The organism is Pseudomonas sp. B1(2018) (assembly GCF_003097365.1).
Lineage (GTDB): Bacteria > Pseudomonadota > Gammaproteobacteria > Pseudomonadales > Pseudomonadaceae > Aquipseudomonas > Aquipseudomonas laurylsulfatiphila.
Map to the genome: position 1 here is coordinate 1 of NZ_PYUK01000005.1, position 115,343 is coordinate 115,343.

The following is a 115,343-nucleotide window of genomic DNA, read 5'->3' on the forward strand; positions in this document are numbered from 1 at the left end:
TTTTACTGTATCGTCTTCCTGCCAGTTCTAACACTTCGTTGTCGTCGGTTGCGTAGGCTGCGATCTTTTGATCCTTTTTGTGAAGATCAAGATCAAAAGATCGCAGCCTTCGGCAGCTCCTACAGGGTTTAGCGTCGGGTTTCCTGGACGGTCACGGTAGCGGTTGTCCCGGCACGCAGTTTGTCCTTACCGGCATAGTCGGCATCGATCTCGATCCGCACCGGCACCCGCTGCGCCAGTTTGATCCAGGTGTAACTGGGGTTGATGTTGGCCAACAGGCGACCGCCCGGCAGGTTTTCCCGGTCGGCAATGGCAAAGGCGATGCTCTGCACTTTGCCGCCGAAGGTTTCGCCACTCATCAATTCGATTCTGACCCGGTCGCCCTCGCCGATCCGCGGCAACTTGGTTTCTTCAAAGTAACCGCTGACATAGAACGAATCGCTGTCCACCAGCGCCAGCAACGGCCCCCCGGCCGAGGCGTAGTCGCCCTCCCGGGTCAGCAGGTTGGTGACATAGCCGGTCACCGGGGAGACGACATGGGTACGCTGCAGATCAAGCTCCGATTGGGTCAAGGCCGCGATGGCCAGTTGCACGTTGGCCTCGGCCAGCACCAGGTTGGCCTGATTTCGCAGCAGATCAGCCTGGGCCACCGACACATCCGTGTTGGCTTTTTCCCACTCTTCGCCGGAAATCGCCGAACGGTCCTTGAGCGTGCGCCGCCGCTGCTCCTCGCTTTGACGCTGCTTGAGCAACGCTTCGCTGGCGGTAATGGACGCCTGGGCCTGCCCGAGCGAGGCTTTCGATACCTCAACGGCACGCTTGGCATGCTCCACCGCCAGTGTGTAACGCGCCGGATCGATCTCCAGCAGCGTCTGGCCCTTGTTCACATGTTGGTTGTCCTGCACGGCCAGGCTGACGATTCGCCCCGAGACATCGGCGGACAGGGTCACCACATCGGCACGCACCCGGGCATCCCGGGTCCAAGGGGCACGGGTGTAATGCTCCCAGGCGAACCAGCCCAGGATCAAGGCCAGCAGTACCACCGCCAGCGTCGTGAGTCGGGGAAGGATGTTCTTCAAGGCATCAGACTCCCATCACCAGTATCAAGGTGGCACAGACGCAGACGTACAACGCGCCTTCGAACAAGGCCTCATGCCAGACGAACTGCAGCACACCGAGGCGCCGCAGCACCCAGTCCAGCAGCAGGAAAATCGGCAAACCCAGCAGCAACGCCTGGGCGATCGGGGGCAGATAGGCGCCACCCACTTCCAGATCAATGGGCAAGGACAGGGTCTCCTTCAATGCCGGAGGGTTGAAAGTAGCCGCGATAACGCTCGACGAACGACACCACGATCAACAGCGCCACGCGCATGCGGAACACCGACCACAAATGCTCATGGACATCGGTATGCAGGGCATCCAGTTCGTCGCCCAGGGCGTGCAGGCTATCGAGCACCCGTGTCACTTCGACACCGGGCCGGCCGGCAACCAGCCTGCCCGTTTCCCGGACGGTGGAAAACAGGCGATTTTGCAGATCCGGACTCAACAGTGCGTTGTTCTGCCCCTGCTGCCTGAGCTGATTCATCGCAATCCCCAGCGCCATGCAGGCCAGGCTGACTTGAAAGCGCTCATGGGATTGTGGCTCCTGCGTTGCCGGCAGCAGCCCCAGCATCATGGTCAGGCGATCAACCATGCGACTCTCGAAAGCAAACTGCTGTTCATCGGTCGGCGCGTTTTTCAGCAAGGCGTACACCTGCTCGCAGTTCTCTTTATGGAGCCGCCTCATGCGCAAATCCGGCCTGAACGGAAAAATCAGCGCATAGACGCTCAACGCCAGCACGGTCGCGCAGGTATAGGCCCCGGCAAATTCGAACCACTGGATGGCGGTGTTTTGACCGATCCCTACGTTCAACGGACCGAGCAACAGAAAAGTCGTGAGCCCCAGGCCAATGCCGGTGCCTGTCGTGGGTGGACTGGCCAGCCCCACCGCAACGGCATAGAGCAAGGGCGCCAACAGCAAGGCAAGCATCTCGAAATTGCTGATCATCGGCACGAACATGAACTGCAGGAGCGCCGAGGCCACCAGTGCCAACCCAAAGCCCCTCGCGTAGCTTTGCACCGCCAGCAGCGGCCTTGGAAAGGTCGACATCAGCGAGCAAAGGATGCCCACCAGCACCATCCCGCCTCGCGCACCGTCCCAGCCGGTTTCGATCCAGATCAGGCCGCAAATCAACAGCGCAGAAAAAGCCCGGATGGCATTCATGGTCGCCAGGGTGAAGTCCAGATGCAGTGGATTTTCCCGCCCGCGAAACACGCTGCTGGCCGGTCGCCCGCTCTGGATGGCATCACTCAACTCCAGAATCTGCTCAAGCTGCTGCAGCAGGCGAGCCTGCTCCCAGCGCAGCGACCAGGCCAGCGAGCGCAAGGTGGCCGGCAGTGGTTCGGTCAATTGTTCGGCCCTGTAGGCCAGCTCATCGAAGCGTTGTTGCAACGACGTGAAGTGATGGCGCTGCTCACTGGACAGCGAACGCCCCTCCCGCGCCAGCTCATCGAGAAACGCCAGTTCTTCGGCGCGTATCCGTTGAATTTCCTCGGGCAACTCGCCCTCCCAGCGCTCGGTCAACAGCAGCCGCTGGTGGCGCAGGGCTGTCAGCCGCGCGGTCAACAACACCAATTGGTTGCCCAAGAGTTGCACCAGGCCGTTGGCACTGCGCAACCGTGGCGCATCGAAGTACATGTGCCGGCGCACACCCTCCAGACCGCTGATCTGGCCCAACAGCTGCATTTGTCGCTGCTGGAAATCGGTTTCGCTCTCTTCGGTGCGAAGGACGGCGCTGGCATGGGTGGCCAGCAACCGGATGATCTGGTCGATCCTGGCGAAGTAGTCACGGGCCACGGTTTCCGGCCTGGCGGTCAGCAGGCTGACCAGACACACACAGGCCACCGCCAGCAAGGTCTCGGTGACGCGGGTCACCGCCAGCAGAAACATGCCGTCCTGATCCGGCACCGCCAGCAAGGCCACCACCACGGCGGTGTAGCCGCTGAGGACAAACGCCTGGGAACTGGTATAGCGCAACAAGGTGCCACCGGCGGTGCACAACGCCAGCCACAATGCCAGGGTGGTGATGAACGGCAGCGGAGCCTGGGGAAAGATCGCCATGATCAACACCGCCACGGCAGCGCCCAGCGTGGTGCCGATCACCTGGCCAAAACTGCGGGCCAGCACCATGCCCCCCAGTGGCTGGCTGATGATGACCACGGCCATGATCGACCACTTGGGCTGATCCAGATCGAACAAAAACGCCAGGTACAGGGTCAATAACCCCGCCGCTATGGTTCGCAAGGCAAACAGCAACACCCCGGGGCCGGGGTTGAGCATGGCCTTGAAGTACTGCAACAACGCTTGCATGGGAACACCCGTCGACACACTTCCAGCAAGCGTAGTCACTGTGGCGGTGCCTTGAGAGGTTTTGCTGGCGACGCCGTTTGCAGGCCCATTGATCGCTGGCGGGAGGGCTTTTCCACGGTTTGAATCGTCAGTGAACGTCTTCAAGGTTTGACTCAAGGCCTGGCCTGACCGAAGCTGGCGCCTTTGCAAAAGTTCGCCAGCTTCCGGATTCCTGCATGCCCCAGTCCCGCCGCTATCTGTTTATCAGCCTCTTCGCCCTGCTCGTCATCGGCCTTGCATGGTTTTCCCTGCGCGATACCACCCCGGTGGTTCCCGAAGCCATCCAACACGGTTACAGCGAAGCGCTGGCAGCGGCCCGGGGCGGTCAACCCGGTGCCGCGCGGGTGCTCTATCAGCAGTTGAAGCGTCCGGACCTGTCCCCCAAGCGCCGTGTCTGGTTGCATGCCGAACTGCCCAATTATCCAAGCTCGGTGGCCCTGAAACTGGCGGATGCCGACTTGCAGAACGAATCGCCCGAAGTGCGTATCGCGGCGATCAGGAGCATCAGCGCCCTGGTACCGAACGGCCAACGCAGTCTTTTGCTGGGGCCAATGCTCGACGACAGCGAACAGAACGTGCGGCTGGCGACAATCAACGCGCTGCTGGGGTTGTCCCCGGATGAACTCGGCTTGTATTTCGGACCGCTGGAGCAAGCGATCGATGCCTGGGAGCAGGTGCTCAAGAGCGAACCGCAAAGCGCCGAAAACCAATACCAGTTGGCCCGGCTGCACCTGCACAACGCCGAACTCAAGGAAGCGCAACAGGCGCTGGACAACACCCTGCGCCTGGCGCCGGACAACCTGCCGGCGCTGGTGCTGCAAATCGAAGTGCTGGACAAGCAAGGGCAGAACGACGCCGCCCGGCAGCTATTGGCCAGGCAACTTCAGGCACAGCCCAACTCGGCCTATCTGCAACATGCCCTGGGGCTCTGGCTCCTGCATCACGACCAAAGCGAATTCGCCCTGCTCGGCCTATCCAAGGCCGTCGAGCTTGAACCCGATAACCGGGATTACCGCTACGACCTGGCCACCACACTGCGCGGCGAGCAGGAACTCGAAGCGGCGCAGATTCAGTTGCAGGAAATCGTTCAGCGCCATCCGAACGATCGCAAGGCACGGGTGCTGCTGATCAACTACTGGAAGGAAAGCGGGCAGCTGCAAAACGTGCAGATCCTCACGGCCCAGCTTGAACAGATGAACCCTGATGATCCGTCGTTGCAGCAGGGGCTTTAAAAGCAAAAGATCGCAGCCTTCGGCAGCTCCTACAGGGCAGGCTGCGATCCTTTTGCGTTAAAAAAGGTTGAACGCTCGTCCGGGCCAGGGGTCAAGTGAAAAGGCAGCCCGTTGCGGCACTTCCAAGAGGCTGCCTCATTGCTCCTGGCCACGAGAGGACTCTTATTTGTCTCTAACCAACGAATTGAACCGTACCAAGGCGGCCACCGGTATCGAAGGCCTGGACGATATCCTCGATGGAGGATTGTCCCGCGGTCATGTGTTTTTACTGGAAGGCGAGCCGGGAACCGGCAAGACCACGGTGGCGCTGCACTTCCTGTTGGCCGGTGCGCAAGCCGGCGAGCGCTCGCTGTACATCACGCTGTCTGAAACCGAACGCGAGCTGCGCCAGGGCGCCTTGTCCCATGGTTGGGAGATGGATGACAACGTCCACATCTTCGAGCTGACGCCTCCGGAAAACCTGCTCAATGCCGAACAGCAGCAGACGCTGCTGTATTCCTCCGACCTTGAACTGGGCGAGGCCACCCGGCAGATTTTCGAAGTGGTCGAACGGGTCAAACCGACACGTGTCGTCCTGGACAGCCTTTCCGAAATTCGCCTGCTGGCACAGAGCTCGCTGCGCTATCGCCGGCAGATCCTGGCCATCAAACATTATTTCGTGCGTTACGACGCCACGGTCTTGCTGCTCGACGACCTGACCACCGAGTCACTGGACAAGACCGTGCACAGCGTCGCCCACGGCGTGATTCGCCTGGAGGAGTTGACACCCAATTACGGTGCCGAGCGCCGGCGCGTGCGCGTGGTGAAGTACCGCGGCCAGAAATACCGGGGCGGCTTTCATGACTTCACCATCGCCAGCGACGGCGTGCATGTATTTCCGCGTCTGGTGGCCGCCGAACATCGCGGTCAGTACCTGCGCCAGCAATTGACCAGTGGCATCCGGGAAATGGATGCGCTGCTGGGCGGCGGTATCGAAACAGGTTCCAGCACCTTGATTCTCGGTCCGGCCGGGACCGGCAAATCGCTGATCTCCATGGTGTTCGCCGCCGCGGCGGTGGCCCGGGGTGAAAAAGCCGCACTGTTCATCTTCGATGAAGAGCTGGGGTTGCTGTACGAGCGCATGAAGAACATCGGCATCGATTTGCAGGCCCTGCAAGACAGCGGCAATCTGCTGGTCGAACAGGTGGACGCCGCCGAGCTGTCTCCCGGCGAGTTCTCCCACCGGGTGCGGCGCTGTGTCGACGAAGGCAATATCAAGACCGTGGTGATCGACAGCATCAATGGCTATCAGGCGGCAATGCCGGAAGAGAACGCCCTGGTGCTGCACATGCACGAGTTGTTGCTGTACCTCAATCGAAAAGGCGCCGCTACCTTCATGACGGTTGCCCAGCATGGCCTGGTCGGCGACATGCAGGCCCCGGTCGACATCACCTACCTGGCCGATACGGTGATCCTGCTGCGTTACTTCGAAGCCCTGGGCAAGGTACGCCGGGCCATTTCGATCATCAAGAAACGCACCGGCAGCCATGAATCGACCATCCGTGAATACCGCATCAGCGCCCAGGGCATGACCATCGGTGAACCGCTGGAAGCCTTCCAGGGCGTACTGCGCGGGGTGCCCACTTATCTCGGGGCGAGCAACCCCTTGCTTGCGGAAGATATCCGGTGACTGCGTTGCTGGCGACACCCGAGCGCACCATCATCCTTGCGCCGCGAGGGCGTGACAGCCAGATTGCCTTGATGATGCTCAACGAGGCCGGGTTTCACGGGGTGATCAGTCAGGACCTGCCCGGGCTGTGCGCCGAGCTGGAGCTCGGTGCCGGCCTGCTGCTGATTTCCAGCGAAGCGCTGCTGGGCAGTGATCTCGAACCGCTGATCCGGCTGATTGAACAGCAGCCCGCATGGTCGGACCTGCCGATCGTGTTGATGACCCACCATGGCGGCCCGCAACAGAATCCGGCATCACGTTTCGGCCCGCAATTGGGCAATGTCACCTTCCTCGAACGGCCCTTTCACCCGATCACACTGATCAGTCTGGTCACCACCGCCTTGCGCGGACGGCGACGACAGTACGAGGCCAGGGATCGGCTGGTCGACCTGAGCCAAAGTGAATTGCGCCTGCAAAACACCCTCGAAACCCTTGAGCAGCAGGTGGAAGAGCGCACCGCGCAACTGCGTCACAACGAAGAGGCGCTGCGCCAGTCGCAGAAAATGGAAGCCGTCGGCCAGCTCACCGGCGGCATCGCCCATGACTTCAACAACATGCTGACCGGCATCATCGGCAGCCTGGAATTGTTGCGTCGACGCCTGGCCCGGGGCCGTACCGAAGATCTGGACAGCCTGATCGACTTGGGGGTGACCTCGGCCAACCGCGCGGCGGCCCTGACTCACCGTCTGCTGGCGTTTTCCCGCCGCCAGTCGCTGGATTCCAAACCCGTGGAGATGAACGCCCTGGTGATCTCCATGGATGAACTGCTGCAACGCAGCATCAACGAAAGCATTCGCCTGGACATGCAACTCGATGAGCAACTCTGGGTAGCCGAAGCCGACCCCAATCAACTGGAAAGCGCCCTGCTCAACCTGGTGATCAACGCTCGCGATGCCATGCCCAATGGCGGCAGGCTGGTGGTCTCTACCTCGAACCGGCACCTCGACGAGGACTTTGCCCAGTCCCAGAGCAATCTCGATGCCGGTGATTACGTCGTGCTCAGCGTCACCGACACTGGTTGCGGCATGGCGCAAAGCATCGTCAACCGCGCCTTTGACCCGTTCTTCACCACCAAGCCGATCGGCCAGGGCACCGGGCTGGGCTTGTCCATGATCTATGGCTTCAGCAAGCAGTCAGGCGGTCACGTCGTCATCCACAGCGTAGTGGGCGAAGGCACCACGGTGAGTCTGTTTCTGCCACGCTTCGGGGGTGACCTGCCTCAGGAGCATCCGGTCAATGTCGAACATTCGCCCTTCGCCAACAATGGCGAAACGGTATTGATCGTCGAGGACGATCCGGCGGTGCGGGTGCTGGTCAGCACGGTGTTGAGCGATCTGGGATATGCCTTCGTCGAAGCCTGTGATGGCGATAGCGCCGTGCCGATACTCGATTCGACCCAGCGCATCGACCTGCTGATCAGCGATGTCGGCCTGCCCGGTATGAACGGCCGGCAACTGGCGGAAATCGGCCGACAGTTGCGGCCCGACCTCAGAGTGCTGTTCATCACCGGCTACGCCGAGCACGCCGCCGTACGCGGCGGGTTCCTCGATCCGGGCATGCAGATGATCACCAAGCCGTTCACCTTCGATCTGTTGACGGCGAAGGTGCGGGAGATGATCAGCGCCTGAGTTCGGGCAATGGAAATGTCCATGCCCCTGTTCAGTCATACCTGCATCGTCATACCGGGTGTTTTTTTATGCGCCGCGACCACTTGCCCGTTTCGCTGCTCTCTGTGCAAGTAGATCCCGATAGCGGCGACCTCATTAACGGGCTTCAACTGGCTGACCCCGGCCCGCCATGCCGACTCTGAGGTCTGCAGCCCCAAAACGGCGGTCAGCCCGGTGTCGACTTCGGTATTGCCCAGCTTGTAAACCGACTGCACCGCCGCATTGTGAATCAACGATTTTCCGGCATCGATCAACTCCCCGCCCGTTGGCAATGTCATCAATTCGCGATGCCTGCTTTCATACGATCGAGAGTCCACGCCTCCAACAAAACGAATGACTGCGCCCACCGTATTTTTTATAACGACTCCGGCCATGGAATTCAGTATTGGATGAACGCCGTCAGGTGCTGTCCCGGACCACAAGCCCTTGGCCATATTGCCGCTCAAGTTGGCAATCGTATTGACGGCCAAAGCACCTCGTGTGCTGATGTCGGGAACGATGGAAGGCCCTATACGGGAAACGACCCGATCAACCGCCTTCGAGCCCATTGATTTAGCAACCCCTTCTACGATACCGATGGGGTCGGGCACTGTTAAACCAACGGCGAAACCCACACCAAAGCTGATAATGCCTGCACCCGCCACGGTCAGGCTTTTGCCGATACCGCTGTCACCTTCGCGATCCAGAAGATGGGCCACCGTCGAGCCACCGACATAGCCCGCTGCCATACCCGACAGGATTGCAACAGGGTAACGTGCCAGTTGCCCCAGCGATGCGTTCAGTGCCTTTTTTACCAACTGCTTTGCGCCATATCCTGCGGCCACTTTAACGGTTCCACGGCCAAATGCAGCGAGGGTCGCCGTGACGCGTCTCACCTTGCCAATCCGGGTTTTGGCCAATCCAAGCCTATCGACATACCCGGTCGGATTACTCCCCACCATCCGATACAGATTCAACCCGTCTATCACGCCTGCCGGGTCGGCGTTCAACCAGCGCTGTCGCCACGGCATGTAATAGCGCAATCCGTAGTAATACAGCCCCGTCGCGTCGCGCTCCTGTCCCGAATAACGAATGGTCTTGTAGCTGGCCTCAACCTTATCCCTGCCCGCCCACCAGGCTGTGCCACCGTAGGGGTAGTAGCTTTCCTGGCTGATGATCCTGGCGTCTTGATCCAGTTCCAGCGTGCTGGAGTCCTGATAATCGGCAAGACAGTAACGCAGCTGATTCCGGGCGCCGTCCGGCGATGACCCCCTTTCCCAGTGCAGGATCTTTACGGTGCATCGTCCGCTCTGGACACTGATGACATTCAGGGTCTCATCGGGACTCGTACGAATTTCCACGCCCGGCAAGAAACGGGTTTCATGAGTACGGGTCAATGTTCCGGTGTAAGCCGTACGGATTTTTCGCACACGCTGGTCATCGCCGTCATAGACATAAACCTCCGAGTCCGCAGGTTCGTCCTCGCGCACCACCTGATCGACCTGATGCAAGCGGTTGCGTGCATCCCAGTGCAGTGCCTGTCCTCGTTGCAGCTCGTTGAGATTGCCGCAGGCGTCATAAGCAGCATCAATTTCACTGTCCGCTGGTGATTCGCTGCCATCGACCCAAGGCAGGCTACGGTTGCTCAAGGAGGCAATGGCCGTTCTTTCGGTTCGACATGCGCTGTCAGCGTGGTGATGCAGAACCTCAAGGTTGCCACCGGCGTCGTAGTCGAACGTCTGTAGATAGTTCTCAAGCTGGCCAGGGTCCGGTGGCGAAACGAAGGCCGGTAAATGGGGGCCGCCGGGGGCATTGCAGCGCTGTCGACCACTGGCTTCGATGAGTTGACCGAGGGTGTCGTACTGCCAGGTACTGATCGCGGCAACGCTTTGATTGCGCGAGTAACGGATCGACTGAGTGGCGTCAGTCATGCGAATCGGGTTGCCGACCGGATCATAGGCATACGCCAGACTCTGCAACGGCGGCTGACTTGGCATTTGCGCGTGCAGCGTTGTCAGCCGCCCATCCTCGGGATCGAAAACGGCGCGAGCAACGACGCCGTTGCCGGCCGTTTGCTGCACTATTTGTCCGAACGCGTTGTACTGAATGTCACCCATCAGGATGATTTCATCATCGGCATCCGCCAGCTTCAGGCGCAATTCGCACAATTGACCGGCAACGTTCTGTCGCTGCTGTTGTGCGTGGCCCAAAGCGTCAACATGCCCTACAAGCTCACCAACGCTGTTAAAAGCTGTTTGCGTGAGCGCAGATTGGGACTCGAGCAATCTGTCACGCTCGGTTTCGTTCTCCGGCCAGTCGGGTAACTGAAGCTGCAGCAAAAAACGTCTGCTCTGGTGCAGAGGTGCACCGAATAAACCGAACTCGGTGAAGTGTCGGGTACCCGCGCTGTCATCGTGGCGAATCAGTTGACCGCAGCAATTGTGCCTGGCGGACTCCGGCGAACCGTCACCGTATGCAAAACAAGCCGTCCGCTGCTCTGCTTCGCCCATCGTCGACTCAAAACCCCGAGCAGGACGCAGAGATGAATCGTAGGTCATACGCAGGTAATTACGTTTCTGGTCCCAATTGTCCAATCTTTGCCCGGCAGCACCGTAAAGGCTGACTCGCCATCCGGCGTCCAGATTCTCGTTGAGCAAAGGCTGCCCGGTGAGCGTGGTGACAGTGGTTTGATTGGCGGGAGTGGACTGATTGCCCTCAAACAGGGCAAAAAGCCGCGGATCGCGGCTATGACTGGCACGGTTGTGCAGGCTGTAGATGTGTTGGGTAATGCGTACCTGAGGGGCTGGCTGGTCCGTGCGCCGATGATAGGCAACCTCACGGACCACGGCACGACGCGGATCAATCACTGAAAGTGTTGGTGTATGTCTGTGCATGGCCCCCGCTCCGGATTGACATGCAGGGATGAGCCACATGACGTCCGAAAGGTTATCTGCTGATACAACACCCCAGTCAACTGTCAGAAATTACAGGTACGAAAACCGGCAGCGTGCTTACGAAAGCATGTCCTGCATCAGTTCCTGCAATTTATCCAGATCGAATGGCTTGTCCAGGATCGGCGCCTTGCGCGTGATCGGGCTGTCGGTCTCACGGATTTCCTGGGCGTAGCCGCTGATGAAGATCACCTTGAGTTCCGGTCGCAGCTTCACGGCGGGTTCGGCGATCTGCACGCCGGAGATTCCACCGGGCAGGCGGAAGTCGGTGATCATCATGTCCAGGTGGGGTTTGCTCGCCAGGATTTCAAACGCCTGTTCGCCGTTTTCGGCCTGCAGTACGCGATACCCCTCGCCCGACAGATAAGCGGACAGCACCATCAGAATCGAGGGATCGTCCTCGACAACGAGTACTACGTCTTGTGCATCTTCGCTCATGGGAAGCCTTTGTTCGGTCAATTGCTGCTGATACGACCGTGAGGTCGATCAGAGGTTGCGTTTATCTGGCTGTTTTCCTACAGCGGCAGACAAACGCGAAACAAGGCGCCTTCGCCAATCCGGCTCTGGACGGTGATTGTACCGCCATGGGCGGTCACGATCTGTTCTGAAATAAACAATCCCAGGCCCAGTCCGGCGACGGCCTGCCTGGCCGATACGCGCTCGAACTGCTGGAATATGCGCTTCTGGTTTTCTTCGTCGATCCCGATCCCCTGGTCGCGCACATCGACCAGCGCCAGCCCTCCTTCACTGTATACCTTCACCGAGACCGGGCTCTTGGCCCCGTAGCGCAAGGCATTGGTCAACAGGTTGGATATGACCTGTTCAATACGAAATTCATCCCAGTTTCCGATCACCGGTTGCTCGGCATCGAGGGTCACCGACGTCTCGGCGGCGTCGATCTGCCGGGAAAAGTTGTGCAGCAAATCGCGAACCAGCGTCGAAAGATCGAACCGTGTCGGCCGGATCGACAGCTTGCCGGTGCGAATGCGCGAGACATCGAGCATATCCTCGATCAAGCGAATGAGGCTTTTGATCTGCCGCTCGTCGCGATCGACCATGGCGTGCATCTTGTCCAGGGTGAAGGCAGCGGCGTTGTCCCGGGCCAGGTGCATCTTGCGCAGCTGGGTTTCAAGGATCAGGCCGTTGAGCGGCGTGCGCACTTCGTGGGCGACGATGGACATGAAGTCGTCGCGCATGCGCACCGCCTGTTGCAGTTCCAGCTGGGTGTTCTGCAGTTGCCTGAGCAGGGCTTCCTGTTCGCGGCGACTTTGCTCAAGGGCCAGCACTTGTTCCTTCATCGCCTTGCTCTGGCGATACAGGTCGACGAACACATTGACCTTGCTCTTGACCGCGTGGATGTCCAGTGGCTTGTGCAGGAAGTCCACGGCACCGCTTTCGTAGCCCTTGAAGGCGTAGTTCATTTCACGCCCGGCGGCACTGACGAAAACGATCGGGATGTTCTTGGTTTTTTCGGTGCCGCGCATCAACTCGGCCAGCTCGAAGCCATTCATGCCCGGCATCTGCACATCGAGGATGGCCATGGCGAATTCGTGCTGCAACAGCAGTGACAGGGCTTCGTCGGCGGACAGCGCCTTGTACACAATCCGGTCCTCACGCTTGATCAGCGCTTCAAGCGCCAGCAGATTTTCCGGCAGATCGTCCACGATCAGCAGTTTGGCCTGGATATTACTCAGCATGCGATTCGTTCCATCTCGACAAGCAGACGGCCGATGCCGCGTACAGAAAGTATGTGGTCTGGCCGGTGCATATCCAGTGCAGCCTGGGGCATGGTGGCGACCTGAGCCTCTTGCGGGTCTTGCACGATAGTGATGCCACCGCACTGTTTGACCTGGGCCAGCCCGCGCGCGCCATCGCGGTTGGCGCCTGTGAGCAAGACTGCAGCGAGCCCGGTGCCGTAGGCATCGGCGGCCGATTCGAACAGGTAATCGATGGCGGGTCGCGAATGATGCACTCGAGGCTCCAGGCTCAGGGAAAAGCTGCGGTCCCGCTCCACCGACAGGTGATAACCGGGCGCGGCGAAATACAGCGTGCCGGCCTCGACCGCGGTCTTGTCGCACGCCTCCAGCACCGGCATGGCAACCCGGCGGGCAAACACGTCCGCCAACTGGCTGCGGCGTTCGTCCGGCAGGTGCAGCACGACAATGATCGGCAACGCAAAACCTTCGCGCAGCGGCCCGAGGATGTTCAACAGCGCCTCAACGCCACCGGCGGAGGCACCGATCACGATCGCTTCGATAGCTGACAGATTCGTTGCACTGTTCATGTTTTTCGATAGATCCGTTCTTGTTTGACCAGCGGCTCGAATTTATCTCCAAAAGCCGAGAAATCCGGGGTTTCCTTGCTGCCCAACACCAGGAATCCGCGATGGCAGAGGGACTCATGAAACAGTCCGAAAGCTCGATCCTGGAGTTTTTTGTTAAAGTAAATCAATACGTTACGACATGAAATCAATTGAGTTTCGGAGAACACACTGTCCGTCGCCAGGCTGTGATCGGCGAAGGTCACGTTATCGCGCAGTGTCTTGTCGAAAATCGCGTACCCATAGGCCGCCGTATAGTAGTCGGCAAACGAACACTGACCACCGGCCTGCTGGTAATTAGCAGTGTAGGCGCGGACGTTCTCCATCGAGAAAATCCCTTGCTTGGCTTTTTCCAGAGAGCGCGGATTGATGTCGGTCGCGTAGATGATCGTACGGTCGAGCAAGCCCTCTTCGCGCAACAGGATGGCCATCGAATACACCTCTTCCCCGGTGCTGCATCCGGCGATCCAGATCTTGATCGAGGGGTAGGTTCGCAGCAGCGGTACCACTTCCTTGCGGATGGCCAGGAAGTGCGAGGGGTCACGAAACATCTCGCTGACCGGGATGGTCAGCAATTGCAGCAATTGCATGAAAGCGGCCGGATCGTGCAGGACCTTTTCCTGCAACGCCGAGATGGTCTGGCACTCGAACTGACTCAACGCATGATTGACCCGACGCTTGATCGACGCGCCGGAGTAATCGCGAAAGTCGTAGCTGTACTTGAGATAAATCGCCTCGATCAACAAGCGCAATTCGATTTCGCTGCTGCGCTCCACGGAAAAATGGCGCTCCACTAGATGCGTTCCATCTTCGGTAACCACACGCGAATCAGCGAAAACAGGCGGTCCAGGTCGATGGGTTTGGCCAGGTAATCGTTGGCGCCGGCTTGCAGGCAGCGCTCCTGATCGTCCTTCATGGCCTTGGCCGTCACCGCGATGATCGGCAATTTGCGCCAACGCGGGACCTTGCGGATTTCAACGGTGGCCTCAAAGCCATCCATCTCCGGCATCATCACGTCCATCAACACCAGATCGATGTCCTCCACTTCATTGAGTCGTTCAATCGCTTCCCGGCCGTTGCGACCAATGACCACGACTGCGCCCTTTTGCTCCAGCGCGCTGGTGAGGGCGAAAATGTTGCGCACATCATCATCCACCAGCAGCACCTTGCGGCCTTCGAAGACCCGGTCGCGACTGCGGGCGACCTTGAGCATCTTCTGCCGGTCATGGGACAACCGTGATTCGACTTTGTGCAGAAAAAGTGTCACCTCGTCCAGCAGCCGCTCCGGCGAGCGCGCGCCCTTGATGATGATCGAACGCGAATACTTGCGCAGTTCAGCCTCTTCATCGCGGGTCAGGTTGCGCCCGGTATAGACGATGACGGGCGGAAAGGAGCAGATGTCTTCGGTGGACATGCGCTTGAGCAAGTCGTTGCCGAGCATGTCAGGCAGCTTGAGGTCGATGATCATGCAATCGAAGACCGACATGCGCAGCAGGTCCAGAGCCTCCTGCGCCAGGCCAACGGCGGTGATTTCTATGTCATCGTCGCCGATCAGGCGGGCAATGCTGTCGCGCTGCAAGTCGTCGTCCTCGACCAGCAGCACACGTTTGACCTTCTGGGTCAGCTTGGCCTCAAGGCGCGCAAATACGTCCTTGAGTTCCTCGCGGGTGGTGGGTTTGACCGCATAGCCGATGGCGCCCATGTGCATCGCCGCTTCGACCCGGTCTTCGACCGAAATCACATGCACCGGGATGTGCCGGGTTTCGGCGTGCTCCTTCAGGCGTTGCAGCACGGTCAGGCCGGAATGATCGGGAAGGCGCATGTCCAGCAGGATCGCGTCGGGGATGAACGCCTTGGCCAGGTCGTAGCCTTCGTCGGCGCCATGGGCCACCAGGCACTGATACCCCAGTTCATGGGCTAGGTCGTAGAGGATGTGCGCAAAGTTCGACTCGTCCTCAACCACCAGAATGCAGCGGCTGTTGAACGGCCCTTTGTGGCGATCGTCGTCGAAACGCGCAATGTCGACTTCGGCTACCAATGGCGACAACGTGGGCGGCACTGCATCCGCAGCCGTCGCCACCGCAACCGCTCGCATCGGTTCGACAGGCACCTCGCCCGGTTCCACGTACTGCTGCGGCATGACCAGGGTGAACACACTGCCCTGCCCCGGTTTGCTGGTCACGCTGATGGAGCCGCCGAGCAACGCGGCCAGATCACGGGAGATCGACAAGCCCAGCCCGGTGCCGCCGTAACGCCGATTGGTGGTGCCATCGGCCTGACGGAAGGCTTCGAAAATGCTGTCGTGCTGATCCGCCTCGATGCCGATCCCGGAATCGCGGATGCTGAACGCGATGCCGTCATTCGGCGCCGCGGCGACGGACAGGTTGACGCTGCCGCTTTCAGTGAACTTCACGGCGTTGGACAACAGATTCTTGAGCACCTGCTCCAGGCGCTGGCGGTCGGTGAACAGCATCGGCGGTGCGCCGTCGAGCAAATCCACCTGGAAATCCAGCTGCTTGTCCGTGGCCAATGGCTGGAACAGACCGCGCAGGCCATCGACCAGGCGCGCCACGCTGGTATTCTCCGGACGGATTTCCAGCTTGCCGGCTTCTACTTTGGAAATGTCCAGAATGTCATTGATCAGGTTGAGCAAGTCATTGCCGGCGGAGTAGATCGACTCGGCGAACTTCACTTGCTCGGCCGTGAGGTTTTCTTCCGGGTTTTCCGCCAGCAGCTTGGCCAGGATCAACGAGCTGTTGAGCGGCGTGCGCAGCTCGTGGGACATGTTGGCAAGGAATTCGGACTTGTACTTGCTCGAACGCTGCAGTTCCAGCGCGCGCTCTTCGAGCTGGATCTGCGCCTGATTGAGTTCGGAGTTCTTCAGGTCCATGGCGTCGCGTTGCTCGGCCAGCACTTCTGCCTGCTCGGCGAGTTGCTCGTTGGTCTGCTCCAACTCCACCTGCTGGGTTTCCAGGTGCGCCTGGGACTCCTTGAGCACCCGCGACTGTTCTTCGAGCTCTTCGTTGGCGGTCTTGAGCTCTTCCTGCTGCACCTGCAACTCTTCATTGAGCTGCTGGGTTTCGGCCAGCACTTCCTGCAGGCGATGGCGATAGCGTGCGGCCTCGATGGACGTGCCGATGTTGCCGGCAATCAATTCCAGCAACGCGACGTCGCGGTCATCCAGCGGACGCAGGAAACCCAACTCGATCACGCCATTGACCCGGTCGTCGTCGCTGGTCGGCACCACCAGCACACTGCGCGGCAATCCGTTTCCGAGGCCGGAGCTGACCTTGAAATAATCCCCCGGCACCTCGTCCAGGCGAATCAACCGCGCCTGCTGCGCCACCTGGCCGACAATGCCTTCATCGCTGTAAATCTGCTGCTCGCGCTCTTCCTGTTCGCGGGAAAAACCGTAGCTGGCGATGCGCCTGAGACCGCCGTGGTCTTCCCGAACATAGAGCGCCGCCACGGCGGTACCGAGGTACTGCGCGCAAAACTGCAGGATGTTGCGCCCCAGCAGGTTCAGGCTCAACTGTCCCAGCACCTGCTCGGCGAGCTCGGTCTGACCGTTGCGCAGCCAGGCCTGTTGCTCCAGGCGCTGGGCACTGGTTTGTTGGGCGGCGAGATTGACGCTGTAACTTTGCGACAGGCTGAGCAAATCACGCCGCCCGACATACGCCAGCAAACCACTGACACCCGCGATGAACAACAGATAGAGACTGATGCTCCAGACCGTGGTGCGGCGCACCTCATCATTGCGCGTTGCGCGCAACTGTTGTTCGGTATCGATCACCTCCTCGAACTGCTTGCGAATTTCATCGGTCAGGCGTTTGCCGCGCCCGGCCTTCACTACCGAGCGATAATCACCGCTGCTGCGCTGCAGATCGATCAACGATTGCGCATAGCTGGCCCACTCCTGTTGCAATGCCTGCAACCGCAGCAAGCGGTCAGTCTGCACCGGGTTGTCGGCCGTCAGCTCGAGCAAGGTGTTGAGGGCCACGGCAACCCGCGGCTTGGCGGTTTCGTAGGGATCGAGGAAATGCTCGTCGCCACTGAGCAGAAAACCGCGCATGCCGGTTTCCAGGTCCACGGTCAGCTTGACCGCTTCATTGGCGTTATTGATCACCCGGTCGGTGTGTTCCACCCACTGGATCGTCGACAGCAGATAGCTGATCAGCGAAACGAAGAACACCGCGCTGATAAGGCCCAGCCCCAACGGCAGGCTGATATTGCGGCTCAGGAGTTTACGAAATCGTTGCTCATCAACCGAGGACGCGGAGGTCATGGGGCAGGCCTTGTCGAACTGTCAGGATGCAAGGAGTTTGCCCCAAAACTGGTACATGGATCCATTTTTCTGACATGTTTTCGCGCAAACTCCTACATTCAGCTGCGCCCGCGCAAAACGGCAGGTTATCCTTGCCGACCTGCCGCATTCTTTTTTGCGCCACCTCGGGAACTTGTCTGGATCTGCCACTTACTGATGCAAGAGGCCGGTGATTTCCAGCGACCGGCAATGCCAATCTTTTCAGGAAGTTCACTATGTCATCCGCCAACGCCTACACCATCCTCGTCGTCGAAGACGATGCCATCGTGCGCATGCTGATTGTCGACGTACTGGAGGAACTGGAGTTCGAGGTGCTGGAAGCCGACGGCAGCGAACAGGCTCTGGAGACACTCAGGGACTCGAATCAACACATTGACCTGATGATGACGGATGTCGGCCTGCCGATCATGGATGGTCGCGAACTGGCCACCCTCGCCCGCACGATACGCCCCGACCTGCCCATCCTGTTTGCCAGCGGTTATGCCGAAAGCATCGACGTGCCCGCCGACATGCACGTGATCGGCAAACCCTTCTCCATTGATCAGTTGCGCGACAAGGTCAAAGGCATTCTCGAGTGACCTGGCGATCCACTGTGGTTTAATGCGCGCCTTTTTCGTCCCTGCCCTGTCTTCGCTTCAAGGAAATTCCGTACATGATTGAGCCCCGCGCAACCAAAGTCCTGGTCATTGGTTACGTCTGGCCCGAGCCCCGCTCGTCCGCGGCCAGCGGGCATGTCATGCAGATTCTCGAGGTTTTCCTGCAGCAAGGCTGGGATATCACCTTCAGCAGCCCGGCAGGTTTCGGCGAACAGCGCGCCGACCTGACGGCGCTGGGTATTCGTGAAGTACCCATCGAGCTGAACAACAGCAGTTTCGACACCTTCATCAGTGAACTGGCGCCGGACATCGTGTTGTTCGATCAATTCATGATGGAGGAACAGTTCGGGTGGCGGGTCGAGAAGTATTGTCCCGACGCGTTGCGCGTACTGGAAAGTTGCGACTTGCAAAGCCTCAGGCAGGGTCGGCATCAACGCCTCAAGGAGCGCTTGAAGGCCAGTCAGGACAACAATGACTTCAGCGGCCTGTTCGCCCCGGCGTCGCGTGAAGAGTTTGAACACATGGCCAATACCGATCTAGCGAAGCGTGAGATCGCCTCGTTTTATCGTTGTGATTTGACGCTGATGGTTTCCGAAGTGGAAATCGAATTGCTGGTCGAGCAGTTCAGAATTCCGCGCAACTTGCTGCACTGGTGCCCATTGATGGTCGAACTGCCGACCCGTGCGCCGGTGGCGTTCGAAGACCGGGCACACTTTCTTCATATCGGCAATTTTCGCCATGCGCCCAACTGGGATGCAGTGCTCTGGTTGAAAACCGCTATCTGGCCGCTGATTCGCGAGCAATTGCCCGGCGCCCAATTGCATATCTATGGTGCCTATACCCCCCCCAAGGCGACCGCCCTGCATAACCCGGCCCAGGGTTTTCATGTGATGAACTGGGCGCAGGACGCCCTGCAGGTCATGTCGTCGGCACGGGTCTGTATGGCGCCGCTGCGTTTTGGCGCGGGAATCAAAGGCAAGATTGTCGATGCAATGCTCTGTGGCACACCGAATGTGACAACGCCTGTCGGTGCGGAAGCGATGCATGGCGAACAAGCGTGGCCCGGTGCAGTGACCCGTTCGGCACGGGAGTTCGCCGATCAGGCCGTGCAACTGCACAACGACAAGACGCGCTGGCTCGATGCCCAGGCGCACGGGCAAACCCTGCTTGCCAGTCGCTACCGCACATCCGTTCATGGCCCGGCCTTGATCCAGCGGCTGGTCGATTGCCAACGGGATCTGGCCAACATCAGGCGAGACAACTTTACTGGCAGCATGCTGCGTCATCATCAGCACAAGAGCACTCAATACATGGCGCAATGGATAGAGGCGAAAAACAGCCAGCAATAACAATATCCCGAAACACTGACAACTTGTGCAGTGCCTGACTTGCGACCAAGAATAAATCGCCCGACATCAAACCTGATAGTCGGGCGTTTTTTATTCTTAATTAGCAACGGACTGCACGATGACAAATACTTACCCCTACAAAAACTGGATGTCGGCGACGTCTTCCATTGACAAGTTAACCCTCCCGGAACTGGTCTGGCCCGGCGCCCATAACGCGGGAGTGGATTATGACTTCTCTTACCCGATCCACGTTCAACCCGTCAGTCACTGGTTCGTGTGCCAGGATGGACCCTTTATCCAGCAGCTCAACGAGGGTGTCCGGGTACTCGACTTGCGATTCCATTCAGACGAGCACTGGCTGGGAGTCAGGAAGTTCCATACGTTTCACGGCTTCAAGCTGCTCAGGGGGCGATCGTTGAGTGAGTTGTTCAAGAGCCTGGACTTTTTCCTCAATGAAAACCCGGATGAGTTCGTCGTGCTGGATATGCGCGAACTCAAAGGCCTTGATGAAAAGAGTTTCGACTACACAGGCTTTGATGAGGCCATCATGAGTGAACTGGGCAGGCGATTGATTCCGCGAGAAAACCGTTATTTGACACTGGGCGCACTAAAGAAAATAAATCCCCTGCAAAGAATCGTACTTGCCGCCGATTGGCATCCGGACTTCAACTCTCCCCTCTATTGGCCAAAAATCCCGGTTGAATGGAGTGGCAACGACTTTACTTCTCCCGAAGAGTTAAGGCAGTACATTGAAAGAACACTGAATAATCCGCCCGTCGAAAGCGCGCTCTGGTCGTTATCCGCCACCAGTTATGGAGAACTGGCCGGTGTAAAACGAATCACCCGGGAATTGAACGAGTGGTTTGCTCCGGGCACTGGATGGACGCAGAAGTGCAGCATCATCAGTGCCGACTTTATTGGAGCGACACAACTGGTCAGCTATTGCCGGGAAATCAACCTTTCCAGGGGACAGAACAAGAAGTAAGACCGGGGAACTGGAACTGTCCTGGGCGGGGGTGCATGATTGGCGCCTGAAAAACACAAGACCACCCTGGATATGACCCGCACCGCCAGAGTCACCGATCCCTCCTATGAGTTGATGGACGACCACAATGGTTTGTCCATCATCTACCGCCAGCACGGTTTTCCCTGCCCGCTGGTGCGCTGGCATTTCCACAAGGAATACGAGTTGCACCTGATCGTCGCCAGTTCCGGCAAGGTGTTCATTGGCGATTACATCGGCAACTTCCATCCGCAATCCCTGTTCCTGACGGGCCCCAACCTGCCCCACAACTGGATCAGCCAGGTGGCCGAGGACGAAGTGGTGCCCAAGCGCGACATGCTGGTCAACTTCACCGACGAGTTGTTCGACAGCGGCTATCAAGTGTTCGCCGAGCTCAAGACACTGGCACCCTTGCTGGAGCGCGCGCAGTACGGCATCGAATTTCGCGGCAAGCACACTATCGCCAAGGCGATGGATCTGATGCAACGCATCGCCGATACCAGCGGTGCGACCCGTCTCGGGCACTTTTTCATTCTGCTGGAGTTGCTCGCGGCCACCGACGACTACCAATTGCTCTCCGGCGCCACGACGCCGCAACTGGCCGACGAGAACAACGTCGATCGCACCAACCGCGCGGTGGATTACATCTTCGCCCATTACGCCCGGGAATTGCCGCTGGAAGAAGTCGCCGAACACCTGGGCATGAAGCCCACGTATTTCAGCCGCGTATTCAAGCAGGCCACCGGGCGCAATTTCATCGAATTCGTCAATCGCCTGCGCATCAGCAAGTCCTGCGAGTTGCTGGCCGATGGCGACAAACCGGTCACGGACGTGTGCTTCGAATCCGGTTTCAACAACATTTCCAACTTCAACCGGCGCTTCCAGCAGCTCAAGGGGATGACGCCTTCGCATTACCGGCGATTGGTCGTGCAGCGATTGACCGAGCAAAACCTGGGTTAAAAATCAAAAGATCGCAGCCTTCGGCAGCTCCTACACCCTCCTGTAGGAGCTGCCGAAGGCTGCGATCTTTTGCTTTTAAATCCATGAAACCTGTACAGATTCAATGCCGCCCCATCGCTGAGAAGCCCTTCCTTTCATCTATAGCCCAAAATACCAGTGCAAAAAAGTATCAGTTGAAGTGCGATGGATGATTTGTCTCGCCCTCCAATGAAGGTTGTAATCCGTGCACATTCTTCCTGCCTTCGGAAGACACAAAAACAATAACTGTCCTTCTGTATCCCGCCGGGTGCAGAAAAGGAGTGCACGATGCAACCTTCGGTAAAAGCCCTGCTTGCCCTCACCTGCATGACCCTCAGCAGCGTCAGCCTTGGCGCCCAGACCCTGACCATCGCCACCGTCAACAACAGCGACATGATCCGCATGCAAAAGCTCTCGAAAACCTTCGAGGCCGAGCACCCGGACATCAAGCTCAATTGGGTGGTGCTCGAGGAAAACGTCCTGCGCCAGCGCCTGACCACCGACATCGCCACCCAGGGCGGGCAATTCGACGTGCTGACCATCGGCATGTACGAAGCGGCACTCTGGGGCGCCAAGGGCTGGCTGGAGCCGATGAAGGATTTGCCGGCCAGCTATGCCCTGGACGACGTATTCCCGTCGGTTCGCGAAGGCCTGTCGGTCAAAGGCTCGCTGTACGCCCTGCCGTTCTACGCCGAAAGCTCGATCACCTATTACCGCACCGATTTGTTCAAGGACGCCGGCCTGAGCATGCCCGAGCGTCCGACCTGGGAGCAGATCGGTGAATTCGCCGCCAAACTCAACAAACCGGACCAGGAACAGTACGGCATCTGCCTGCGGGGCAAGGCCGGCTGGGGCGAGAACATGGCGCTGATCACCACCGTCGCCAACGCCTATGGCGCGCGCTGGTTCGACGAAAAGTGGCAACCGGAATTCAACGGGCCCGAGTGGAAGAATGCGCTGAACTTCTACGTCGACACCATGAAGAAATCCGGCCCACCGGGCGCATCGAGCAACGGTTTCAACGAAAACCTGGCGCTGTTCAACAGCGGCAAATGCGCGATCTGGGTCGATGCCAGCGTCGCCGGCTCGTTCGTCACCGACAAGACTCAGAGCAAGGTCGCCGATCACGTCGGCTTCACCTATGCGCCGCATCAGGTCACTGACAAGGGTTCGGCATGGTTGTATTCCTGGGCACTGGCCATTCCGACCAGTTCCAAGGCCAAGGACGCGGCGAAAACCTTCAGCGCCTGGGCCACTTCCCGGGAATACAGCGCACTGGTCGCGGAAAAAGACGGCATCGCCAACGTGCCGCCGGGCACCCGGGCCTCGACCTACAGCGAGGCCTACATGAGTGCCGCGCCGTTCGCCAGGGTTACGCTCGAATCGCTCAAGGCCGCGGACCCGGGCAAGCCGACGCTGAAACCGGTGCCTTACATCGGCATCCAGTTGGTGACCATTCCCGAGTTCCAGGGCATTGGTACTCAGGTCGGCAAATCCTTCTCGGCGGCGCTGATCGGCCAGACCACGGTCGACCAGGCATTGGCGGCGGCCCAGCAAACCACCGAGCGCGAGATGAAGCGCGCCGGGTATCCCAAGTAACCCCGTCACCCATGTGGGAGCGGGCTTGTGTGGCGAGGGGGCTTGCCCCCGTTCGGCTGCGAAGCAGTCGCAAAGCTTGGGGCCGCTTCGCGACCCAACGGGGGCAAGCCCCCTCGCCACACAAGCCCGCTCCCACAGTTGATTTTCATCTGCCCGTACTCGACTGGTTCTGATCACCATGAATACATCAACTGCCAAAGCTCACATGGACATTGCCCTACCCCTGCGCAAAAGCCGCGTGGCCAATCCCGGCTGGTTTCTGGTCAGCCCTTCGGTGGCACTGCTGCTGTTGTGGATGATCGTGCCGTTGGGCATGACCCTCTACTTCTCGACGATTCGCTACAACCTGCTCGATCCCGGCGAGAACGCGTTCGTCGGGCTGGAGAACTTCACCTACTTCCTCACCGATTCAGGCTTCCTGCCCGGCGCCACCAACACCCTGTTGCTGGTGGGCAGCGTGCTGTTGATCAGCGTGGTGTTCGGTGTACTGATCAGTGCACTGCTGGAGGCCAGTGAGTTTTTCGGTCGCGGCATCGTGCGGGTCATGCTGATCTCGCCGTTTTTCATCATGCCCACGGTCGGCGCGCTGATCTGGAAGAACCTGATTTTCCACCCGGTGTCGGGGATTCTCGCCTACGTCTGGAAACTGTTCGGCGCACAACCGGTGGACTGGCTGGCGCACTACCCGCTGCTGTCGATCATCATCATTGTCTCGTGGCAATGGCTGCCGTTCGCCATCCTGATCCTGATGACCGCGATGCAGTCCCTCGACCAGGAACAGAAAGAGGCCGCACGCCTGGACGGTGCCGGCCCCATCGCGATCTTCTGGCACCTGACCCTGCCGCACCTGGCGCGACCGATTGCGGTGGTGGTGATGATCGAAACCATCTTCCTGCTCTCGGTGTTCGCCGAAATCTTCACCACCACCAACGGCGGCCCCGGCTATGCCTCGACCAACCTCGCCTACCTGATCTACAACCAGGCGCTGGTGCAGTTCGACGTCGGCATGGCCTCGGCGGGCGGCTTGATCGCGGTGGTCATTGCCAACATCGCGGCGATCATTCTGGTGCGGATGATCGGCAATAACCTGACCGACAAAGCCTGAGGCCTGCCATGACTCTTCAACAATCCCGTCGTTTGCAAAGCCTGTTGCTCGGTACGCTGGCCTGGGCCATCGCGATCCTGATCTTCTTCCCGATCTTCTGGATGGTACTGACCAGCTTCAAGACCGAGATCGAGGCCTTCGCCACGCCGCCACAGTTCATCTTCACACCGACGCTGGAGAACTACCTGCACATCAACGAGCGCAGTGATTACTTCAGTTTTGCCTGGAACTCGGTGGTGATTTCCTTCAGCGCCACGGCCCTGTGCCTGCTGATCGCGGTGCCGGCGGCCTACTCGATGGCGTTCTACGAAACCCGGCGCACCAGAGGCACGCTGCTGTGGATGCTCTCGACCAAGATGCTGCCGCCGGTGGGCGTGCTGATGCCGATCTACCTGCTGGCCAAGAGTTTCGGCCTGCTCGACACGCGGATTGCGCTGATCGTCATCTACACGCTGATCAACCTGCCGATCGTGGTCTGGATGATTTACACCTACTTCAAGGACATCCCCCGAGACATCCTCGAAGCCGCGCGGCTGGATGGCGCAACGCTGGTCCAGGAGATGCTCCGGGTATTGCTGCCGATCGCCAAGGGCGGCCTGGCGTCCACGGTGCTGCTGTCGCTGATCCTGTGCTGGAACGAGGCCTTCTGGTCGCTGAACCTGACCTCCTCGAAAGCCGCGCCACTGACCGCGTTGATTGCCTCCTACTCAAGCCCCGAAGGGCTGTTCTGGGCAAAGTTGTCGGCGGTCTCGACCCTGGCCTGTGCGCCGATCCTGATCTTCGGCTGGATCAGCCAGAAACAGTTGGTCCGCGGCCTGTCGTTCGGCGCGGTGAAATGAATCAAAAGCAAAAGATCGCAGCCTTCGGCAGCTCCTACATAAAGCACACCGTTCCCCCTGTAGGAGCTGCCGCAGGCTGCGATCTTTTGATCTTAAAAAAAATCAACCGGAGGCCCACCACCATGGCCAACCTGAAAATCAAGAATCTGCAAAAAGGCTTCGAAGGTTTTTCCATCATCAAGGGCATCGACCTGGAAGTGAACGACAAGGAATTCGTGGTCTTCGTCGGCCCGTCGGGCTGCGGCAAATCCACGCTGCTGCGCCTGATCGCCGGGCTCGAAGAAGTCAGCGGCGGCACCATCGAACTCGATGGCCGCGACATCACCGAAGTGAGCCCGGCCAAGCGCGACCTGGCGATGGTGTTCCAGACCTACGCCCTGTACCCGCACATGAGCGTACGCAAGAACATGTCATTCGCCCTTGACCTTGCCGGCGTAGCGAAAGCCGAAGTGGAAAAAAAGGTCAGCGAAGCGGCGCGCATCCTCGAACTGGGGCCAATGCTGGAGCGCAAGCCCAAGCAATTGTCCGGCGGCCAGCGCCAGCGCGTGGCGATTGGCCGGGCCATCGTGCGCAACCCGAAAATCTTCCTGTTCGACGAACCGCTGTCCAACCTCGACGCGGCCCTGCGGGTGCAGATGCGCCTGGAATTGCTGCGCCTGCACAAAGACCTGCAAGCGACGATGATCTACGTCACCCACGACCAGGTCGAAGCCATGACCATGGCCGACAAAGTGGTTGTGCTCAACGGCGGCAAGATCGAGCAAGTCGGCTCGCCGCTGGATCTCTATCACCAGCCCGCCAACCTGTTCGTCGCCGGTTTCCTCGGTACGCCGAAAATGGGCTTCCTCAAGGGCAAGGTCACCCGCGTCGACAGCCGGGGCTGCGAGGTGCAACTGGACGCTGGCACCCGCATCAGCCTCGCTCTGAGCGGCGCCAACCTGAGCGTCGGCAGCGCAGTGACCCTGGGCATTCGCCCGGAACACCTGGAACTGGCCAAACCCGGCGATTGCACCTTGCAGGTCACCGCCGATGTCAGCGAACGCCTGGGCAGCGACACGTTCTGCCACGTCCGGACTTCCTCCGGCGAAGCCCTGACCATGCGCGTTCGCGGCGACCTGGCCAGCCGCTACGGCGAAACCCTGAGCCTGCACCTGGACGCGCAACACTGCCATTTATTCGATGCCGACGGTGTGGCGTTGACCCGCCCATTGCGCGTTGCCGCCTGATCCCAGAGAGACTGTGATGAAACTCAATAAACAGAACCTCAACCGCCTCGCCCCCGGAGTGGCCCTGCCCGCCTACGCGCTGGGCGATACCCGTCAAGGCATTGCGCACATCGGCGTCGGCGGTTTCCATCGCGCCCACCAGGCGTTTTACACCGATGCGCTGATGAACACCGGTGAAGGCCTGGACTGGGCCATTTGTGGCGTCGGCCTGCGTGCCGAGGACCGTCGCGCCCGTGACGATCTCAAGGATCAGGACTACCTGTTCACCCTGTTCGAGCTCGGCGATGGCGACGACACCGAAGTGCGGGTGATCGGGGCCATCCGCGACATGCTGCTGGCCGAAGACGACACCCGGGCGCTGATCGACAAACTGGCCAGTCCCGAGATCCGCATCGTCTCGCTGACCATCACCGAGGGCGGTTATTGCATTGACGACAGCACCGGTGAGTTCATGGCGCACTTGCCGCAGATCCGGCATGACCTCGCGCACCCCGACACGCCAACGACCGTGTTCGGCTTGCTCTGTGCCGCACTGGCCAGGCGCCGCGCCGCCGGCACAGCAGCCTTCACCCTGATGTCCTGCGATAACCTGCCGCACAATGGCGCCGTCACCCGCAAGGCCCTGCTGGCCTTCGCCGCCTTGCACGACATCCCACTGCGCGACTGGATCGACACCCACGTCAGTTTCCCCAACGCCATGGTCGACCGCATCACGCCGATGACCAGCACCTCGCACCGCTTGCAACTGGCGGACCAGCATGGGGTAGACGATGCCTGGCCGGTGGTCTGCGAACCCTTTGTGCAATGGGTGCTGGAAGACAAGTTCGTCAACGGTCGCCCGGCCTGGGAAAAGGTCGGCGTGCAGTTCACCGACGACGTCACGCCCTACGAAGACATGAAGATCAAACTGCTCAACGGCAGCCATCTGGCGCTGACCTACCTGGGATTCCTCAAGGGTTACCGTTTCGTCCACGAGACCATGAGCGATCCGTTGTTCGTACGCTACATGCGCGCCTACATGGACCTGGACGTGACGCCGCAACTGGCCCCGGTGCCGGGAATCGACCTGACCGAGTACAAGAACACCCTGGTGGCGCGCTTCTCCAATCAGGCGATTGCCGACCAGCTTGAACGGGTGTGTTCGGACGGCTCTTCGAAGTTTCCGAAATTCACCGTACCGACCATCAACCGCCTGATCGCCGATGGCCGCGAAACCAAACGCGCGGCGTTGGTGGTGGCGGCGTGGGCCTTGTACCTGAAGGGCGTGGATGAACATGGCGACACGTACAGCATTCCCGATCCTCGTGCCGGGTTCTGCCAGGCACTGGTGGCCGATGATGTGCTGATTACCCAGCGGTTGCTGGCGGTCGAGGAGATCTTTGGTACGGCGATACCCCGCTCGCCGGAGTTTGTCGCGGCGTTCGAGTGGTGTTGTAACAGTTTGCGCGAGGTGGGGGTGTCGCGGACGCTGGAGCGGGTGTTGGCGTAAGTCCTGCGGTGGAACTGCTGCCGTCTTCGCGAGCAAGCCCGCTCCCACAGGGGAATGCATTTCAAGGGTGGGAGCGGGATTGCTCGCGAAGGCGGCCTGACAGGCGACATCCAAGTTGAATGATCCAAGGATCTACTATGCCAAACCAACAACTCTTCCTCGGCATCGACTGCGGCACCCAGGGCACCAAGGCCATCATCCTCGACGCGGTCAGTGGTGAAGTGCTCGGCCAGGGCGCGGCCAGCCACAGCCTGATCAGCGCGGCCAACGGCCGCCGCGAACAGGAGACCCATCAGTGGCTGGAAGCCTTCGCCACGGCCACCCGCCGCGCGTTGCTCGCGGCCAGGGTCGATGGCCAGTCGATCCTCGGCATTGGCGTGTCCGGCCAGCAACATGGCCTGGTGCTGCTCGACGAACAGGGCCAGGTGCTGCGTCCGGCCAAGCTCTGGTGCGACACCGAAACCACGCCGGAGAATGACCGTCTCCTGGCCCACCTCGGCGGCGAACAGGCTTCGCTGGATCGCCTCGGCGTGGTCATCGCGCCGGGCTATACCTTATCCAAGCTGCTCTGGACCAAAGAGCGACATCCCGAGGTGTTTTCCCGGATCGCCCATATCCTGCTGCCCCACGACTACCTCAACCATTGGCTCACCGGCCGCAGTTGCAGCGAATACGGTGATGCGTCGGGCACCGGGTATTTCAATGTGCGTACCCGGCAGTGGGATGTGCAGTTGTTGTGCGACATCGACCCCAGCGGACGCCTGCAAGCCGCGCTGCCCGAGCTGATCGATGCGCACCAGGCGGTCGGCACGATTCTGCCGGGGATTGCCGAGCACCTGGGCATCAATCCGCGGGCCCAGGTGTCCAGTGGCGGCGGCGATAACATGATGGGGGCCATCGGCACCGGCAATATCCAGCCCGGCGCAATCACCATGAGCCTCGGCTCGTCAGGCACGGTGTACGCCTATGCCGACCGGCCGAACGTTGCCCCGGATGCCGCAGTCGCCACGTTCTGTTCTTCCAGTGGCGGCTGGCTGCCATTGATCTGCACCATGAACCTGACCAATGCCACCGGCCTGGTTCGCGACCTGCTGGACCTCGACATCGATCAGTTCAACGCGCTGGTTGCCAAAGCGCCCATCGGTGCCGAAGGCGTGAGCATGTTGCCGTTCTTCAACGGCGAGCGGGTGCCCGCCCTGCCCCATGCCAGCGGCAGCCTGTCGGGCCTGACCATGAGCAACCTGACCCGGGCCAACCTGTGCCGCGCGGTCGTCGAAGGCACGACATTCGGTTTGCGTTACGGACTGGACCTGCTGCGCCACAATGGCTTACAAAGCCGCAGCATCCGGCTGATCGGTGGTGGTTCGAAAAGCGCGGTGTGGCGGCAGATCGTCGCCGATACCATGAATACCCCCGTGATTTGCACGGAACAAAGCGAGGCCGCGGCCCTGGGTGCGGCGATCCAGGCGGCCTGGTGCGTATCCCGGGCGACAGGGAACGAGCTCAGCCTGGCGGACTTGTGCGAGCGCTGCGTAAAGCTCGACCCGGCCAGCGAAACCCTTCCGGTCGCCGACAATGTACGAGCCAGTCAGCAGGCTTATGAACGCTATCGACAACATGTCGCAACCCTTTGAAGAGTGAACAACTATGTACCTGGTGTGTGGCGAAGCGCTGTTCGATTTTTTCAGTGAAGACGACGCCGGCGGTCTGGCGTCCAAAGTGAATTTCAAAGCCATTGCCGGTGGCTCGCCGTTCAACGTGGCCGTGGGATTGCGCCGGTTGGGCGTGGATTCGGCGCTGTTGGCCGGGTTGTCCACCGACTACCTGGGCCGGCGCCTGTTGCAGGTGCTGCAGGATGAAGGTGTGCGCCAGGACTTTCTGCTGGATTTCGCCGCGCCGACCACCCTGGCGATGGTCGCCGTGGGCGCCAATGGCTCGCCGCAATACAGCTTCCGTGGCGAAGGCTGCGCCGATCGACAGTTGCAGCCGCAGCACCTGCCGGCACTCGGGCCTGAAGTGCGCGGCCTGCATATTGGATCGTTTTCCCTGGTGGTACAGCCGATTGCCGACACCCTGTTGGCATTGGTGCACCGGGAAAGCGGCAAACGCCTGATCAGCCTCGACCCGAACGTGCGCCTGAACCCGGAGCCGGACATTGAACGGTGGCGTAAACGGATCGCGACGCTGGTGGAATTGGCCGACCTGATCAAGGTCAGCGACGAGGACCTGCATCTTTTGTACCCAGGCCAGGATCCGGCGCAAGTGATCGAGGGCTGGATGCAGCAGCGCTGTCAGTTGGCGTTCCTGACCCGGGGCGGCGAAGGCGCGACCGTGTTCAGCCGGGTTCACGGCTCGTGGTCGGCTCCGGCCTGCGCGGTAAAAATCGCCGACACCGTGGGCGCGGGCGATACCTTTCAAGCGGCGTTGATTGCCTGGTTGACCGAGCAGCAACTGGATTCGGTGGAGGGTGTAAAGCAGCTTGGCCGCGAGCAGATTGACGGCATGCTGAAGTTCGCGGTGCAGGCGGCGGCGTTGACGTGCAGCAAGACCGGGCCGGATCTGCCTTATCGGGAGCAGTTGGATCTGCGCTGATTTCGAGGGCCTCTTCGCGAGCAAGCTCGCTCCCACAAGGTTGTGGGAGCGAGCTTGCTCGCGATGACTTTCTATCAGGCGCCCGATGGTCTTAACTGATACACAGGATCGCGCCATCGCGACAGGCGGCGTTCAGCCGGGTTAACCCTCGTTTAACCGTGCGATCCGACACTTCACTGGACCGCACGCCCTCAGACTGTTCTGACGCCCGGTGCGGCAGGTTCGACAGGCCACACATCGAACTGACTTTCCGTACGCACTGGAGATCGCTGATGAACACTCGCATCTTGCTGGTTACCGCCACCCTCGCCTGCACCGCGTATGCCGGTCTGGCCCAGGCCAATGACACCACGACCGCTCAGGCCGTGCCCTACCACTACGGCATGCCATTGCATGTCAGCAAAGTGATTTCACTGACAGAGCCGGACACTCTGGATTGCAAAGTGGTGAAGGCCGACATGAAGTACATCGATGAAACGGGGAAACCCGCAGAAATCACCTACCGTAAACTTTCCGACGCCTGCGAGAACCAAGGCTGACCGAAACATCTGATTTGATACTTGGCGGTGTTCCTTTGAGGGCGGCGGCGCTATGCTCTAGCGCCTCCCTCACTGCCCGCAAGGATTGGCCATGCAGTTTTCGTTTCGCACGTTGTCGATGTTTACCGCCGCCTTATGCCTTTTGCTGAGCCTGGTCTGGGGGTTGGCACCGCAATGGCTACTGTCGATCTGGGGTATCGAGTTTTCATTCGTGGCCGGATTGGTCGCGCGCCGCACCGCCGTGCTGTTCGCAGCGTTTAGCGTGATCTCTTACCTGGTTCGCAACGCCCCCCCTTGCGCAACCCGCCATGCGCTGAGCCTCGGCTTCGTCGTCGGCTGCTGGGGATTGGCCGTGCTGGGTTTTGCCGAATGGCTCGCCGGCCATGTCGGGCCGGGCATGTTGCTGGCTGTCGGGCTTGAACTGGCGCTGGGCCTGGCGTTCTTCCAGACCCGGCGCGTGTCGATGGAACTCGAAACAGCAGGTTAAAGCGCTTTGCCCAGCATCGAGGGTGGCTCGACTTCTACATGACGCTGCCTGGAACGCAGTTGGGCAATCAACTCGTTTATTTCCCGACAACCATTGAGACCGGAGGCATCGATGCCGGTGACCATCAGATCGAGCTGATCGGTTTGCCCGTCGGCATAGATTTTCACGGTCATCGACAGATCCGGTGACAACGTGCATTCGCAGCGCTTGGGCAAAAAGCTGCTTTCGATGATATTGCGTAGTTCCAAGGCAGAAAGAAACATGACGACCCTCTCCTTTTGTGAGACTGCCAATAACGATCAATGCTCGCTCATATAAAAGCGTGGCAAGCTTCAAGGACAGCTACAGCATAAAACATGCCCCGAATTTCGCTGCGCAGCTCATCGGCAAATCAAGGGTTTAGGCCAGCCACCTGTAAAACCTGCCATGCAGTTTGCATTATACGCCCCTCACATCTCTGCAATTTGCACGTTGGACGCCGCGGGTTTGCATTCGCCGCACATGACAGTGAAAATGCCGCCCTTCACTTCAAGCAAGGAGGCATCATGAGTTCTTTGACCGTTAACGCTTGCGCAGCGCTGTTCGCACTGGGGCTTGCCAATACGGCGCACGCCGCCAAACTCGAAGACACCGCGCCCTATCCGAAAGCCGAGAGCGGTTTTACCCGCCAGGTGATTCACCTCGCGCCACAGCCCCGGGAAGACGACTTCCAGGTCGAGATCCTGGCCGGTAAAACCATGACCGTGGACTGCAATCACCCGCGTCTGGGCGGCATTCTCGAAGAGAAAAACCTCGAGGGTTGGGGCTACCCCTTCTATCGCCTGGAAAAAGTCATTGGCCCGATGAGTACGCTGATGGCCTGCCCGGACGGCACGAGCAAACAGGATTTTGTGCCGGTGGTCGGTGACGGCTTCCTGCTGCGTTACAACAGCAAGCTGCCGCTCGTGCTGTACGTGCCCAAGGACATCGAAGTGCGCTACCGAATCTGGTCGGCGTCGAACAAGGTCGAGAAGGCCATTCGGGAATAACCCGGCCGGCCTGCACCAGGGTCATGCCGGCGCGCCGCTCAACGCGGCGCGCTCGGCCACATGCCCCAGGCTGTCAAAGTTGATGTTGGCACCGGAGTCGATGGCAACCAGGGTCTGCCCGCGGGCCCCGCTGCGTGCCACGTACCGCTTGATTCCGGCCACGGCCAGCGCACCGGAAGGTTCGGTGATCGAGCGGGTATCGTCGTAGATATTCTTGATGGCGGCGCAAAGCTCATCATTGCTGACTGTCACCACCTCATCAACGCAAAACCGGCAGACCTCAAAACCGTGAGCGCCGATCTGCGCCACCGCCACCCCATCGGCGAAGGTGCCGACATTCGTCAGGATGACTCGCTCACCGGCCAGCAACGCCGCTTGCAGGCACGCCGAATGCTCCGACTCGACGCCAACGATGCGCACCTGCGGCCGCAAGTATTTGATGTAAGCGGCGATGCCCGCGATCAGCCCACCACCACCCACCGGCACAAAGATCGCATCCAGCGCACCTTGATGCTGACGCAGGATTTCCATGGCCACCGTGCCTTGGCCCGCGATCACATCCGGATCGTCAAAGGGCGAAACAAAGGTGCCACCGCTTTCCCCGGCCAACGCCAGTGCATGGGCTAGTGCAAACGGAAAACTTTCGCCGTGCAATACCGCATCGGCGCCCTGACTGCGGACCCCGATCACCTTCAATTGCGGCGTCGTGCAAGGCATTACGATGGTGGCGCTGATCCCCAACTCCCGCGCCGCCAGCGCCACACCCTGGGCATGATTACCGGCAGAAGCCGTGACCACGCCGCGAGCCTTTTGCGTGTCGCTCAGTTGCACCAGCTTGTTGTAGGCGCCGCGGATCTTGAAGGAAAAGGTCGGTTGCAGGTCTTCACGCTTGAGCAGGATGTGGTTGCCCAGTGCCTCGGACAAGGCCGGTGCCGCTTGCAACGGCGTGCGCACCGCCAGTTCATACACCGGCGCGGCAAGAATTTTTTTAACGTAGCGTTCAAGCAGGGCTTGCTGGTCGGTTGTAAAACTCATGGTCGTCTCCTGACATTAGATCGGGCCCGGGAGACAGAAAGTAAAAACCCGCCTCGAGGGCGGGTTGGGTGCTGCAGTCGTGTGCTAGCCCGCCAAATGAGGAATGGCGGTAATAATGCTTGGCTGGCAGCGCAATACGGTGGAAGTCATGGCTCGAAATTAGCCGGGCGTTGATGGCAAGTCAATGGCAAATTTGTGCAGATCCCTCTAGGCTGCCGATTCCAGTCATTGCCCAAGGAAGGAACACATGAATGCCATTGCCCTGCCCCTTATCGCCCTGATCGCCTTTGCCGGCTATACCCTTTCGGTGATGCTCCAGGCCGAACAATCGCTGATCGACTTCGGCATCAGCCTGATGTCCCGCCCGGATACCGCGCAGGTGGTGATCGATCTGTACTTGCTGGCGACGCTGGCGGGTATCTGGATGTACCGGGATGCGCGAAAGCGCGGGCTGTCGGCGGTTACGGTGGTGCCTTATCTATTGATCACCGCTGTGTTTGTGTCGGTTGGGCCATTGTTGTATCTGGTGGTTCGCGGGGTTCAGGATCGCCGAAAATTGCCTGCTACGACTCGACAGTTGTAGAAGCCTTGAAATAGCTTTCGCGAGCAAGCCCGCTCCCACACGGGTCTTGCGCCCACTGAAATCCCCTGTGGGAGCGGGCTTGCTCGCGAAGGGGTCGTCAGATTCGACATCTTCATTTGCCTGATTCACCGCCATCACTTCGCCAACCGCTTGAGCCCCACCACCATCGCCCCCGCCCCGATCATCATCGTCGACAGCAGCAAGGGGTAGGAAACCCACCACGGCGTTCCAGCCGTCATCATGCTGAACTCGGACATGCCGCCGATGCTCGCAATCAGGTTCAAGGGCAAAAACACCACGTTGATCAAGGTCAGCTTGCGCAGCAGGTTGTTCATGCTGTTGTTCATCAGGTTGCCCCGGGCGTCGATGAGGCCGGAGAACACCGTCGAATAGATTTCCGCCTGCTTGTAACACTGGTTGTTTTCGATGATCAGGTCATCGATCAGGCTGATGGCCTCGGCGTTGAAGCCCTGCTTTTGCGCATGATTGCGTAGTCGGTTCAGCACAGCGCCATTGCTGTGAATCGCATTGATGTAATAGATCAGGCTTTCGCTGAGGTTGAACATCTGGATCAGGTGCTGATTCTGCATCGAGGCGTTGAATTTCTGCTGCAATTCCCGGGCGATCAATTTGATCACCTTCAAGTGCCCCAGATAGTGGTGGATGTTGTTGAACAGCAGATCGAGCAAGACATCCAGAGGCGTGTCGAGCGCCTGACGCTTGCCGAGCCCGTTGAGCGGTGCGTCATCGGTGGCGATCACCAACAAGCGCCCCGGAGAAAACAGCAGGCCACAGGACGACACCTGAAACCCCAGGTTGTCGGCGCCGGAGTAACTGTCCGGACGCTTCCAGATCAGGAACAGGTTGTCGGGATGGAACTCGATGCGCGACACCTCGTCAGGGTCCAGCGCCGAGGCCAAGGCGTGTTCGTCGAGTTTGAAATGACTGTGCAGCAGGTCGCGCTCGGCCGCATCGGGGTGACTGAACAGCATCACCTCGGCGTCCAATCGCTCGACGGCCTGCAGCGTTCCACCGCTCAACTGAAAACTCTTGATCATCGCGGCTTCACCAGGCCTGGCCGCGACGTTTAAGCTCCAGACGCCGAACGAACTCTTCCAGCACCAGCTTGTACAGATCGTCCTGCAGGTAGGCGTCTTCGATGCCGGCGTCCATGTTCGGGTTGTCGTTGACCTCGATCACCACCACTTTGTCGCCGGACTGTTTGAGGTCGACCCCGTAGAGGCCGTCGCCGATCAGGTTGGCCGTCTTCACCGCCAGTTCCACCACCGCCCGCGGCGCCTCGTGAACCGCCAGGGTGCGGCATTCACCGTTGATGTCCTGACCCTTGGCCTTGTGGTTGTAGATTTGCCAGTGGCCCTTGGACATGAAGTACTGGCAGGCAAAGATCGGTTTGCGGTTGAGCACGCCAATGCGCCAGTCGTACTCGGTGTAGAAGAACTCCTGGGCCAGCAACAGCACCGAGTGTTCGAACAGTTCGGCGGTGGCTTCGAGCAACGCCTGCTGGCTCTCGACCTTGATCACGCCCCGGGAGAAACAACCGTCGGGGATCTTCAACACCAGCGGAAAGCCCAGTCGTTCGCCCACCCGTTCAAAGTCTTCCGGACGCTCCTTGTAGAGGATTTCAGTGGCGGGCATGCCCAGTTGATGACTCTTGAGCAGGTCGGTCAGATACACCTTGTTGGTGCAGCGCAGGATCGACGTCGGGTCGTCCATCACCACCAGCCCTTCGCTCTCGGCTTTCTTGGCGAAGCGAAAAGTATGGTTGTCGACGCTGGTGGTCTCGCGGATCAACAAACCGTCGTATTCGGCAATCCGTGCATAGTCCTTGCGCTCGATCAGTTCGACGTCGATGCCCAGGGTCCTGCCGACCCGGACGAAATTGTCCAGCGCCCTGGCATTCGACGGTGGCAGGGCTTCCTCGGGATCGTGCAGGATGGCCAGGTCGTAGCGGGCCAGCCGTCGTGAGCGTGGCAGGCGCCAGATCTTGCGACTGAAACTGTCGAGGGAGTGGGAAAATTGATCTTCCTGATCCTCCCGCAACTTGTGCAACGCACCCGACTTGATGCCTTCGATATGCCAGCCGTTAGTTCGGCGAAACTCAACTAACAAGATCGGACAGGCAAACACTTCAAATAATTGCCTGGCCAAATCCTGCAAAGGTTCGATATTGGTCTTGCCGAAATACAATGTCAGGGTAAACCCTTCGGTGTCACTGTAAGCATGATGACTGAGGGCTTTTTCGAGGGTTTTATCCAGGTCGTCAAGCGCCAGGCCATAAAGGGATTTACGGGTCAGTTCGCTGATGGTTCGCACCGACGGAATAACCTTGTGCCCACGGGCTTCAGCCAGCAGCGAGCAGTAATAACCGTGCCCCAGGTACTTGTAACTGCGGCACAGGTTGATGACCTGCACACGCTTGCCCTGCTCATTGTCGCGGGTTTGCTCCAGATATTCCTGGGCCGTGACGATGTCCTCGCTGGGAAAATAGGAGGCCCAGTCTTCCTTGCGTTCGACGATGATAATCAACTGGCTGGAAATTTTACTGGAATCATTTAAATAAGTTGCCGAAGTGATTGCTGTCGGCAAAGTTTGCTCGGATACTTCGCGCCAATGACCTTGTACCGCTGACATAGTGATTGATCCGTTGGAGAACAAGACCTTTCCTATTAAGCACGAACTTTTTCGAAAGTCCCGTTTCGTTACGCAACTTTTACGGCGGTCATTATGAATACAGTTTTTCGTTTGGCGGTAATAGAGGACTTACCCGCACTGCTGCAACTTGAAGAGCAATGCTTTACCACCGACCGGCTCAACAGTCGCAGCTTTCAATGGATGATCAGCCGCGCCAATGGGCAACTGCTCGTGGCCCAGCGCGGCGAGCAGTTGCTGGGTTACGCCCTGGTGCTTTTCCATCGAGGTACGTCGCTGGCGCGTCTCTATTCGATCGCCATCGCGGCCCAGGCGCGGGGCAATGGCTTGGGCAAGCAACTGCTCGATCGCACCGAAGCCATTGCCTTGGAACACGACTGCGCCTATTTGCGTCTGGAGGTGCGTCTCGACAATCCGGCGGCGATTGCCCTGTATGAACGTAACGGGTACCGGCGTTTTGCCCTGATCCACGACTACTATCAGGACCACGCCGATGCGTTGCGCCTGGAAAAACGCATCCTCCAGCATCGCGAATCACGCAACATTCAAGTGCCCTACTACCCGCAGACCACCGATTTCACCTGCGGTCCGGCCTGCCTGCTCATGGCCATGGGCGCGTTGCAGCCGGGGCGTTTGCTGGAGCGACGTGAAGAACTGCAAATCTGGCGCGAGGCAACCACCGTGTTCATGACCGCCGGCCATGGCGGTTGCAGCCCGCAAGGCCTGGCATTGGCGGCCTGGCGCCGCGACTTTCGGGTGCGCCTGCAACTGAGCAAGGTCGGGCCGTTGTTCCTTGACGGGGTGCGCGATGAGCATAAAAAAGACGTAATGCGCCTGGTGCACGAAGCGTTCACCGAACAGCTGCTTGCCAGCGACGTCGTGTGCGAGATCGGCGGGCCACTGGATCTTGCGCAACTGCTGGAGCATGGCGGGCAACCCTTGGTGCTGATCAGCAGCTATCGCCTGACCCGCTCCAAATCGCCGCACTGGGTGATAGTGACCGATTGCGATGAAGAATTTGTCTATCTGCATGATCCCGATGTGGACCACAGTCAGCATCGCCAGGCCATGGACTGCCAGCACCTGCCGGTCAGCCATGGGGAGTTCGAGAAGATGTGCAGCTTTGGCCGGGACAAATTGAGGGCAGCTGTGATTGTGTATGGACAGAAGTAGTCGCTGGTTCTCACACCGCCTTCGCGCTCCCACACTTGAAATGCATTCCCCTGTGGGAGCGGGCTTGCTCGCGAAGGCGGCGTGTGGGCCTCACTTCAATCCGACTTTATACAACTCACCATCCTCTTCATCGGTCAACACATACAAATACCCATCCGGCCCCTGCCGCACATCGCGAATGCGCTTTCTCAACGGCCCGAGCAAGCGCTCCTCGTGCACCACCTTGTCGCCATCGAACTCGAGGCGGATCAGCTCCTGGCTGACCAGCGCGCCGATGAACACGTTGCCTTGCCAGGCCTTGAACCGATCGGCATCGTAGAACGCCATGCCGCTCAGGCCCGGGGACTTTTGCCAGACATGGTTCGGGGCAACGGTACCTTCAACGGTTTCCCCCCTGGCTTCGGGAATCGGTTTACCGGAGTAGTTGATGCCATGGGTCGCCAGTGGCCAGCCGTAGTTCCTGCCACGCTCGATGATGTTGATTTCATCGCCGCCCAGCGGGCCATGTTCGTTTTCCCACAGCGTGCCGTTCCACGGGTTGAGCGCCGCGCCTTGTGGGTTGCGCTGGCCGTAGGACCAGATTTCCGGGCGCACGTTGGCCTGACCGACAAAGGGGTTGTCCTTGGGCACCGTGCCGTCCGGGTAGACTCGCACCACCTTGCCTTGCAACTTGTCGAGATCCTGGGCGGTCGCGCGCTCGTTGTTTTCCCCCAGCGTCACGAACAGATAGCCGTCGCGATCGAACACCATTCGCGAACCAAAATGGTTGCCTTCCGAGAGTTTGGGTTCCTGGCGCAGGATCACCTGGAAATCCTTGATCGCCGTCAGGTCGTCGGAGAGCCGACCGCGCCCCACCGCAGTACCGGCCTTGTTATTCTCGCCACCCCCTTCGGCATAGGACAGATAGACCATCCGGTCCTGTTTGAAATCGGGTGACAGCGCCACGTCGAGCAAGCCGCCCTGGGCCTTGGCCCAGACCGTGGGCACGCCATTGAGCGGTGCCGACAGCTTGCCGTCGGCGGTGACCAGCCGCAGGTTGCCGGGCCGCTCGGTGACCAGCATGCTTTTACCATCAGGCAGGAATGCCAGCGCCCAGGGGTGCTCCAGCCCCGTCACGACGGTGGTCACCTCGAGTGTGCCCTCTTCGCTTTTCATGGTCTGGGTGGGCGCGGCAAGCACAGGGACAGTGGCTGTGATCAATACGCTGACACAGAGGATCGCCAATGGGTTTTTGCGCAACATGCAGACTCCTCTTCTGATGACCATGAGGTCTGAAAAAATAGTGGCCACCCGTCATGCCGGCCACTCAACGGTTGCCGGTACCGGCGTCCCGTGGCGCAGGATTGGGAATGAATGTCGGCGGGCTGGCGGGAGTGCTCCGCTCGGGATAGCGATTTCCGATGCCGCCGTTGTCCAGTGTCGGCGGGCGCGGGACCGGCACGGTATTGGGCCCGCGAATGGCCGGGGCACTGGGTCGGGTGCCTTGCATGCTGTTGGGGTTGGCCCGGTTGATCGGGCTGCTGTAAGGATTGTTGTTGGTACTGCCCGGCAGGTTCTGGGCCACGCGCAACGAAGCAGAGGTGTCGGCCTCGACCTGTGGGGCCAGCATGGCACTCAAGGCCAGCGCAACGACGCCAGACACGTATCGGTTCATGGGAGGGCCTCGCTGCGTCACGTGGATAAGGACTTCGATACCACGCTACGCCCAGGGTTCGGATTTGTTAACCAAAACCGCCCCGGAAGATGCAATACGACGTCAATCCGGCTGACGGGACCGTCACGCAGACCACGGAAACTTTTGCTCGAGGCCGCAGGTCACCTGAACATCACTCGCGAGTAGACGACCATGGCACGGGCAATCTGGAAAGGCGCAATCAGCTTCGGACTGGTGCATATCCCCGTGGCGCTGGTCTCGGCAACGTCCTCCCAGGGCGTCGATTTCGACTGGCTCGACAGCCGCAGCATGGACCCGGTGGGCTATAAGCGTGTCAACAAGGTCACGGGCAAGGAAGTTACCAAGGAGCATATCGTCAAGGGCGTGCAATACGAAAAGGGCCGGTACGTGGTGCTCAGTGAGGAGGAGATCCGCAGCGCGCACCCGCTGTCGACCCAGACCATCGACATTTTTTCCTTTGTCGACGGCGAGCAGATTCCCTTGCAGAACATCGACACGCCTTACTACCTGGCGCCCGACAAGCGCGGCGGCAAGGTCTATGCGCTGCTGCGCGAAACCCTGAGCAAAACCGGCAAGGTCGCCCTCGCCCATGTGGTACTGCATACCCGCCAGCACCTGGCCGCGCTGATGCCGCTGGAGTCTGCGCTGGTGCTGGTGATGCTGCGCTGGCCGGCGGAAGTCCGAAGCCTCGATGAGTTGGCGCTGGGCAGCGAAGTGACCCGGCCGGAACTGGCCAAGGGCGAACTGGACATGGCCAGGCGCCTGGTGGAGGACATGAGCGCCCAGTGGACGCCGCAAGACTATCGGGATGGTTTCGAGGACAAGATCATGGCCCTGGTGGACAAGAAGGCCCATGAAGGCAAGATCGAAGACGTCGAGACAGCCTCGGGTGAAGAGCTACGTAAAACGGCGGATGTCATTGACCTGACCGAGTTGCTCAAGCGTAGCCTGGGCAGCAAGGGTACAACGGCAAAGCCGAAAGCGAGCAGCAAACCGGCCGCGAAGAAGAAAGTCAGCAAGTGATGCGCTGGATGTTCCGGCCCCTTCGTCGGAACGCCGCCCGGAGCAAGCCCGCTCCCACAGGATTTTCGCAGTAAGGCAGATCGTGCCTTACACCGTTCGCGAAGGTGTGTTGCGCCTGAACGAAACAATCAGATCAGAATGATGACCACCAGCAACCCGGCGAAGATCGACCACTTTTCGAGGTAGTAAAGCTTGCGGTTGCGTTTTTTCAGTTGCTTACCGTGCAGGCGAACCTTGTAGATCTTGCCGAACAGGCGGTTGAGACCGCCGGTCCTGTCGCCCGCCTCGTTGGGCGCACCCGCCGCCGACATGACATGGCGACTGAACCAGCGATTGAATGCCGCTGCCCACCTGTATTTCATCGGCCGCTCGACGTCGCAGAACAAAATGATGCGGTTCTGCTGCGTGGTGTTTTCCGCGTAATGAATGTAGGTCTCATCGAACATCACCGCTTCGCCATCGCGCCAATGGTAGTCCTGGCCATCGACATTGATGTAGCAACCCTCGGCGTTGGGGGTTTCCAGACCCAGGTGATAACGGTACGAACCGGCATACGGGTCGCGGTGGCGCACCAGTCTGGATCCCGGTGGCAACTCGGCGAACATTGCCGCCTTGATCGAACCAATGCCCTGCACCAGCTCGGTGGTGCGCGGACAGAGCTTCATGGCCGATGGATGGCTGTCGCCATACCACTTGAGATAGAAGCGTTTCCAGCCGGTCTTGAAAAACGAGTTGAAACCGACGTCATCGAATTGGTTCGAACGCTTGATCTCGCCGGCCCGGAGCAAATTCTGGCCTTCGGCGCGAATTTCTTCCCAGTGCGCCTGCAGCGGACGCAGGTCGGGGAAGTCGGCCGGGTCGAGATAGGGTCTGTTGGGGATTTTCGAAAACAGATAAAGAAAGCAATTGATCGGCGCCAGAAACGTCGAGTGATCACTCAACTGGCGGCCCAGCTTATGGCGCACTTGGCCACGCAGGTGAACATACGCAATAGAGACAACGTAGATAACGGCAATGATCAGTTTCACGGAAATCGTCACACGTCAGAAGAAAACAAACTGCGCCCTGTACCGGCGTGCCGGTCCCCGGGTCTTGTGCAGCGGCTGAAAACGAAACAGCGGCCCCGTAGCGCCATCGAGCTGCTCCGACGATCGGCGCTCAGCCGACGGATGGCATTTTAGCCACAGTTTGTAACCAATAGTTAACCTGTAACTGTGAAAATCTGTCTACAAAATCCGCCGAAACGTCACTGCGGCCTCAACGCCCTATCGTTTAAAGAGCCAGACCAGTACAATCGCCGCCAAACTTTACGCGCCCCCAGGTTGAAAGCGGGAAATCCCCCTTTCAGCGCACGTCGACTCGGGCCAGGCGCACCACATGCTGCTGTCCACTTAATGCCAGATGGAACTTCCACTGCCGACCGGGATGAATGTCCCGCAGTCCGGACAGTGGAAACGGGTACTGAACCGGTACTGCCGCAACCCTAGCTACTCTGAATGCTTCGCAGGAAAAACCTTTGATTTCTACAGCTAACATCACGATGCAGTTCGGCGCCAAGCCGCTCTTCGAAAACGTTTCGGTCAAGTTCAACGGTGGCAACCGTTACGGCCTGATCGGCGCCAACGGTTGCGGCAAGTCGACCTTCATGAAGATCCTCGGCGGCGACCTCGAGCCGTCCGGCGGCCAGGTCATGCTGGAGCCGAACGTGCGCCTGGGTAAATTGCGCCAGGATCAGTTCGCCTACGAAGAATTCACCGTGATCGACACCGTGATCATGGGTCACGAAGAGCTGTGGAAGGTCAAGGCCGAGCGCGACCGCATCTATTCGCTGCCGGAAATGAGCGAAGAAGACGGCATGGCCGTGGCCGAACTGGAAACCGAATTCGCCGAAATGGACGGCTACACCGCCGAATCCCGCGCCGGTGAACTGCTGCTGGGCCTGGGTATTCCCCTGGAACAGCATTTTGGTCCGATGTCTGAAGTCGCTCCGGGCTGGAAGCTGCGCGTATTGCTGGCCCAGGCGCTGTTCTCCGATCCGGAAGTGCTGTTGCTCGACGAACCGACCAACCACCTGGACATCAACACCATTCGCTGGCTGGAATCGATTCTCACCGTGCGTAACAGCACCATGATCATCATTTCCCACGACCGTCACTTCCTCAACAGCGTCTGCACCCACATGGCCGACCTGGACTATGGCGAGCTGCGCCTGTTCCCGGGCAACTACGACGAGTACATGACCGCGGCGACCCAGTCCCGCGAGCAACTGCTGTCGGACAACGCCAAGAAGAAAGCGCAGATCGCCGAACTGCAAACGTTCGTCAGCCGCTTCTCGGCCAACGCCTCGAAAGCCAAGCAGGCCACTTCCCGCGCCAAGCAGATCGACAAGATCCAGCTGGCCGAAGTCAAGCCATCGAGCCGCGTGAGCCCGTTCATCCGCTTCGAACAGACCAAGAAACTGCACCGCCAGGCCGTGACCATCGAGCAGATGTCCAAGGGCTTCGACGGCAAGACCCTGTTCAAGAACTTCAGCTTCACCGTCGAAGCCGGCGAACGCGTGGCGATCATCGGCCCGAACGGTATCGGCAAGACCACCCTGCTGCGTACCTTGATGGGCGAGCTGACCCCGGACGCCGGTTCCGTGAAATGGACCGAAAGCGCGGAACTGGGCTACTACGCCCAGGATCACGCCCATGACTTCGAAGACGACGTCAGCCTGTTCGACTGGATGGGCCAGTGGACCCAGGGCGAGCAGATCATTCGCGGCACTCTGGGTCGCATGCTGTTCTCCAACGACGAGATCCTCAAGTCGGTCAAGGTCATTTCCGGTGGTGAGCAAGGCCGCATGCTGTTCGGCAAGCTGATCCTGCAAAAGCCGAACGTTCTGGTGATGGACGAACCGACCAACCACCTGGACATGGAATCCATCGAGGCGCTGAACCTGGCGCTGGAAAACTACCCGGGCACGCTGATCTTCGTCAGCCACGACCGTGAGTTCGTATCGTCCCTGGCCACCCGCATCATTGAGTTGAGCCCGAACGGCGTGACCGACTTCAGCGGCACCTATGATGATTACCTGCGCAGTCAGGGTGTGGTGTTCTAAGGGCTACCAAAAGCCTTTAGCTGTAAGTGAAAAGCCCTGTCCTTTGTGACGGGGCTTTTTGTTTTTGAAGATCAAGAGATCGCAGCCTTCGGCAGCTCCTACAGGGTGTACGCCGTCAAATGCAGGAGCTGCCGCAGGCTGCGATCTTTTAATCGTTAGCCTGCTTCCTTTTATCCCACCGCCGCGCCATGATGCAGTTCTCCCACCGCCGCCCGCGAACGAGCCTTCATGTCTGTGCAGCAAGTGCCCCCGCAAAGCTCAATGGCGATCACCCTGCAGATCGTCTCCATCGTGTTCTACACCTTTATTGCCTTCCTCTGCATCGGTTTGCCGATTGCGGTATTGCCGGGTTATGTCCACGAACAACTGGGGTTCAGCGCCATCGTGGCCGGGCTGACCATCGGCTCGCAATACCTCGCCACCCTGCTCAGCCGCCCCATGGCCGGGCGCATGTCGGACAGCGTCGGCACCAAGCGGGCGATCATCTATGGCTTGTCCGGGATTGTGCTCAGTGGCCTGCTGACGCTGCTGTCGACCCTGTTGCAAGGTTTTCCGCTGCTCAGCCTGCTGATCCTGATCGCCGGGCGCTTGTTGCTGGGCATTGCCCAAGGCTTGATCGGCGTCGGCACCATCAGTTGGTGCATGGGCCAGGTGGGCGCCGAGCACACCGCGCGGTCGATTTCCTGGAATGGCATCGCCTCCTATGGTGCGATTGCCATTGGGGCGCCGCTGGGCGTGGTCATGGTGCAACAACTCGGTTTCGCCAGCCTGGGCATCGCCCTGGCGCTGCTGGCCCTGGCTGCACTGTTGCTGATTCGCAACAAGCCATCGGTGCCAGTGGTACGCGGTGAACGCCTGCCGTTTTGGGCGGTGTTCGGACGCATTGCGCCGTTTGGCGCGAGCCTGAGCCTGGCGTCCATCGGCTACGGCACCCTGACGACCTTTATCACCTTGTATTACGTCAACCGCGGCTGGACCGGTGCCGCCTATTGCCTGACCGTGTTCGGGGTCTGTTTCATTCTGTCGCGGCTGCTGTTCATTTCCGCCATCAACCGGTTCGGCGGGTTTACCTCCGCCATTGCCTGCATGTGCATCGAGACGGTGGGTCTGGTGCTGCTGTGGCTGGCGCAGTCGACCGGGTATGCGTTGATTGGCGCCGGCCTGACCGGCTTCGGTCTGTCACTGGTGTACCCGGCGCTGGGCGTCGAGGCCATCAAACAGGTGCCCAATTCCAGCCGGGGCGCAGGCTTGAGTGCCTATGCGGTGTTTTTCGACCTGGCGCTGGCGATTGCCGGCCCGCTGATGGGCGCGATTGCATTGAACTTGGGGTATTCGTGGATATTCTTCAGTGCGGCGTTGTTGTCGGTAACCGGTCTGGGACTGACTCTGCTATTGAAACACCGCGCCATGGCTTGAACCTCTGTAGGAGCTGCCGCAGGCTGCGATCTTTTGACTTCAAGATCAAAAGATCGCAGCCTGCGGCAGCTCCTACAATGAAATCTATTGATCGGCGGTCTGCATCCCCGCCCGGGTCGCCCGGCCCAGGGTGCGCGAGAAGAAGCTCCCGGCTTCAGAGATCAGATTGCGGTGAATGTCCTGCCGATCGACGCCATCGGCATCGGTACACAGCGCAGGCATGATCGCGATCTGCTCGTCATTGCACGGCGCCATGAAGACGAAGTGCCCTGCTCCCGCCAGTAACTTGAAGTCAGGCGCCGTCGGCAACTTGCGCGCCAGTGCCGCGGCGTTCTTGTCGACCGCTACCAGCTTGTCGCCATCGCCGCTGTAAAGCAGCACCGGCACGTGCACATCGGCCAGGGTGTGGCGACCGAACTTCAGGCTCAGCGGCGCCATCAGCATCAAGGCGTGCACGCGTGGGTCCGCCACCGGCTGCAGGTCGTCGCGATCGACAATCAATTCACCCTGAGTGTTGCAGGCATCGCGGTCGTCCGGACGCTCCTGGCAATAACGGCGCAGGCGATCCAGGTCCGGCGTGGCGCCGGACAGAATCAATGCGGTCTCGCCACCGGCCGAATAACCAATGACGCCGACCTGATCGGCATTGACGAAGGGGGACAGCATGCGGTCGCCCAGGGTGGCCGTGATGGCTTCGGAAATCTGGATCGGCCGCCCGTACAGGTTACTCAAAGTACCGAGGCGGCTGTGGTCTCTGGAGTTGTCACCGGGGTGGATCACCGCCACCACGACGAAACCTTTGCGTGCCAGCGAGGTGGCGAGATCATGCAGGGCCAGGGGGGTTCCGGTGTTACCGTGGGACAGCATCAGCATCGGGAACCGACCTATCGCGACCTTGGTGTCCTCCCCGGCTTCGACGGTGTAACCCTCGAGTTTGCTGGTGTGCTCCCATTCACTGGAAGGATAGAAGGCGATGGCGCGCATCGGCTGCAGGTCCAGCGGGTCGAGAAACGTCATCTCATGGAAGCCGACGCTCCAGTGCGGATGCGGTGCAGGCGCGGCGTGCACTGTATTCAAGCTGCTGAGCAGGCAAATCAGTAAAGTTGCACAAAGACGCACCATGGGATGCCCCACCTTGTTACCGGACTTGAGACGTACACCCTGGACTGCATAAGTCGGGCCACATCCTGAAACGACCAGAAACAAAAAACTCCGTAGCTGGTACTTGCGTAATCAGAATACAGAGTTTTTTGGGCTTTACCTGAACGGTTGCGAACTTTTACGCAAGCCTTACGCGGCGGCGAACAACTGCTCGCTGATTTGCGTGTGAGCAGCGCTCATGGCTTTGCTGCGTACGTCGTCACCGTAAGCCAGGCCTTCGGCGCGAACGATTTCGATGTCGGTGATACCGATGAAACCGAACAGCAGCTTCAGATATTCTTCGTGGGCAACTCCGGTTGCCTGACCGGCGTGCATGCCGCCGGAAGTCGAAACGATCACCACTTTCTTGCCGCCGCACAGGCCTTCAGGGCCGGCTTCGGTGTAGCGGAAGGTCTGGCCGGCGACGGCAATGCGATCGATCCAGGCCTTCAACTGAGTCGGGATGGTGAAGTTGTACATCGGTGCAGCGATAACTACGGCATCGGCAGCCAGGAATTCGGCCAGGGTCGAGGCGCTCAGTTCGGCTTCGTGCTGTTGTGCGGCGTTGCGCAGTTCAGCGGTGGTGCCGGCGGCGACCAGGGTAGTGGAGGAGAAATGGCTGATGGCGTCAGCGGCCAGGTCGCGGTAGGTCACGACGGCGGTCGGCTCGGCGGCTTGCCAGGCCTTGACGACTTCTCCGCTCAACTGACGGGAAGCCGAGTTGTCGCCCAGGATGCTCGAATCGATATGCAGCAATTTCATGTGGGATCTCCAAGTGAGGATCGCCCACAAGGGCGATCTGATGGGACTAATCCTACAGACGAAACCAATAGCTGATTAGTCGGCAACAATGCGATAGTTCGTCTCACAGATAGAACAATCGGATTCACATCATGCAAGACCTCAACGACCTGTATTACTTCGCCAAAGTCGTGGAAGCCGGGGGATTCGCCGCAGCCGGACGCTTGCTGGGCATTCCCAAGTCCCGACTGTCGCGGCGCATAGCCGAACTGGAAGAACGCCTGGGTGCACGTTTACTGCAACGCACCACCCGACAGCTGAAACTGACCGCTGTGGGAGAGCGCTACCTCAGGCACTGCCAGGCGATGCTGCTGGAAGCGGAAATGGCCGACGAGGCCGTGGCCAGCATGTCCAGTGAACCCCGCGGGCGTTTGCGGGTGTCCTGCCCGGTCGGGTTGGCCCACGAAATATTACCGGGGGTGATCAGTGACTTTCTCGAACGCTTTCCGCAGGTCCAGCTGGAGGTCATGCTGCTTAACCGGCGAGTTGACCTGGTGAACGAAGGCATTGACGTTGCCCTGCGTGTGCGGGAACTGGGCGACGAAGACCCGCTGCTGGTCACTCGCCGCCTGCGTCAGGCGCAGATGCTGATGGTCGCCAGCCCCGGTTTCCTCGCGGGACGTGAGATCAATCACCCCGAAGATCTGAAAAGCCTGCCGGTGCTCGGCGCACTGGAAGCCGACCGCATGGTGCACATCCGCCTGCTGGATCAAAAGGGCAAGAGTTGTGAACTTGCGCTCGAGGCCCGGCTGGGCATCGATGACTTTATCGTGCGCAAGGCCAGTACCCTCTCTGGCATCGGCTTTACGATGCTGCCCATGATGTATTGCGAACAGGAGCTGGAAAACGGCTCACTGGTGCAGTTGTTGCCCGAGTGGTCGCTGCCCGGTGGCTGGCTGCAGGCGGTCTATCCTCATCGACGCGGGGTGATGCCGGCGGTACGCGCCTGGATTGATCACCTGGTCGAATCCTTCAATGCCTGTGGGGAACGATTGTTATGAAAGCTGGACGGATGAGCGAAGAGGATGTCGCGAAATTCTGCCTTAGCCTGCCGGGAGCGCGGGAAGACTATAAATGGGGCGGCGTACGGGTATTTTCGATTGCCGGGAACAAGATGTTCGCCTTGCAGGGCCTGCGGGGTGACTCCCTGGCCTTCAAGGTCGACAAGGATCTGTTTCTCGGTCATTGCGACCGCCCGGGGATTCATCCGGCGCCCTATCTGGCGCGCGCACAGTGGATCATCATGGAAACGCCCTACCCGCTCGGCAGCGAAGAACTACAGGGATTGCTGCGCCGCTCCCACCAATTGGTGGTCAGCAGACTGCCGAAGCGCACCCAAGTCGGGCTGTTGCTTTAGGGCGTTCCTTATTAGAACAAGGCGAACAGGTGTGCGCCGAGAAACAGGTGATCGATCCAGAACACCTGGTGCATGAGCACAATGATCCAGAACACCAACTGGTACGAGACTTTGCGGGTTTTGTGGCGAAATGCCTGTTGGGCCAGCAACGCACCGGGCCAGCCGCCAGCGAGCTCCAGCGCATGCAGGACGTTCTCCGGCGTTCGCCATTGTTCGGCGCGCGCCTTGCGCTTGTCGCTCCAGTACAGGAAAAACGTCACGACGCTGACGATGCCGTAGGCCGCAAGGGGAATCAGCGACTCCCCGTGCAGCCATAACGACAGCGAACCCGACAGCGGCAACGCGCACAGGACTGCAAACAACAGCCACTTCAACCGTGAATGGCGGATCTGTCCCCCGGACGGGCGTCCGGGGTTGTTGCGCGAGCGCGAGTCACTCACGGCTTGGCCGCGCTCCAGTCGACCCAGCCGAACTGCCAGGTCGCCAGGATGATCAGGCCGAACACAATGCGATACCAGGCAAACGCCGCATAGCTATGGTTGGCGATGAACTTGAGCAGCCCGCGGACCGCAATCATCGCAAAAATGAACGCCGTGACGAAGCCGATGGCGAACACCGGGAAATCCGCCGGGACAAACAGCTCACGGTACTTGTAGCCCGAATACACCGCTGCGCCGACCATGGTCGGCATCGCCAGGAAGAACGAGAACTCGGTAGCGGTCTTGCGCGACAGGCCGAACAGCAAACCGCCGATGATGGTCGAGCCCGAACGCGAAGTGCCCGGAATCATCGCCAGGCATTGGGCCAGGCCGACTTTCAAGGCATCTTTCCAGGTGATGTCATCCACGGATTCGGCGTGTACTTCATGCTGGCGGCGCTCGGCCCACAACATGATGATCCCGCCCACGACCAGCGCGGTTGCCACGGTGATCGGATTGAACAGGTAATGGTGGATCAGGTCGGCGAAGATCACGCCCAACACCACGGCCGGCAAGAACGCGATCAACAGGTTTGCGGTAAACCGCCGGGCACCCGGCTGGGTTGGCAGACCGATGACCACGTCAAGGATCTTGCGTCGAAACTCCCACACCACCGCCAGGATGGCACCCAGCTGAATAATGATGTTGAACGCCATCGCCCGCTCGCCCCCGAAGCCGAGCAAGTCGGCCACGATGATCTGGTGGCCGGTACTGGAAATGGGCAGGAACTCGGTCAGCCCTTCTACAACCCCAAGAATCAATGCCTGAAAGGCGGTCCAAAGATCCATCAATCCCCCAAAAGGCTATGCGCGCCGGCATGCCCCGTTAATATTTTTTCAAATGCTTTGATTGCGCTCAGCGTAGCTGAGGTCCCGCGCATCAAGGATCACCACAGAACCGTTAAAATCCTGTGAAAAAACCAGCTTGAATCAGCTTTACCCGTGCGGGGGGCGAAATCCTATCAGACAAGTCCGATCGGCGGTTACAATCCGCCCCCTCTTCGATTACCCCAAGGTATCTCCATGTCCGGGCTTGAACTGTTTGCCGCCGCCCTCGGTGTCATTGCCGTCTGGCTGACGGTCAAACAGAACCCCTGGTGCTGGCCTATCGGCCTGGTCATGGTGCTGCTCTACAGTTGGATCTTTTTTGAGGTGAAGCTGTATTCCGACATGCTGCTGCAAGTCGTCTATGCCGCCTTGCAGCTTTACGGCTGGTGGCAGTGGACACGGGGCGGGGACACGTCCCATGGCCGCGAAGTCAGTCGCCTCGACGCTCGAACCGTGGTGTTGAGCCTGGCCATTGGCGCAGTCGGCAGTCTGTTGCTGGGAGCGGCCATGGCCCACTGGACCGACGCTGCACAACCCTGGCTTGATGCGGCGCTGACCGGATTCAGCCTGGTAGCGCAGGTCTGGATGGCGCAAAAACGTGTCCAGTGCTGGCCGTTGTGGATCGCCCTGGATGTGATATTCGTCGGGTTGTTCGTCTATAAAGGCCTGTACCTGACCGCCACCCTGTACGGGTTGTTCGCCGTCATCGCCGTACAGGGCTGGCGCGAATGGCGTGCCGATCCGGCATTGCGCGCATGAAAGTCCTGGTCCTTACAGGCCCTGAATCCAGCGGTAAAAGCTGGCTGGCGGCTGAGTTGCAACAGCGTTTCGGCGGGATGCTGGTTGACGAGTACGTGCGCCGGTTCATCGAGCAGAATCCGCGGGACACCACGTTGGCCGACATTACGCCCATCGCCCGCGGTCAACTGGCATGGGAAGACCAGGCGCGGGTGCAACAACCACCTTTGCTCATCCTCGACACGCACCTGCTGAGCAATATCCTCTGGAGCCAGACCCTGTTCGGCGATTGCCCCGCCTGGATTGAACCAGCGCTACTGGCCCGGCATTACGACTTGCACCTGCTGCTGTCACCGGAGCACGTCGAGTGGACGGATGATGGCCAGCGTTGCCAACCCCGATTGAGTCAGCGCCAGGTATTTTTCGAGCAGACCCTGGCCTGGCTTGAACACCACGCACAACCGGTTCAAGTGCTGCACGGAGATTGGGCAGAACGCCGAATCCAGGCACTCAGCGCAGTGACCCGATTGCTCGGCGCCTGACTGGCGTTTGGGGCAATTCACCCATCTTCCGCCTGCTGAGGGGGGGAAAGTGTCCGATCCTGAAACACTCTCCCTGCCTGAAACTACCCATTTCAACGCTCCTCCTCGTTTGCTCAACGCAGGTGTTAAGGCGTTGTTACAACAACGCTAGAACCTTTGTTCCAGAGGGGTTGGCCCGCAATTACGGTCTACCTGCGCCGGGATTTGTCTCACCGTTGATACACTGTCGACACAGGGCTCCCGAACCAAGTCTGTAAACCATTGAATCAACTCGATATTCAAAAGGCGGCACAGCTTTCGCTCTATTCCTCAAACAGCTGACCGGGGCCAGCTTACAAATGAAGGAATGAATGTCGTGGAGATATTCAAAAAAAAAGGCTTGATGTGCCTTCTGCTGATCGCGAGCACTGCCGGCACTGTTCTCAGTTTCACCGTTCAAGCCGAAGGCAACGGTGTCATCGTGCTTGATCGTACCGTTCACCCAACGCTCATCGGTCGCGGCGGCGGCAGGGATCCGAACCCGGCCACCATCAGTGCCAACCCTTCTGCCCGCGTCACCGGCGAACTCAGCGACGCCGATATCGCCGGGGTAACCACCGGAACGACCCCTCATAACAGCTTCGGGCAAAACCCGGGCGGCATGCAAGGCCTGAGTGTCATCACCAACCCCAACGGTTTGCCTGGCATGTCCGTCGGCCACGGTGGTGGCAGTGGCGGCGCCATTTCAGGAACCATCAACCGTGCCATGAGCACCGGCCTCAGCCCACTGGGTAGAATGGCGGGGGGGCAATGAGATGGATCGTTCCTTTCTTCTACCTGCCCTGTTGACTGCCCTGTTGCTTGCCCTGCTCGGCGGCACCAGCGCGATGGCCGATTCGGGCGTCAGTTCGGTGAACAACGCCACCCTCCTGGACTCCGGTACCCAATACCGCGGCAACTTCAGCGTCAACCAGGCGGCGGGTGATCAACAGCAGCAGGCCAACGTCCGCGCGATCGCCATTGGTACCCAAGCCGGTGCAACTACCAGCGTCAGGCAGAGAATCACCACGCCCGCCAATGCATCGATGGATGCGACGGCCACTATCGGCGGCACCTCTTTCAGTCATGGCAGCGGCGTACTGGGCGTCAACCAGAGTGCCGGTGCGAACAACCAGATGGCCAATGCCCTGCGCATCAGCATCGGCGCTGCACCGCAAGCCATCGACGACAGTGCTCTTTCTCAACAGAACGTGGCGTTGCTACCGAACTCGGGAGCAACTGGCACCCCAATCGGCAGTCGCCAGGTCGTGACAAGCGACCAGGCCTTCACTGGCAGCCGGGGCGTGATCCAGGTGAACCAGAGTGCCGGGGTGGGGAACCGAATGGCTAACACCCTGAGTATCCGGGTCTCTGACTGACCCCGATACAGCGCGAATGGGGAAGTACCAACACTTGAACTACCAATGAGCACGGAGAATCACCATGAACCCGACAACTGCTCTCAAACCACTGGCTTTCGCCCTGGCAGCAGTGATGGCATTCGCAGCCCAGGCTGATCCCGTGCAGGGCAATGGACAGGGCAGCAACCAACAGTCCAATGGCCCGTCGCTGGATCAAATTCTGCAGATTACCTCAGGCGCCGGGGCCGCCGTGCTGGACTCGCAGGAAAGCAGTGACAGCGGGGTAGTGAACCGGGGCACACAAAACGACGGCAAAATCGATAACTCCCTGAACAGCTCCAACGGCAACATGGGCGCCAACGTTGCAGCCGGTAACGGCAACCAGCAAGACAACGCCGCCGCCCTTGCCACGGCGGACGAAGCCTTCATCTTCGGCTCCGCCGTCACCGTCTCCAGCGCGACTCAGAAGAGCACCGGCAACACCGCCAGGAACCACTCCAACACCAACAACACAACGCTCAATAACGCTGGCAACAGCGGTTCCGGCAACATCGGCATCAACGTCACCACCGGCGACTTCAACCAACAGAAAAACAACCTGGCGATTGCCGTATCGGGTGGCCGTGTAGCAGTAGCCGCGGCGGCGGCGAACCAAAGCACGTCCGGACTGAAAGTCACCAACAACGCCAGGCCTGAGTTCGTACCCGTAGGTGTACTGGGCCTGTCCGGCGTAACCACTCAACAAGTGATGACGCCAGAGGGCTGGAGACCTCCTGTAACCAACAATGCTTCGATCACGGGCTCGATGAACAACTTCTCCGGCAACGGCGGAGCCAACGTATCGTCCGGCGTCGGCAACCAGCAAAGCAACTCGCTGTCGATCGCCGCAGGCTGCAAATCATGTCCATAGTCGCGACCGCCATGAAAGAGCCTCGGCGACGGCGCTTTTCCTCGGTCTGAAGGCGTATCGCCCATGCGTAAGACGGCCCTTTTCGCCCTGCTGTGCCTGTCTGGGCTGACCCAGGCTGCACAGATGCCGGTTGCCGCCCTGCCGGGCGGCGTGCTGGTGTACAAGCACGTACAGAGTTTGCGTGAGCGCAAATTCAGCGACATCGTCGAACAGAAAACCGATTTCAGCTGCGGCGCCGCCGCGCTGGCAACGATACTGCGCCAGGCCTATTGGCTTGACGTCGATGAAGAGCACATCATCAAAGGCATGCTGGTCTTTGCCGACCAGGACCTGGTCCGTACCCAGGGTTTTTCCATGCTGGACATGAAGCGCTACATAGAAAGCATCGGCATGCGTGCCCGGGGCTACAAGATCCCGCCTGAAAGACTCGATGCCGTGACGATTCCAGTGGTAGTACTGATGGACATTCGCGGCTACAAGCACTTCGTGGTGTTGCAGCGGGCGGACAAGAACTGGGTGTACATCGGCGACCCGGTGCTCGGTCACAAACGCTACTCCCATGATGACTTTGTCAAAGGCTGGAACGGTATTGTCTTCGCTATCATCGGTCCCGGTTACGACAAGGCCAATGCGTTACGCAGTCCGCCGGAACCGCTGACGGCCAAGAACAAGATGGATAATTTCAACCCGGTCAAAGATGCTGAATTGATGGATTTCGGTTTCATACAGAGCGACTTCTTTTAATCGCCAACAAGATGACAGGGGGCAGGATGCTCCGGGAGCAGCAAATGAAAACCTCGTATTGGGTGGTCACTGCCTGTCTGGCAGCGACCACTTCAGGTTTTGCTGATGAGTTCAGACCCATCGAAATCAAGGACCAGGAACTGGCCGAGTTGCGTGGCCGGTATGTGATGCCGGGGCGGATCATCAGCTTCGGCGTTGTCATGAGCAGTACCTGGCGCAACGCCAGTGGTGATCTGATCGGGGCGACCACCTCGATGCGTCTTCAGGCCGAAACGGTCAAGCCCGAGTTCTATGTTTCAACCTTCAATCACAGTGGTAAAGGCAGTTCGCCCAACTCAGGTACCGGTTCGAGCCACGGCTCAGGCACCGTTTCGGGCACCGCCCCGGGCACCGGTAACATAACGGGTGGTGCGGGACTGAGCACCTCTCAGGGCGTCACCCAGGTCACACGAGCCGCTGGCGATGGCAACAGTGCAAACAACAAGATCGCAATCAACGTCAAAGAGGCCAGCACGGCCCCTGCGCCAGTGCCGAGCCGTGGCCAGGCGCTGGTAGCCGGCCAAACCATCACCGGCAGCAATGCTGCAGGCAGTGTCGCCGTGTCCGCGACCGGCGGCGGCGTTCAGGTGGCCATCACCGCCAACAACAACCAGGGCTCAAGCCTGCAACAAGTCGCCCAGGGCGGGTTACTGCAAGACACCCGGTTGCTGGGCAACAGCAATGTGGTCAACAACATGACGCGACTCAACGTCGTGCTCGACAATAAAAAACCGAGTACTGGTGCATTGGGCTACAACCTGAACCAACTCACCGCATTACGGACCTTGGGGTATTGAGCTACGCTGAGACACGAGCATTGGGCACAAATGGACGGTTTTTTCATGTACCGATCGGTATCACTGCGTGCAGTTATTTGCTTGTGCTCTCTACTGCCGGTGGCGATGGTGCAGGCAGCAACTGACCCGGAAATGGAGGCTCTCAAACGAGAGCTTCTGGAGTTGAAGCAGCGATACGAAGTCCAGCAAAAGGCCCTGGCGGTTCTTGAACAACGGGTCCGCCAGGTCGAAGAACAGCCTGCGCCACCCCCGCCCAAACGCCTGGCCAAGTCGCCCGCGGACCTGAAGGGCAATCCAAACGTCGCCACCGGCACCGGTGCCGCGGCGGCTTCAGGGGGTGCAGCTGGGGGCAGCGGCAGTTCGTATGGACAATCGCTGGCCGATGACTCACAGCCGGCGCAAAGCGTTTCAAACCTGTATGACGAGGCCAGCGGGTTCTTCGGCGGTGGCAAGTTCAGTGTCGAAACCGGGATAACCTACTCCCGGTACGATACCCGCCAACTGGTCCTCAACGGTTTTCTCGCACTGGACTCGATCTTTCTCGGTGCCATCAACCTGGACCGGATCAAGGCCGACACCTGGACGCTGGACCTCACCGGCCGCTACAACTTCAACAATCGCTGGCAGTTCGACCTGAACGTGCCGGTGGTTTACCGTCAGTCCACGTACCAGTCCGGTGGCGGCAACAACGGCGCCGCCAACGTCACGACCGAAGACACCGTCAAGGAAGACCCGGCCATTGGTGACGTCAACTTCGGTATTGCCTACAAATTCCTCGACGAGTCGGCCAACACGCCCGATGCCGTGTTGACCTTGCGCGTCAAGGCACCCACCGGCAAAGACCCGTTCGGCATCAAGCTGGTTCGGGTGGACGCCAACTCCAACCTGGCCGTGCCTGAATCCTTGCCTACCGGCAACGGCGTCTGGTCGATCACGCCGGGGATCTCCCTGGTCAAGACCTTCGATCCGGCAGTGCTGTTCGGCAGCCTGTCGTACACGCACAACCTGGAAGAATCCTTCGACGACATCAGCTCCAACCCGGCGCTCAAGACGCCAGGCAAAGTTCGCATTGGCGACAGTTTCCAGATTGGCGCCGGCATTGCGTTCGCCCTGAACGAAAAGATGAGCATGTCGTTCTCGGTCTCTGACCTGGTGCAACGCAAAAGCCAGCTCAAGGAAGATGGCGGGGATTGGCAATCGGTGGTGTCCAGCGATGCCAACGCCGGTTACTTCAACATCGGCATGACCATTGCGGCCACCGACAACCTGACCATCGTACCCAACCTGTCCATTGGCATGACGGACGACGCCCCGGACTTCCAGTTCAGCCTGAAATTCCCTTACTACTTCTGACCAGGCTCTTCACGCAATCCAGGGGAACTGTAGGAGCCAGCTTGCTGGCGATGGGCTCCGGTGCGCCGCGTTCATCCAGTTCACGCGCGTTATCGTTAACGACCATCGCTGGCAAGCCAGCTCCAAGGGGCCATGCCCACGCTGTAACTGTAGGAGCCAGCTTGCTGGCGATGGACTCAAGCGCGCCGCGCCCGCAATTTTCATTGCAGCATTCTTTTTGTTTGAAGCAGGAATTCAACGAATCTGATGCTTGTGCAACAACCGGTAGAACGTCGGGCGCGACACGCCCAATACTTTGGCGGCGACACTCAGGTTATCTGAGTGGCGGTTCAATACATCGCACAACGCCTGGCGTTCGGCCCGGGTCTTGTATTCTTCGAGGGTGCCCATCGGCGCGGCAATCGCGTGTTGACTGATCAACCCCAGGTCGCGGGCCTCGATCTGCCGGCCTTCGGCCAATACCAGCCCACGACGAACGCGATTGGCCAGCTCACGAACATTGCCTGGCCAGTCGTGCTTGCCCATGGCAATCAAGGCGTCTTCGCTGAAACTGCGGGGGCGACGTCCGGTTTCACGGCTGTAGAAATGGGAGAAGTGATTGGCCAGCATCGACAAGTCGCCATGGCGCTCGCGCAGCGGAACGGTCACCACCTGCAGTACGTTCAGGCGGTAATACAAGTCTTCGCGAAAGCGTTTCTTCGCGATAGCGGCTTCAAGGTCGACATTCGTCGCCGCCAGCACCCGCGCGTCGACCGGAATCGGCTGACTGCCGCCCACCCGCTCGATGTGTTTTTCCTGGAGGAACCGCAGCAGATTGGCCTGCAACTCCAGTGGCAGGTCACCGATTTCATCGAGAAACAGGGTGCCGCCGTTAGCGGCTTCTATTCGTCCGACCTTGCGTTGATGTGCGCCGGTAAATGCGCCTTTCTCATGGCCGAACAACTCGGACTGGATCAAGTGTTCGGGAATCGCACCACAATTGATCGCGATGAAGGGTTTGCTGTGACGCTGGGACAGACGATGCAGGGTTCGTGCGACCAACTCCTTGCCGGTGCCGCTTTCACCGCGAATCAATACCGGAGATTCGGTTGGAGCCAGTTTGCTCAAGAGCTTTCGCAGTTCGCGCACAGGTTTGCTGTCGCCGAGCAATTCGTGCTCGGGCTGGTCAACATGCACCGTACCCTGCCCACGCAACCGCACCATGCCAAATGCCCGGCCCAGCGTTACCTGAACCCTGGACACATCGAACGGCAAGGTATGAAAGTCAAAAAACCACTCACAGACAAAGTCGCCGACATTTTGCAGTCGCAGCACTTCCTGGTTGAGTACCGCTATCCACTCTGCGCCACTGCGGCTGATCAATTCCTTGACGGCTTCCGGGTGCTCAAGGTGATACGGCTGCAGGCGTATCAAGCCCACGTCACAGGTTCGGTCAGTGGCGTGTTCCAGCGTGCAGCTGTCAACTTCCCAACCGATAGCGCGCAATCCAGGGAGCAGACGATAGCAATCGTCACAGGGGTCCACCACTAATAGACGTCGTGAAGCTGGCACATCGCTCATGACTGTTCCTTGGCGCCAATTTTTAGAAAAATTAGTAAAAACAATCATTTGGCGGACCTGACTGTAACATTAGCAAGAACTTGACAGTTCCTTGTACCGTTTGACTATAGGATTACGATACATCCAGTTATAAGAAGCGACTTTGATAGTTACCTAACGACTCTTTTCTTTCATTCAGCTTTCAAAGCCGGGCTCATTCTTGAGCCTGTGAAATAAAGTCGAAATTAATTTTGATTGTTGTGTGACCCGAACCCCGGTTGCGGGCATCAGTACAAGTAACCAGCCGAACGGTAAGCCCAACCGACGGCACATCACTTGATTGGGCACACAGAGAGAAGACCCTATGAACGCCCCGCTCCGTATCAACGAAGCACTTTTGATTGCCGACCGCGCATTTAAACCATTCAAATGCGTGGCCTGGGCTCCACAGGACGGTAATGGCGAACTCAGCCTGACCGTTATCGACCGCACCAGCACCAGCATTGGCCGCAAGCAGATCCCAAGCAGCGCTTATTCCGATCCCGCACAACTCGAATTGCTGCTGGAACAGGCCCGCGCCGAATTGAGCGAGGAAGGTTACACACTGCAGTCGTGGTCGATGCCGCACTAACCGTTTTGCGGATTACTCCGGGGTAATCCGCGCCCTCCCCCCGTCTTTTAGTTGGGTTCATCGTTCTCACCCATACGCACTCATTGCCCCATTAGTTTGAACTTCTGTGCACCTGATACTTTGCAGGCTTGCCAGTGGTTCGAAAAGACACTGTTGTGGCACACAACGACTCTCCGTCTGTTAGTTCATACCGTTGTGCATCTCCCCATTCAGGGATTGAATATTCCTCTTATAAAGTCGCCACCCAAACTTCTGGATCAGGACGACTCGCAAGGAGATGCGGTTCATGTCAATCCAGTCCGCCATTGCCTGCTCCACCGTCCGGAACACTGCCGGCACTCTCGATACGACCTTTGCAGGCAACGGCAAAACCCAGGTGTATTTCGCCGACAGCCTCTCCAGCATGGCCAACGACGTCGCAATCGATGCCCGGGGCCGTATGCTGGTGGCGGCAAAGGTCGCCATGGCCGATGGCAGCCGCTTTGGCCTGGCCCGCTTGCTGGAAGATGGCTCGGCAGACCTTGCCTTCGGCAGGCAAGGCAGCGTCATCGGGCAATTCGAACCCGGGTTCGAAGCCATGGGCGCCAAGGTACTGGTCATGCCCGGCGGCAATATCCTGCTGGCCGGCCTGCAATACGATAACGCACACCGCACGCTCCCGGGCCTGGCCTTGTTCGATCAAGAGGGTCGCCTGGTTCGAAGCTTTGGCGATAATGGCCGCCGCGTCGTGCGCTTGCCTGGCGGTCTGTCCCTCGGTATGCGCGATATCTGGCTGCCTCCCGGTGTGCCGGGCGCTGAAGCCTGTGATGTGGGCGTACAGCGAGACGGCCGGATCCTGATTCTGGCCAACCATCACTTCGAACTGGCCGATCACGTCGGCCTGTTGATACGGTTGGATGTCGAAGGCTCGCTGGACTGCTCGTTCAATGGCCGTGGCTTTGTGGTGGTCCGGCACCTGCTGATGAATACCTGGCTCAGCAGCCTGACAATACAGGGTGACGGCCGGGTTCTGGTGGGTGGATCGATCAATTTCCCTGAAGAAGGCTTACTGGCGCGCTACCACGCCGACGGCCGCCTCGACGACAGTTTCGCCGTGGACGGATTCCTGACGTTCAAGGCGCAGGGGCATGGCGCCCAAGTCAGTCAGGTGGTCCAGCAAATCAATGGAGACGTCTTGTGTTTTGGTTGCAGTCGCGAGCCGATGCACTGCCTGACGTACAAGATGCACAGCAACGGCCGCCCCGACAATCACTGCAACGGCGGCCAGCCGCAACGCCTGGTCATTGGCCACAACGGCTGCCAGTGGAATACCGCGCAGCTACAACCCGATGGCGGTGTGCTGACGGCGGGCGCAACCATCGGCGGCATCGAAGCAGACTTCCTGATCGGTCGATACCTGCCCGACGGCCGTCCCGATCACCACTTTGGCAATGGCCGCGGCTATACGCGTACCCGCCTCGGCCCGAGTCTGGATACCGCCACCTGTGTCGCGGCGCAGGCCGATGGAAACATCGTCGTAGGCGGCTATTCACTGCATGGAAACTACAAGGCGGTCATCGCTCGCTATCAGGGGTAGGCACGTGCTTTTTTCCTGCGCTTGATCTTCTCACCCGCTTGCGGCAAGTTGCGCGCTTCTTAAAACAAGGAGCAGCCGATGTCCGGTTCAATGGCCCAGGCGTTCGCGCACAACTTTCTCGGGCATTCGCCCCGTTGGTACAAGGCCTGCATCGTCGGCTTTCTGATTCTCAATGCCCTGGTCCTGTGGACCGTTGGCCCGGTAGCGGCCGGCTGGCTGCTGGTGCTGGAGTTCATCTTCACCCTGGCCATGGCGCTCAAGTGTTATCCGCTGATGCCCGGCGGCCTGTTGTTGGTCGAAGCCCTGCTGCTGAAGATGACCACGCCTCAGGCGCTGTATGACGAGTTGCTGCACAATTTCCCGGTGATCCTGCTGTTGATGTTCATGGTGGCCGGTATCTATTTCATGAAGGACTTGTTGCTGTACCTGTTCTCGCGTCTGCTGTTGGGGGTTCGCTCCAAGGCTGCGTTGGCCCTGATGTTCTGCTTTCTGTCGGCCTTTCTGTCGGCGTTCCTCGATGCCTTGACCGTGACCGCCGTGATCATCAGTGCCGCCGTAGGCTTTTACTCGGTGTATCACCGCGTCGCCTCGGGTAACGACCCGCGCCAGGACAGCGAGTACAGCGACGACAAACAATTGCCGACCCTGCATCAGGGCGACCTCGAACAGTTCCGCGCCTTTCTGCGCAGCCTGTTGATGCACGGTGCCGTAGGCACCGCACTGGGCGGCGTGTGTACGCTGGTCGGCGAACCGCAGAACCTGCTGATCGGCCATGAAATGGGTTGGCATTTCTCCGAATTCTTCACCAAGGTTGCGCCTGTATCCCTGCCGGTACTGGTTGCAGGCCTGGTGACTTGCGTCCTGCTGGAAAAGCTGCGCTGGTTCGGATACGGCACGCTGCTGCCGGATAACGTCCGTGCGGTGCTGGCCAACTACGCCGCCGAAGACAATGCCGAACGCACCGCCCGCCAACGAGCCGCACTGCTGGTACAAGGCGCCGCCGCATTGATTCTGATCGCCGGGCTGGCGTTTCACATCGCCGAGGTGGGCTTGATCGGCTTGATGGTGATCGTGTTGATCACCGCGTTTACCGGCATCACCGACGAACACCGCCTCGGCACCGCGTTCAAGGACGCCATGCCGTTTACCGCCTTGTTGGTGGTGTTTTTCGCCGTGGTCGCGGTGATTCATGACCAGCAATTGTTCTCGCCGCTGATCCACTGGGTACTGGCGCTGCCGGCGGACCAACAACCGGGCATGCTGTTCATTGCCAACGGCCTTCTGTCAGCCATCAGTGACAACGTATTCGTCGCGACCATTTACATCACCGAAGTGAAGCGCGCATTCATGGCGGGTGAGATGACCCGTGAACATTTCGAAACGCTGGCCATTGCGATCAACACCGGCACCAACCTGCCAAGCGTTGCGACGCCCAACGGCCAGGCGGCGTTCCTGTTCTTGCTGACCTCGGCGATCGCACCGCTGGTGCGCCTGTCTTACGGGCGGATGGTCTGGATGGCGTTGCCGTACACCGTGGTCATGGGCTTGCTCGGGTGGTATGCGGTGAGCTACTGGCTGTAACCCCCCAACCCTCTGTGGGAGAGCTTGCTCGCGATGGCGGCGGTACATTCACATCCAAGTGCCTGACAAACCGCTATCGCGAGCAAGCTCGCTCCCACATTATCCGAGGGGGTGCCAGACATTATGCGGTGAGCTACTGGCTGTAGCCCCCCGCCCCTGTGGGAGAGCTTGCTCGCGATGGCGGCGGCACATTCACATCCAAGTGCCTGACAGACCGCTATCGCGAGCAAGCTCGCTCCCACATTATCCGAGGCGGTGCCAGACATTATGCGGTGAGCTACTGGCTGTAGCCCCCACCCCTGTGGGAGAGCTTGCTCGCGATGGCGGCGGTACATTCACATCCAAGTGCCTGACAAACCGCTATCGCGAGCAAGCTCGCTCCCACATTATCCGAGGTGGTGCCAGACATTATGCGGTGAGCTACTGGCTGTAGCCCCCCTCCCCTGTGGGAGAGCTTGCTCGCGATGGCGGCGGCACATTCACATCCAAGTGCCTGACAGACCGCTATCGCGAGCAAGCTCGCTCCCACATTATCCGAGGCGGTGCCAGACGCGACCGTCACGGGTGAGCAATTCTTCGCCGGCCTTCGGGCCGTTTTCCCCGGCGGCATAGCTCTGCACGCTAGCGTCCTGCTGCCAGGCATCGAGGAACGGCTGCACGGCGCGCCAGCCGTTCTCGATGTTGTCGGCGCGCTGGAACAACGTCTGATCGCCTGTCAGGCAATCGTAGATCAGGGTTTCGTAGCCCGTGGACGGCTGCATCTCGAAGAAGTCCTTGTAGGCAAACCCCAGCTCGATGTTGTCCATTTTCAGGGCCTGACCGGGACGTTTGGCCAACAGGTCGAACCACATGCCTTCGTTCGGCTGGATCTGGATGCGCAAATAAGTCGGCTGCAGTTCATCGACCTCGGTATCGCGAAACTGCGCATAGGGTGCCGGTTTGAAACAGATGACGATCTCGGTGTCACGCACGCTCATGCGCTTGCCGGTGCGCAGGTAGAACGGCACCCCGACCCAGCGCCAGTTATCGATCATGACCTTGAGGGCCACATAGGTTTCGGTATTGCTGTCGGGTGCGACCTTGTCTTCCTGGCGATAGCCCGGCAGCGCCTTGCCGTCGATTTCACCCGCGGCGTATTGACCGCGTACCGAGTTGGCGCGGGCCTCCTCGACCGTCCAGGGCCTGATCGCGCCGACGACCTTGGCTTTCTCGCCGCGCACCGCATCGGCGCCGAACGCGGCGGGAGGTTCCATCGCCACCATCGCCAGCAACTGGAACAGGTGATTGGGCACCATGTCCCGCAGCGCGCCCGTGTGCTCATAAAAGCTGCCACGGGTTTCCACGCCGACGGTTTCAGCGGCGGTGATCTGCACGTGGTCGATGTAGTGATTGTTCCAGAACGCTTCGAACAGGCTGTTGGAGAACCGGCTGACCAGAATGTTCTGCACGGTCTCTTTGCCCAGATAGTGATCGATCCGGTAGATCTGCTTTTCCGTCATCACCTTGAGCAGGCAGGCATTCAAGGCCTCGGCCGTTTGCAGGTCGGAGCCGAAGGGTTTTTCGATCACCACCCTCCTGAAAGCCTCGGGGGTTTCTTCCAGCAAACCGGCAGCACCGAGTCGGCGCGCCACCTCACTGAAGAAACGCGGCGCGGTGGCCAGGTAGAACACCGCATTGCCGGTTCCGCTGTCGGCGATTTTCGCCGCCAGCGCTTGATAAGTGCTGTCGTCCAGGAAATCGCCCTGGACGTAGCTGATGCCTTTGGCAAGTTTGGACCAGACCGCTGGATCAAGGGTGTGATCACCCTTGCCAGCCATCTCGTTTCGAATGAAGTCTTCGAGCTTTTGCGCAAAACCTTCATCGCTGATGGCGTTGTGGTCAACGCCGATGATCCGCAGTCCATCCCCGAGCAGCCCGTTGCGCTTGAGGTTATACAGCGCCGGCACCAACAGACGCTTGACCAGGTCGCCATGGGCGCCAAACAGAAACAGCGTCGTTGCGGGTGCCGGTTCAGCCTTGGATTTCCTGCGGATCACGTGGGTCATTTTTTCGAGGTCTCCACATGGCCGCCGAAGCCGAAGCGCTGGGCCGAGAGAACCTTGTCGCCAAAGGTGCCCTGGCCGCGCGAGCGGTAGCGGGAAAACAGCGAGTTCGACAGCACCGGCACCGGCACCGCTTGCTCCATCGCCGCCTCGATGGTCCAGCGACCTTCACCGCTGTCGGCCACCGACCCGGAGAAACCGTCGAGCTTCGGATCACTGGCCAGGGCGTCGGCCGTCAGGTCGAGCAACCACGAGGACACCACGCTGCCACGACGCCAGACTTCGGCGATGTCGGCGACGTTCAGGTCGAAACGCTGGTCTTCTGGCAGGCTCTCGCTGTTTTTGGTTTGCAGGATGTCGAAGCCTTCGGCGAAGGCCTGCATCATTCCGTATTCGATGCCGTTGTGGATCATCTTCACGAAATGCCCGGCGCCGGCTGGACCGGCGTGAATGTAGCCACGCTCGGCACGGTCGTCGTCGGACTTGCGGTCCTTGGTACGCGGGATGTCACCCATGCCCGGGGCCAGGGTTGCGAACAGCGGGTCGAGACGCTTAACGGTCGCGGCATCGCCGCCGATCATCATGCAGTAGCCACGCTCCAGGCCCCAGACGCCGCCGGATGTACCGACGTCGATGTAATGCAGGCCTTTTTCCGACAGGGTTTTGGCCCGGCGGATATCGTCCTTATAGAAGGTGTTGCCGCCGTCGATGATGGTGTCGCCGGCTTCGAGCAAGGTGCTCAGGGTGTCGATGGTCTCTTCGGTCGGTGCGCCTGCCGGCAGCATGACCCACACCGCACGTGGTTTGGTCAGGCCAGCGACCAGCGCCGGCAGATCGGCGACGCCGGTGGAACCCTCAGCGGACAGGGCTTCGACAAAGACGGTATTGCGGTCGTAAACAACGGTGGTGTGCCCGTTGAGCATCAGGCGCCGCGCAATATTGCCGCCCATGCGGCCCAGTCCAATAATCCCGAGTTGCATGTGCTGATGCTCCCTACTACAAATAAAATGTGTGTCAAAGGTTATAGCCCAACGCGACTCATGAGGTTAGTCCAGAGCGTTGGCGTGAAGTTTCCGGGCATTGTGCCCGATCCTGATGGATAACGTCGGGAATCAAGCCGAAGACACAACGACAATGAAAAATAAAAAAGTTCCCTTCGGGAGCAAAAGAAATCAAAATTGGCGCCGATAGTAGATCAGCCGTTAATTTCGACGCGGCTCTACAGTTGAGACACGCCATTTGCGAGGTGAGCAATGGGCACAGTACATACCGCACTGCCAGCACAAACCCTTTACGTCACTATCCGTCGCGATGAATTGCGTCAGTTGAAGGACGAACGCGATCAATTGAAACAGGAGCTGGCGCAGTTGCGACTGCTGCTGCAAACGGGTCAGACGCAGCCCCTGGCTGCGGTGCAACGCGCCCCACTCGCCTGATTCCCCCGTCTCTAGCGGGAGCAGTCTGCACTGCTTCCGCACCGGCTCACGCCCTGCCGTCTCCGGCAACTCACGAAATTTTCACAATTGTCTCACGATAATTACAAGTTCCAGGCCGCCCGGTTCCGTGCGGCCCTTGTTCGTCGTCCGCGATCTCCAAGTCCCGGCGGTGGTAGTGAATTCTCGGCTGGAGCGCTGAATGTCTTTGTTCGAACGCAGCAAAACGACTGCGGCAGGTTTTGATTGGGCCGGATTCGTCTGGCTGTTTGTATTCTTCTGGTACTTTTCCGGCATCACCCAACTACTGATCCAACTGACGGGCACCTCCGGGTTTACCGGATTCCGCCAGGCCTTCGTCATGAGCGCGATCTGGCTGGCGCCGATGCTGCTGTTCCCCAAACAGACCCGTGTCATGGCCGCCGTGATCGGCGTCGTACTGTGGGCGTGCTCCATGGCGAGCTTGGGCTACTTCTTCATTTACCAGCAAGAATTTTCCCAGAGCGTCATCTTCATCATGTTCGAGTCGAACGTGGCTGAAGCCGGTGAGTACATGACCCAGTACTTTGCCTGGTGGATGATCCCGGCGTTCCTGGCCCACAGCGCATTTGCCTATTTCCTGTGGACTCGCCTGCGCCCGGTGTACCTGCCCCGTGGCAAGGCCATCGCGGCAGCGGTGGCCATTGTCGTGGCGGTGGTCGGTTATCCACTGATCAAGCAAACCTCGCGCACCGGCAGTTTCGCCGAAGGCTTCGACAAGTTCGAAACGCGCATCGAGCCGGCGGTGCCATGGCAGATGGCCGTGGCCTATCACCGTTACCTGGAAACCCTGGCCGGCATGCAGGACATGCTCAACAGTGCCAGCAGGATTGCACCGCTGCGCAACCTCAAGGACGCCATGGCCAATACGCCTGCCACCCTGGTGCTGGTGATCGGCGAGTCCACCAACCGTCAGCGCATGAGCCTGTACGGTTACCCACGGCAAACCACGCCGGAACTGGACAAGCTCAAGGATCAACTGGACGTTTTCGACAACGTCATCACCCCGCGCCCCTACACCATCGAGGCGCTGCAACAGGTCCTGACCTTCGCCGACGAGGAAAACCCGGACCTGTACCTGTCGACGCCATCGCTGGTCAGCATGATGAAACAGGCCGGTTACAAAACCTTCTGGATCACCAACCAGCAGACCATGACCAAGCGCAACACCATGCTCACGACCTTCTCCGAACAGGCCGACGAACAGGTGTACCTGAACAACAACCGCAACCAGAACGCCGCGCAGTACGACGGCGACGTGATCGAGCCGTTCAACAAGGCCCTGGCCGACGCGGCGCCGCGCAAACTCATCGTCGTGCATCTGCTCGGCACGCACATGAGCTACCAGTACCGCTACCCACAGGCCTTCGACAAGTTCCAGGACCGCAGCGGCGTTCCGGCCGGCGTACGTGACGATCAGGTGCCGACGTACAACAGCTATGACAATGCCGTGCTGTACAACGACTTCGTGGTGTCCAGCCTGATCAAGGACTACGCCAGAACCGATCCGAACGGCTTCCTGCTGTACCTCTCCGACCATGGCGAAGACGTGTTCGATTCCGCGGGTCACAGTACCCTGGGGCGCAACGAGAACAAGCCGACGGCTCCGATGTACACCATTCCGTTCATGGCCTGGGCTTCGCCGAAATGGCGGGCAAGCCATGACTGGAACCTCGCCGGCGATCTGTCGCGTCCTTACAGCAGCTCGCATCTGATCCACACCTGGGCAGATCTGGCAGGCCTGAGCTTCGACGAACTCGATCGCAGCAAGAGTGTGGTCAGCGACAGTTTCAAGGCCCGGCCATTGATGATCGGCAACCCCTATGAGCGAGAGCAGCGGGCGTTGATCGACTTCAGCCTGATGAAGCCGAAAACGTCACCCGCAGTCGTTCAGCAGTAATCCTTTCAGGGGCCGATTCCGGCCCCTTTTTCATGGCAAGGCCAGCGGTGAAATCCATTCCCATTTAAGCGAATCGGCGGATAATGCCATTTCGACACTGCTTCATTGATTCATGGACGAAAGGCATCCGACAACTTTAGTGGGAGGCATACCATGAAACGCACCGCCGTGATCCTCGCCGGCCTGATGGCGCTGGGTTCGACCAGCGCATTCGCCGAAGGTGGAGCCGAACGCATGCGCTATTACTTCGAAAGTCTGCGACTGGCCCAGCAAGCAGCCCTCGGCCATCCGATCCCGAGCATCGGACTACGGGTGCCTGACGATCAAACCGCACAAATGACGGAAACCTACAGACCGAAATGATCCTCTGACTGCGGCTCCACAGTCGCAGAAGAACGTTTGGGCGTCCTGATGGACGCCCTTTTTTTGGGTTCTTCACGCATTCCCAGGACACTGACACTGTAGGAGCCAGCCTGCTGGCGATGGCCCCAAGTGCGCCGCGTTCATCCCGCTCACCCGCGTCATCGTTAACGACCATCGCAGGCTGCGCCAGCTCCTACATTGACCGCGTACACCCGTGATCAAAGCGCGTACACCAATCCCGTAGGAGCTGCCGAAGGCTGCGATCTTTTGACGTTGACGCCAAAGCGACCGCTGAAAATCAAAAGATCGCAGGCTGCGCCAGCTCCTACATCGACCGCGTACACCCGTGATCAAAGCGCGTACACCAATCCCGTAGGAGCTGCCGAAGGCTGCGATCTTTTGACGTTTGAAGATCAAAAGATCGCAGGCTGCACGCGGAAAGTGAAAAACCCAAAAAACGTTCTGTCGAGTTAGAGGCTCTTGGTCCAGAACAGCATGCGTCCATGGGCCGGGTCGAACATGCCGGCGGCGAAACCGGCTTTTTCATACGAGCCCTGCGCCACGGCATTGCCTTCCAGCACTTCCAGGGTGAGCTTGCAGCAACCCCGCTGACGCGCGATGTCCTCGACCTTTTGCAGCATCTTCTGGCTCAGGCCCAGGCCGCGAAATTTTTTCACCACCGACACGTCGTGCACATTGACCAACGGCCGGCAGGCAAAGGTCGAGAACCCCTCGAAGCAATTGATCAGCCCCGCCGGCTCGCCCCCGACAAAAGCCAGCACACTGAAAGCGTGGGGACGCCTGGCAAGCTCTGCCGGGAGTTGCTCCAGGACATGGGCCGGCAACGGCTGGCCGCCCCCCATCGGGTCCTCGGCGTAGTGGTTCAACACCAGACAAATAGCCTCGGCATGCACCGGATTGGTGTAGCTGGCCTGAAGCACAAGAATTTCTGCGGAGTCCATTTCCATCCTCGATCACACATGAAGTAGCCCCCAGCATGTATTTCACGCTGAAGTGCCGGCGGACCATAGCGCGAGCACCCGGGTATCGACAATCACCACCGCGCAATTCTTTGCCGTTCAAGCGCCCCAGATCAGTGCTTCCGTCCACCCCAGCTCGGCAAAGTCCTCGGCCCGCAAGTGCGACTCGCCGGCGCAGAAAAACTCGTCGAGTTGCGGCGGCTTGACCGAGGTGCCGCTGAGCATGGCGTGGACCTGACCGCGATGATGGATCTGGTGTTCGAACAAATGGGACAGCAGGCGCAAACGGCTGTCGTGTTGCGGCGTGTCGCGGGCGATGGTCACGATTTTGCCGAGGCTGGCGTCGCGCAGCTGCTCGCAGTAAGCGATCAATCGACGGTCGACATGGGCCTGTTCACGAACCAGGTCCGACGCGATGAGGCAGGGTTCGTCTTCCTTGAAAAACACCCGGTAATCGGGGTGCGGATCATCGCCGCGCATTTCGCGCTCCAGCGCATCCACATAAAACCAGTCGCAGGTGAGGATGTGGTTGAGGGTCGCGCGGATGCTGGGGAAGAAGCTGACCCGCGCGGCGATCAACTCCTGTGGGCTCAACTGCCTCCAGGCCTTGGCCAGTCGGTGGTTGGCCCAGGCGTTCTGATAAGCCATGGTCAGCAGGTGATGCGACAGGGGCTGATTCATGTGTGCTGCTCCCGATCAGACTTCGGCAAACCGTTGCAACTGCATTTCCTGCAATCGACTGAGGGTGCGGCGGAACGGAAATTCCAGGTAACCCTCGGTATAAAGCGCTGCCATCGGCACTTGCGCCTCAAGGTACAGCGGCACCTTGCGGTCGTAGCACTCGTCCACCAGCGCGATGAAACGTCTTACGCCGTCGTCATGCACCGACAATTGCGGCAGCTCGCGGTCCCCCGCTTCCACCCGCTCGACACCGTCCTCGGTACCGCGGGCGATGCGCCCGGCACGTTTTTGCGCGCTGAGGTTGGGTACGTCCCCCAACAGAATAGCGCCGTAGGTATCGCACAGGGCGATGAAATCCATGGCCGCGAAGGGTTGCTCGCACAGCGCGGCGTAGCGGGTCCAGAGCACGGTCGGGCTGGCCTTGACCACCTCCAGCGAGCGGTAACCGACCGGGACCGGCTCGCTCGATGCCGACTGGCCGGCGCTCAACGCCTGGAACACTTCGCCCAGCGCACCGGGCGTGCCCGGCTCGGCCACCCAATAGCGCTGGGAAGCAGCCCCCGGATGCAGGCGATGGTCTTCCCCGCCATCCACCGCGATCACCTGCATGTGTTGCTTGATCGCGGCGATGGCGGGCATGAAACGGTCACGATTGAAGCCGTCGGCGTACAACTGGTCCGGCGGCAGGTTGGAGGTGCAGACCACCACGACGCCCTGCTCGAACATCACCTGGAACAGGCGCCCGAGAATGATCGCGTCGCCGATGTCATTGACGAACAACTCGTCGAAACACAGCACGCGCACTTCTTCGGACAACTCACGGGCCAACGCCTTGAGCGGGTCGGCGGTGCCGGTCAGTTGAAACGAACGCTGGTGCACCCAGCCCATGAAGTGGTGAAAGTGCTGGCGCCGCGCCGGTACTTGCAGGCTTTGGTAGAACTGGTCCATGAGCCAGGTCTTACCCCGCCCCACCGGCCCCCACAGGTACACGCCGGAAACGGCTGAGCGGCCTTCATGCAGCGCTTCGTGGCATTTTTGCAGCGCCCACACGGCATGCTCCTGGGCCTCGTCCTGGACGAAGCCCTTTTGCTCGATCGCGTGCTGCCAGGCGCTTAAGGGGGATTCGATAGTCATGGGCGGCAGTATGCCATTGCGCATGGATGTCGTGACCGGCGATCGGCGGTTTTATGCAGGAAAGAAATGCACCTTGACGATTTAAATGATAGGCATCATTTTTTATACATGTCATGCATCATCTATAAATCCTGCCATCACCCCTCTGGAGTTATCCCATGCATTACAAAGTTTTCGGCCGTAAAACCGGCTTGCGAGTGTCCGAACTGGCCTTGGGCGCCGGTAATTTCGGTACCGGCTGGGGCCATGGCGCCGAGCGTGACGAAGCCAGGCGCATTTTTGATGGCTACCTGGAAGCCGGCGGCAACTTCATCGACACCGCCAATGGCTATCAGGGCGGGCAGTCCGAGGCCATGCTCAGCGAATTCATCCAGGCGGAACGGGATAGCCTGGTCATCGCCACCAAATACACCCTGGGGACTACACCGGCGGCCGGTATTTCCCACACCGGCAACAGCCGCAAGAACATGGTACGCGCCGTCGAAGAGAGCCTGAAACGACTGAAGACCGATCACATCGACCTGTTCTGGGCCCACATGAGCGACGGCGTCACCCCCATGGAAGAGATCCTGCGCGGCTTCGACGACCTGGTCAGTGCCGGCAAGATCCACTACGCCGGGCTGTCGAACTTCCCCGCGTGGCGCATCGCCCGCGCCGACCTGCTGGCCGAAGTACGTGGCTTTGCGCCGATCGCTGCGATCCAGGTCGAGTACAGCCTCGCCGAACGCACCGCCGAGCGCGAACAGCTGCCGATGGCCGAAGCCCTTGGCCTGGCCGCGACGCTGTGGTCGCCCCTGGGTGGCGGCTTCCTGACCGGTAAATATCGCAACAGCCAAGGCGACAACCGCGCGAACAAGCTCGGCGTGCTGATTCATGCTGAAAAAAGCGCCCGCGAAACCGCCCTGCTCGACACCTTGATCGACGTCGCCGCCGAACTCGACGCCAGCCCGACCCACGTGGCCATTGCCTGGTTGCGGGAAAAGGCCAAACGCTCGACCACGGCGCTGATTCCGATCCTCGGTTCGCGGACACGTGAACAGTTGGACGCCACGTTGGGGGCGCTGGATGTGCAGTTGAGTGCTGAGCAAATGGCGCGACTGGACGGCGGCAGTGAAGTGGCCAAAGGCGTGCCGCACGAATCCATCTCAGGTTCGTTCGCGCGGTTCAGCGGTGGTCAGGTCCTCGACCTGCCAATCGTTCCAGTGGCCTGACACCAATCCAAACTGTGGGAGCGGGCTTGCTCGCGAAGGCGTCGTATCAGTCGACATTGGTGTTGAATGACACACCGCTTTCGCGAGCAAGCCCGCTCCCACATTTCGACCGCGTACTACTTATCGACCTTGTGTCTTGCCGCATACAGACACAACATCTCCATCGCCAGCGTCGCGGCCGCCAGTGAGGTGATCTCCGCACTGTCATAGGCCGGCGCCACTTCCACCACGTCCATGCCCACCAGGTTGATTCCGCGCAGGCCGCCGAGGATCTCCAGCGCCTGCACCGTGCTCAGGCCGCCGCACACCGGTGTTCCGGTACCTGGAGCGAATGCCGGATCGAGGCAGTCGATGTCGAAGGTCAGGTACACCGGGTTATCGCCGACCCGCGCGCGAATCGCCTCGACAATCGCTTCGCAACCACGGCGATGCACCTGTCGCGCATCCAGCACTTGAAAGCCCTGATGATCGTCATTGGTGGTGCGCAAGCCGATTTGCACCGACCGCGACGGGTCGACCAGCCCTTCCCTGGCCGCGTGCCAGAACATGGTGCCGTGGTCGATGCGCTTGCCCTCTTCGTCCGGCCAGGTGTCGCTGTGGGCGTCGAAGTGGATCAGCGACAATACCCCGTGTTTGCGGGCATGGGCCTTGAGCAGCGGATAAGTGATGAAATGGTCGCCGCCAAAGGTCAGCATGGCCGTGCCGGCGTTGAGGATGTGCTCGGCGTGGGCCTCGATGCATTCCGGCGTCGATTGCGGCGAACCGTAATCGAAATTGCAATCGCCGAAATCGATCACCGCGAGATGGTCGAACGGATCGAAGGCCCACGGCCAGTGCCGCTCCCAGGCGATCCCGGCGGAGGCGGCGCGAATGCCCCGTGGTCCGAAGCGTGCGCCGGGGCGGTTGCTGGTGGCGGTGTCGAACGGCACACCGCTGACCGCCACGTCGACCCCGCGCAAGTCACGGCTGTAGCGGCGACGCATGAAACTGGTGATGCCGGCGTAGGTACTTTCGGCGGCCGTGCCGTAAAGGCTGTCACGGGTAAGGGCTTGATCGTTTTGCATCGGGACGTCCATTGAAGGCTCCTTGTCTTTTTCTTACTGGCGGCTACGAAAAGTGGTCCACAGGCGAGTGCGCTGACGCAGGTCCTTGAGGTTCATGCTGCGGTCGGCGTACAGCCGCTCGCGCACATCGGCCAACGGATAGATGTCCGGGTCGGTGCGCACCGCTTCATCCACCAGGGGCGTGGCGGCCTGGTTCGCCGTGGCGAAAAACAGGGTGTTGGTCAGCGCCGCCACGGACTCGGGGCGCAACATGAACTCGATAAAGGCACGGGCGGCTTCGGGGTGCGGCGCATCCTTTGGAATCGCCAGGTTGTCCTGCCAGACGAGGGTGCCCTCCCGGGGAATCCGGTAGGCAATTTCATAGGGTTTGTTGGCTTTGCGCGCCTGGTCGGCAGCCATGCTCGCGTCACCGTTGTAGGTCAACGCCAGGCACACGCTGCCATTGGCCAGGTCGCTGATCTGCCGCCCGGTGGCGACGTACAACACGTTCGGCTGCAGCTGATGCAGCAACGCCTCGGCAGCTGACAGATCGTTCTTGTCGGTGCTGTAGGGATCTTTACCCAGGTAATGCAGAGCGAGCCCGATCACCTCCTGGGGCGAATCGAGAATGGCGATGCCGCAATCCTTCAACTTGCTCGCGTACTCGGGTTTGAACAGCAGATCCAGGCTGTTGAGCGGTACGTCCGGCAAGCGCTGCTTGAGCGCCTCGACGTTCATGCCCAAACCCAGGGTGCCCCAGGTATAAGGCACGCCATAGCGGTTGCCGGGATCGACGGCGGCGAGCTTTTCCAGCAAATCCGGATCGAGGTTGGCGTAACCCTTGAGGCCTTCGTGGGGAATCGGTTTCAGCGCCCCGGCGGCAAGGCCCCGGGCCAGCACGCTGGAGGACGGCACCACCACGTCATAACCGCTGCCGCCGGTGAGCAACTTGGTCTCCAGCACTTCCGAAGAATCAAAGGTGTCATAGCGCACATGAATGCCGGTTTCCTGCTCGAACCGTTGCAGGGTTTCGGGGGCGACGTAATCGGCCCAACTGTACAGATTGACCACCTTGTCCTCGGCCTGGGCCGATGCGGCCATGGCAAGGAATAACGCGGGTAAACACAGCTTGAACATGGGAGCCATGACGAACACCTGACCAGAGGAAGTGGTTGCAGGATGCGTCGTCGGATACATTGGTGAAATATCAAGTTAATTAACCTGACTTTATGACGGAGTAATGTTTGATGCTCGGCCAACTGCATGATCTGGACCTGCACCTGTTGCGTCTGTTTGTCAGCGTGGTGGAGTGCGGCGGTTTCAGCGCCGCCCAGGGCCAACTGGGGTTGAGCCAGTCGAGCATCAGCCAGCAGATGGCCAAGCTGGAAACCCGCCTCGGCTATCGGCTGTGCAGTCGCGGTAAAGGCGGGTTCAGGATCACGCCCAAGGGCGAACAACTCCTCAGCGCCACCCGTGGACTGTTCGAGTCCATCGAAGCCTTCCGCCATCAGTCCAACGGCGTCGCCGGGCGCTTGATCGGCGAAGTGCGCCTGGGCCTGTCCGAGGCGCTGGATCAATCGGTGTTGCAGCGGGTGGCCGAGGCGATCCGGCGCTTTCGTGAACGGGACGAGTCGGTGCGCATCGAGCTGATCAGCGCCATGCCCGGCGAGATGGAGCGCTTGCTGCTGCAACAGCGGCTGGACCTGGCCATCGGCTACTTCTCGCAGGTGCAAAGCGCGTTTGACTACCGCGAACTGTTCATTGAAACCCAGCACCTGTATTGCGCCCCCGGCCATCCGCTGTTCACCCACGCGAACCCGGACGATCAGGACCTGCAAGCCTGCGACCGGGTCGGTCACCCCTACCGTTTCCTGCGCAGTGACGAGCCCTTTCAGGGCGAGCGGTGTTCGGCCCGTTCGGAACAGGTCGAAGGCACCCTCGCCTTCATCCTGTCCGGCAAGCACATCGGTTATCTGCCCAGCCACTTTGCCCGCACCTGGGAAGACAAGGGATTGCTGCGGTCGGTGCGCAGCGACATGAGTTTCGACGTCGCGTTTCACCTGGCCAGGCACCGGGCACAGGTGGCCGGGGATGCGCAGAAGGCCTTCGAAGAGGATCTGCTCGCGGCGTTTACCTGAATCCGCCGTGGTCTACGCTGTAACAATGCCGGACATCTACATGCAAAAATGCACAGACAACCTGCACTTATCCGGCTTGTATAAGGCAAAATTGCACTGATACGATCCGCCATCGCTCGCGCGCGAGCATCTCGATAAAGAACAATAAAAGCAGGGAGTTAGTGATGACTGCTCAGGTTACATCGAAGGGGACGCTGTCCATGGATGCCATGCAAAACGAAGTGCTGGCCGAGGTTCGCAACCACATCGGTCACCTGACCCTCAACCGCCCCGCCGGCCTCAATGCCCTGACCCTGGACATGGTGCGCAACCTGCAGCGCCAGCTCGACGCCTGGGCCCACGACCCGCACGTGCATGCGGTGGTCCTGCGCGGTGCCGGCGAAAAAGCCTTCTGCGCCGGCGGCGACATTCGTTCGCTGCATGACAGCTTCAAAAACGGCGACACCCTGCACGAAGATTTCTTCGTCGAGGAATACGCCCTCGACCTCACGATCCACCATTACCGCAAACCGGTGCTGGCGCTGATGGACGGTTTTGTCCTCGGCGGCGGCATGGGCCTGGTGCAAGGCGCAGACTTGCGCGTGGTCACCGAAAAAAGCCGCCTGGCGATGCCGGAAGTCGGCATCGGCTATTTCCCGGACGTCGGCGGCAGCTACTTCCTGCCGCGCATCCCCGGTGAACTGGGGATTTACCTGGGCGTCAGCGGCGTGCAGATTCGCGCCGCCGATGCGCTGTATTGCGGCCTGGCCGACTGGTACCTCGAAAGCGCCAGGCTGGGCACACTGGACGAAAAACTCGACCAGCTCGAATGGCACGACACGCCGCTCAAGGACCTGCAGGGCCTGCTGGCAACACTCGCCGTGCAGCAACTGCCCGACGCACCGTTGAGTGCGTTGCGTCCGGCCATCGACCACTTCTTCGCCCAACCCGACGTGCCGAGTATTGTGGAGCAACTGCGCCAGGTCACGGTCGCCGACAGCCATGCGTGGGCCGTCACCACCGCCGACCTGCTGGAAACCCGCTCGCCGCTAGCCATGGGCGTCACTCTGGAAATGCTCCGTCGCGGACGCGAGCTGCCCCTTGAACAATGTTTCGCCCTTGAGCTTCACCTGGACCGCCAGTGGTTCGAGCGCGGCGACCTGATCGAAGGCGTGCGCGCCTTGCTGATCGACAAAGACAAGACACCACGCTGGAATCCGCCCACTCTTCAGGCGCTGGACGCCGAACACGTGGCGAGCTTCTTCAGCGGGTTTGACCGGAACGAGGGCTGAGCCATGCACGATATCGAATTGAGCGAAGAGCAAGTGATGATCCGCGACATGGCCCGGGATTTTGCCCGTGGCGAAATCGCGCCCCACGCCCAGGCCTGGGAAAAGGCCGGCTGGATCGATGACGGCCTGGTGGCGAAAATGGGTGAGCTGGGCCTGCTGGGCATGGTGGTCCCCGAGGAATGGGGCGGCACCTATGTCGACTACGTGGCCTATGCGCTGGCGGTAGAGGAGATTTCCGCCGGCGACGGCGCTACCGGCGCCTTCATGAGCATCCACAACTCCGTGGGCTGCGGGCCGGTGCTCAACTACGGCAGCGAAGAACAGAAACAGACCTGGCTGGCGGACCTGGCCAGCGGAAAGGTCATCGGCTGCTTCTGCCTGACCGAACCCCAGGCCGGTTCCGAAGCGCACAACCTGCGCACCCGCGCCGAACTGCGCGACGGCCAATGGGTGATCAACGGCGCCAAGCAATTCGTCAGCAACGGCAAGCGCGCCAAGCTGGCGATTGTATTTGCCGTGACCGATCCGGACCTGGGCAAACGCGGCATCTCGGCGTTCCTGGTACCGACCGATACCGCCGGTTTTATCGTTGACCGCACTGAACACAAAATGGGTATCCGCGCGTCCGACACCTGCGCCGTCACCCTGAACAACTGCACCATCCCCGAAGCCAATCTGCTGGGTGAACGCGGCAAAGGCCTGGCCATCGCCCTGTCCAACCTCGAAGGCGGTCGTATCGGCATCGCCGCCCAGGCGCTGGGCATCGCCCGCGCGGCGTTCGAAGCGGCGCTGGCCTATTCCCGTGACCGGGTGCAGTTTGGCAAGACGATCAACGAACACCAGAGCATCGCCAACCTGCTGGCCGACATGCACATGCAGCTGAACGCCGCACGGTTGATGATCCTGCACGCTGCGCGCCTGCGCACGGCCGGCAAGCCCTGCCTGTCGGAGGCGTCACAGGCCAAGCTGTTTGCGTCGGAAATGGCGGAAAAGGTCTGCTCGTCCGCGATTCAGATTCATGGCGGGTATGGGTATCTGGAAGATTATCCGGTGGAGAAGTACTACCGGGATGCGCGGATCACGCAGATCTACGAAGGCTCGAGCGAGATTCAGCGGATGGTGATTGCCCGCGAACTGAAGAATTACCTGGTTTAAAGCAAAAGATCGCAGCCTTCGGCAGCTCCTACACAAAGCCCTGTAGGAGCTGCCGAAGGCTGCGATCTTTTGGCTGTAAACTGGTTTGAAGCCTTAAAGGCATCGCTGGCAAGCCAGCTCCCACAGTGTTCTCGGTTGTTCACCCATGTTGTGTACACCCCGGACCCTGTGGGAGCTGGCTTGCCAGCGATAGCGTCAGCGAAGACGCCGCATTACTTACCGACGAACGCCGCCTCACGCTTGGCAATGAACGCCGCCATGCCTTCCTTCTGATCCTGCGTCGCAAATGCCGCATGGAACACCCGACGCTCAAAGCGCACGCCTTCGGCCAGGCTCACTTCAAAGGCACGGTTGACGCTTTCCTTGACCATCATCGCAATCGGCAGCGACTTCCTGGCGATCAACGCCGCGACTTTCAGCGCTTCATCCAGCAGCTCATCGCTTGGCACGATCCGCGCCACGATGCCGCAACGCTCCGCTTCCACGGCATCGATCAAACGCCCGCTCAGGCACATTTCCATGGCCTTGGCCTTGCCCACGGCGCGGGTCAGGCGTTGGGTGCCGCCCATGCCCGGCAGCACGCCGAGGTTGATTTCCGGCTGGCCGAACTTGGCGTTGTCGCCAGCCAGGATGAAATCGCACATCAGCGCCAGCTCACAGCCGCCACCCAGGGCAAAACCGTTGACCGCCGCGATGATCGGCTTGCGGCGGTTGGCGACGCGGTCGCTGTCGCTGAACAGGTCGTCGAGGTAGATCTGCGGGTAGGTCAGCTCGGCCATTTCCTTGATGTCGGCACCCGCGGCAAACGCCTTTTTCGAACCGGTCAGGACGATACAGCCGATGTTCGCATCCGCCTCGAAACCATCGAGGGCCTGGTTCAGTTCGCTGACGATCTGCGCGTTCAACGCGTTCAACGCCTGAGGACGGTTGAGGGTGATCAGGCCAACGCGGCCGTGGGTTTCCAGCAAAATCGTTTCGTAGCTCATAAACAACTCCTGTTTCACATTAGGCCAGATCCCTTGTAGGAGCTGCCGCAGGCTGCGATCTTTTGACGTTGATTTTAAAGATCAAAAGATCGCAGCCTGCGGCAGCTCCTACAGAGGGCCTGCTTTTTTATAGGTTGCGCGAAATGACCATGCGCTGAATGTCGCTGGTGCCTTCGTAGATCTGGCACACCCGCACGTCGCGGTAGATCCGCTCCAGCGGGAAGTCGTTGAGGTAACCATATCCGCCGAGGGTTTGCAGCGCCGAAGAGCATACCTTCTCGGCCATTTCCGAGGCGAACAACTTGGCCATCGACGCCTCGACCAGGGCCGGCTTGCCACTGTCGCGCAGGGCGGCGGCGTAGTGCACCATTTGCCGCGCCACGGCGATCTGGGTGGCCATGTCCGCCAGGCGGAACGCCACGGCCTGATGCTCGATGATCGGCTTGCCGAAGCTCTCGCGCTCACGGGCGTAATCACGGGCCGCTTCAAACGCGGCACGGGCCATGCCCACTGATTGTGAAGCGATGCCGACGCGACCGCCTTCCAGGTTGGCCAGGGCGATCCTGTAGCCTTCGCCCTCCTCGCCCAAACGGTTGGCCACCGGCACTTTCACGTCTTCGAAGAGGATCTGGCAGGTGTCGGAAGCGTGCTGGCCGAGCTTGTCCTCGACCCGCGCGACTTTATAGCCCGGCGAATCGGTCGGTACGATAAACGCGCTGATGCCACGCTTGCCCGCGTTCGGATCGGTCACCGCAAACACGATCACCACCCCGGCATTCTGCCCGGAGGTGATGAACTGCTTGCAGCCGTTGAGCACGTAGTGATCGCCTTCCAGGCGCGCACGGGTTTTCAGGCCGCTGGCGTCGGAACCGGCCTGGGGCTCGGTCAGGGCGAAAGCGCCGAGCATCGCGCCGCTGGCCAACGGCTTGAGGAAGCGCTCCTTCTGCTCGTCGTTGCCGTAGTGGAGAATCGGCACACAACCCACGGAGTTGTGCACGCTCATGATGGTCGAACAGGCGCCATCGCCGGCGGCGATTTCTTCCAGCGCCATGGCGTAGGCCAGGTAACCGGTGTCGCATCCGCCCCACTGCTCCGGCACCAACATGCCGAAGAAGCCCAAACCGGCCATCTCACCGATGGCTTCCTTGGGGAAGCGGTGTTCGCGGTCCCACTCGGCGGCGAAGGGTTTGAGCCGTTCCTGGGCAAAATCCCGGGCCATGTCGCGGATCTGTTGCTGGTCGTTATTGGGGATCATGGTGAATCCTTGAATCTGGTTACGACGCAGAACCCTGTGGGAGCGAGCTTGCTCGCGATGAGGCTGTGTCAGTCAACACTATTGCTATCTGACCCACCGCTATCGCGAGCAAGCTCGCTCCCACAGGGATTGGTGTTGGTCTTAGTACAGGCATTCCACGGCCATCGCCGTCGCTTCACCGCCACCGATGCAGATCGCCGCGACGCCGCGTTTCAGGCCTTTCTGGCGCAGGGCCGACAGCAAGGTCACGAGAATCCGCGCACCGGACGCCCCGATCGGGTGACCCAGGGCGCAAGCGCCGCCGTGCACGTTGAGTTTCTCGTGGGGGATTTCCAGGTGAGTCATCGCGGCCATGCCGACCACGGCGAAGGCTTCGTTGACTTCCACCAGATCGACGTCATTGATCGACCAGCCGGTTTTCTTCATCAGCTTCTTGATCGCGCCAATCGGCGCCACCGGGAACAGGCCCGGGGTGTCGGCGAACGCGGCGTGGCCATGGATCACCGCCAGCGGCTTCAGGCCTTGTTTCTGTGCCTGGGACTGGCGCATCAGCACCAATGCCGCTGCACCGTCGGAGATCGAACTGGAGTTGGCCGCCGTCACCGTACCGCCTTCGCGGAACGCCGGTTTCAACGAAGCGATCTTGTCCAGTTTGGCTTTTGGCGGCTGCTCGTCGTTGCTGATCACCACCTGCTCTTTGCCGACTGTCACGGTGAGCGGGACAATTTCCGCCTTGAAGCTGCCGTCCTTGATCGCCTGTTGCGCGCGGGTGGTCGAGGCGATGGCGAACGCGTCCTGGGCCTCACGGCTGAAGCTGTTGGTTTCGGCGCAGTCTTCGGCGAAGGTGCCCATCAGGCGGCCCTTGTCGTAGGCGTCTTCGAGGCCGTCCAGGAACATCGAGTCCTGCACCCGCCCATGGCCCATGCGGTAGCCGGCACGGGCGCGGTCCAGCAGGTAAGGCGCGTTGGACATGCTTTCCATGCCACCGGCGACCACCACGTCGGCACTGCCGGCCACCAGCATGTCGTGGGCCAGGATCGCCGCTTCCATGCCCGAACCGCACATCTTGTTCAGCGTGGTGCAGCGGGTCGATTTATCCAGCCCGGCACCCAGTGCCGCCTGGCGCGCAGGGGCCTGGCCAAGGCCTGCCGGCAGTACGCAGCCGAACAGCACTTCGTCGATGCCGTCACTGGAAACGCCGGCACGTTCAACGGCGGCTTTGATCGCGGCAGCACCCAGTTGCGGTGCGGTCAGGCTTTTCAGTTCGCCCTGGAACCCACCCATGGGGGTGCGGACGGCGCTGACGATTACAATCGGATCGTTGGACAGTGTCATGACAAATCCTCCTTATTTGGCGGCCATGCGCAAGGCACCGTCGAGACGGATCACCTCGCCGTTGAGCATGCTGTTTTCAATAATATGCTTCACCAGCCCGGCATACTCGCCTGGTTTGCCCAAGCGCGGCGGGAATGGCACGCCAGCGGCCAGGGAGTCGCGAACTTCCTGGGTCATGCCGGCCATCATCGGCGTCTCGAAAATGCCCGGGGCGATGGTCATCACGCGGATGCCGAAGCGCGCCAGTTCACGGGCCGCCGGCAACGTCAGGCTGACGATGGCCCCTTTGGACGCCGAGTAGGCCGCCTGACCGATCTGCCCGTCGTATGCCGCGGCAGACGCGGTGTTGATGATCACGCCGCGCTCACCATCGGCATCCGCTTCGGTTTGCGCAATCGCCGCTGCCGCAAGGCGCAGCATGTTGAAGCTGCCGATCAGGTTGACGTTGATCACCTGGCTGAAACTGGACAGCAAGTGCGGACCGTTCTTGCCGAGAATCTTCTCGCCACGCACGATGCCGGCGCAATTGACCAGGCCGTTGAGGCCGCCAAAGGCTTCGACCGTCGCCTGCACGGCCGCTTCGGCCGCCGCTTCGTTGCTGATGTCCGCCACCACGCTGTGGGCGCCAAGGCGCTGGGCCTGGGCGGCAACGGCCTCGGCGTTCATGTCCACCAGCATCACTTTCGCGCCCGCGGCGACCAGTACCTCGGCCGTCGCTGCACCGAGGCCGGAAGCGCCACCGGTGACGATAAAAATCTTGTTCTCGATCTGCATCATTGTTTCCCTTTCAAGCTGGAAGGTTCTTCGCCGCAGCCTCTTGAGCCTTGGCGATTTCCTGGTTGCGCAAGATAAAGCGCTGCAATTTGCCGCTTGGGGTTTTCGGCAATTCGCTGACAAATTCGATTTCACGGGGGTACGAATGCGCCGCCAGGCGCTTGCGCACGTGCTGGCGCAGCTCTTCGGCCAACGCAGGTTCTGCGCGGTATTGCGGGTTGAGCACGACGAACGCCTTGACCAGTTCGGTACGCTCCGGATCGGGCTTGCCGACCACGGCGGCCTCGACCACGGCCGGGTGTTCGATCAGCGCACTTTCCACGTCGAACGGGCCGACCCGGTAGCCGGAGGTGGTGATCACGTCATCGCTGCGACCGACGAAGCTGATGCTGCCGTCCGGGTTCCACTCGACGGTGTCGCCACTCAAGTAGTAGTGGCCGACAAAGGCCTTGGTCGGCCCGCCTTCGTAGCCGGCGAACCAGCACATCGGCGACTGGCTGCGGTCGATGGCCAGGATGCCGGGCTGGCCAACACCCAGTTCCTTGTATTCGTCATCGAGGACCGCAATGCGGTGGCCCGGCGAGGCAAAACCGGCGGCGCCCATGTGAATCGGGTGTTCAAGGCCATGGTGGTTGCACAGCACCATGCCCAGCTCGGTCTGACCGTAGTGGTCGTGGATGACCACGTCGAGGTTGTCGGCGAACCAGCGGATCACTTCCGGGTTCAGCGGCTCGCCGGCGCTGCTGACGATGCGCAGCTTGCCCTTGATCGACCTGGCGAACTCATCGCCGCCGGCAATCAGCAAACGGTAGGCCGTCGGTGAACCGGTGAGGTTGGTAATCCCGTACTTGTTGATCACCCGGCAGGTGCTTTCGAGGGTGAACGGGCCATCGTAAAAGGTGATCGGATGCCCCATCGACAGGGGCCCGGTGACACCGTAGTAAATGCCGTAGGCCCAACCCGGGTCGGCGACGTTCCAGAAGGCGTCTTCCGGGCGCAGGTCAACCGCGTCGCGGATGTAGCTCTGGAACGCAACGATGGCCTTGAGCGGCACAGGCAGCGCTTTCGACGGGCCGGTGGTGCCCGAGGTGAACATCAGCAGGAACGGGTCTTCGCCGGTCAGCAGCACGGGCTCGCAATCGGAGGAATAGTTGGCCAGTTCGGCCCAGAAACTGCTATCGCCACGCATCAGGCCCTGCCCTTTAGGACCAGTGACAGTAACGATGCTCGGGCAGTCGGGGACTTCGGCGAGTTTCGGCCGGTTCGTCGCATCGGTCACCACCACTTTGGCACCAGAGCAACTCAGGCGGTGCTCGATGGCTTTGGGGCCGAACGCGGTGAACAACGGTTGATACACCGCGCCGATGCGCCAGGCGGCGAACACGGTGATCAGCAATTCGATGTTGCGTGGCAGCAGGCCGGCGACCTTGTCGCCCTTCTTCACGCCCTGAGCCAGCAGGTAATTGGCGAAGCGCGCGGCCTTGTCCTGCAAATCAGTGAAGGTGTAGGTCGCACTGGCGCCGTCGCGCCCCTCCCAGAACAACGCGATGCGACCCGGCAAGGCATGCCGGTCACAGCATTCGACGCAGGCGTTGAGCGCCGTCAGATCGCCTGCGAGTGCGGCGTCGACGGTGTGCTGATAGTTGAACTGATCTGTAGCAGACAAGTAATCGCGCATTGCCAGAATCCCTGTGTTTCTTATTAGGTTGGGGGGAACCGTAATCAACAGGGAAATACTCGCTCTGCCAGGGGTGGCGGGCAATGGTCAAAGTTATCAAGTTGCCTGACTGGTTTGGCCAAAGCCCTCAGGTATCAGGAAGTGAAGCGCACCCCCGGTTTAGCGCGCTCGTCCACGGTCAGCTCGAACACATCCGGGCGAGCGTAGTGACCGACCACGTCATAGTCGTAGCGGGCGCGCACCAGGTCGTCAGTGTCGATCTGCGCGGTCAGCAGACCGGGGCCATCTCGCAACGGTCCGGCGAGGATGTCGCCCATGGGCCCTACGATCACGCTGCCGCCGGCGATCAAAGGCCGATCCGCCGGCCAGTTGGCGATGTCCAGGCCCAGGGCCAGGGGCGACGCCTGAACCTGACAGGCGCTGACCACGAAACAACGCCCTTCATGGGCGATGTGGCGCATGCTGACCTGCCACATCTCCCGTTCGTCCACGGTCGGCGCGCACCACACCTCCACGCCCTTGGCGTACATTGCCGTGCGCAGCAGCGGCATCATGTTTTCCCAGCACACCACCGCACCGATGCGCCCGACCTGGCTGTCGATCACCGGCAGCGTCGAACCATCGCCCTTGCCCCAGATCAGCCGTTCGGTACCGGTGGGCATCAGTTTGCGGTGTTTGGCCAGCAGCCCGGCCTGCGGATCAAAGTACAGCGCGGTGCAGTACAAGGTGCTGCCGGCGCGCTCGATGACGCCGATCACCAGATTCGCCCCGGTGCGTGCGGACAGGCCGGCCAGCGCCTCGGTTTCCGCACCGGGCACGTCGATGGCGTTGGCAAAATAGCGGGCAAAGGCTTCGCGACCTTGCGCCAGCCGAAAACCAAGCTGGGTGCCAAAACCCTCGCCTTTGGGATAACCACCCAACAGCGCTTCCGGCATGACCACCAGCGCGGCGCCGGATTCGATGATCGCGTGTTCATAGGACAGGATCTGTTCCAGGGTGTCGGCCTTGCCACCGGGCAAGGCGCCAATCTGCAAGGCCGCAACGATTGATTTGGGCATCACGAACTCTCCATTCGCATCAGGGGTTGCTCATTCTCCGGCGCCACGTGATCATCAATAAAGACCGATTCACTGCTGAATGATATGAACCAGATGAATATCACCAACATCGACCTCAACCTGCTCAAAGTCTTCGAAGCGCTGCATGAAGAGTCCAGCGCCAGCCGTGCCGCCTTGCGCCTGGGCGTGACGCAATCGGCGGTCAGTGCAGCCTTGCGCCGGTTGCGCGAGGTGTATGGCGATCAACTGTTCGTGCGCACCGGGCGCGGCCTGGCGCCCTCGCTCAAGGCCAATCAGCTCAAGCCTGTGGTCAGCGAGGCCCTGAATAAATGCCGGCAGAGCCTGGCGATGGTTGACCCGGCTGCGCAGCAGTACGAAGGCCGCTCGGTCACCGTGGGCATGTCGGACGATTTCGAAATTGCCTACGGCCGACGACTGATCGAGGAAATCGCCCGGAGCGCGCCGAAGCTGCGCCTGATTTTCCGCCAGACCCACAGCCAGATCGTTGCCCAGGCGTTGATGGAGCGCAGCATTGACCTGGCGATCACCGCGGGCGGCTTTGCCGAGCGGCTGCTTAGCCGCCAGGTGCTGGGAGAAGGTGGTTATCTGTGCCTGGCGGACCCGTCGAGCCTGGTCGAGGGCCAGCACAGCATCAGTCTTGAGGAGTTTGTGGCCCGCGAGCACATCCTGGTGTCGTCCGGCGGTTTTATCGGGATTACCGATGAAGGATTGGCGGCGCTGGGCCTGAGTCGGCGGGTGTGCGCCTCGACCACGCATTTTGCCGCGCTGCCGCATTTGCTCAAGGGCAGCCAGGCCGTGGCGACCATTCCGGCCCATGCCGCCCGAAGCATCGCGACGCTCAGCGGCCTGGCACTTCTGCCCTGCCCCCTGGACTTGCCGCGCTACCCGATCGAACTGGGCTGGCGCACCAGCACCCAGCTTGACCCGGTCGTGTTGAAAGTGCGCGAGGCGATTGTCGCGAGCTTCGCCTGACAACCGATGTTATTTGTTGGCCGCCATCAGGCGATTGACTTCACTGCGCACCATGTTGGCGTATTCCGGGGGCGACATGCCGTCCAGTTCGGCGCGCACCCATTCGGCCCACTTGCCTTTGCGCTTGGCCCGTTCACCAAACAACCGTGCGGCCTCGCCCTTGGCTTTGCCCAGGTTGTTTTGCCAGAGTTCGAACAGACGGGATTTCTCGTCTTCAAGCGCAGCGCGCTCGGCGAGGGGTTTGTCGGCCAGATTGAAGCTCATGGGAATTTCCTGCTGCGTAAAATTGGCGACATCTTACACTGTAGGGCGAAATGTCCTGCGCCGGTTTTTCAGCTAGATGACCTTCCCGGGCAAAATAGCTGCAACTTTTCCGACGACCGCAGACTCCATTGTTCACTGTCCACTTACCCGCAAGGAGTACTTCAATGGCCCGCAAAACCGCCGCGCAAGCTGCCGAAGATCAAATCAAGGATCAAGCGTTCAGCGAACTTCAATCGTTGATCGAAGAGTCGGAAAAACTGCTGAAAAGCAGCGCCTCACTGGTCGGGGAAGAAGCGGACACCCTTCGCGGACAAATCGCCCTGAAACTCCAGCAGGCCAGGGATTCGGTGACCAGCGTGCGCAACCGCACCCTGCCCGCGGTCGAGGCCACTGAAACCTATATCGGCGGGCATCCATGGCAAACTGTGGCGATTTCCGCCGGGTTCGGCCTGGTGGTGGGGTTGTTGCTGGGGCGTCGCTGAGCACTGGCAAACACTGGAACCCTGTGGGAGCGGGCTTGCCCGCGATGGACGTGAGGGCACCGCGGGGAATCAGATTTCCCGCGTAATCGTTAACGACCATCGCGAGCAGGCTCGCTCCTACAGGGGTTGCGTTAATTAGACATTATTTGCCAATACCCCGAATCACTCCCCCGCCAGCTCCCGCAGGTTCGCCAGCGTCCGGGCATCCAGTTCAATGCCATTGGCCAGCGACCTGGCGCGCTGATGATGACGCCGGTCACCCGGCAAACGCTTCAGGCCGACACCGTGCATTTGCCGCACCAGTTCCTGGCTGCGTTGGGCAAAACTTTGCCCCGCCGCCTTGTCCGGATCGATCACGATCAGCAATTGGCCCGTCCAGGGCGTCTTGGCGCCTGGGTGGTTGTTCCAGTCGAACTCGAAGGAAAAATTGCCGCCGGTCAGTGCCGCCGCGAGCAACTCGACCATCATCGACAGCGCCGAGCCCTTGTGTCCGCCAAAAGGCAGCAACGCGCCGCCCTCAAGAATCGCTTTCGGGTCGGTAGTCGGCTGGCCGAGGCTGTCCACGCCCATCCCTTGCGGCAAACGTTCCCCCTGGCGTGCGGCAATTTGCACGTCACCATGGGCAATGGCGCTGGTGGCGAGGTCGAAGACAATCGGTTCGCCGTCAGCCCGCGGCGCGGCGAAGGCAATCGGATTGGTACCGAACAGTGGTCGATCGGCACCGTGGGGCACCACGCAGGTCATGCTGTTGACCACGCTCAACGCCACCAGCCCTTCATACGCGAAGGGTTCGACATCCGGCCACAAGGCCGCGAAATGGTGCGAGTTACGGATCGCCAGCACCGCAATGCCGGCACTTCGGGCTTTCTGCACCAGTAATTCGCGCGCCGCCGCCAGGGCCGGTTGCGCAAAACCGTTATCGGCATCGACCCGCACAAATCCCGAAGCCACATCTTCGACCACCGGAACGGCCTGGCCATTGACCCAGCCGCTTTGCAGCGTCGAAACATAACCCGGGATCCGGAACACCCCGTGACTGTGGGCGCCATCGCGCTCGGCGCCGGCGCAGTTTTGTGCCAGCACCCTGGCAACCTCGGCCGAGGTGCCATGACGCAGAAAAATCTTTTCCAGCAAAGCGCTCAGCGCTTCGAGTGACAGGTGTGACGAGACGGCAGTAGAGGCGTGATCGTGTGGCGCAGACATCTGAAGCTCCAGAATGATTATTGGAGGGAACAACAGCGTACAAAGACCCGCCGATTAACAACGCGCGACGAGCGACCTGTCAACCTTTCGCTCAGGGGGCGATGAGGTATATCCGTGTCACCAATGCCCACGCCCCGTGCGTTATCTATTTACCACCTGCATCAACGCACCGGCTTTTAGTCTCGATGCTCAACCCACAGGCGCCCTTGAGTGGCCCCTTGAGCGAGACTCGACGATGTCTACACCCGTAACTCCGCTGTTTTTCCCCGAAGCACTGACGATGCCCGGCCTCTGGCGAGAACTTGGCCAAACCCACGGGCTGGCGCAAAAGGATTTCGAATGGTTCAGCCATATCGAACTGGCCAGCCAGGCCCTGCGCGATGAGCAGACGCCGCCCATGCTGGCGAAAAAAATCCTGCTGAAGATCCCTGGCCAGGAACCCGTGGCGCTGGCCGGCAGTTTTTTGCTGACCGCGACGCCGGATGACAACGGCGTGATTCTCTACACCCCCTACGCCGGTATACAGAAATTCACCAGTCGTTCGGTCCTGACCGCACATCTGGCAGCACAACTCGAAGCAGCCAACGAAGACAATGAACTGCTGGCCTTCATGGCGCTGTCACAACGCAAGACAGTGGTGGCTGCCGACGATATCGGGCTGGAGTTTCAAACCATCGAAGGAGACGTGTTTGAGGACCAGCGCAACACCCTCTCCCGCCATCAGCAACTCAACGACCAGGCCCTGCTCGATGAACTCAAGGCGCTACCGTCCTTGACGTCGCTGCTCGATGCATTGCTGGCTGAACAACTGACGGCGTCTTTTCCCGGCGTGGATCAGAGCCAGACCCAGGTGAATTTTTATCTGGCAGCGACTGACGGTAACGAGGATGCAAGTCGTCCAACGGGACCTTGGGTCAACTCCCTGTCGCTGAGTGATGCCGTGCTCCTGCACTATCGCCATCAGCGTTGGCCCTCCGGGCAGACCCATGAATTTTCCCACCCGAAACAGTCCCCGGTAAACGCAAACCAGGGACACTGGGAGACGGCGGTCACGACAGTCTCGCGCAAGCTGGTCAGCCTGCTGATCAGGCAGCTCAAGCACTATTGGGACGCAGCGAGCGCCAATGGCGCCTCCCGTCGCGCACTCTTTGGCCGGGCCATCGCCGATCAGGCGCGCGTGCAACTGCTGCTCAAGCGCGAAGCCGGGATCATCACCCCGGAGCAAAGCCAGGATCTGCACGCGTTGATCTCGACGGCCAGCCGGACGAACACATCGATGACGGTCGAAACCGTGCGCCTGTGGGAGTACCAGGCCAATTACGTCGAGCTGGCCGGTTCACTGATGGTCAGCGCCAGTCATGCGTTTCTCTACACGCCCACCGAAGGTTTGCAGGTGCTCAAGGACTACCAGGACTTGCGCGATACCGTGCGCAGCAAGTTCGGCGCGGCCGGTCACGAGGACGAACTCTATGGCCTGCTGAGCCTGGACGAACGCCAGCGATTCATTGGTTTTGACCGGCCGAATGTGACTGGGGAAGCAATCTCCGGCGCGATCTTCAGCAAGCTCTTCGACGCCATCGTCACCAAGCAACTGCAGAACACCGAATACAGCCTGCAGGTGTTCCGCCACAGTGACGGTGCCGTCGACATCCACGCCCTGTTCGACAAGGCGCTGGATATCCGTTCGATGCTCAACGAGCGGCTGCTGAAGCTGGAGACCGACGGACGCTGGAGCACGCGGCCGGTGTTGTCCGGCGACCAGCATCCGTCCATGGTGCTGGCCGATACGGCGGCAGCGTTCGTCAAGAGCTTCAGTGACATCGAAACGCTGATCAACGCCGACTTCGCCGCACAACCGATCACTTCACTGGCGTTGCAGCGGGTCTACCTGGAAAACCTGCAGCCGCGCCTGGCCCATGCACTTTCCGTCGGCATCCGCGGCGAGGCAAGCTTGCGCACACTCGGCGCGACATTGGCGGATGCGGACCGGGCCATCGTCGATACGGTGTTCAACCCGGATCAGGCCGACAGACATAACCGTCGCTCCTTGAAGGGGTTCCGGCCCGATGCCTATTCGCTGACCCTTGAGCGCTCCGGTCTGCGGGATGTCCTGCCGCTTGCCCATTGCCTGCTCCTGACCGAGCGCGGCGGACTCGACCCCTCGCATTCCGGCCGGACGATCCTGTGGACGCCCGCCGAGGGGCTGGAGGTGTTTGACAACATCAGCCGTGCCAGGCAGGAACTGAACCGGCGCCTGCTCGACCCGCAACAACGTATGGCGCTACTGGAAAACCTCACCCCGAGCCAACGCGTCTTCCACCAACGCTACTCGCTGGGTCCGCTGCGGCTGATTGAAGGATCAGTACTGGAGCAGGTCGCACGATCCTCCATCGATCACTTTCTGGCTCGCTGCGAACACGCGCGCGGCCTGGAACTGAACGACACGAAGCAGAAAAAGGCGCTGAAAGCGCTGGCTACGGCCGGGATCAACACCCATTTGCGCAGAGCCACCTCGATCGCCCGGGCGATCACCCTGCAACAGTCACTGCCCGCATGGCTTGGAATGGCCCCGCCTGAAGATCAGCGGCTGCACGTTGAGCTGCTGGAGCAATACCGCAACAGCGTCGAGGAGGACAAAGACTACCTGCACGGGATCACACCCCTCAGGTCGTATGTGCATGGACGGCTGACGACCTTGCTCGGCAATCGCTTCCCCGCCATTACGCTGGACCCCGACGATATTGAAATCATCCCCGACCTCAACCTGACCGGTCCCGCCCGCAGCCTTACCGAGTTCGCCCTGAACCATGTCAATGTCGCGCAAGGCTCCGGATTCCAGGTTTCCTCGACAACCACCCAGGCACTGCCCGAGGGACTGGACCAGACCGCGGTCCGTCAGCTGCTGCGGTCATTGAACATTGTGCAAAACTACGCAGCACAGGTAACGCAGACGTTGTCCGGTGCAACGGCCGACGCCGAAAGCCGGATGCAGCGCTTCGTTAAACAACTGCCCTGGCAACTGCTGCAACACGCCCACGAACTGAAGCTGCTGCAACGGCTATCCGGCAGCGCGTTCGATTTGCTGCGACAGGTGCTCGACATGCCGGACGCCACGGCCCGAGCAGCCGTGCAGGGAGCACACGCGATTGCCCGCCCACTGGAGCTGATCAAGACCACCGGCGCCGCCGCTGTCAAAGCGTTGGGCCTGTACCTGGTCAGCCCTGGCAACGCAAAGGCCGGGCCGCAGATCCTCTATGCCCCTTACCACCCTGGCGGCTCGCCTTTTATCGAATTCGACACTGAGGCCAGTCTTGTCTCGGCGCTGAACACCCCGGGGCCTTTGCAGGACCTATTGCTACGACGCCTGCCGGACAGCGAGCAGTCCGCCTTCCACAACCTGTTCAGCTCGACCGTTGGGCAATCGAGTGAGATCACCCTCGGGTCCACCCCCATCGACGGCAACTTGCTCACCCAACTGTTCCACGACAACACCCGACTGCTGTCGCAAATGCTTGGCAGCCAGTTAAACGCGGCTAGCCAGGCGGACTGGGAGGCCGTCAAACACCTGTTTGGCTCCGGCATCCAGCGCATCCTCGGCCTGTTACCGGGCAAACTCGCTTATGCGCAGTTTCTCTGGAACGCCTACAAGGATGCCCGCAACTCCGCAGAAGCCCTGCAGGATCATCACTGGAAAGTTGCGCTGGAGGAGTTCATCGCCGGTGCGGCGCAACTCATCTCATTGGGCAGGCTGTCGCTCGAAGGATGGACCGACACGGCCCAGGCAACCCAGCAAAACCCTGGCGCACCGGTCGCCAAACCGGTCATCGCGCCAAAGTGGTCCGAGATCGATTCGACGGCACCGCTGCGTACGCGGCTGCAACCGTTCGAAACCACGGTCGAACTCAAGAACCTGACGAAAAACAACGCTGACGGCACCTACCTCGATGCGACGAGCAAAAAAACCTACGCCCCCATCGCCGGCAAGGTCTACGGCGTAGACAAGACCGGGCCGGCCTGGCGAATGATCAGGGACAAGGAACAGGGCCCTATACTGCTGACTGCGCCAGACAAGCAACTGGTGATCGACCCGGACATCCATACGGTGCACTTCGGCAAGGCCATGTCGACAATGCACAACCAGTTGGCCTATGCCCATGACGCCAGGGAGGTGCTGAACATCGAGGCCCGGGGGATGGAAGACATTCGCGCCAGGCATCCCGAAAAAGCCCGAATGATCGTGCAGGCCATCGACATGGCACGCTATTACGCGTTCAACAGCCTGCACAACATGACGCAACTGCGCAGATTCGTCCCCGGCACCCGGCTGGACACCTTCCTCAAAGGCTTCTTTGGTGTCGGCCAGGTCAACGCAGCGCTGCTCGACAAGATCAAGGACGCCATTCTCCCCATCTGCAACGCGCTGGTCGACCCCGATGAAGACTGGATGAACTCCCATCGTTTTATCGTGGGTTCAAACCGGGACCCGCAGGACAACCTCATCGCGTTTGTCCTGGACAAGGATCTCAAGCGCCACGTGCATTTCACCGAAAAGTTCTTCGATCAACAGCTCGACTGGTACAAATCCTGCCTGACTGAGCCCTTCAACGTCGACGGCCACAGCCAGGCCGCCACGCTGATTCACGAGTTCGCTCACCTGTTTTCCGCAGCCGTGGACATTGCATCCCTTGAAGCCCGGCGCCCGTTCAGCGATCTGGTGACGCCGATCACGGCCTACGGTGAAGCCATGAAAGAGTCCCAATTGAAATTCCAGCGCGAAGCCTTGTCGCTGAACACGCCGAAAGAGGAACTGTTTGCGCGTTGGAACAGCAGCCTGCAATCGTGGATCAGCCTGGATTCGATCCCGGCGGCCTATCACATCGGCAAGGCCATTCTGAGGTTAACGGGCAGCAGGACCATGGAGCAGGCACGGGATGCATTCCTGGACGGGCAAAATGCGAATTTCAGGACGGACGTCATTTTGCACAATGCCGATTCGCTCGCGTTCCTGATCTGCGAAATGGGCCGGCAACTGGACCCGGTGCCGGCCACATCGGCCTCCGGAACCTGATCCGCCAATCACAGGGCGCAGATCCCCGGATCTGCGCCGCTCAAAGGCCCTGACCGCACAGGGGTAATCAGTTTGATAGTTTTTACGCCAGCAGAGATTCCAGAGGCGAGGCGTTGAAAAAAAGTTACACATTGATAGTTAATTGCCATGACTGATGTTCTCGCAGACTGTCCCCAAGGTTAGAATGCACGAAATCAGGATGAGCCAATGACCGAACACACGCTCTCGGAAGCCGAATACGACGCCATCACCGATGCCGCTGCGCATTGGTGCATGCGTCTGCACGCCAATGACTGCACAACGCAGGAGCGCCAGGCGTTCGAACAATGGCGAAATGCGCATCCGCTCCATGCCTTCGAATACGAAGCGATGCTGGAAATATGGGATGTCGCCGGCGACCTGCCCCGCCCCGCGCCCGTCCTGCCGCTGGTTCGCCCGCAACCCGAAACTCCGTGGCGCCGCCTGGCCATTGCCGCGGCAGTCTGTGCCCTGGCGCTGCCTTTGGCCGGTTATGCCGGCTGGCACCTGGGCTGGGTACCGAACGCGTACCAGCATTTCGAAGCCACCGACAATGTTCGCACGGTCACCTTGAAGGATGGCAGCCAGGTGGAACTGAACCTGGGCAGCGAGCTGACGTACAGCAACTACAAGGATCAGCGGCAAGTCACGCTGAAGAAAGGCGAAGCGTACTTCAGGGTCAGCCATGACACCCGCCACCCTTTTGTGGTCAAGGCGGCCGAAGGCAAGATTCGTGTGACCGGCACCCAATTCAACGTCTGGATGTATGAAGACCAGGTCAAGGTCAATCTGATCGAGGGTTCGGTACTGGTCAGCAGCAACACCGACCTGCCCGGCGACGGTTTGCGCCTCGACCCGGCGATGCAGGCCAGTTATCGCGGCGGCGACTTCACTCCCCGCATCAGCCAGACCTACGACAATGACAGTTCGCTGGCCTGGCGCCAGGGCAAGCTGGTGCTCGACGATCTGGCGCTGAGCGATGCGCTGCCATTGATCAATCGCTACCTGGACAAACCGCTGATGGTCGCCGACAACAGCACCGGTTCGATCCATATCGGTGGCATCTACAACATCAAAGAGATCAACGGCCTGGTGAAGTCCCTGCCGCGAGTCCTGCCGGTCTACCTGACCCGCAATGACAATGGCAATCTGGTGGTCAACGCGATCCCGCAAAAGACCCCGAAAAGCTGAAAAGGCCGCGACCCTTGCGGGGTGCGGCCTTCAGCGTTCCACTAAAACTACATTACCTCAATGCGCGACGACCTTGGCATCCTGCTGGCGGATCGTCTGTACCTGATACTGCGGATCGGACGTGATCTGCTGTTCGGTGAAGGGCAGCACGCTCCATTGCTTCTGCGAAAAGGCCTGCGTCTGATCCCGTGAAAATTTCGAAGCAGGGTCACTCGACAACGAGAACGCCAGCAGCCCCTTGGCTTGCGGTCCGTTTTCGTCGAAGGTCACCACTTGCAGGTAACTGGTGCCACTGACCACCTCGCGCTTGCCATCGCTGCGCGGCACGCTCTGGATCGCGTTGTAGACACCCAGCGTGCCCGGCCCGCCATGGATCGGCGTCTGTTGCCCGCCACTGCTGACCACCTGGATGTCGCCCCAGCGAGTGTCCGGCTTGAGGCCTGACGCCTTGACCTGCTCAGCCGAAGCCAGCATCGCTGTGCGTAGCGCCTTGGCCACTGACGGGTGATCGACGGCGAGTCCACTCGGGGTGTGTTGCGGGTCTTGCGGATCGAACGCCACGCGCCATACGTCCGACACCGGCTCCAATGCCTCCATGACATTCTGGAAGTGCACAAAACCCAGACCGCTGCCCAGGTTGGCCTTGCGGTCCCAGGCCTTGAGGCTGGCGCACAGTGGCGCGAGGGTTTTGGCATCGGCACCGAGACCCTTCGCGCAGAATTGCAGCAGGTCCGGCATCACTTGAGCCGCCTGATAGACCTGATCGTCCATGACCATGTGTTGCAAGTCCGCCACCGCGACCTTGCCGGCCCCGGTCAGCGTACTCAAACGGTCCAGGGCAAAGCGTGAACGCAGGCCCAAAGGCTGGCCATCCTGGCTGATCAGCGGCGAATAGCCGGTCAGCGGTTGCGCCGGATTGGCCATCCACGCCGAATCGTTGGAGTGCTGGACAAAATCCTTGCGCAACAGCTGCGGCAGCTTGTCCGCTGCATAGATGCCCCGTTGTGGCGCCTGCGGGTCGATGTCCCAGGCACAGGCGCTGTTGGAGCCGTCCAGAATGATCATCTGCAGGCCGATCCGCGGATCGCTGCATTGCTCCAGCTTGTCGACGCTGACGTTGGGCACCACCGAGAGGTTCATGTACAGCGTCTGCCCCTGATCGTCCGCCGCCAGGGTGTTGACCCACGGAATGCCCTGGATCTTGTGCACCGAGGCTTGGAAATCCTTGAGGTTTTCGGCGCGGTTCATCGCGTACCACTGCTGCAGGACGCGATCGTTATCCAGGTTGGCGTCGCGCAGGCTGAAGGCGTACTGATGATCCCAATCCAGTTTTCCCGGCCATTGCACCACCGGACCGAACTTCGAGCTGTAGACCACGCGGGAAATCGCCCGGACCTGCCCGTCCGCCTGCCTGACGTTGACGGTCAGGGTCTGCTGGTCCATCGGCAAGGACTGGCCGTCGAGCAGGTAACGGGTTGAATCCCTGGGGTCGAGTTGCAGGCGGTACAGCGTGAAATGCCTGGACGAATCCACGGTGTGGGTCCAGGCCAGATGTTGATTGAAACCGATGTTGATCAAAGGCAGGCCGGGCAACGCCGCGCCCATCACGTCCAGTTTGCCGGGAATGGTCAGGTGCATCTGATAAAAACGCATGCCGCCCACCCAGGGGAAGTGCGGATTGGCCAGCAACATGCCGCGTCCGTTAAAGGAACGTTCGCTGCCGATCGCGACCGCGTTACTGCCGCGGTCCAGGGCAAACCTTTGCATGCGCGTGGCGGCCACCTGGAACGCTGCCTGGGCGCTCGACGCCCGGGCCACGGCCTGGGGCGGCGTGGCACCGGCCAGGGCTTCGGCGAACTGGCCGACACCCCCTTCGACCAACAGGCGCCGGGTCAGCTTGACCAGATCCGAGGGGGTGATGTCCCGCACCCAATCGCCCTGGCATTGTTGCGGCAGCCCCTGGGCACGACGTTCGCTCAGGGAACGGTTGAACCCTGCCACATAACCCTCAATCAACTCACGCACCGGCGGAGTCTGGGCCTGCCAGAAAGCGGCGACGGCTTGCGGGGTGTTGAGCCAGGTGAAGAACAGATCGCTGACCAGGTTCTCACGCGCCTCGACGGTGAACTGGTCCGGTCCGAAATAGCGCGAACGCTCGCCGTTCACCGTAGTGATCTCGTTCGCCAGCAGGCACAGATTGTCCTGGGCGTAGGCATAGCCGATGCCGTAGCCCAGCCCGCGCTCGTTGTCGGCGCGGATGTGCGGCACGCCGAAACTGGTTCGGCGGATGTCTGCGCTCGTTGGCGCAGGCGCATCGCTCGCGCTCGCGCTCGCCGCAAGGCTCAACCCCAGGCTCAATCCCAGAGTCACACCCGCCAGGCTCAACCTGGTTAACTGGCTGGAAATAATCACGCTCGCTCCTGATCGAAAACACGATGGCCACTGTTGCGCGCACCCACGCGCGCAGTGCCTCCCTGTAGGGACGAAGCTCACATCAATAATTTAGGGTTTTGCACGCATTGGCGTGCGAACTGACAGGCTGATCACACGCCGTCGACAAAATTTCTACATTCGAGCCTTCATGATTTGGGGAGCTCATACGTCTAGACATGCAAGAGCGCCCCATTTTTCCTGATCAGGCTCTGAAAAGGAGTTTTGCAATGTACAACTCGCAACTGCCAACGGACGGTAGCAACGCGCCAAAGGGTACTTCCATGGAAGTCGGCGTGTTCGAGCCGCATACCGATCGCCACGGTAACGAGCGGATCCGGGTCCTGCTCAAGAGCTATGGCCTGCGCACCAGCCTGATCCGCCTGAAAGTCATCGATGCCCTGCTGACGGCCGCCGAAAGCGACCGCAGTCTTGGCGTGCGTGGCGTACACAGCCAATTGCTGGACCTGGACATTCCCCTGTCCTTTCTCAGCGTGCGCGAAGTGCTCAAGCGTTTGTGCATTGAAGGCGTGATTGTGCTAAACCCCGACAAAAGCTACAGCCTGCATCCACAGGCTGCCGCCATCCTGCGCAACCAGTGAGCGAATGATCAGGGCTTGACCTTGCGGCGCATCACGCCATTGATGACGACCACGATCACCGCCACGCCAATGGCGATGTACTGGAACATTTTTTCGCTGATGACGCCGGTGTTCTGCAACCAGGAAAGGCCAAACATGATCCCCAGCACCACCAGGGAGATCAGAATCGAGTATTTCAAACGTTGCGACTGAGTCATTGCGGGTTCCTGAATCTGAAAATGTATCCGGTTTGTATCAAGACGCTTGCCAAGCACATACCCTGTTCTGGGGATAAGCGGCTACAAGCGGGGTCACATGTTACAGCCGATGAAGAGTTTTAGCTTCATTGCGGCGATAACCATGAGGACTTTGAAATGTTGCGTCGAATCACATTGCTGATTCCCCTGCTGGCCATCCTGACCCTGAGCGGTTGCATAGTTTTCCCCCATGGGGGCTGGCATCACGATCACTACTACGACCATGGCGGGCCGGGTTACTACCCACACCGATAACCGCTGATCAACGCCCTGAATCCTTCCTGTAAAAGTCATTGCCGGGCTGGGCACAGAGTTCCACCAGCCAGTCGACAAACACACGCACCCGCCGGGACAACTGGCGGTGCGGCGGATAAAGCGCCGTCATCGGCATGCCCGGTGGCGGCACTTCCCGCAGCACTTCACACAAGCGCCCTTCCTGCAGTTGCCGCGCCACGTGGTAATACGGCGTCTGCACCAGCCCATATCCGGCCTCGCACGCCGCCAGATAACCATCGGCACTGTTGACCGCCACCCGCTTGGGCAGGTCGACCAACCGCACCTGACCATCCACGACAAACTCCAGCCCATAGCGCTTTCCGTTGCTGCTGGAGAAGTACTCGACCATCTGATGCCCGCACAGGTCATCCAGGGTATGGGGCGTTCCGTGCCGCTGCAGGTAGTCAGGGCTGGCACAGGTCACCTGATCCATCATCACCAGCGGCCGCGCCACCAGCGAATCGTCCAGCGTCGAGCCGCCGCGTAACACACAATCCACCCCTTCGCGAATCAGGTCGACCGGCCGGTCATTCAAGCCGATTTCCAGCTCGATCAGCGGATAGCGGGCCGTGAACTGCGGCAGCGCCGGAATCACCACCAGACGCCCCACGCCCGCCGGCATGTCCACGCGCAACAGCCCCTTGGGATTGTGGCGTGCGGCACTGAACACCGCTTCGGTCTCTTCGAGATCCGCCAGCAAGCGTACGCAACGCGGGTAATAGGCCGCGCCGTCGAGCGTCAGGCTGATCTGCCGCGTGGTGCGTTGCAGCAATTGCACCCCAAGATGGGCCTCCAGCTGCTTGATCAGGATGGTCACCGAGGCCCGGGGTAGTTGCAGGCTGTCGGCGGCCTTGGCAAAGCCACCCAACTCGACGATTCGGGTAAAGACGCGCATGGCGTTGAAACGGTCCATTGCTGGTTCCACCGACAGATTGTTTGGATTTTACGAATAGTGATAGCCGTTTTAGCCGGTTTATCTTGTTTCTGTCGAGGCGAACAATGGCCACTCACTTCACAGGGAGCTGATTTCATGCACACACGTCAATTGGGAAAAAACGGTCCTCAGGTGTCGGCCATCGGCCTTGGCTGCATGGGCATGACCGACTTCTACACCACCGGCACGGATACCCGCGAAGCCACGGCGACCCTGCATCGCGCGCTGGAACTGGGTGTCAACCTGCTCGATACCGCCGATATGTACGGCCCGCACACCAATGAAGAGCTGATCGGCAAGGCCATTGCCGGCAAGCGCGACCAGGTGTTCCTGGCCAGCAAGTTCGGTATCGTCCGCGACCCGGCGAACCCCGGTGCCCGGGGTGTCAACGGTCGGCCGGAGTACATTCGCCAGTCCATCGACGGCACTTTGAAACGCCTGGGCGTGGACACCCTCGACCTGTATTACCAGCACCGTATCGACCCGCAGGTGGCCATCGAAGAAACCGTCGGTGCCATGGCCGAACTGGTCAGTGCCGGCAAAGTCCGCTACCTGGGATTGAGCGAAGCCTCGGTGGCGACCCTGGAGCGGGCGCACAAGGTTCATCCGATCAGTGCGCTGCAGAGTGAGTACTCGTTGTGGAGCCGTGATCAGGAAGAAAACGGTTGCCTGGCGGCGTGTCGGCGCCTGGGCGTCGCCTTTGTGCCTTACAGCCCGCTGGGCCGAGGGTTCCTGACCGGCGCATTGAAAAGCCCGGATGATTTCGCGGCAGACGACTATCGCCGTTTCAGTCCGCGTTTCCAGGGCGAAAATTTCGCCAGGAACCTGCTGCTGGTGCAGCAGGTCCAGGCGCTCGCGGCAGAGAAAGGCGTGACGGCGGGCCAACTGGCGCTGGCGTGGGTGCTGGCCCAGGGTGACTACCTGATTCCGATTCCGGGCACCAAGCAACGTAAATACCTGGAGGAAAACGTGGCCGCTCTGCAGGTGAAACTGAGCGCTGATGAACTGCAGGCGCTGGAGTCGGTCCTTGCGGCGAACGCCACCGCTGGCCTGCGTTATCCGGAGGAAGTCATGAAACTGCTTGACCGCTGAGATAACCACATATCTGTAGGAGCTGCCGCAGGCTGCGATCTTTTGATCTTGATCTTCAGCAATCTCCGGATCGCAAAAGCAAGATCAAAAGATCGCAGCCTTCGGCAGCTCCTACAGGGGAACGCGTACACCACCAAACGACGAGGTCGAGCGTTAGCTCGCCTCGCGGTGCTGTTGCGGTGCACGCCCCCTCGAGAGGCCGAGTGGAGGTTCTGCGTAGTGGGCAACCCGGCATGGATGCCGGGTTAGCCGCGTACGGCCATGGATGGCCGATCGCGGCGGGCCCACGGAGCAGGACCGGAGCGAGGGGATGCCGAGCCTAGGCGAGGCACCGAACGTCAGGGGCAAAAGCGTTTGGTTACTTGGCGCTTTTCCAAGTAACCCGCTGTAAAAGCGGAACCATAGGCGGCCGTTACCGCAGAAATGGATATGTACACCACCAACAAAATACGCCAGCCATGAGGCCGCCATCGCCAGCAAGCCGGCTCCTAAAGGTATCGGTGTCCCCCGGGATTGCGTGAAGAACCTTTTTTGAACCCGGCGATCACGTAAACATGCGCCTGCGCCATTTCAACCTGACGATTTTGTAATCTCCCCTTCATCTGCCTGACAGCACTGATCTACCATCATCAGTACAGCGGATCTTTGTAGTACTTCGAAACACTCCTTGAATGCCTGACCGGAAAAAAAGGTCAGAATGCGTTTTTTTGCCCGTTAGCCGAGACGAATCCCATGCGAAACCCTCTGCGTCTGATCGCCCTGAGCGCCCTGTTCATGTCCTCCCTGGCCCAGGCTGCGGACCTCATTCCGATCGAGGTTCATCGCGACGCCAATTGTGGTTGCTGCAAAAAATGGATCAGCCATCTTGAAGCCAATGGTTTCAAGGTCGAAGACCACGTCGAAGCGAACATGAGCGAGTTCAAGCAACAGCACGGCGTGCCGCCACGCCTGGCGTCGTGCCACACCGCGTTGATCAACGGCAAGTTCGTCGAAGGTCACGTCCCGGCCGACCAGGTCCTGGCCTTGAGCAAGCGCGACGATCTGTTGGGCGTCGCGGCGCCCGGCATGCCCATGGGTTCGCCCGGCATGGAAATGGACGGCATGAGCGATGCCTATCAGGTCATAGGCCTGAAAAAGGACGGCACTGACCTGGTGGTCGCGGACTACCCCGCCCATTGATGCCAGGCGCGTACCTCGGGCTGTTTTTCGCGGCATTCGGTGCCGCCACGCTGCTGCCGTTGCAATCCGAAGCCGTGCTGGTGGGGCTGCTGCTCAGCGACCGCTACTGGCTCTGGGCACTGCTGGCGGTGGCGACGTTCGGCAACGTTCTGGGGTCGCTGCTCAACTGGTGGCTGGGGCGCGGGATCGAACGGTTCCGCGACCGACGCTGGTTTCCGGTAAGCCCCCGGCACCTGGTAAAAGCCCGGCTGCATTACCAGCGCTACGGCCATTGGTCATTGCTGTTCAGTTGGCTCCCGGTGATCGGCGATCCGCTGACACTGGTCGCCGGCGTCATGCGCGAGCCATTGGGGCGCTTCCTGCTGATCGTCACCCTGGCCAAAGGCGCCCGCTACGGCGCGTTGGCCGTAGCAACATTGGGCTGGATGGGTTGAACCATCGAGGGCGGCGATTGCCTGTGTTTAATGCCGCCCTAATCGAGCCGATCCAGCATCGGCGGATTTTCCATGGAGCCTCCCCATGTCGCGACTCTTCCCCCGCTGGTTGCCCAGCCTGCTGTTGACCGCCGCCCTGCCCGTCATCGCCCACGCCCAAGCACCGGAATACGGCCCTGAGCTGCAAGGGTTCGACTATCCCTACACACTCAAGCACTTCGCCTTTGAATCCCAGGGCCAGTCCCTGCAAATGGGTTATATGGACGTCGCCGCCCACGGCAAGGCCAATGGCCGCAGCGTGGTGCTGATGCATGGCAAGAATTTCTGCGGCGCCACCTGGGACAGCTCGATCAAAGCCCTCAGCGACGCCGGCTATCGGGTCATCGCCCCGGACCAGATCGGCTTCTGCAGCTCCAGCAAACCGACGCACTATCAGTACACGTTCCAGCAACTGGCGACGAACACCCAGCAACTGCTCAAGGCATTGGGCATTCAGAAAGCCACCCTGCTGGGGCACTCCACGGGCGGCATGCTCGCCACTCGCTATGCCTTGCAATACCCCGAACAGGTCGAGCAACTGGCACTGGTCAACCCCATCGGCCTGGAAGACTGGAAAGCCCTCGGCGTGCCCTATCGCACGGTAGACCAATGGTATGAACGCGAACTCAAGCTCAGCGCCGACGGTATCCGCAATTACGAACGCAGCACCTACTACAGCGGCCGCTGGAAACCCGAATTCGATCGCTGGGTCGACATGCTCGCCGGCCTGAACAAAGGCCCGGGGCATACGCAAGTCGCGTGGAACTCGGCGCTGATCTACGACATGATCTTCACTCAACCGGTGTACTACGAATTCCAGAACCTGAAGATGCCGACCCTGCTGTTGATCGGGACCTCCGATACCACCGCCATCGGCAGTGACATCGCCCCGCCCGAGGTCAAGGCGAAGATCGGGCACTACGACGTCCTCGGCAAACAAGTGGCGAAGTTGATTCCCCGGTCCACGCTGGTTGAATTCCCCGGCATGGGCCACGCGCCACAGATGGAAGAACCGGCACAATTCCACCAGGCCCTGCTCGCCTGGCTGAACAAGACCAACCCCGTGCGTTGAAGAGGAAAGGCTGATGCCTGTACAGATTGCAGTGCTTGATGATTGGCAGAATGTGGCGCGGGACGTGGTGGACTGGTCGGCGCTGGACAGCGTCGGCCAGGTGAGTTTTCTCCATGACTACCCCGCCGACAACCAGACGCTGGCCGAGCGCCTGGCCGGGTTCGAGGTGATCTGCGTCATGCGCGAGCGCACCCGCTTCGACGAAGACCTGCTGCGTCGCCTGCCCAGGCTCAAACTGCTGGTGACCGGCGGCATGCGCAACGCCGCCCTGGACCTGAAAGCTGCCGCCGCGCTGGGCATCCAGGTCAGTGGCACCGACAGTTACAAACACGCCGCGCCGGAGCTGACCTGGGCGCTGATCATGGCCGCCACCCGCAACCTGGTGGCCGAAGCCAATGCCTTGCGTGCCGGCCAGTGGCAACAAGGCCTGGGCGGCGACCTGCACGGCAAGACGCTGGCGATCCTCGGCCTTGGCAGCATCGGCCAGCGCGTCGCGCAATTCGGCCAGGTGTTCGGCATGCGCGTCATTGCCTGGAGCGAAAACCTCACCGCCGAACGTGCGGCGCAAGCCAGCGTGACCCGTGTCAGCAAGCAGGAGCTGTTCGAACAGGCCGACGTGTTGTCGGTGCACCTGGTGCTCAGCGACCGCAGTCGGGGCCTGGTGGACGCCCAAGCCCTGGGCTGGATGAAACCCACGGCACTGCTGGTCAACACCGCACGCGGACCGATTGTCGATGAGGCGGCGCTGATCAAGGCGCTGCAGAAGCAACGACTGGCCGGTGCGGCACTGGACGTCTTCGAGCAGGAGCCGCTGCCCGCTCATCATCCGTTCCGAACCCTGGACAATGTATTGGCCACGCCCCATGTCGGGTACGTGAGCCAACAGAACTACCGGCTGTTTTTCTCGCAGATGATCGAGGACATCCAGGCCTGGGCGGCAGGGACTCCGATTCGCCTGCTGGGTTGAACGAAAACCCCATGTGGGAGCGGGCTCGCTCGCGAAAGCGGAGTGTCAGGCAGCATTAATGTTGATTGACCCACCGCATTCGCGAGCAAGCCCGCTCCCACAATGAATAATTGTGCATGCTGCGGTGTTCTCATCACATCAACCTTGCACTGCGCCTGGCCGGGCGCGACCTGATCTGAAACCCATGAACCTGTGGAGCAAAGCCCATGAATAGTCGTTTTGCAGTTCTGATGGCCCCGCTGTTGCTGACCGTCGCATTGACCGCCTCCCCCGCCCTGGCCAACGGCGGTGGCGGCGGTGACGAGCCGCCCGCCAGACCCAACTGCCCGAAAGGACAGGTGCTCGACACAAGATCGCAGCGGTGCGTCAGGCAGACCAGCAACCTGGTGCCTGACGAAGACCGCACCAACTATGCCTATCAACTGGCCAAGGACGGACGTTATGAGGAGGCCCTGGCCCTGCTTGACACGCTGAAACAGCCAAATACCGCAAAAGCGCTGAACTATCGCGGCTACGCCACGCGTAAACTGGGACGCACCGACGAAGGCATCGGTTATTACCTGCAATCGGTAAAACTCGACCCGCAATACGCGCAAGTCCGCGAATATCTGGGCGAGGCCTATGTGATCAAGGGTCGGCTGGACCTTGCGCAGGAGCAACTGCAGCAGATCAAATCCATCTGCGGCAATACCCAGTGCGAGGAGTACCAGGACCTGGCCGAAGCCATCAACGGATCATCGAAAACCTGACAACCCGAGCGGACGGAGGTCGCCATCGCCAGCGATCAGGCAATACGAACGGAACTGAACCAGCATTTGGCGCGTTTATGGCGCTATGGCCTGCTGTTGTCCCGGCAACGGCATGTCGCCGATGACCTGGTGCAGGCCACCTGCGTGCGGGCGCTGGAGCGGGCCGGGCAATACGAGCCGGGGACGCGCATGGACCGCTGGCTGCTGAGCATCCTGCACTCGATCTGGCTCAATGAAGTGCGTGCCCAGCGGGTGCGGCAAGGTCAGGGCCAGGTGGATGCCGACCAGGCCTTGTCGTTCGATGGAGAGTCCGTGGCCCAGACCCATGTGTTGGCGGCACAGGTCATCCGCCGCGTCGATGCCTTGCCCGAGGCCCAGCGTGAAACGGTATTTCTCGCCTACGTCGAAGGGTTGTCCTACCGCGAAGTCGCCGACGTCCTGCAAGTGCCCATCGGCACGGTCATGAGTCGCCTGGCCGCGGCCCGGGCGAAACTGGCCGAATATCCACCGTTGCGAACGGTGTCCCACCCTTACCGAGGAGAACATTGATGAACGCGAAACCCTCGGACGAACAATTGGTGGCTTATCTCGACAACCAACTCGATGCCGAGCAGCGCTCGCGAATCGACGCGGCCATCAGCGCCGACCCGATGCTGAGCCTGCGCCTGCAATGGCTGGGTCGTAGCAGCCTGCCGTTCAAGGACGCCTACGATGAACTGGCCCGGCAGGCGCCGGTAGATCGCCTGCAAGCCATGCTCGCCACCATGCCCTCACCCGCCCGCCCCGGGCTCAACCGACGCTGGTTCCTGGCCGCCGCGGCCGGGCTGCTGGCCGGCGGCGTGCTGGCGGACCGTTTGTTCCTCGGCTGGCAAGCAAGCCAGCAGACTCACAGCTGGCGCGGTCTGGTGGCCGATTACATGGCGCTCTACGTGCCGGAAACCCTGGATCACCTGCCCGCTGATGAAGCCTCCCAGCGGGCGCAACTGCGGACCATCGATGCGCGCCTGGGCCTGGACCTCGTGCCGGCAAAACTGAGCCTGCCCCGTGCCGAGTTCAAGCGGGCGCAAATCCTCGAGTACGACGGCGCCCCCATCGCCCAGATCACCTACCTCGATCCGGCGCACGGCCCCATGGCGCTGTGCGTGACTCGCTCCAACAGCGGCAGTCGCCATTTCGCCCAGGAACAGCGGCGCGAGCTGAACATCGTGTATTGGTCGGACATGGAGCACGCCTGGATGTTGATCGGGCGCCAGCCGATGACGGATCTGGAGGAGATGGCCAAGGTATTGCGCAGTCGGCTGAGCGCCTGAGCCACGTTAGCCCGGGCGCGCGTCAGGCCGAAGTCGGCAACCACAAGCGAAACCGCGCCCCGCCCAGCGGCGAGGCTTGCACCGTCAGCGTGCCGCCCTGGGCTTCCAGGGCGCGCCGGCTGATCGCCAATCCCAGTCCGAAACCACCCGTGGCGCGGTCTCGACTGCGGTCGAGACGGTAGAAGGGTTCGAAAATCCGCTCGCGCTCGTCATCCGGAATGCCGATGCCGTCATCGTCGACCCAGATTTCACAGCCGCCGGCACAGACCTGCACACCGATCTGGATACGCTTTTCGCAGTAGCGCATGGCGTTGCGCAGCAGATTCTGCAGGGCACGGGCGGTCAGGCGCGGGTCGAGACTGAAGCGTTCGAGCTGGCCGTGCAGCAGCACATCAATGACGATCTCCGGGGACTCCAGCTCCTCGTCGACGCTGCCAAGGATGCTGTCGATGAACTCATCCAGCGACACTTCGACCCGCTCCGGTAGCCGCGCCGGGTTTTGCAGGCGGCTGTAGGACAGCAACTCAAGCACCAGCTCATCGAGCTCCCGGATGTGCGCCACCAGGCTTTGCAGGCGCTCGCGGCTGGCGGCCGGCAAGTCGTCGGAGAGGGCCAGCGCCAGGCCGAAATCCAGACGCGTCAGCGGCGTGCGCAACTCGTGGGACACCGCATTGAGCAAGTCGCGCTGCTGATTGAGCAGGTTCTCGATGTCGCCGGCCATAGTGTCGAACACGCTGGCCAGGCTGCCGATGTTGGAGCTCGGGGAGATTTGCGTGCGCTCGCCCAGATGGCCCTTGCCAAAGCGCTCGGCCGCACCCTTGAGGCGTTCCAGGTCACGCCAGTGCGGGCGCAGCCACAGCAACAGGCACGCGAGCATGGTCGCGCCGATCAGTACGTTGATGCTCCAGTACAACAGGTTGACGTCCAGCGGATCCGGCGGCACCACCATTTGCACCACGGTGCGCTCGTTCAGCGGCGCGACCGCCAGCGTACGCCAGCCCCAGTCACCCACGCGTACAACGTTCTCGCCCCGCTGCAAGCGCTGCTGCTCTTCAGGCGTCAGGCTGCTGTCGTCGTTACCGCTGAGCACGATGTGCAGTGGCTCGAAGTCCTTGTCCATTTCAGCGGCCAGGGCCGGCCACTGTTCGGCCGGGGCCGCATGAAACTGTTTGACGATCAGCGTTTGCAGGCCACGGGAGTAATCGAGGTTGTAGGTGACAAAGCGCTCGTGGAACACCTTGACCACCAGATCCGGCACCAGATAAATCGCGGCGCTGAACGAGACGATGGTCACCAGGTACAAACGAAAGAGGATTCTGAACATCGGCTCAGCATTCCCACTCGGAACGGCTGAACAGGTAGCCCTTGCCCCACACGGTCTTGATCTTGCGCGCCTCGCCGGCGTGGTCGTCGAACTTGCGCCGCAACTTGGAAATCGCCACGTCCACCGAACGGTCGGTGCCGTTGAATTCGATGCCGCGCAGGCGTTGCAGGATCTGGTCGCGGCTCAGCACCTCCCCGGCATGCCGGGCCAGCACCACCAGCAGGTTGTACTCACCGCTGGACAAGTCCACCAATTGCTCGCGCCAGGTCACGGTGCGTTCGGACAGGTCGATGCACAGGTTGCCCATCAGAATGCGGTCGTTGGCGGTCTGCGGCTCGCTGAGGCTGCTGCGGCGCAACAGGGTCCGCACCCGCGCCAGCAGCACCCGTGGCTCGCAGGGTTTGGTGACGTAATCGTCGGCCCCCATTTCCAGGCCCAGGACCTGGTCGTGGCTGTCGTCGCGGGCGGTGAGCATCAGGATCGGCAAGGTCGCCGAATCGGCGCGCAGCAGGCGACAGACTTGCAAGCCGTCGAGGCCGGGCAGCATCAGGTCGAGGATCACCAGGTCCGGCGGATTGAGCCGCGCTCGTTCGCGCACATGATCACCGCGACCGATCACGCTGACGGAGTAACCGTTGCGTTCCAGGTAGCTGGCAATCAATTCGGCGAGGGCGGTGTCGTCTTCGACCAGGAGGATGTTGGGCATGGGGTGTTTCCAGAAAGAGCCGTGGCACCTGTTCCGGCCTCTGCGCGGGCAAGCCCGCTCCCACAGGGACTCGAGGTGAACACAAAGGCTATGAACACCACCGACCACTGTGGGAGCGGGCTTGCCCGCGAAGGCGGCCTGACAGGCGCAATAAAATTCAAGGACTGAAGGATATACGCCCTCACTCGTCTCTGAGTAAAACCCTTACACAATTTCACACAGCACCAACAAAGCTTCACCGCTACCCTCGCCTGCGCCCAGTAGGATGCTGGGAGTCTTTATTGGGGTATTACATGTCGAAGAATCTGCTTGCCAGGCTCAGTCTGATTGCTCTGGCGTTGACACTGGGTGCGTGCGAGAAGGCCTCGAACGCCGAGGAACAGGCGCCGCTGGCCACGGTTCGCATCGAAACCATCGAAGCGCAACCACTGACCATCAGCAGCGAGCTGAGCGGACGGATTGCCGCACCGCGCATGGCCGAAGTGCGTGCCCGCGTGGCCGGCGTGGTCCTGCAGCGCACTTTCCGTGAAGGCAGTGACGTGAAACAGGGCGATGTCCTGTTCCGCATCGACCCGGCGCCGTTCAAGGCCGACCTGGACAGCGCCGAAGCAGCGCTGCGCAAGGCCGAGGCCAACGCGTTCCAGGCCCGGTTGCAGGAACAGCGCTATGCCCAGTTGATCGACGACAAGGCCATCAGCGGCCAGGATTACGACAACGCCCGGGCCAACGCACGACAGACCGCCGCCGACGTCGCGGCCAGCAAGGCGGCGTTGGAGCGGGCGAAACTCAACCTCGGCTACGCCACCGTCACCGCGCCGATTTCCGGGCGCATCGGGCGCGCGCTGGTCACCGAAGGCGCGCTGGTCGGGCAGAACGAAACCACACCGCTTGCGCTGATCCAGCAACTCAATCCGATTCATGCCGACCTGACCCAGTCCACCCGCGAACTCAACGAACTGCGCCGCGCCTTCCGTTCCGGCCAGTTGCAGCAGGTCGGCCAGGACCAGGCCAAGGCCACACTGATTCAGGATGACGGCAGCCTCTACCCGTTGCCGGGCAAAATGCTCTTCAGCGACATCACCGTCGACCCGGGCACCGGCCAGATCATCCTGCGCAGCGAGTTCCCCAACCCCGACCTCGACCTGCTGCCCGGCAGTTTCGTGCGCGTGCGCCTGGAACAAGCGGTCAACCGCCAGGGCATCAGCGTGCCGCAGCGGGCCATCCAGCGCGACAGCGCCGGCATCGCCCAGGTGCTGCTGCTCGACGCAGAACAGCGCGTCGGCCAGCAACCGGTCGAATTGGGCGCCGTGCAGAACGATCGCTGGATCGTCACCGGCGGCCTGAAAGCCGGCGACCGCATCGTCATCGAGGGCCTGCAGCATGCCCGCCCCGGCGAGAAAGTGCAGATCGACGACACCCCTCTTCCACTTGCCCAGGTGACTGGTCAGTAAGCAGGACGCTTTTTTATGCCGCAGTTCTTTATCGACCGCCCGGTGTTCGCCTGGGTGGTCGCATTGTTCATCCTGCTGGCCGGTGCCCTGGCCATTCCGCAGTTGCCGGTGGCGCAGTACCCCGACGTCGCACCGCCGCAGATCGAAATCTATGCCGTGTACCCGGGCGCTTCGGCGCAAACCGTGGACGAAAGCGTGGTCAGCCTGATCGAGGAAGAACTCAACGGCGCCGATCATCTGCTGTATTTCGAATCCCAGAGCAGCCTCGGCAGCGCGACCATCAAGGCGACTTTCCAGCCGGGCACCAACCCGGAACTGGCGCAGGTGGATGTGCAGAACCGCCTCAAAGCCGTGGAGTCGCGCCTGCCGCAAGCGGTCATCCAGCAAGGTTTGCAGGTGGAGAAAGTCTCCTCCGGTTTCCTGCTGTTGATCACCCTGACGTCCAGCGACGGCAAGCTCGACGACGTGGCGCTCAGCGATTACCTGGCGCGCAACGTGATGAACGAGATCAAGCGCCTGGACGGCGTCGGCAAGGCGCAGCTGTACGGCGCCGAGCGGGCGATGCGGATCTGGATCGACCCGCAGAAACTGCTCGCCTTCAACCTGACGCCAGCGGACGTCAACGCCGCCATCGTCGCGCAAAACGCCCAGGTGTCGGCCGGTAGCATCGGCGATCTGCCGACCCGCACCACCCAGGAAATTACCGCGACCATCCTGGTCAAGGGCCAGTTGTCGACCCCCGAAGAGTTTGCCGACATCGTCCTCAAGGCCAACCCCGACGGTTCGACCGTGCGCATCAGCGATGTCGCGCGGGTCGAGATCGGCAGCCAGGAATACCAGTTTTCCACGCGCCTGAACGGCAAGCCGTCCACCGCCGTCGCCGTGCAGTTGTCGCCGGGCGCCAACGCCCTGAACACCGCGACCCTGGTGCGGGCGAAGATGGATGAACTCAAGCGCTACTTCCCGGCAAACGTCGAGTACTCGATCCCTTACGACACCTCCCCCTTCGTCAAGGTCTCGATCACCAAGGTGGTCTACACCCTGGGCGAAGCCATGCTGCTGGTGTTCGCGGTGATGTTCCTGTTCCTGCAGAACATCCGCTACACGCTGATTCCGACACTGGTGGTACCGGTGGCGTTGATGGGCACCTTTGCGACCATGCTGGCGCTGGGGTTTTCGATCAACGTGCTGACCATGTTCGGCATGGTGCTGGCCATCGGTATTCTGGTGGACGACGCCATCGTGGTGGTGGAGAACGTCGAGCGCATCATGGCCACCGAGGGCCTGTCGCCCAAGGAAGCCACGCGCAAGGCCATGCAGCAGATCACCGGGGCCATCATCGGCATCACCCTGGTGCTGGTCGCGGTGTTCATTCCGATGGCGTTCATGCAAGGCTCGGTCGGGGTGATTTACCAGCAGTTCTCGTTGTCGATGGCCACCTCGATCCTGTTCTCGGCCTTCCTCGCCCTGACCTTGACCCCGGCCCTGTGCGCGACGCTGCTCAAGCCGATTGCCAAAGGCGAGCACCACGAAAAGAGCGGATTCTTCGGCTGGTTCAACCGCCGCTTCGAGCAACTGACCGAGCGCTATCAAGGCTGGGTCGCCTATGCGTTGAAACGCACCGGGCGCTACCTGTTGATCTACGGCGTGCTGCTGATCGGCCTGGGCCTGGCCTTCGGTCGCCTGCCCTCCTCGTTCCTGCCGGTGGAAGACCAGGGCTACACCATCACCGACATCCAGTTGCCACCGGGCGCGAGCAAGAACCGCACGGTGCAGGTGGCCGAGCAGGTGGAGGCGCACAACGCCGGCGAGCCAGGCATTCGCGACAGCGTGGTGATTCTCGGATTCAGCTTCTCCGGCAGCGGGCAGAATGCGGCGCTGGCGTTCAGCACGCTCAAAGACTGGTCCGAGCGCGGCAGCGAAGATTCGGCGGCTTCGATTGCCGACCGGGCCAACGTCGCCCTCAGCCAGATCAAGGACGCGGTGACCTTTGCCGTACTGCCGCCGCCCGTGGATGGCCTGGGTACGTCCAGCGGCTTCGAGTTCCGCCTGCAGGACCGCGGTGGCCTCGGCCATGAGAAGCTGATGCAAGCGCGCACCGACTTGCTCGCGGCCGCCGAAAAAAGCCCGATCCTGATGAACGTGCGCGAAAGCGCCCTGGCCGAGGCGCCGCAGGTGCAACTGGTGGTCGACCGCAAGCAGGCCAACGCGCTGGGGGTGTCCTTTGCCGACGTCGGCAACGTGCTGTCCACGGCCGTGGGCTCGGCCTACATCAACGACTTCCCCAACCAGGGGCGGATGCAGCGCGTCGTGGTGCAGGCCGAGGGCGACCAGCGCAGCCAGGTGGAAGACCTGCTGAAGATCCACGTGCGCAACAGCCACGGAAAAATGGTGCCCTTGTCGGCCTTCGTGCAGGCCAGATGGACCCAGGGCCCGGCGCAGTTGACCCGCTACAACGGCTACCCGGCGATCAGCATTTCCGGTGAACCGACGCCGGGCCACAGCACCGGCGAAGCCATGGCCGAGATCGAGCGGTTAGTGGCGCAAGGCCCGGCGGGCCTGGGCCAGGAATGGACCGGGTTGTCGTTGCAGGAACGCTTGTCCGGCAGCCAGGCGCCGATCCTGCTCGGGCTGTCGCTGTTGATCGTGTTCCTGTGCCTGGCGGCGTTGTACGAGAGCTGGTCGATCCCGACCTCGGTGCTGCTGGTGGTGCCGCTGGGCGTGCTCGGCGCGGTGCTGGCCGTGACCTTGCGCAGCATGCCCAACGACGTGTTCTTCAAGGTCGGGCTGATCACCATCATCGGCCTGTCGGCGAAGAACGCGATCCTCATCATCGAGTTCGCCAAGAGCCTGTACGACGAAGGCCACGACCTGGTCGACGCCACCCTGCAAGCGGCACGCCTGCGGTTGCGGCCGATCGTCATGACTTCGCTGGCGTTCATCCTGGGCGTCGTGCCCCTGGCGATTGCCACAGGCGCCAGTTCGGCGAGCCAGCAGGCCATCGGCACCGGGGTGATCGGCGGGATGATCACGGCGACACTGGCCGTGGTGTTCGTGCCGGTGTTTTTTGTGGTGGTGATGAAGCTGGTGCGCAAGCGCCATAAACAACACTGACCAACACCACAAAAACCTGTGGGAGCGGGCTTGCCCGCGATGAGGCCGTCACATCAAACATCAATGTTGCCAGACGGTCCGCCATCGCGGGCAAGCCCGCTCCCACAGGGATCTCATTGGTTTCAGGAATATAGTCAGAACTGACCACCCTGGGCTAAGGTGATTGCAAAGCCCCAACCCCATCGAGCCTCCATGTCTTTCCTCACCCGCACCCACCCTCGCCTGTCCGCCGCCGTCCTGCTGGGCATCGTGGTGGGCATTCTGGTTCCGGCCGATTCTCTGATCAGCAAGATCCTCTTCGGCTGGAATGCCGGCGTGTGGATCTACCTGCTATTGATGCTCTGGCTCACCGTGCGTTCAAAAGCGACCGACGTGAAACGCATCGCCGAAATCGAAGACGAAAACGCCGGGCTGGTGCTGTTGGTGGTGTGCATCGCCGCCCTGGCCAGCCTGGCGACCATCACCTTCGAACTGGCCGGCAGCAAAGACCTGGAAACCACGCGCAGACTCCTGCACTACGGCTTCACCGCGCTGACGGTGATCGGTTCGTGGCTGCTGATCGGGGTAATATTCAGCGTGCACTACGCGCGCCTGTTTTATACCTGGGAAGGCAAAGAGCCGGCGCTGCGCTTTGCCGAAGGCCTGACGACGCCCAATTACTGGGACTTCCTGTACTTCTCGTTCACCGTCGGCGTGGCGGTGCAGACCTCGGACGTCGGCGTGGCGACCCGTGATTTGCGCAAGATCGTGCTGGCGCAGTCGTTGATCGGTTTTCTGTTCAACACCGCCATCCTTGGGTTCTCAATCAATATTGCGGCGGGTCTGTTCAACTGATGCCTGCACAAACGTTCTAGTCATCGCACTTCCAGCAGGCGTTAAATAGCTCGGTTATCCGTCCCGCAGGTGCAACATGAACGCTCACAACTGGATCGATCTGTCCCAGGACGCCGACACCGGCATCGAGACCCTGCGCGCGCATTTCGAAGGCCACGCCTACGACCCGCACTGGCATGACAGTTATCTGGTGGGCGTCACCGAGCAAGGGGTTCAGCAATTCAATTGCCGACGGGCCAGGCACCAGAGCACCCCGGGCAAGGTGTTTCTGCTCGAACCCGGTGACATCCATGACGGAGAAGCACCGACCGCCGACGGTTTTACCTACCGCATGCTGTACCTCGATCCACAGTGGCTACAGCGCGAACTCGGCGCCGTGTTCGATCATGCCCCCGACAACAGTCAACTGGGTTTCGCTGCCACCCTGGCCAACGATGCGCGTCTGGCCCAGGCCACCAGCCTGGCGTTTGAAACCCTGCATCGCGGTGAGCTGAAGATCGTCCGCCAGACCGCCCTCGACGTGTTGCTCGAGCGCCTGACCAGCCACTTGCATTGGCGCGCCCGCGATGGCCAGGACCCGCGTCTGCCGCGCGTGGCGCAGAAGGCCCGGGACTACCTGCATGCCCACGCGCAATACGACATCGGCCTCGATCAACTGGCAACCGTCACAGGCGTCGACCGCTTCCGCCTGACCCGTGCGTTCAAGGCCGCTTACGGCATGGCGCCCCACGCGTATCTGGTGCAGTTGCGCCTGGCAACCGCTCGGCGAATGCTGGCCCGAGGCGAGCAACCGGCGACGGTGGCGATGGCGTTGGGCTTTGCCGACCAGAGCCATCTGGGCCGCTGGTTCGTGCGCGCCTACGGCCTGACACCGGCGCTGTACCGCAAGCGCTGCTCAAATCTTCCAGACAAGTAACGCCTGGGATCGTGAAGATCGGTTTCACTGATCTTTACCGGAGTTTGCCCGCGATGCTCTCTTCTTTCCCGACGTTACTGCCCTTCCTGCTCTTTGCCTTTGTGGCGTCCATCACACCCGGACCGACCAACATTCTGGTGCTCAGCAACAGTGCCCGATACGGCTTGGGCGCCGCCCTGCCGATTATCTTGGGCGCCTGCGCCAGTGCCGCGACGCTGGTGTTGCTGGTGGGCGCGGGCGTTGGCTCCTCACTGACGGCCTGGCCCGCGTTGCAAAACGTCATGCAATGGGTCGGGGTAGCTTGGCTGAGTTATCTGGCCTGGCAGATTATCCGTTCGCCGGCCGAAGCCATCAGCACGCAGAAAACCGCTGCTCGGCTGGGTTGGGTGGGCGCCGCCAGCCTGCAATGGATCAACCCGAAAACCTGGATGATGGCGCTGGCGGTGGTCAGTGTCTTCGCTGGAGCGGGCGAAGATCGGCTCGTCCATGTGATCAATCTTTCAGGGGTGTTTTTCCTGGTTTCCTTGCCCTGCCTGGGTGTCTGGGCGCTGCTCGGTGCCGGGTCGAGTCGCTGGTTGCGCTCGCCCCGGGCCATGCAACGTTTCAATCGCTGCATGGGCCTGTTGCTGCTGGGTTCAGCGTGGCTGAGCGTGCTGGCCTGAACGCCACCCGTCGGTGTTTGTTCGACAATCGACAATCCGGGGCTTGACGGCGAATTGGCTTTTGGTGTCTTCTGAAACCGGTTTCAGCGTTATCTCACGAAGCGCTCGACCTTATAAATCCAATAAGAAGGTTTCAGACCGTGAACGATTTTTCCGCCGCCCAGCGCAGCCGCGTGACCATGCTCGACGTGGCCGAACACGCCAAGGTCTCCAAGGCCAGCGTTTCGCGGTTCATCGGCGAAGACCGCGCCCTTCTCTCCGATGCCATCGCCCAACGCATCGAGCAGGCGATTGCCGAACTGGGCTATCGCCCGAACCAGATGGCCCGCGGCCTGAAACGCGGGCGCACCCGCCTGATCGGCATGCTGGTGGCCGATATCCGCAACCCTTATTCAATTGCCGTGATGCACGGGGTGGAAACCGCTTGCCGTCAGCACGGCTATAGCCTGGTGGTGTGCAACACCGACCGCGACGACGAGCAAGAACGCCAGCACCTGGCCCTGCTGCGCTCGTACAACATCGAAGGCCTGATCGTGAACACCCTGGGTCATCACCGTGACGAATTGCACGAACTGCACCGGGAAATGCCCCTGGTGCTGGTGGACCGCAAGGTCGAGCACCTTGAGAGCGACATGGTCGGGCTGGACAATCCGGCAGCCGTTGAAATGGCCCTCGCGCATCTTGAAGAACGCGGCTACCGCGACGTGTTGATGGTGACCGAACCATTCGATGGCACCAGTTCACGGATCGAACGGGTCGGCAGTTTCAAGGCACAGATTGCCCTGCGTCCGGCCCTCCATGGCAGCCTCATCGAAACCGGCAGCGAACTGACCGCAAAACTTGCAACCTTCCTCGACACGCCCGGCCCCGGCCTGAAAGCGCTGTTTTGCGCGAACGGCATTGCGGCGCTGGCCTGCACCCATGCGTTGCGTGAACTCAAGTGCAACCTGTTCGAGGATGTGGGCTTGATCGCCCTCGATGACCTGGATTGGTATCCGTTGGTGGGTAGCGGGATAACCGCGCTGGCCCAGCCGACCACCGAGATTGGCGCCAGCGCGTTTGAGTGTCTGCTCAAGCGGCTGCGGGGGGATGACGGGGCGGTGCGGACGCTGGATTTTTCCGCGCGGTTGATTGTCAGGGGCTCAACCCTTGGAAATTCTCGGTGAATGTTCGGGCCTCTTCGCGGGCAAGCCCGCTCCCACGGTGATTTGTGTCGTTCACAAATTTTGTGTACCCCAGAGATCCTGTGGGAGCGGGCTTGCCCGCGATGGGGCCCTAAAGATCACCCTTTTTTTGAACAAAAATGAAACCGGTTTCAGAGGTAAAACAACAATGAACAAACCCGCCGTTTCCATCAGCCTCTCCAGCTACGGCGCCGACCTGGTACGCCAGCGCGGCCAAGGCAGTTTTATCGAAGTACTGGCCGCCGCCGGCGCCACGCGCATCGAGTGGCGCGAGGAATTGCTGACCGTTGAGGACCCCGCTCAACTGGCCAATGCCACTCAGGCGGAAGGCTTGGAGAGCGTGTATTCGTCGCCAATGGAACTCTGGTTGGCCGGACAATCCAGGCCCAATCCAGAACTGATCACCGCTCTGCAACGCGCCGAGGCGTTCGGTGCCAAATGGCTGAAAGTGTCCCTGGGCTATTTCACTGACAACTGCGACCTGCACGCCCTCGCCCGGCTGCTGGATGCCAGCCCCGTGCAGTTGCTGGTGGAAAACGACCAGACCCTGCACGGTGGCCGCATCGA

The 115,343-nt window shown here is 60.6% G+C and carries 104 protein-coding genes (1 of these 104 running past the window's edge); 63 read left to right on the plus strand and 41 right to left on the minus strand.

The genetic code is table 11. The features are described from left to right. Positions 1-128: 128 nt before the first annotated feature. The 3 genes from C9422_RS09000 to C9422_RS09010 are packed head-to-tail and all read right to left on the minus strand — an operon-like array spanning position 129 to position 3,409. Positions 129-1,079, minus strand: a complete 951-nt coding sequence (locus C9422_RS09000) for an HlyD family secretion protein (protein ID WP_116580387.1) — start codon at positions 1,077-1,079, stop codon at positions 129-131. Between the two features lie 4 nt (positions 1,080-1,083). Beyond that, a complete protein-coding gene (locus C9422_RS09005; RefSeq protein ID WP_015095039.1) occupies positions 1,084-1,284 on the minus strand; it encodes a DUF1656 domain-containing protein in 201 nt (66 codons plus the stop codon). Further along, positions 1,274-3,409, minus strand: a complete 2,136-nt coding sequence (locus C9422_RS09010) for an FUSC family protein (RefSeq protein ID WP_116580388.1) — start codon at positions 3,407-3,409, stop codon at positions 1,274-1,276. Before C9422_RS09010 ends, C9422_RS09005 begins: the two co-directional genes overlap by 11 nt. A 215-nt stretch (positions 3,410-3,624) precedes the next feature. Between C9422_RS09010 and C9422_RS09015 the strand changes: the two genes are divergently transcribed. From C9422_RS09015 to C9422_RS09025, 3 genes are all read left to right on the plus strand, one after another. Continuing rightward, positions 3,625-4,680, plus strand: coding sequence for a tetratricopeptide repeat protein (locus C9422_RS09015; protein WP_116580389.1), 1,056 nt, complete (start codon positions 3,625-3,627; stop codon positions 4,678-4,680). A 166-nt stretch (positions 4,681-4,846) separates the two neighbouring features. After that, positions 4,847-6,349: an ATPase domain-containing protein gene (locus C9422_RS09020; RefSeq protein WP_007970585.1), complete on the plus strand. Its 1,503-nt coding sequence runs from the start codon at positions 4,847-4,849 to the stop codon at positions 6,347-6,349. After that, complete coding sequence (locus tag C9422_RS09025) at positions 6,346-8,016, plus strand: response regulator (RefSeq protein WP_116580390.1); 1,671 nt, start codon at positions 6,346-6,348, stop codon at positions 8,014-8,016. The genes C9422_RS09020 and C9422_RS09025 overlap by 4 nt, the downstream gene beginning before the upstream one ends. A gap of 35 nt (positions 8,017-8,051) precedes the next feature. Here the strand turns inward: C9422_RS09025 and C9422_RS09030 are convergent, their stop codons facing one another. The 6 genes from C9422_RS09030 to C9422_RS09055 form a co-directional block, all read right to left on the minus strand. Continuing rightward, positions 8,052-10,928 (minus strand): RHS repeat-associated core domain-containing protein, encoded by a 2,877-nt coding sequence (locus C9422_RS09030; RefSeq protein WP_116580391.1) that lies wholly within the window; start codon positions 10,926-10,928, stop codon positions 8,052-8,054. A gap of 117 nt (positions 10,929-11,045) precedes the next feature. After that, positions 11,046-11,423, minus strand: a complete 378-nt coding sequence (locus C9422_RS09035; protein ID WP_007970583.1) for a response regulator — start codon at positions 11,421-11,423, stop codon at positions 11,046-11,048. Positions 11,424-11,500: 77 nt separating this feature from the next. Further along, entirely contained in the window at positions 11,501-12,682 is a 1,182-nt protein-coding gene (locus C9422_RS09040) for a hybrid sensor histidine kinase/response regulator (protein ID WP_116580392.1), read from the minus strand. Continuing rightward, positions 12,676-13,269 carry a chemotaxis protein CheB gene (locus tag C9422_RS09045; protein WP_116580393.1) on the minus strand — a complete coding sequence of 198 codons (594 nt, stop codon included), beginning with the start codon at positions 13,267-13,269 and terminating at the stop codon, positions 12,676-12,678. Before C9422_RS09045 ends, C9422_RS09040 begins: the two co-directional genes overlap by 7 nt. Then, a complete protein-coding gene (locus tag C9422_RS09050; protein WP_007970578.1) occupies positions 13,266-14,099 on the minus strand; it encodes a protein-glutamate O-methyltransferase CheR in 834 nt (277 codons plus the stop codon). The genes C9422_RS09045 and C9422_RS09050 overlap by 4 nt, the downstream gene beginning before the upstream one ends. After that, the gene (locus C9422_RS09055) at positions 14,099-17,590 is read right to left on the minus strand and encodes a response regulator (protein WP_116580394.1); all 3,492 of its coding nucleotides are present in this window, start codon (positions 17,588-17,590) and stop codon (positions 14,099-14,101) included. The genes C9422_RS09050 and C9422_RS09055 overlap by 1 nt, the downstream gene beginning before the upstream one ends. Before the next feature lie 254 nt (positions 17,591-17,844). On the opposite strand from C9422_RS09055, the gene C9422_RS09060 reads away from it, so the two are divergent. From C9422_RS09060 to C9422_RS09120, 13 genes are all read left to right on the plus strand, one after another. After that, positions 17,845-18,207, plus strand: coding sequence for a response regulator (locus tag C9422_RS09060; RefSeq protein WP_116580395.1), 363 nt, complete (start codon positions 17,845-17,847; stop codon positions 18,205-18,207). Positions 18,208-18,281: 74 nt separating this feature from the next. Further along, positions 18,282-19,574 carry a glycosyltransferase gene (locus C9422_RS09065; protein ID WP_116580396.1) on the plus strand — a complete coding sequence of 431 codons (1,293 nt, stop codon included), beginning with the start codon at positions 18,282-18,284 and terminating at the stop codon, positions 19,572-19,574. 118 nt (positions 19,575-19,692) lie between these two features. Beyond that, a complete protein-coding gene (locus C9422_RS09070; RefSeq protein ID WP_116580397.1) occupies positions 19,693-20,559 on the plus strand; it encodes a phospholipase in 867 nt (288 codons plus the stop codon). A 72-nt stretch (positions 20,560-20,631) separates the two neighbouring features. Next, positions 20,632-21,537, plus strand: coding sequence for an AraC family transcriptional regulator (locus C9422_RS09075; protein WP_116580679.1), 906 nt, complete (start codon positions 20,632-20,634; stop codon positions 21,535-21,537). A 306-nt stretch (positions 21,538-21,843) separates the two neighbouring features. Beyond that, positions 21,844-23,154: a sugar ABC transporter substrate-binding protein gene (locus tag C9422_RS09080; protein WP_116580398.1), complete on the plus strand. Its 1,311-nt coding sequence runs from the start codon at positions 21,844-21,846 to the stop codon at positions 23,152-23,154. Positions 23,155-23,332: 178 nt separating this feature from the next. Beyond that, positions 23,333-24,259, plus strand: a complete 927-nt coding sequence (locus C9422_RS09085) for a carbohydrate ABC transporter permease (RefSeq protein WP_116580399.1) — start codon at positions 23,333-23,335, stop codon at positions 24,257-24,259. Positions 24,260-24,267: 8 nt separating this feature from the next. After that, positions 24,268-25,098 carry a carbohydrate ABC transporter permease gene (locus tag C9422_RS09090; RefSeq protein WP_095966710.1) on the plus strand — a complete coding sequence of 277 codons (831 nt, stop codon included), beginning with the start codon at positions 24,268-24,270 and terminating at the stop codon, positions 25,096-25,098. Positions 25,099-25,220: 122 nt separating this feature from the next. Next, positions 25,221-26,324 (plus strand): ABC transporter ATP-binding protein, encoded by a 1,104-nt coding sequence (locus C9422_RS09095; protein ID WP_116580400.1) that lies wholly within the window; start codon positions 25,221-25,223, stop codon positions 26,322-26,324. A 16-nt stretch (positions 26,325-26,340) separates the two neighbouring features. Continuing rightward, positions 26,341-27,813, plus strand: coding sequence for a mannitol dehydrogenase family protein (locus C9422_RS09100; RefSeq protein ID WP_116580401.1), 1,473 nt, complete (start codon positions 26,341-26,343; stop codon positions 27,811-27,813). Positions 27,814-27,950: 137 nt separating this feature from the next. Next, positions 27,951-29,447 carry a xylulokinase gene (xylB, locus tag C9422_RS09105; RefSeq protein ID WP_116580402.1) on the plus strand — a complete coding sequence of 499 codons (1,497 nt, stop codon included), beginning with the start codon at positions 27,951-27,953 and terminating at the stop codon, positions 29,445-29,447. 13 nt (positions 29,448-29,460) lie between these two features. Further along, positions 29,461-30,405, plus strand: a complete 945-nt coding sequence (locus C9422_RS09110; RefSeq protein ID WP_116580403.1) for a carbohydrate kinase — start codon at positions 29,461-29,463, stop codon at positions 30,403-30,405. A 272-nt stretch (positions 30,406-30,677) separates the two neighbouring features. Further along, positions 30,678-30,944, plus strand: coding sequence for a DUF2790 domain-containing protein (locus tag C9422_RS09115; protein WP_116580404.1), 267 nt, complete (start codon positions 30,678-30,680; stop codon positions 30,942-30,944). A gap of 91 nt (positions 30,945-31,035) precedes the next feature. Then, positions 31,036-31,431, plus strand: coding sequence for a hypothetical protein (locus C9422_RS09120; protein WP_116580405.1), 396 nt, complete (start codon positions 31,036-31,038; stop codon positions 31,429-31,431). On the opposite strand, the gene C9422_RS09125 is transcribed toward C9422_RS09120, so the two are convergent. Beyond that, positions 31,428-31,694 (minus strand): DUF1652 domain-containing protein, encoded by a 267-nt coding sequence (locus C9422_RS09125; protein WP_116580406.1) that lies wholly within the window; start codon positions 31,692-31,694, stop codon positions 31,428-31,430. The two genes, C9422_RS09120 and C9422_RS09125, sit on opposite strands and share 4 nt — an antisense overlap. 282 nt (positions 31,695-31,976) lie before the next feature. Here C9422_RS09125 and eco point away from each other — a divergent pair, with 282 nt between their 5' ends. Then, positions 31,977-32,459: a serine protease inhibitor ecotin gene (gene eco / locus C9422_RS09130; protein ID WP_007970022.1), complete on the plus strand. Its 483-nt coding sequence runs from the start codon at positions 31,977-31,979 to the stop codon at positions 32,457-32,459. Between the two features lie 21 nt (positions 32,460-32,480). Here eco and ilvA read toward each other — a convergent pair whose 3' ends face one another. Further along, positions 32,481-33,494 carry a threonine ammonia-lyase, biosynthetic gene (gene ilvA, locus C9422_RS09135; protein WP_116580407.1) on the minus strand — a complete coding sequence of 338 codons (1,014 nt, stop codon included), beginning with the start codon at positions 33,492-33,494 and terminating at the stop codon, positions 32,481-32,483. A gap of 247 nt (positions 33,495-33,741) precedes the next feature. On the opposite strand from ilvA, the gene C9422_RS09140 reads away from it, so the two are divergent. Beyond that, positions 33,742-34,077: a DUF2834 domain-containing protein gene (locus C9422_RS09140; RefSeq protein ID WP_102702510.1), complete on the plus strand. Its 336-nt coding sequence runs from the start codon at positions 33,742-33,744 to the stop codon at positions 34,075-34,077. A gap of 134 nt (positions 34,078-34,211) precedes the next feature. On the opposite strand, the gene C9422_RS09145 is transcribed toward C9422_RS09140, so the two are convergent. Together C9422_RS09145 and C9422_RS09150 are read right to left on the minus strand one after the other, a co-directional pair. Beyond that, positions 34,212-35,135 carry a magnesium transporter CorA family protein gene (locus C9422_RS09145; RefSeq protein WP_104447215.1) on the minus strand — a complete coding sequence of 308 codons (924 nt, stop codon included), beginning with the start codon at positions 35,133-35,135 and terminating at the stop codon, positions 34,212-34,214. A gap of 7 nt (positions 35,136-35,142) precedes the next feature. Further along, positions 35,143-36,729, minus strand: a complete 1,587-nt coding sequence (locus C9422_RS09150) for a RimK family protein (RefSeq protein WP_116580408.1) — start codon at positions 36,727-36,729, stop codon at positions 35,143-35,145. A gap of 93 nt (positions 36,730-36,822) precedes the next feature. Between C9422_RS09150 and C9422_RS09155 the strand changes: the two genes are divergently transcribed. Beyond that, a complete protein-coding gene (locus tag C9422_RS09155) occupies positions 36,823-37,920 on the plus strand; it encodes a GNAT family N-acetyltransferase/peptidase C39 family protein (protein WP_116580409.1) in 1,098 nt (365 codons plus the stop codon). 90 nt (positions 37,921-38,010) lie between these two features. Here C9422_RS09155 and C9422_RS09160 read toward each other — a convergent pair whose 3' ends face one another. Further along, complete coding sequence (locus tag C9422_RS09160) at positions 38,011-39,162, minus strand: PQQ-dependent sugar dehydrogenase (protein ID WP_116580410.1); 1,152 nt, start codon at positions 39,160-39,162, stop codon at positions 38,011-38,013. A 64-nt stretch (positions 39,163-39,226) separates the two neighbouring features. Then, positions 39,227-39,574 (minus strand): hypothetical protein, encoded by a 348-nt coding sequence (locus C9422_RS09165; RefSeq protein ID WP_116580411.1) that lies wholly within the window; start codon positions 39,572-39,574, stop codon positions 39,227-39,229. Positions 39,575-39,766: 192 nt separating this feature from the next. On the opposite strand from C9422_RS09165, the gene C9422_RS09170 reads away from it, so the two are divergent. Then, positions 39,767-40,618, plus strand: a complete 852-nt coding sequence (locus C9422_RS09170; RefSeq protein WP_116580412.1) for a Ku protein — start codon at positions 39,767-39,769, stop codon at positions 40,616-40,618. Between the two features lie 128 nt (positions 40,619-40,746). Here C9422_RS09170 and lpxO read toward each other — a convergent pair whose 3' ends face one another. Continuing rightward, positions 40,747-41,646: a lipid A hydroxylase LpxO gene (gene lpxO / locus C9422_RS09175; protein WP_116580413.1), complete on the minus strand. Its 900-nt coding sequence runs from the start codon at positions 41,644-41,646 to the stop codon at positions 40,747-40,749. Positions 41,647-42,134: 488 nt separating this feature from the next. Between lpxO and C9422_RS09180 the strand changes: the two genes are divergently transcribed. Beyond that, entirely contained in the window at positions 42,135-43,721 is a 1,587-nt protein-coding gene (locus tag C9422_RS09180; protein ID WP_033044478.1) for an ABC-F family ATPase, read from the plus strand. Positions 43,722-43,949: 228 nt separating this feature from the next. Further along, positions 43,950-45,137, plus strand: coding sequence for an MFS transporter (locus tag C9422_RS09185; protein WP_116580414.1), 1,188 nt, complete (start codon positions 43,950-43,952; stop codon positions 45,135-45,137). Between the two features lie 84 nt (positions 45,138-45,221). Here C9422_RS09185 and C9422_RS09190 read toward each other — a convergent pair whose 3' ends face one another. Together C9422_RS09190 and C9422_RS09195 are read right to left on the minus strand one after the other, a co-directional pair. Further along, positions 45,222-46,259, minus strand: coding sequence for a dienelactone hydrolase (locus C9422_RS09190; protein WP_116580415.1), 1,038 nt, complete (start codon positions 46,257-46,259; stop codon positions 45,222-45,224). 168 nt (positions 46,260-46,427) lie between these two features. Continuing rightward, positions 46,428-47,039 carry an FMN-dependent NADH-azoreductase gene (locus tag C9422_RS09195; protein ID WP_102700745.1) on the minus strand — a complete coding sequence of 204 codons (612 nt, stop codon included), beginning with the start codon at positions 47,037-47,039 and terminating at the stop codon, positions 46,428-46,430. A gap of 131 nt (positions 47,040-47,170) precedes the next feature. Here C9422_RS09195 and C9422_RS09200 point away from each other — a divergent pair, with 131 nt between their 5' ends. After that, positions 47,171-48,079, plus strand: coding sequence for a LysR substrate-binding domain-containing protein (locus C9422_RS09200; protein WP_116580416.1), 909 nt, complete (start codon positions 47,171-47,173; stop codon positions 48,077-48,079). Continuing rightward, the gene (locus C9422_RS09205) at positions 48,076-48,435 is read left to right on the plus strand and encodes an MmcQ/YjbR family DNA-binding protein (protein ID WP_116580417.1); all 360 of its coding nucleotides are present in this window, start codon (positions 48,076-48,078) and stop codon (positions 48,433-48,435) included. The genes C9422_RS09200 and C9422_RS09205 overlap by 4 nt, the downstream gene beginning before the upstream one ends. 11 nt (positions 48,436-48,446) lie before the next feature. Here the strand turns inward: C9422_RS09205 and C9422_RS09210 are convergent, their stop codons facing one another. Next, the gene (locus tag C9422_RS09210) at positions 48,447-48,875 is read right to left on the minus strand and encodes a DUF1294 domain-containing protein (RefSeq protein WP_116580418.1); all 429 of its coding nucleotides are present in this window, start codon (positions 48,873-48,875) and stop codon (positions 48,447-48,449) included. Next, positions 48,872-49,702, minus strand: a complete 831-nt coding sequence (locus tag C9422_RS09215) for an undecaprenyl-diphosphate phosphatase (RefSeq protein WP_116580419.1) — start codon at positions 49,700-49,702, stop codon at positions 48,872-48,874. Before C9422_RS09215 ends, C9422_RS09210 begins: the two co-directional genes overlap by 4 nt. 234 nt (positions 49,703-49,936) lie before the next feature. On the opposite strand from C9422_RS09215, the gene pnuC reads away from it, so the two are divergent. The 8 genes from pnuC (at position 49,937) to C9422_RS09255 (ending at position 56,243) form a co-directional block, all read left to right on the plus strand. Further along, entirely contained in the window at positions 49,937-50,500 is a 564-nt protein-coding gene (pnuC, locus tag C9422_RS09220; RefSeq protein ID WP_116580420.1) for a nicotinamide riboside transporter PnuC, read from the plus strand. After that, positions 50,497-51,021, plus strand: coding sequence for an AAA family ATPase (locus tag C9422_RS09225; protein ID WP_116580421.1), 525 nt, complete (start codon positions 50,497-50,499; stop codon positions 51,019-51,021). The genes pnuC and C9422_RS09225 overlap by 4 nt, the downstream gene beginning before the upstream one ends. Before the next feature lie 346 nt (positions 51,022-51,367). Beyond that, positions 51,368-51,814, plus strand: coding sequence for a hypothetical protein (locus C9422_RS09230; protein ID WP_116580422.1), 447 nt, complete (start codon positions 51,368-51,370; stop codon positions 51,812-51,814). A gap of 1 nt (position 51,815) precedes the next feature. Beyond that, on the plus strand, positions 51,816-52,418 hold the full coding sequence (locus C9422_RS09235) for an adhesin (RefSeq protein ID WP_116580423.1): 603 nt from the start codon (positions 51,816-51,818) through the stop codon (positions 52,416-52,418). A 64-nt stretch (positions 52,419-52,482) separates the two neighbouring features. Further along, a complete protein-coding gene (locus tag C9422_RS09240; protein ID WP_007970056.1) occupies positions 52,483-53,310 on the plus strand; it encodes a hypothetical protein in 828 nt (275 codons plus the stop codon). A gap of 63 nt (positions 53,311-53,373) precedes the next feature. Beyond that, positions 53,374-54,054: a C39 family peptidase gene (locus tag C9422_RS09245; protein ID WP_116580424.1), complete on the plus strand. Its 681-nt coding sequence runs from the start codon at positions 53,374-53,376 to the stop codon at positions 54,052-54,054. 26 nt (positions 54,055-54,080) lie between these two features. After that, complete coding sequence (locus tag C9422_RS09250) at positions 54,081-54,890, plus strand: hypothetical protein (RefSeq protein WP_116580425.1); 810 nt, start codon at positions 54,081-54,083, stop codon at positions 54,888-54,890. A 45-nt stretch (positions 54,891-54,935) separates the two neighbouring features. Beyond that, the gene (locus tag C9422_RS09255) at positions 54,936-56,243 is read left to right on the plus strand and encodes a transporter (RefSeq protein ID WP_116580680.1); all 1,308 of its coding nucleotides are present in this window, start codon (positions 54,936-54,938) and stop codon (positions 56,241-56,243) included. A 234-nt stretch (positions 56,244-56,477) separates the two neighbouring features. Here the strand turns inward: C9422_RS09255 and C9422_RS09260 are convergent, their stop codons facing one another. After that, a complete protein-coding gene (locus C9422_RS09260) occupies positions 56,478-57,803 on the minus strand; it encodes a sigma-54 dependent transcriptional regulator (protein WP_116580426.1) in 1,326 nt (441 codons plus the stop codon). A gap of 343 nt (positions 57,804-58,146) precedes the next feature. Between C9422_RS09260 and C9422_RS09265 the strand changes: the two genes are divergently transcribed. The 3 genes from C9422_RS09265 (at position 58,147) to nhaB (ending at position 61,570) form a co-directional block, all read left to right on the plus strand. Further along, a complete protein-coding gene (locus tag C9422_RS09265) occupies positions 58,147-58,413 on the plus strand; it encodes a hypothetical protein (RefSeq protein ID WP_007970062.1) in 267 nt (88 codons plus the stop codon). A gap of 286 nt (positions 58,414-58,699) precedes the next feature. After that, entirely contained in the window at positions 58,700-59,989 is a 1,290-nt protein-coding gene (locus C9422_RS09270) for a hypothetical protein (protein WP_116580427.1), read from the plus strand. A gap of 78 nt (positions 59,990-60,067) precedes the next feature. Then, complete coding sequence (nhaB, locus tag C9422_RS09275; protein WP_116580428.1) at positions 60,068-61,570, plus strand: sodium/proton antiporter NhaB; 1,503 nt, start codon at positions 60,068-60,070, stop codon at positions 61,568-61,570. Positions 61,571-62,100: 530 nt separating this feature from the next. Here nhaB and zwf read toward each other — a convergent pair. After that, the gene (gene zwf, locus C9422_RS09280; protein ID WP_116580429.1) at positions 62,101-63,615 is read right to left on the minus strand and encodes a glucose-6-phosphate dehydrogenase; all 1,515 of its coding nucleotides are present in this window, start codon (positions 63,613-63,615) and stop codon (positions 62,101-62,103) included. Continuing rightward, complete coding sequence (gene gnd, locus C9422_RS09285; RefSeq protein WP_116580430.1) at positions 63,612-64,592, minus strand: phosphogluconate dehydrogenase (NAD(+)-dependent, decarboxylating); 981 nt, start codon at positions 64,590-64,592, stop codon at positions 63,612-63,614. The genes zwf and gnd overlap by 4 nt, the downstream gene beginning before the upstream one ends. 273 nt (positions 64,593-64,865) lie before the next feature. Between gnd and C9422_RS09290 the strand changes: the two genes are divergently transcribed. From C9422_RS09290 to C9422_RS09300, 3 genes are all read left to right on the plus strand, one after another. Further along, positions 64,866-65,048, plus strand: a complete 183-nt coding sequence (locus C9422_RS09290; RefSeq protein ID WP_007970071.1) for a DUF6026 family protein — start codon at positions 64,866-64,868, stop codon at positions 65,046-65,048. 199 nt (positions 65,049-65,247) lie between these two features. Continuing rightward, positions 65,248-66,984, plus strand: a complete 1,737-nt coding sequence (locus tag C9422_RS09295; RefSeq protein ID WP_116580431.1) for a phosphoethanolamine transferase CptA — start codon at positions 65,248-65,250, stop codon at positions 66,982-66,984. Positions 66,985-67,137: 153 nt separating this feature from the next. Next, entirely contained in the window at positions 67,138-67,347 is a 210-nt protein-coding gene (locus C9422_RS09300) for a hypothetical protein (RefSeq protein ID WP_007970116.1), read from the plus strand. Between the two features lie 470 nt (positions 67,348-67,817). Here C9422_RS09300 and C9422_RS09305 read toward each other — a convergent pair whose 3' ends face one another. From C9422_RS09305 to zapE, 3 genes are all read right to left on the minus strand, one after another. After that, a complete protein-coding gene (locus tag C9422_RS09305; RefSeq protein ID WP_116580681.1) occupies positions 67,818-68,309 on the minus strand; it encodes a GNAT family N-acetyltransferase in 492 nt (163 codons plus the stop codon). Between the two features lie 117 nt (positions 68,310-68,426). Then, the gene (locus C9422_RS09310; protein WP_116580432.1) at positions 68,427-69,008 is read right to left on the minus strand and encodes a DinB family protein; all 582 of its coding nucleotides are present in this window, start codon (positions 69,006-69,008) and stop codon (positions 68,427-68,429) included. A 15-nt stretch (positions 69,009-69,023) separates the two neighbouring features. Next, positions 69,024-70,142, minus strand: coding sequence for a cell division protein ZapE (gene zapE / locus C9422_RS09315; protein ID WP_116580682.1), 1,119 nt, complete (start codon positions 70,140-70,142; stop codon positions 69,024-69,026). Between the two features lie 158 nt (positions 70,143-70,300). Here zapE and C9422_RS09320 point away from each other — a divergent pair, with 158 nt between their 5' ends. Then, a complete protein-coding gene (locus tag C9422_RS09320; protein ID WP_116580433.1) occupies positions 70,301-71,353 on the plus strand; it encodes an aldo/keto reductase in 1,053 nt (350 codons plus the stop codon). 116 nt (positions 71,354-71,469) lie between these two features. On the opposite strand, the gene speB is transcribed toward C9422_RS09320, so the two are convergent. Next, positions 71,470-72,429, minus strand: a complete 960-nt coding sequence (gene speB, locus C9422_RS09325) for an agmatinase (protein ID WP_116580434.1) — start codon at positions 72,427-72,429, stop codon at positions 71,470-71,472. Positions 72,430-72,450: 21 nt separating this feature from the next. Continuing rightward, complete coding sequence (locus C9422_RS09330; RefSeq protein ID WP_116580435.1) at positions 72,451-73,542, minus strand: polyamine ABC transporter substrate-binding protein; 1,092 nt, start codon at positions 73,540-73,542, stop codon at positions 72,451-72,453. A gap of 101 nt (positions 73,543-73,643) precedes the next feature. On the opposite strand from C9422_RS09330, the gene C9422_RS09335 reads away from it, so the two are divergent. From C9422_RS09335 to C9422_RS09345, 3 genes are all read left to right on the plus strand, one after another. Beyond that, positions 73,644-74,534 carry a LysR family transcriptional regulator gene (locus C9422_RS09335; protein ID WP_116580436.1) on the plus strand — a complete coding sequence of 297 codons (891 nt, stop codon included), beginning with the start codon at positions 73,644-73,646 and terminating at the stop codon, positions 74,532-74,534. A gap of 164 nt (positions 74,535-74,698) precedes the next feature. Then, a complete protein-coding gene (locus C9422_RS09340) occupies positions 74,699-75,805 on the plus strand; it encodes an enoyl-CoA hydratase/isomerase family protein (protein ID WP_116580437.1) in 1,107 nt (368 codons plus the stop codon). A gap of 3 nt (positions 75,806-75,808) precedes the next feature. Beyond that, positions 75,809-76,960: an acyl-CoA dehydrogenase family protein gene (locus C9422_RS09345; protein WP_007970104.1), complete on the plus strand. Its 1,152-nt coding sequence runs from the start codon at positions 75,809-75,811 to the stop codon at positions 76,958-76,960. 212 nt (positions 76,961-77,172) lie between these two features. Here the strand turns inward: C9422_RS09345 and C9422_RS09350 are convergent, their stop codons facing one another. The 6 genes from C9422_RS09350 to C9422_RS09375 form a co-directional block, all read right to left on the minus strand. Next, positions 77,173-77,946: an enoyl-CoA hydratase gene (locus C9422_RS09350; RefSeq protein WP_116580438.1), complete on the minus strand. Its 774-nt coding sequence runs from the start codon at positions 77,944-77,946 to the stop codon at positions 77,173-77,175. Between the two features lie 127 nt (positions 77,947-78,073). Then, the gene (locus C9422_RS09355; protein ID WP_116580439.1) at positions 78,074-79,201 is read right to left on the minus strand and encodes an acyl-CoA dehydrogenase; all 1,128 of its coding nucleotides are present in this window, start codon (positions 79,199-79,201) and stop codon (positions 78,074-78,076) included. Between the two features lie 141 nt (positions 79,202-79,342). Then, positions 79,343-80,536 carry an acetyl-CoA C-acyltransferase gene (locus C9422_RS09360; protein ID WP_104447253.1) on the minus strand — a complete coding sequence of 398 codons (1,194 nt, stop codon included), beginning with the start codon at positions 80,534-80,536 and terminating at the stop codon, positions 79,343-79,345. A 12-nt stretch (positions 80,537-80,548) separates the two neighbouring features. Beyond that, complete coding sequence (locus C9422_RS09365) at positions 80,549-81,310, minus strand: SDR family NAD(P)-dependent oxidoreductase (RefSeq protein WP_033047337.1); 762 nt, start codon at positions 81,308-81,310, stop codon at positions 80,549-80,551. Positions 81,311-81,323: 13 nt separating this feature from the next. After that, complete coding sequence (locus C9422_RS09370) at positions 81,324-82,988, minus strand: AMP-binding protein (RefSeq protein WP_116580440.1); 1,665 nt, start codon at positions 82,986-82,988, stop codon at positions 81,324-81,326. A gap of 134 nt (positions 82,989-83,122) precedes the next feature. Next, positions 83,123-84,046: a carbon-nitrogen hydrolase family protein gene (locus C9422_RS09375; protein ID WP_116580441.1), complete on the minus strand. Its 924-nt coding sequence runs from the start codon at positions 84,044-84,046 to the stop codon at positions 83,123-83,125. Between the two features lie 84 nt (positions 84,047-84,130). Between C9422_RS09375 and C9422_RS09380 the strand changes: the two genes are divergently transcribed. Beyond that, positions 84,131-85,039: a LysR family transcriptional regulator gene (locus tag C9422_RS09380; RefSeq protein WP_116580442.1), complete on the plus strand. Its 909-nt coding sequence runs from the start codon at positions 84,131-84,133 to the stop codon at positions 85,037-85,039. A gap of 9 nt (positions 85,040-85,048) precedes the next feature. On the opposite strand, the gene C9422_RS09385 is transcribed toward C9422_RS09380, so the two are convergent. Next, a complete protein-coding gene (locus tag C9422_RS09385) occupies positions 85,049-85,303 on the minus strand; it encodes a hypothetical protein (RefSeq protein WP_007970091.1) in 255 nt (84 codons plus the stop codon). A gap of 164 nt (positions 85,304-85,467) precedes the next feature. On the opposite strand from C9422_RS09385, the gene C9422_RS09390 reads away from it, so the two are divergent. Beyond that, positions 85,468-85,785, plus strand: a complete 318-nt coding sequence (locus C9422_RS09390) for a YqjD family protein (RefSeq protein ID WP_015094973.1) — start codon at positions 85,468-85,470, stop codon at positions 85,783-85,785. 162 nt (positions 85,786-85,947) lie between these two features. Here C9422_RS09390 and C9422_RS09395 read toward each other — a convergent pair whose 3' ends face one another. Then, positions 85,948-86,988, minus strand: a complete 1,041-nt coding sequence (locus C9422_RS09395; RefSeq protein WP_116580443.1) for an Ldh family oxidoreductase — start codon at positions 86,986-86,988, stop codon at positions 85,948-85,950. Positions 86,989-87,223: 235 nt separating this feature from the next. Here C9422_RS09395 and C9422_RS09400 point away from each other — a divergent pair, with 235 nt between their 5' ends. After that, positions 87,224-92,056, plus strand: a complete 4,833-nt coding sequence (locus C9422_RS09400; protein WP_116580444.1) for a dermonecrotic toxin domain-containing protein — start codon at positions 87,224-87,226, stop codon at positions 92,054-92,056. 207 nt (positions 92,057-92,263) lie between these two features. Continuing rightward, positions 92,264-93,265, plus strand: a complete 1,002-nt coding sequence (locus C9422_RS09405; RefSeq protein WP_116580445.1) for a FecR family protein — start codon at positions 92,264-92,266, stop codon at positions 93,263-93,265. Between the two features lie 57 nt (positions 93,266-93,322). On the opposite strand, the gene C9422_RS09410 is transcribed toward C9422_RS09405, so the two are convergent. Beyond that, positions 93,323-95,677 carry an acylase gene (locus C9422_RS09410; protein WP_116580446.1) on the minus strand — a complete coding sequence of 785 codons (2,355 nt, stop codon included), beginning with the start codon at positions 95,675-95,677 and terminating at the stop codon, positions 93,323-93,325. A gap of 248 nt (positions 95,678-95,925) precedes the next feature. Between C9422_RS09410 and C9422_RS09415 the strand changes: the two genes are divergently transcribed. Beyond that, positions 95,926-96,297 carry a fe2+ zn2+ uptake regulation protein gene (locus C9422_RS09415; RefSeq protein WP_116580447.1) on the plus strand — a complete coding sequence of 124 codons (372 nt, stop codon included), beginning with the start codon at positions 95,926-95,928 and terminating at the stop codon, positions 96,295-96,297. Between the two features lie 8 nt (positions 96,298-96,305). Here the strand turns inward: C9422_RS09415 and C9422_RS09420 are convergent, their stop codons facing one another. After that, entirely contained in the window at positions 96,306-96,494 is a 189-nt protein-coding gene (locus C9422_RS09420; RefSeq protein ID WP_007970993.1) for a hypothetical protein, read from the minus strand. Between the two features lie 156 nt (positions 96,495-96,650). On the opposite strand from C9422_RS09420, the gene C9422_RS32170 reads away from it, so the two are divergent. Then, positions 96,651-96,788 (plus strand): hypothetical protein, encoded by a 138-nt coding sequence (locus C9422_RS32170; RefSeq protein ID WP_007970990.1) that lies wholly within the window; start codon positions 96,651-96,653, stop codon positions 96,786-96,788. Between the two features lie 7 nt (positions 96,789-96,795). On the opposite strand, the gene C9422_RS09425 is transcribed toward C9422_RS32170, so the two are convergent. Then, a complete protein-coding gene (locus tag C9422_RS09425; RefSeq protein WP_116580448.1) occupies positions 96,796-97,722 on the minus strand; it encodes a LysR family transcriptional regulator in 927 nt (308 codons plus the stop codon). 117 nt (positions 97,723-97,839) lie between these two features. On the opposite strand from C9422_RS09425, the gene C9422_RS09430 reads away from it, so the two are divergent. The 8 genes from C9422_RS09430 to C9422_RS09470 all read left to right on the plus strand — a co-directional run bounded on the left by C9422_RS09430 (position 97,840) and on the right by C9422_RS09470 (position 104,585). Continuing rightward, complete coding sequence (locus tag C9422_RS09430; RefSeq protein ID WP_116580449.1) at positions 97,840-98,835, plus strand: aldo/keto reductase; 996 nt, start codon at positions 97,840-97,842, stop codon at positions 98,833-98,835. Between the two features lie 732 nt (positions 98,836-99,567). Next, positions 99,568-100,014 (plus strand): DUF411 domain-containing protein, encoded by a 447-nt coding sequence (locus C9422_RS09435; protein ID WP_085727060.1) that lies wholly within the window; start codon positions 99,568-99,570, stop codon positions 100,012-100,014. Continuing rightward, positions 100,014-100,448, plus strand: coding sequence for a YqaA family protein (locus C9422_RS09440; RefSeq protein ID WP_116580450.1), 435 nt, complete (start codon positions 100,014-100,016; stop codon positions 100,446-100,448). Before C9422_RS09435 ends, C9422_RS09440 begins: the two co-directional genes overlap by 1 nt. A gap of 85 nt (positions 100,449-100,533) precedes the next feature. Further along, entirely contained in the window at positions 100,534-101,559 is a 1,026-nt protein-coding gene (locus C9422_RS09445; RefSeq protein WP_116580451.1) for an alpha/beta fold hydrolase, read from the plus strand. Between the two features lie 13 nt (positions 101,560-101,572). Next, complete coding sequence (locus C9422_RS09450; RefSeq protein ID WP_116580452.1) at positions 101,573-102,526, plus strand: D-2-hydroxyacid dehydrogenase family protein; 954 nt, start codon at positions 101,573-101,575, stop codon at positions 102,524-102,526. Between the two features lie 206 nt (positions 102,527-102,732). Further along, a complete protein-coding gene (locus C9422_RS09460; RefSeq protein ID WP_116580453.1) occupies positions 102,733-103,275 on the plus strand; it encodes a tetratricopeptide repeat protein in 543 nt (180 codons plus the stop codon). Positions 103,276-103,341: 66 nt separating this feature from the next. Continuing rightward, entirely contained in the window at positions 103,342-103,824 is a 483-nt protein-coding gene (locus C9422_RS09465) for an RNA polymerase sigma factor (protein ID WP_256589890.1), read from the plus strand. Further along, positions 103,824-104,585 carry an anti-sigma factor gene (locus C9422_RS09470; RefSeq protein WP_116580455.1) on the plus strand — a complete coding sequence of 254 codons (762 nt, stop codon included), beginning with the start codon at positions 103,824-103,826 and terminating at the stop codon, positions 104,583-104,585. The genes C9422_RS09465 and C9422_RS09470 overlap by 1 nt, the downstream gene beginning before the upstream one ends. Positions 104,586-104,607: 22 nt before the next feature. Here C9422_RS09470 and C9422_RS09475 read toward each other — a convergent pair whose 3' ends face one another. Together C9422_RS09475 and C9422_RS09480 are read right to left on the minus strand one after the other, a co-directional pair. Beyond that, entirely contained in the window at positions 104,608-105,909 is a 1,302-nt protein-coding gene (locus C9422_RS09475) for an ATP-binding protein (protein WP_116580456.1), read from the minus strand. A gap of 4 nt (positions 105,910-105,913) precedes the next feature. After that, positions 105,914-106,615, minus strand: coding sequence for a response regulator transcription factor (locus C9422_RS09480; protein ID WP_007970971.1), 702 nt, complete (start codon positions 106,613-106,615; stop codon positions 105,914-105,916). 293 nt (positions 106,616-106,908) lie between these two features. On the opposite strand from C9422_RS09480, the gene C9422_RS09485 reads away from it, so the two are divergent. The 7 genes from C9422_RS09485 to C9422_RS09515 form a co-directional block, all read left to right on the plus strand. After that, the gene (locus C9422_RS09485; RefSeq protein WP_116580457.1) at positions 106,909-108,066 is read left to right on the plus strand and encodes an efflux RND transporter periplasmic adaptor subunit; all 1,158 of its coding nucleotides are present in this window, start codon (positions 106,909-106,911) and stop codon (positions 108,064-108,066) included. Between the two features lie 15 nt (positions 108,067-108,081). Further along, a complete protein-coding gene (locus C9422_RS09490; protein ID WP_116580458.1) occupies positions 108,082-111,180 on the plus strand; it encodes an efflux RND transporter permease subunit in 3,099 nt (1,032 codons plus the stop codon). Positions 111,181-111,372: 192 nt separating this feature from the next. Then, positions 111,373-112,014 carry a DUF1345 domain-containing protein gene (locus C9422_RS09495; protein WP_116580459.1) on the plus strand — a complete coding sequence of 214 codons (642 nt, stop codon included), beginning with the start codon at positions 111,373-111,375 and terminating at the stop codon, positions 112,012-112,014. Positions 112,015-112,090: 76 nt separating this feature from the next. Next, positions 112,091-112,930, plus strand: a complete 840-nt coding sequence (locus tag C9422_RS09500) for an AraC family transcriptional regulator (protein ID WP_116580460.1) — start codon at positions 112,091-112,093, stop codon at positions 112,928-112,930. A 53-nt stretch (positions 112,931-112,983) separates the two neighbouring features. Next, a complete protein-coding gene (locus tag C9422_RS09505; RefSeq protein ID WP_116580461.1) occupies positions 112,984-113,592 on the plus strand; it encodes a LysE family translocator in 609 nt (202 codons plus the stop codon). 140 nt (positions 113,593-113,732) lie between these two features. Then, positions 113,733-114,758: a LacI family DNA-binding transcriptional regulator gene (locus C9422_RS09510; RefSeq protein ID WP_116580462.1), complete on the plus strand. Its 1,026-nt coding sequence runs from the start codon at positions 113,733-113,735 to the stop codon at positions 114,756-114,758. 166 nt (positions 114,759-114,924) lie between these two features. Further along, positions 114,925-115,343, plus strand: the 5' portion of a protein-coding gene (locus tag C9422_RS09515) for a sugar phosphate isomerase/epimerase (protein ID WP_116580463.1). It continues 364 nt past the right edge of the window; 419 of the gene's 783 nt are visible here — the first part of the coding sequence; its start codon is at positions 114,925-114,927; its stop codon lies off the right edge, out of view.

Excerpts from the sequence above, each read along its gene's own strand:
- C9422_RS09010 (WP_116580388.1), bottom strand. The coding sequence starts at position 3,409 with ATGCAAGCGTTGTTGCAGTACTTCAAGGCCATGCTCAACCCCGGCCCC.
- C9422_RS09015 (WP_116580389.1), top strand. The coding sequence starts at position 3,625 with ATGCCCCAGTCCCGCCGCTATCTGTTTATCAGCCTCTTCGCCCTGCTC.
- C9422_RS09030 (WP_116580391.1), bottom strand. The coding sequence starts at position 10,928 with ATGCACAGACATACACCAACACTTTCAGTGATTGATCCGCGTCGTGCC.
- C9422_RS09035 (WP_007970583.1), bottom strand. The coding sequence starts at position 11,423 with ATGAGCGAAGATGCACAAGACGTAGTACTCGTTGTCGAGGACGATCCC.
- C9422_RS09040 (WP_116580392.1), bottom strand. The coding sequence starts at position 12,682 with ATGCTGAGTAATATCCAGGCCAAACTGCTGATCGTGGACGATCTGCCG.
- C9422_RS09045 (WP_116580393.1), bottom strand. The coding sequence starts at position 13,269 with ATGAACAGTGCAACGAATCTGTCAGCTATCGAAGCGATCGTGATCGGT.
- C9422_RS09055 (WP_116580394.1), bottom strand. The coding sequence starts at position 17,590 with ATGACCTCCGCGTCCTCGGTTGATGAGCAACGATTTCGTAAACTCCTG.
- C9422_RS09060 (WP_116580395.1), top strand. The coding sequence starts at position 17,845 with ATGTCATCCGCCAACGCCTACACCATCCTCGTCGTCGAAGACGATGCC.
- C9422_RS09065 (WP_116580396.1), top strand. The coding sequence starts at position 18,282 with ATGATTGAGCCCCGCGCAACCAAAGTCCTGGTCATTGGTTACGTCTGG.
- C9422_RS09070 (WP_116580397.1), top strand. The coding sequence starts at position 19,693 with ATGACAAATACTTACCCCTACAAAAACTGGATGTCGGCGACGTCTTCC.
- C9422_RS09075 (WP_116580679.1), top strand. The coding sequence starts at position 20,632 with ATGACCCGCACCGCCAGAGTCACCGATCCCTCCTATGAGTTGATGGAC.
- C9422_RS09080 (WP_116580398.1), top strand. The coding sequence starts at position 21,844 with ATGCAACCTTCGGTAAAAGCCCTGCTTGCCCTCACCTGCATGACCCTC.
- C9422_RS09085 (WP_116580399.1), top strand. The coding sequence starts at position 23,333 with ATGAATACATCAACTGCCAAAGCTCACATGGACATTGCCCTACCCCTG.
- C9422_RS09090 (WP_095966710.1), top strand. The coding sequence starts at position 24,268 with ATGACTCTTCAACAATCCCGTCGTTTGCAAAGCCTGTTGCTCGGTACG.
- C9422_RS09095 (WP_116580400.1), top strand. The coding sequence starts at position 25,221 with ATGGCCAACCTGAAAATCAAGAATCTGCAAAAAGGCTTCGAAGGTTTT.
- C9422_RS09100 (WP_116580401.1), top strand. The coding sequence starts at position 26,341 with ATGAAACTCAATAAACAGAACCTCAACCGCCTCGCCCCCGGAGTGGCC.
- xylB (WP_116580402.1), top strand. The coding sequence starts at position 27,951 with ATGCCAAACCAACAACTCTTCCTCGGCATCGACTGCGGCACCCAGGGC.
- C9422_RS09110 (WP_116580403.1), top strand. The coding sequence starts at position 29,461 with ATGTACCTGGTGTGTGGCGAAGCGCTGTTCGATTTTTTCAGTGAAGAC.
- C9422_RS09115 (WP_116580404.1), top strand. The coding sequence starts at position 30,678 with ATGAACACTCGCATCTTGCTGGTTACCGCCACCCTCGCCTGCACCGCG.
- C9422_RS09120 (WP_116580405.1), top strand. The coding sequence starts at position 31,036 with ATGCAGTTTTCGTTTCGCACGTTGTCGATGTTTACCGCCGCCTTATGC.
- C9422_RS09125 (WP_116580406.1), bottom strand. The coding sequence starts at position 31,694 with ATGTTTCTTTCTGCCTTGGAACTACGCAATATCATCGAAAGCAGCTTT.
- eco (WP_007970022.1), top strand. The coding sequence starts at position 31,977 with ATGAGTTCTTTGACCGTTAACGCTTGCGCAGCGCTGTTCGCACTGGGG.
- ilvA (WP_116580407.1), bottom strand. The coding sequence starts at position 33,494 with ATGAGTTTTACAACCGACCAGCAAGCCCTGCTTGAACGCTACGTTAAA.
- C9422_RS09140 (WP_102702510.1), top strand. The coding sequence starts at position 33,742 with ATGAATGCCATTGCCCTGCCCCTTATCGCCCTGATCGCCTTTGCCGGC.
- C9422_RS09145 (WP_104447215.1), bottom strand. The coding sequence starts at position 35,135 with ATGATCAAGAGTTTTCAGTTGAGCGGTGGAACGCTGCAGGCCGTCGAG.
- C9422_RS09150 (WP_116580408.1), bottom strand. The coding sequence starts at position 36,729 with ATGTCAGCGGTACAAGGTCATTGGCGCGAAGTATCCGAGCAAACTTTG.
- C9422_RS09155 (WP_116580409.1), top strand. The coding sequence starts at position 36,823 with ATGAATACAGTTTTTCGTTTGGCGGTAATAGAGGACTTACCCGCACTG.
- C9422_RS09160 (WP_116580410.1), bottom strand. The coding sequence starts at position 39,162 with ATGTTGCGCAAAAACCCATTGGCGATCCTCTGTGTCAGCGTATTGATC.
- C9422_RS09165 (WP_116580411.1), bottom strand. The coding sequence starts at position 39,574 with ATGAACCGATACGTGTCTGGCGTCGTTGCGCTGGCCTTGAGTGCCATG.
- C9422_RS09170 (WP_116580412.1), top strand. The coding sequence starts at position 39,767 with ATGGCACGGGCAATCTGGAAAGGCGCAATCAGCTTCGGACTGGTGCAT.
- C9422_RS09185 (WP_116580414.1), top strand. The coding sequence starts at position 43,950 with ATGTCTGTGCAGCAAGTGCCCCCGCAAAGCTCAATGGCGATCACCCTG.
- C9422_RS09190 (WP_116580415.1), bottom strand. The coding sequence starts at position 46,259 with ATGGTGCGTCTTTGTGCAACTTTACTGATTTGCCTGCTCAGCAGCTTG.
- C9422_RS09195 (WP_102700745.1), bottom strand. The coding sequence starts at position 47,039 with ATGAAATTGCTGCATATCGATTCGAGCATCCTGGGCGACAACTCGGCT.
- C9422_RS09200 (WP_116580416.1), top strand. The coding sequence starts at position 47,171 with ATGCAAGACCTCAACGACCTGTATTACTTCGCCAAAGTCGTGGAAGCC.
- C9422_RS09205 (WP_116580417.1), top strand. The coding sequence starts at position 48,076 with ATGAAAGCTGGACGGATGAGCGAAGAGGATGTCGCGAAATTCTGCCTT.
- C9422_RS09215 (WP_116580419.1), bottom strand. The coding sequence starts at position 49,702 with ATGGATCTTTGGACCGCCTTTCAGGCATTGATTCTTGGGGTTGTAGAA.
- pnuC (WP_116580420.1), top strand. The coding sequence starts at position 49,937 with ATGTCCGGGCTTGAACTGTTTGCCGCCGCCCTCGGTGTCATTGCCGTC.
- C9422_RS09225 (WP_116580421.1), top strand. The coding sequence starts at position 50,497 with ATGAAAGTCCTGGTCCTTACAGGCCCTGAATCCAGCGGTAAAAGCTGG.
- C9422_RS09230 (WP_116580422.1), top strand. The coding sequence starts at position 51,368 with ATGAATGTCGTGGAGATATTCAAAAAAAAAGGCTTGATGTGCCTTCTG.
- C9422_RS09235 (WP_116580423.1), top strand. The coding sequence starts at position 51,816 with ATGGATCGTTCCTTTCTTCTACCTGCCCTGTTGACTGCCCTGTTGCTT.
- C9422_RS09240 (WP_007970056.1), top strand. The coding sequence starts at position 52,483 with ATGAACCCGACAACTGCTCTCAAACCACTGGCTTTCGCCCTGGCAGCA.
- C9422_RS09245 (WP_116580424.1), top strand. The coding sequence starts at position 53,374 with ATGCGTAAGACGGCCCTTTTCGCCCTGCTGTGCCTGTCTGGGCTGACC.
- C9422_RS09250 (WP_116580425.1), top strand. The coding sequence starts at position 54,081 with ATGCTCCGGGAGCAGCAAATGAAAACCTCGTATTGGGTGGTCACTGCC.
- C9422_RS09255 (WP_116580680.1), top strand. The coding sequence starts at position 54,936 with ATGTACCGATCGGTATCACTGCGTGCAGTTATTTGCTTGTGCTCTCTA.
- C9422_RS09260 (WP_116580426.1), bottom strand. The coding sequence starts at position 57,803 with ATGAGCGATGTGCCAGCTTCACGACGTCTATTAGTGGTGGACCCCTGT.
- C9422_RS09265 (WP_007970062.1), top strand. The coding sequence starts at position 58,147 with ATGAACGCCCCGCTCCGTATCAACGAAGCACTTTTGATTGCCGACCGC.
- C9422_RS09270 (WP_116580427.1), top strand. The coding sequence starts at position 58,700 with ATGTCAATCCAGTCCGCCATTGCCTGCTCCACCGTCCGGAACACTGCC.
- nhaB (WP_116580428.1), top strand. The coding sequence starts at position 60,068 with ATGTCCGGTTCAATGGCCCAGGCGTTCGCGCACAACTTTCTCGGGCAT.
- zwf (WP_116580429.1), bottom strand. The coding sequence starts at position 63,615 with ATGACCCACGTGATCCGCAGGAAATCCAAGGCTGAACCGGCACCCGCA.
- gnd (WP_116580430.1), bottom strand. The coding sequence starts at position 64,592 with ATGCAACTCGGGATTATTGGACTGGGCCGCATGGGCGGCAATATTGCG.
- C9422_RS09290 (WP_007970071.1), top strand. The coding sequence starts at position 64,866 with ATGGGCACAGTACATACCGCACTGCCAGCACAAACCCTTTACGTCACT.
- C9422_RS09295 (WP_116580431.1), top strand. The coding sequence starts at position 65,248 with ATGTCTTTGTTCGAACGCAGCAAAACGACTGCGGCAGGTTTTGATTGG.
- C9422_RS09300 (WP_007970116.1), top strand. The coding sequence starts at position 67,138 with ATGAAACGCACCGCCGTGATCCTCGCCGGCCTGATGGCGCTGGGTTCG.
- C9422_RS09305 (WP_116580681.1), bottom strand. The coding sequence starts at position 68,309 with ATGGACTCCGCAGAAATTCTTGTGCTTCAGGCCAGCTACACCAATCCG.
- C9422_RS09310 (WP_116580432.1), bottom strand. The coding sequence starts at position 69,008 with ATGAATCAGCCCCTGTCGCATCACCTGCTGACCATGGCTTATCAGAAC.
- zapE (WP_116580682.1), bottom strand. The coding sequence starts at position 70,142 with ATGACTATCGAATCCCCCTTAAGCGCCTGGCAGCACGCGATCGAGCAA.
- C9422_RS09320 (WP_116580433.1), top strand. The coding sequence starts at position 70,301 with ATGCATTACAAAGTTTTCGGCCGTAAAACCGGCTTGCGAGTGTCCGAA.
- speB (WP_116580434.1), bottom strand. The coding sequence starts at position 72,429 with ATGGACGTCCCGATGCAAAACGATCAAGCCCTTACCCGTGACAGCCTT.
- C9422_RS09330 (WP_116580435.1), bottom strand. The coding sequence starts at position 73,542 with ATGGCTCCCATGTTCAAGCTGTGTTTACCCGCGTTATTCCTTGCCATG.
- C9422_RS09335 (WP_116580436.1), top strand. The coding sequence starts at position 73,644 with ATGCTCGGCCAACTGCATGATCTGGACCTGCACCTGTTGCGTCTGTTT.
- C9422_RS09340 (WP_116580437.1), top strand. The coding sequence starts at position 74,699 with ATGACTGCTCAGGTTACATCGAAGGGGACGCTGTCCATGGATGCCATG.
- C9422_RS09345 (WP_007970104.1), top strand. The coding sequence starts at position 75,809 with ATGCACGATATCGAATTGAGCGAAGAGCAAGTGATGATCCGCGACATG.
- C9422_RS09350 (WP_116580438.1), bottom strand. The coding sequence starts at position 77,946 with ATGAGCTACGAAACGATTTTGCTGGAAACCCACGGCCGCGTTGGCCTG.
- C9422_RS09355 (WP_116580439.1), bottom strand. The coding sequence starts at position 79,201 with ATGATCCCCAATAACGACCAGCAACAGATCCGCGACATGGCCCGGGAT.
- C9422_RS09360 (WP_104447253.1), bottom strand. The coding sequence starts at position 80,536 with ATGACACTGTCCAACGATCCGATTGTAATCGTCAGCGCCGTCCGCACC.
- C9422_RS09365 (WP_033047337.1), bottom strand. The coding sequence starts at position 81,310 with ATGCAGATCGAGAACAAGATTTTTATCGTCACCGGTGGCGCTTCCGGC.
- C9422_RS09370 (WP_116580440.1), bottom strand. The coding sequence starts at position 82,988 with ATGCGCGATTACTTGTCTGCTACAGATCAGTTCAACTATCAGCACACC.
- C9422_RS09375 (WP_116580441.1), bottom strand. The coding sequence starts at position 84,046 with ATGCCCAAATCAATCGTTGCGGCCTTGCAGATTGGCGCCTTGCCCGGT.
- C9422_RS09380 (WP_116580442.1), top strand. The coding sequence starts at position 84,131 with ATGAACCAGATGAATATCACCAACATCGACCTCAACCTGCTCAAAGTC.
- C9422_RS09385 (WP_007970091.1), bottom strand. The coding sequence starts at position 85,303 with ATGAGCTTCAATCTGGCCGACAAACCCCTCGCCGAGCGCGCTGCGCTT.
- C9422_RS09390 (WP_015094973.1), top strand. The coding sequence starts at position 85,468 with ATGGCCCGCAAAACCGCCGCGCAAGCTGCCGAAGATCAAATCAAGGAT.
- C9422_RS09395 (WP_116580443.1), bottom strand. The coding sequence starts at position 86,988 with ATGTCTGCGCCACACGATCACGCCTCTACTGCCGTCTCGTCACACCTG.
- C9422_RS09400 (WP_116580444.1), top strand. The coding sequence starts at position 87,224 with ATGTCTACACCCGTAACTCCGCTGTTTTTCCCCGAAGCACTGACGATG.
- C9422_RS09405 (WP_116580445.1), top strand. The coding sequence starts at position 92,264 with ATGACCGAACACACGCTCTCGGAAGCCGAATACGACGCCATCACCGAT.
- C9422_RS09415 (WP_116580447.1), top strand. The coding sequence starts at position 95,926 with ATGTACAACTCGCAACTGCCAACGGACGGTAGCAACGCGCCAAAGGGT.
- C9422_RS09420 (WP_007970993.1), bottom strand. The coding sequence starts at position 96,494 with ATGACTCAGTCGCAACGTTTGAAATACTCGATTCTGATCTCCCTGGTG.
- C9422_RS32170 (WP_007970990.1), top strand. The coding sequence starts at position 96,651 with ATGTTGCGTCGAATCACATTGCTGATTCCCCTGCTGGCCATCCTGACC.
- C9422_RS09425 (WP_116580448.1), bottom strand. The coding sequence starts at position 97,722 with ATGGACCGTTTCAACGCCATGCGCGTCTTTACCCGAATCGTCGAGTTG.
- C9422_RS09430 (WP_116580449.1), top strand. The coding sequence starts at position 97,840 with ATGCACACACGTCAATTGGGAAAAAACGGTCCTCAGGTGTCGGCCATC.
- C9422_RS09435 (WP_085727060.1), top strand. The coding sequence starts at position 99,568 with ATGCGAAACCCTCTGCGTCTGATCGCCCTGAGCGCCCTGTTCATGTCC.
- C9422_RS09440 (WP_116580450.1), top strand. The coding sequence starts at position 100,014 with ATGCCAGGCGCGTACCTCGGGCTGTTTTTCGCGGCATTCGGTGCCGCC.
- C9422_RS09445 (WP_116580451.1), top strand. The coding sequence starts at position 100,534 with ATGTCGCGACTCTTCCCCCGCTGGTTGCCCAGCCTGCTGTTGACCGCC.
- C9422_RS09450 (WP_116580452.1), top strand. The coding sequence starts at position 101,573 with ATGCCTGTACAGATTGCAGTGCTTGATGATTGGCAGAATGTGGCGCGG.
- C9422_RS09460 (WP_116580453.1), top strand. The coding sequence starts at position 102,733 with ATGAATAGTCGTTTTGCAGTTCTGATGGCCCCGCTGTTGCTGACCGTC.
- C9422_RS09470 (WP_116580455.1), top strand. The coding sequence starts at position 103,824 with ATGAACGCGAAACCCTCGGACGAACAATTGGTGGCTTATCTCGACAAC.
- C9422_RS09475 (WP_116580456.1), bottom strand. The coding sequence starts at position 105,909 with ATGTTCAGAATCCTCTTTCGTTTGTACCTGGTGACCATCGTCTCGTTC.
- C9422_RS09480 (WP_007970971.1), bottom strand. The coding sequence starts at position 106,615 with ATGCCCAACATCCTCCTGGTCGAAGACGACACCGCCCTCGCCGAATTG.
- C9422_RS09485 (WP_116580457.1), top strand. The coding sequence starts at position 106,909 with ATGTCGAAGAATCTGCTTGCCAGGCTCAGTCTGATTGCTCTGGCGTTG.
- C9422_RS09490 (WP_116580458.1), top strand. The coding sequence starts at position 108,082 with ATGCCGCAGTTCTTTATCGACCGCCCGGTGTTCGCCTGGGTGGTCGCA.
- C9422_RS09495 (WP_116580459.1), top strand. The coding sequence starts at position 111,373 with ATGTCTTTCCTCACCCGCACCCACCCTCGCCTGTCCGCCGCCGTCCTG.
- C9422_RS09500 (WP_116580460.1), top strand. The coding sequence starts at position 112,091 with ATGAACGCTCACAACTGGATCGATCTGTCCCAGGACGCCGACACCGGC.
- C9422_RS09505 (WP_116580461.1), top strand. The coding sequence starts at position 112,984 with ATGCTCTCTTCTTTCCCGACGTTACTGCCCTTCCTGCTCTTTGCCTTT.